This window comes from Sedimentibacter sp. (assembly GCF_038562225.1).
Taxonomy (GTDB): domain Bacteria; phylum Bacillota; class Clostridia; order Tissierellales; family Sedimentibacteraceae; genus Sedimentibacter.
Genome location: NZ_JBCFAS010000006.1, coordinates 57,672 through 154,446 on the forward strand (window position 1 = coordinate 57,672; position 96,775 = coordinate 154,446).

Sequence of the window (96,775 nt, forward strand, 5' to 3'; positions counted from 1 at the left end):
TTGCGGTTTTTTAATATTTAAAATCGCTGCACATTCAAATTATCTATAATTAAAAGTTGCTTGCAACTCCACCATGGGACATAAGATGGGAAGAAGATTCTATCGTATAAAGAAGTTGATCCGCAACTCCGCTAGGGGGACCTATGTCCCCCGACCGCGCAAAACTGCTTCCGCATTTTTGCTGAGCGCCCCCCTTGACGGCAAGGACGTCCGACATGCACTCCTCTTTTTTTATATAATAAGAAAGTTCTCTTTCTTATTATATAAAAAAAGAGCTAAATCCGCTCTTTGTGCTGACTACTAGGGATATCAGCAGACTTCGTGCGAATCGCTCCTTTTAGCAATTTAATGGTTGTGAAGCATGTGTCTTTTGTTTTTCATTACACCTTCATAAATTTTGTTGACTACGTAATTGTCGTCGGAATTTTTAATCTGTATGGTCTTGTCTATTTTATACAGGCCGCCTGCTCTCAGCATTCTTGTTTCTCTGGTTATTACCTTCGGAACCGGCTGTCCTCCGCCGGCGATGCATCCTCCGGTGCAGGCCATTACTTCTATGAGATCATAGCTTTTCTCGCCTTTTTTGATTTGTCTTATTAGATTGTCTGCATTCTTAAGTCCGTGAACAACTGCCAGTTTTATTTCGCGTCCATCCACGCTCACGCTGGTTTCCTTGACAGATTCCAGGCCTCTTACGCTGTTGTATATTATTTCGCAGTCATCCTTGCCGTACTTGTTTTTCAAAACCCTTCTCAGAACGGCTTCCGTAACTCCGCCGGTTGTACCGAAGATTATCCCGGCTCCGGAGCCTGTGCCAAAAGGCATATCCATGGCCTCTTCTTCAATATCGTCAAACTTGATACCTATTTCCTTTATCATTATGGCAAGTTCCTGAGTGGTAAGAACAACGTCCACTTCCCTCACATCGTCATGGGTGTATTCAGGACGTGCAGCCTCGGCTTTCTTGGCTGTGCAGGGCATTATGGACAAAATGAACGTATCCTTGCCGTCTTCCATGTCTTTTTGGCTATAAGCTTCTCTCAGAACAGTTCCAAACATCTGCTGGGGAGACTTGCAGGATGAAATGTTTCCGGAAAGTTCCGGATACTTGTCTTCTGCAAACTTAACCCAGGCAGGGCAGCAGGAAGTGAAAAGAGGCAGGTTTTCATTTTTGGAAAGCCTTTCAACAAATTCATTGCTTTCCTCTATAACTGTTATGTCAGCTGACAAGCTGGTGTCAAAAACCTCTTCAACACCAAGCTTTTTCAGTATGGCTACAATTTTTCCGGTGGTTACTTCTCCCGGGTTTTTGCCGAATTCCTCACCAAGGGCAACCCTTACGGCCGGCGCTATCTGTGCAATCACTCTTATATTTTTGTCATACAGAGCATCCCACACCTTTTGAGTTTCATTTTTTATGGAGATGGCTCCCGTCGGACAGACAATACGGCATTGTCCGCAGTTTACGCAGTTTGACTGTGCCAGTGTCTTATTGAAGGCAGGTCTTATTGTTACATCCGAACCTCTGTGAACAAAACCCAGAGCTCCTACTCCCTGAATTTCTTCGCACACCATTACGCAGTCGCCGCATTTTATGCATTTGTTTGGATTTCTCACAATGCTGTGGCTTGAGTAGTCAACCTCGTAATTTTTATTTATCTGAGTGAATCTGTTTCTGTTGAGGCCGTATCTTTTAGCCAGCTTCTGAAGCTGACATCTTCCCGTTCTGTCGCAGGAGGTGCAGTCCTTGTCGTGGTTGGCCAGCAGAAGTTCAAGAATCATTTTTCTGTAGTTTCTTATTCTGGGTGAATTTGTGTATATTTCCAAACCGTCCTTAGGCTTTTCGGAACATGAAGCAATTATTTCACCTTTTGAAGTTTCAACTGAACACATCCTGCAGGCACCGTAAATGCTCAGCTCCGAGTGGTAGCAAAATGTGGGCAGATCAATGCCGCTGTCTCTGATTACGCTCAGTATGTTCTTCTGGTTTGTATAGGCAATCTTTTTGCCGTCTATTATCATTGTGCCCATTGCTAAACCTCCTTAATGGCCTTGAATGTGCATGCTTCTATGCAGGCACCGCATTTAATGCATTTTTTGCTGTCTATGACAAAAGGTTCCTTGACTTTACCGCTTATGGCATTTACCGGACAGTTTCTTGCGCACTTTGAGCATCCTTTGCAAAGGGCACTGTCAATTTCGATTGTACTTAATCCCTTACATTGTTTTGCAGGGCATACCTTGTCTCTGACGTGAGCAAGATACTCGTCATGGAAGTACTCCAGTGTGCTGAGAATCGGATTTGCTGCAGTCTTTCCAAGTCCGCACAAAGCCGTGTTCTTAACTGTGTCTGCAATATCCTTCAGCAGGTCCAGGTCTTCTTCCGTACCGTTGCCGGCAACGATTTTTTCCAATATTTCCAGCATTCTTTTGGTTCCTTCCCTGCAGGGGATACACTTTCCGCAGGATTCCCTCTGGGTGAAGTTCATAAAGAACCTTGCTACTTCCACCATGCAGGTATCCTCGTTCATTACAACCATTCCGCCGGAACCGATCATTGCTCCCACTTTTTTCAGGGAATCGAAGCTCAAAGGCAGATCCAGGTGTCTTTCATCAAATGTCAGACATCCCCCGGAAGGTCCGCCTATCTGAACAGCCTTGAATTTTTTGCCGTCAGGTATTCCTCCGCCTATGTCGAATATTACTTCCCTTATGGTTGTGCCCATAGGAACCTCAATAAGACCTGTATTAACAACATTTCCCGTCAATGCAAATGCCTTGGTTCCCGGACTGTCCTTTGTGCCCAGCTTTTTATATTCATCTGCTCCCTTGATTATGATGAAAGGAACATTGGCGAATGTCTCAACGTTGTTCAACACGGTCGGGCAGCCGAACAAGCCCTGTTCAACAGTTCGTGGAGGTTTTACACGAGGCATGCCCCTGTCGCCTTCAATGGATGCGGTAAGGGCGCTTCCTTCTCCGCATACAAAGGCTCCGGCTCCCTTGTTTATATGAAGGTCAAAATCAAAGCCTGAACCCAGGATGTCTTTTCCTAAAAGGCCGGCTTCCTTTGCCTGGTTGATTGCTATCCTTAAACGTTCAACAGCAAGAGGGTACTCTGCCCTCACATATATGTATCCTGTCTGGGCACCGGTAGCATAACCTGCAATTACCATTCCCTCAATTACCTTGTGGGGGTCTCCTTCCATTATGCTTCTGTCCATGAATGCGCCGGGGTCTCCTTCATCACCGTTGCAGACGATGTACTTGACCGGGTTGTTCTGTGCCAGAACTTGTCCCCATTTTTTGCCTGTGACAAAGCCTCCGCCTCCGCGTCCTCTCAGTCCGGAATCCTGAATTTGTTTGCAAATATCCTTGGGGTCCATGGACTGAAGGACCTTTGACAAGGCTTTGTAGCCTCCCTTTGCAATGCATTCCTGTATGTTTTCGGCATCCATGTGGCCACAGTTTTCAAGAACCAGCCTGGTTTGCTTCTGATAGAAAGGGATTTCTTCCTGAGTCTCATAAAACTTGTCCTCATCCTGAAACATGAGCCTTTTCACCGGTTCACCCTTCAAGATGGTGTAGTTGAATATATCGTCGCAGTCTTCCGGTTTTACCCTTAAGTACAGGTAGTTGTACGGTTCGACTCTAACCAGCGGACCAGCTTCGCAAAAGCCGTGGCATCCGCTTTTTTTTACACTTGTTCCTTCCTCTTCCTTCAACAGGTCCACATCTGCCCATGAACCGTTTTCCTTTACAAGCCTTAAGAGTTCGTTATAAATTTTCAAAGATCCGCTGGCTACGCAGCCTGTACCGCCGCACACCAGCACCTTGATTTTTTGCTTCTTCAATGAATTTTGAAATATTTTTGCATAAGAAGATAAGTCATCGTGAGTTTTTATAAACATTGCATTTCCTCCTTCTTTATGGCCCTGATCAATTCTATGGCCGATTCCGGCGTCATCTTTGGATAAACGTGGTCATTGATTGTAATAACAGGTGCCAGTCCGCAAGCGCCCAGGCAGGAAACGGTTTCAACCGTAAATAACAAGTCGTCTGTGGTTTTCTTCTTTTCAGACAGTTTGAGTTCTTTATACATGGCAGTTAATATCGGGACGGATTTTCTGACATGACAGGCAGTTCCGTCACATATTTTTATTATATTTTTCCCCTTTGCATCAAGCGAAAAATTTTCATAAAAAGTTGCCACACCATAAATTTTTGATTGGCTGATGTCCAGTTTTCCAGCCACGTAGATTAAGATTTCCTCGGGCAGGTAGTGATATTCCTTCTGGATTTCCTGAATGATTGTAATGAGTTCTTTCTTTTCGCAGTTATGACTGTTCAATATTCCGTCGACTTTTTCTTTTACTTCTGAAATCATAGCGCCTTTCCTTTCCAGCATATATTTAAAAGACTTTGATAATAATATATCAAACCTTGTATTGTGTGCGCAAGTACCAGTAAAATGTCGTAATAATAAAATTCAAAGATGAAAAACACTTGCAGCAAAAACGGCATGAATACGATTTTTCTGAAATTAAGTTAATAATTGTTGTTGACATACCTAGATATCCTATGTAAGATAAATACATAGGATATCTAGGTATAGGAGAAAATTATGAAAGTTGACAACAGTTTAATTAAAGGAAATACAAAAATGCTGGTTATGGCAATCATTGAATCCGGAAACAAGTATGGCTATGAAATCATAAAAGAACTTGAAACAAAATCATACGGAACCTTTGTCCTGAAGGAAGGTACTTTATATCCAATATTGCACAGCCTGGAGGAAGAAGAGCTTATTAAGTCAACCACATTCATGATGGAGAACAACAGGTCAAGAAAATATTACAAGATAACCAAAAAGGGAAGGGCTTATCTGTACAACAAGAAGAAGGAATGGGTAGAGTTTTCTTCAAAGGTCAATATAATAATAGGAAGGAATCCGAACACCAGCATAATATGATCGTCATATAGAAATTGCTGAATTAAAATGCAGCGGATTCCCGTGACAGAGCTTTTAACCTTGCTAAAGTCAGAGGTTTGGAGAACAAACGTCGCCCTTAAATTTAATATAAATTTAATGTGAATATTATGTTAAAATTAAGGCAAAAGTGGTATAATATATGTATTAATTTATGGGAGCAAAAATGTTTGATATACAGGAAGAGTTAAAAAAGGTGCCTGAAAATCCCGGCGTCTATCATATGAAGAATCAGTTCGGGGAAGTAATTTACGTCGGAAAGGCAAAAAATCTGAAAAAAAGAGTAAGGCAATATTTTCAGTCAAAAAATCACAGCCCTAAAATTCAGGCAATGATAAGAAACATTTCTGAATTTGAATACATAATTACGGATAACGAAGTTGAAGCCCTGATACTGGAAGCCAATTTCATAAAGAAGTACAGGCCCAGGTACAACACACTCCTCAGGGACGACAAGCAATATCCGTATATAAAGATTTCAGTTCATGAAAAATACCCCAGGATTTACAAAGTCAGAGAAGTCAAGAAGGATGGAGCCAGATACTTCGGTCCCTATCCCAGCGCTTATGCGGTAAATGAAATAATAGACATAATAGGAAGTTTGTACAAGCTGAGGAAGTGTTCCCTGAGCCTTGACGGAACAAAAAAAAACCAGAGGCCTTGTTTGAACTATCACATCAACAGGTGCACTGCCCCATGTATGGGAAACGTTGACACAAGGGAATACAGGGAAGAAGTCCATAAAGCCATAAGCCTTTTGTCCGGCAGGGAAGATGAGCTTGTTGCTGCGCTGAAGGAAAAGATGCTCAATGCTTCCGAAAGGATGGACTATGAAGCAGCTGCAAAGTACAGGGATCAGATTAGCGCACTGGAGATCATTGCTGAAAAGCAAAAGATTGTTTCCGCAAATTCCAACATTGACCAGGATGTCATAGGAAGTGCAATGGGTATTGAGGAAGCATGCATTCAGATATTCTTCATACGTAACGGAAAAATAATCGGACGTGAGCATTACCTGCTCACAAATATAGAAAATGAGACAAGGGAAGAAATAATCAGTTCGTTTTTAACACAATTTTATACAGGAACAGTATATATCCCTAAAGAAATTTACATTGAGACCGAAATTGAAGATATAGAGGTATTTGAAAAACTTCTTTCAGAAAAAAGAGGGAACAAGGTTTCCGTTAAGGTGCCGTCAAAGGGCGACAAGAGCATGCTAATTAAAATGATAAAGAAAAATGCCTTGGAGATACTTGAAAAGGGAAGCCAGAGGATAAAGAAAAACCTTGATGAAAGCATGCAGGCCGTCGAACAGCTGAAGGAGCTGCTGGGACTTGATGAAGCTCCTCTTCGAATCGAGGCGTACGACATTTCCAACATTCAGGGTGTGGAATCCGTAGGTTCCATGGTAGTGTTTGAAAAGGGAGTGCCCAGCAAGAGCAATTATCGCAGGTTTAAAATAAAGACAGTGCAGGGTCCAAATGATTATAAAAGCATGGAAGAGGTTCTCGAGAGGCGAATTAACAGAGGACTTGAGGGAAATGAGGATATAAAGGGTTTCAGCAAGATGCCTGATTTGATTCTCATGGACGGAGGAAAGGGCCAGACAAACATTGCAGAAGAGGTTATCTCCAATTATGGCCTCAGGATTCCTGTTTGCGGAATGATAAAGGATGATAAGCACACAACCAGAGGTCTCATTTACAACAACCGGGAAATAGAGTTTAGAAAGACTGACACGGTATACAGGCTCATATACAGGATTCAGGAAGAAGCGCACCGGTTTGCCATTGAATACCACAGAAACTTAAGGGATAAGACTCTGTTCAGATCAGAGCTGGACAACATTGAAAATATAGGAGAGAAGCGGAAGATAAACCTTCTTAAAACATTCGGGTCCGTAGACAGCATAAAAAACAAAAGCATCGAAGAACTGACGGATGTACCCGGAATGAACCAAAAAGCAGCAGAATCAGTGTACAATTACTTTAAACAGCAGAAAAATTCAATTAATAATTAATAGTTAATAATTAATAATATAATGTTGAAATCTGCCTCGGCAGATTTCCTCCATAATTCTTAATTCTTCATTATTAATTCTTAATTATATAAGGGTGGTAGTTATGCAGTATGTTAAACTTGAGGATTTGATCAGTTTTATTGGACTGGAGACAGTCTATTATCCGGAAGATGTGCAGTCGAGAATCTATACGCCTGAAATAATAAGGCCGGGCCTGCAGATAGCGGGATATTTCGACTGGTTTTCCTTTGAAAGAGTGCAGGTAATGGGCAAGTCCGAAATGCTTTATATAAAGACATTGGATGAAGAGGTTAAAAGACAGAGGATTGACAGGTTCTTCAGCTTCCCCATACCGGCACTGATTGTTGCCAATGACATGGAAGTGGACGATGTCATAATTCAGTATGCCCAGAAATACAAAAGGCCTGTTTTAAAATCCAGTGAAAAGACTGATAAGCTTGTAAACATAATGATCAACTTCCTTGAGGAAGAACTGGCCGAAGAAACGATCATACACGGTGTCTGTCTTGAAGTGTTCGGCATAGGAGTGCTGATAAAGGGTAAAAGTGGAATTGGAAAGAGCGAAACATCCCTGGAACTCATAAACAGAGGCCACAGACTTGTTGCCGACGATGCCGTTATTGTCAAGAAGGTTGACAGCGGATTGAAAGCAACCTGCCCTGAGCTCACACAGCATCTGATGGAAATCAGAGGCATAGGAATACTTGACATCAAGCACTTGTTCGGAGTGGGTTCCATAAGGCTTGAGCAGTTCATTGAAATGGTGATTGAACTGGAAGAATGGGACGAAAACAAGGAATATGACCGCATCGGAGCAGACGAGGACTTCACGGAAATCCTGGGTGTTAAGGTTCCCACAGTGGTGGTTCCCGTAAAACCCGGAAGGAACATTTCTGCTATTGTTGAAATAGCAGCCAAAAACTACAGGCAGAAGCTATTGGGATACAATCCGTTGGAGACATACAACAAGAAGTTCCGCAACCTTGCGCGAAAGTAAAATGGTGCAAAATTGCAATAAGTTAAAATATTGCATAAAATCAATAAAAATTCGCTTCAAGCCTTATTTTGTGATGCAATTTTACAACGTGAACTTGCAAAATAAATAAGTTTTTTGTTTGTTAAAAGTTTGATAGGGAAAACATGCAAACGATGGATGCCTATATTATTTAGCATAACAAACTGTTTGGCTTTATTTTATAAGGTGACTTTCCAATATTGGCAAACATAGAATAATTTATAGTTGCATTTAACTTCTCTTTATTATATAATCATTGATGGTATTGATTTAAAACAATATTATTTGAGGTAACATTATATAAATTAATATTATATAGGAGGATATATTAATGTCAAAAGTTATGAAAACTATGGACGGAAATACCGCTGCTGCGTATATATCATATGCATTTACCGATGTAGCAGCAATATTCCCAATAACACCTTCTTCACCAATGGCTGAACTTGCAGATGAATGGGCAGCTCATGGTCAAAAGAACATTTTCGGACAAACTGTTAAGGTTGTTGAAATGCAGTCAGAAGGCGGTGCTGCAGGTGCTGTACACGGATCATTGCAGGCAGGCGCATTGACCACTACATACACTGCATCACAAGGTTTATTGTTAATGATACCTAACATGTACAAAATTGCAGGTGAATTGTTGCCGGCTGTTTTCCATGTTAGTGCAAGAGCAATTGCTGGACATGCTCTTTCAATATTTGGGGATCACTCTGACGTAATGGCAGCAAGACAGACTGGATTTGCACTTCTTGCATCAAGCAGCGTTCAGGAAGCTATGGACCTGGGCGGTGTTGCTCACCTTGCAACACTGAAGACAAGAGTACCGTTTGTACATTTCTTCGATGGTTTCAGAACTTCTCATGAAGTACAAAAAATAGAAACAATCGATTATGCTGACCTGGCTAAATTGGTTGACATGGATGCTGTAAGTGAATTCAGAGCAAGAGCTCTTAATCCGGAACATCCTGTAACAAGAGGAACTGCTCAGAACCCTGACGTATTCTTCCAGGCAAGAGAAGCTTCCAACAAATTCTACGATGAAGTACCTGCAGTAGTTGCTGACTACATGAAGGAAATCGAAAAAATTACAGGCAGAGAATACAAGCCATTCAACTACTATGGAGCTCCTGATGCAGAAAACATAATAGTAGCAATGGGTTCAGTAACTGAAACTGCAGAAGAGGTAATTGATAACCTGACTGCAAAGGGCGAAAAGGTTGGTATATTAATCGTTCACCTTTACAGACCTTTCTCAGCTAAGTATTTCTTTGATGTAATGCCTAAGACTGTAAAGAAAATAGCTGTTCTTGACAGATGCAAAGAGCCAGGCTCAATCGGAGAACCATTGTACTTAGACGTTAAATCACTGTTCTACGGACAGGAAAAACAGCCTCTTATCGTTGGCGGAAGATACGGATTAGGTTCAAAAGACACTACTCCTGCTCAGATATTTGCCGTATTCAACAACCTGAAAGCGGATGAGCCTAAACATGACTTCACTATCGGTATAGTTGACGACGTTACATTCAAATCACTTGAAACTCCGGAAGTAGTAAACACTTCTGCACCTGGAACAGTAAGATGCAAATTCTGGGGACTTGGTTCTGACGGTACAGTTGGAGCTAACAAAAATGCTATCAAGATTATCGGTGACCATACTAACATGTATGCTCAGGGATATTTCTCATATGACTCTAAAAAATCAGGCGGTGTAACTGTATCTCACTTAAGATTCGGTAAGTCACCAATCAGATCAACATACTTAATCGACGAAGCTGACTTTGTTTCATTGTCACAGCAGTCATATGTTGATAAATACGATGTTCTGACAGGACTTAAAAAAGGCGGAACATTCCTGTTGAACACAATCTGGACACCTGAAGAAGTTGAAGCAAATCTGCCGGCTAAATACAAGAAATACATGGCAGAAAAGGAAATAAAATTCTACACAATCAATGCAACTCAGATAGCATTGGATTTAGGTCTTGGAAACAGAACAAACATGATAATGCAGTCAGCATTCTTCAAACTGGCTGATGTTATTCCTGTTGATGAAGCAGTAGGATACTTGAATGATGCTATCGTTAAGTCATACGGCAAAAAAGGCGATGCAATTGTCAACATGAACAAGGCTTCAGTTGAAAAAGGTATCACAGACTTAGTTAAAATAGAAGTTCCAGCTTCCTGGAAAGATGCAAAAGACGCAAGCGCAAACAGCGGACTGGCAGTTCCTTATACTGAAGAAGAAAAGCCAGATTTCATAAAGAACGTTGTTGACGTAATGAACAGACAAGAGGGAGACAGCCTTCCTGTAAGCACATTCGCAGGTATCGAAGACGGTACATTCCCACAGGGAACTTCTGCTTATGAAAAAAGAGGTATAGCTACAACAGTACCTAAGTGGATTTCTGAAAACTGTATCCAGTGTAACCAGTGTTCATTCGTATGTCCACACGCAGTTATCAGACCGACATTGCTGGATGCTGATGAAAAGGCTGCTGCTCCTGCAACATTTGAAACTCTAAAGGCTACAGGAAAAGGACTTGAAGGACTTGAGTACAGACTGGTAATAAGCCCGCTTGATTGTACAGGATGCGGAAACTGCGCAGACATCTGCCCGGCTAAGAACAAGGCTCTTGAAATGGTGCCTATAGCTGAAGAAGTTGAAGCAGGTATTCCAAACTGGAAATATGCAATAGACAAAGTAACTATAAAAGATGATTTAATGGATAAGGTATCCGTTAAAGGAAGCCAGTTCTGCAAACCATACTTCGAATTCTCAGGCGCATGCGCAGGCTGCGGTGAAACAGCTTATGTTAAAACTATAACTCAGCTTTACGGTGACAGAATGATGATTGCCAATGCAACAGGATGCTCATCAATCTGGGGAGCTTCAGCACCTGCAACTCCATACACTGTTGACAAGAACGGAAGAGGTCCTTCATGGGCTAACTCATTGTTCGAAGACAACGCAGAGTTCGGCTTGGGTATGGCAACAGGCGTTAGACAGATGAGAGATTCAATCCAGATGTCTATGGAAGCATTGCTTGAAAAAGAAGTACCGGCAGCTATGAAAGAAGCATTCCAGGAGTGGATTGCAAACAGAGAAAAGGCTGACGAATCAAAAGCAGCTACAGCTAAAGTTCTTGCAGCAGTTGAAGGATACACTGGATGCAAGGAATGTGAAGCAGCTGTTAAGAACATCCTTGACAAGAAAGATTACCTGGTTAAGAAGTCTCAGTGGATCATAGGCGGAGACGGCTGGGCATATGACATAGGATACGGCGGATTAGACCACGTTCTTGCATCAGGCGAAGACGTAAACGTACTTGTTCTTGACACAGAAGTTTACTCAAACACTGGAGGACAGTCTTCAAAATCAACTCCTACAGCTTCAATTGCAAAATTTGCAGCTTCAGGTAAGAAGGTTAAGAAGAAAGACCTGGGTATGATCGCAGCAACTTACGGATACGTATACGTAGCTCAGGTTGCCATCGGATCAGACAAGAACCAGTTCATGAAAGCTTTGAAAGAAGCAGAAAGCTACAACGGACCATCATTGATCATAGCTTACGCTCCATGCATCAACCATGGTATCAAGGCTGGAATGGGCAAGACTGTAGACAGAGAAAAGAAAGCTGTTGAAGCAGGATACTGGCATCTGTACAGATTCAACCCATTGCTGAAGGAAGAAGGCAAGAACCCATTCGTACTGGATTCTAAAGAGCCAAAAGCTTCATTCAGAGAATTCATTGAAGGTGAAGTAAGATACTCATCATTGAAGAATTCATTCCCAGAAATAGCTGAAGAATTGTTTGCCAAAGCAGAAGAAGATGCTAAGGACAGATATGCAAGCTATGTAAGAATGGCTGATATGAAATATTAATAAAACTGACGGCAGTTCCATAGGAACTGCCGTTTTTTTTATATGATATTGTCATGCTTATTATTTTTTGGACAATTTTCTTGATATGGTTGAAGGGGTGACGTCCAGTACTTTTGCAGCCTTTCGTATACTTCCGTACTTTTCCACTGACCTTTTAAGGATATCAAGTTCATAATCTTCAATCATTTCTCTTAGGGGACGAGTGATTTCAAAATCGTTAATGTCCTGATTGGCATAATAAACATAGTTGGCCTTTTTACTTATGGCGCCCACATATTCCAAGTCATCAACGGTTATGATGTCATTAAGTGAAATAAGAATCAGTCTTTCGATGGTATTCTTGAGTTCTCTGATATTCCCGCTCCACTTTTGAGATATTAAAGTTTCAAAAACGCTGCGGGATATTCTTTTTGCAGTGTTATACTGATTGTTGAAATAATTGGTGAAGTATAAAGATAAAATAGGTATATCATCCAGCCTGTCGGCTAATGAGGGTATATTGATTGGAATTACATTTAACCTGAAGTACAGGTCATTTCTAAAAAGTCCTTCATTTACAAGACTCTGAAGGTTTTTATTTGTTGCACATATTATTCGTATATTTGACTTAATTTCCTTATATCCTCCAACCCTGACAAACTTTCCGTCTTGTAATACCCTTAACAGTATTGACTGTAAGCATAAAGGCATTTCGCCTATTTCATCCAGAAAAAGTGTTCCGTTTTGCGATATTTCAATAAGTCCCTTCTTTCCGAATTTTGATGCACCTGTAAAAGAACCGGGTTCATATCCAAAAAATTCTGATTCTTTAAGATTATCTGGTATAGCAGCACAATTAGTTTTTACAAATGACTCCTTTTTTCTGTTGCTGTTGTTATGTATCAATTCTGACAGAAGTTCTTTTCCAACTCCTGATTCGCCTGTAATTAAAACAGGGGCTTCTGATTTAGCTACTCTCAAGGAAATATTTATTATTTCCTTCATTTTTTCATTAATGGTAATTATATTTTCAGTTTTGTATTTTTTAAAGTCCAAGGGCATAATTGCACAATCATCCTTGTCATATGACACATAATAATCATACTTTTTCATTAATGCATCCTCCAAAGTCATTTGCTGCTAAAAATAAAAACCAAGGTCTTTTGCAGTATCTTCATACTTATTTAGATAGCTTATGGAACCTTCCTTGTCTATCTGGCTTAAAAGCACGGTTATCATGTTTATAACACTGATTGGGGTTGCGTAAAAATCAGTTATGGACACAGAATCGCAGGGAATCGTAAGGACTATATCAGATAGTGGAGTTAATGCTGACATTACATTGTCTGTAATTGAAATAATTTTAAAGTTATGCTTTTTAAAAAAATTCGTGATTCTGATGGTTTCTTTCGGATAGCGTGCAAATCCGATGGATAGCACAAGAGAATTAACATCAAACAAGGAAAAGTTGTCAAAGTTTTCTGTGGCTCCTGAAATTATCTTGGTTGTTTTTTTACCGAGCCTATTGAACATGTGTTCTGCGTAGATAGCAATGATACTGGAACTTCGTGTTCCTACTACTATAATTTCCGGAGCCTTAATAATATGTTCCAGAATGGAGTAAAATGTTGTTTCATCAAAATTTTCCATCATTTTATTCAGGTTTGATATTTCCTTTTTGATTATGACATTTTTGATGTCGTTTATTTTAGGATTGATGTTAATCAGGGAAAACTCAAACCTGTCAGTAGTTTTCAATTCCGACATGGCCAATTCCCGTATGAAGTTTCTAAGTTCTTCATAATTTTTAAACCCAATTTTTTCAATATATGAAGAAATATAAACTGTCTCAATTGACAATATTTTTGATACATCCATCATGTCCAGGAATGCAATTTTCTTGTAATTTTCCTTTATATATTCGGCTAATGCAAATTCATAATCATTCAACTTAAGTGAGGCATCCGTCAATCTGTCAAAAAAGTTATTTTTCATATCCATGAGTGATGATTTCCTTTCTTAGATTTAGAAACGTTTTCTTTAGTATATCATATAGAATAATATATTCAACTAATATTTGTTGCAAATATTGAACACTTTTTGCATTTTTTATGTTTTTAGCAGGATTATTAAGTATAAGTAATGTAATTTGTTCTCTTTTGTAATGAATTTACACTAAAACGTTGCAAAAAAACAACATGTTCTAGAATAGCAACATTATATTTTAATGCAAGACAGGCTAGAAGGATGAAAACTTTGAAAAAGCAGGAACTGCATAAACTTGAAGACTTGGCATACTTATTGCTTAATTAATATTAACAATACAAACTGGTTGTATAGTTTATTGAAAGGAGGAATGTAGATGCAAACAATTCTATCTATTGGATTTCCCAGAATGCACAAGGAGGCTGGAGAAAAAAGAGACTTTCTGCCGGAATTTTTTTCAGGGTTATCAGACTATGACGTAGACATCTACCTGGAAGAAGGATATGGAAACGGATTGGGGTATGCTGAAAAAGACTACATTAAAAGCAATGCCGGCATAAAGTTTACCTCTGCTTATGATGTATACATGAAAGACATTGTAGTGATTCTTAGATGTCCTGAGACAACGGAAATAGACCTTATGAAGGAAGGTTCAATACTTATTTCAATGCTGCACTATGAGACAAGAGAAACAAGAAACAAATTGCTTTCTGAAAGAAAAATAAATTGCTTCTCTATGGATGCTATGTGCAACGATGAAAATGAAAGGATTATGGTCAATTATAAGGGAACTTCAAGAGCCGGTTCACGCATTGCATTTGAAGAGTTAAAAAAAAGAACAGACGGTTTCAATAATATGGACGGTAAAATTATTAATATTTCAATTATTGGGTTGGGTTCAGTAGCTGCCAATTCTGCAAAAGCGTTTGAAGAGTTAAGTGACAGAGAGTTTCTGGATGAAGAAAATGGAAAAGGTGTTATTATACACATGCTTCCAAGAACTATAACCCAAAACTGTAAAAACTTAAAAAAAATTTTGGAAGTGTCTGATATTTTAGTAGATGCCAGTAAGAGACCTGATCCTTCGAAAGTAATTGTTTCCAATAGACTAATTAAGTACTTACCTGAGCATTCTGTGATACTTGATTTGACTGCAGACCCATACAATGATAAAATTTTACCTATGCAGGTCAAAGGAATAGAAGGAATACCAACAGGGACATTAGACAAGTATGTCATTGAAGCCGATGATGAGCTTTATGATACCATACCTGACACAGTCTTAAGCGATAACAGAAGACTGGTGGTAAGCTGCAATGCATGGCCGGGTGTGGATGCAAAGGATTGCATGTTGCTGTACGGCAGGCAATTAATACCGTTTTTAGATGTCATACTGAATAAGGGCATAAAGGATTTGGACATAAGCAGTAAAAATATGTATGAAAGGTCGCTTATTAGATCTTCGTTAGCATACTATGTAAAAAACAAAAATAATCGATCAGGGGTGATAAAATGTTTAGAATAGGAATTGATACCGGTGGGACAAATACTGATGTCGTTTTAACCAATGTTGATAGCGGAAAGATTTATTATACCAAGACTCCTACAACGCCTAAGGAGTTATTGAAAGGCATTAATAACGGTATCAACAAAATAGTAGACAAGTGCAGTATAAGTTATCAGGATATAAAAGAACTGATATATGGTACTACAATAGTTGTTAATATGATTGCTCAAAAGGAAAGTGAGGCAACTGCTTTAATAACAACCAAAGGATTTAAAGATGTGCTGGAAATAGGAAGAGCCTACAGAAGTGAAAATATCTATGACATAAATATGAACAAACCGCAACCTCTGGTAAAAAGAAATTTAAGGTTTGAGGTATCCGAAAGAATGGATTTTTTAGGAGCCGAAATCGAACCTTTAGATGAAAATGAGGTAGTGGATATTATTAATGCATTAAAAGAAAAGAAAATAAGGGCTATTGCAGTATGTCTTATGCATTCTTATGCAAACCCTGAACATGAAATTAAAATAAAAGAGATAATTAACAGAGAGTGGCCGGAAGTGTATGTTTCCATATCAGCAGAAATCATACCTCAGTTCAGAGAGTATGAGAGAACATCCACCACTGTTATCAATTCATATATGATGCCAAATATGGCTTCTCACATAATTGATTTTAAAAATGAGATGGCAAAAAGTAAAATCAAAGCAAATTGTTATATGATGCAGGGCAATGCTGGAATCATGACTTTTGAAGCTGCATTGAAAAAACCTGTTTCAGTATCGGAATCAGGGCCAATAGCAGGTATTATAGCTGCTAACTATTTAAGTCAGTTAATAGGAGAGAAAAACATAATAACGCTTGACATGGGAGGAACAAGTGCAGATGTTGCCCTGATACAGAATAACATTATAAAATTCACAACAGAAAATAATGTTGAAGGTTACCCTATAAGCATTCCTACAGCAGATCTTAGTTTTATAGGGGCAGGGGGCGGAAGCATAGCATGGTGCGATGACGGGGGAGCGCTGAAGGTTGGCCCGTTGAGTGCCGGTGCAGAACCGGGGCCTGTCTGTTACGGAAAGGGCGGGGAAAAACCCACAGTAACAGATGCAAACCTCGTAACAGGAAGAATCAGGCCTGAAATATTTGAGGAGAACCTTGACAATGCTATGGAAAAGACCAGAGTTGCCATAGACAAATACATAGCAGAACCTTTACAAATTGATACCATTCAAGCTGCTGAAGGAATAATCGATGTAGTCAATTCAAATATGATCAGAGCAATCAAGTTTGTGTCCGTGCAGAAAGGTTATGACCCAAGGGAATTTACTTTGCTTGCATTCGGGGGAGCCGGAGGACTCCATGCAGGCAAGCTTGCTGAAGACCTTGAGATACCAAAGGTCATAGTTCCATATTCACCTGGAACATTTTGCGCCCTCGGATTGGTCTTGTCAGACATAAAGTGTGACTGCGTCCAGTCTAGATTATTGACTAAAGAACAGATGAACGCAGGAATCTTGAATGAGGTGTACACCAATCTTGATAGGCAAGGTATTGAAGAACTGGAAAAGCAGGATGTTGACCAAGAAAACAGAATGCTGGTACGAACATGTGATATGAGGTATTTTGGTCAGGCCTTTGAAATAAGCGTGCCTTTAACAAATATGATTTACAGCGAGAATGATATCGACGAGATTATCGAGAAGTTCCATAGCCTTCATGAGCAGGCTTACGGACATTGCATGAAGGAAGATCCTGTGGAGTTTGTTAATTACAGAGTCAGTGCAATAGGTACATTTTCCAAACCGGATCTAGCTAAGAATGCAAACGAATCCAAAGTAACCGTCGAGAGTAAGAAGATATATGGCAAGGCGATTTTTGATGGCAAGGAATACGATGTCCCGGTCTTAAACAGAGATTCTCTTAACATTGGAGATTATATTGATGGTCCGGCTATAATAGCTGAAATGGGAGCAACCGTTGTTGTATATCCAGGGCATAGCGCAACAATAGACAGACTAAAAAATATAGTTATGTATACAAATATTAATATGTAAAGGATGTGATTGAAATGGCAAATGCTATACTGCTTGAAGTTATAAACAACGCTTTACGTTCCGTAGCAGAACAAATGTCGGCTACAATGGTCAGAAGCAGCTATTCCACTATTGTTAAGGAAATGATGGACTGTTCATCTGCAATTTTTGACGGGCAAGGACGACTGTTGGCAGAGGGAGCCAATGTACCCATACATCTGAATTGTTTAGGGCCGTGCCTTAATACAGTACTTACAAAATATTTTGCAAGGGAGGATTTGAATCCAGGCGATTTAATATTGACAAATCATCCATATGCAGGAGGTAAATCGCTTGGCAGCCATCATACCAAGGATTTGATCATGATTGCTCCTGTTTTTTCTGAAAACAATGAATTGGTGGCATTTTCTGTGACAATGCTTCATCACAAGGATGTCGGAGGAGTATGGACAGGAGATTCATGGACAGTGGAAATCTGGCAGGAAGGCTTTCTAATGGAACCTGTCAAACTATATGATAAAGGAATGAGAAATGAGGCGCTGTGGAAAGTAATTTTAAATAACACAAGGAATCCAAGAGACATGAAGGGAGACTTGATGGCTCAGATTTCAGCATGTAATATCGGAATAAAGGGATTTAAGCAAATCATCGGTAAATATGGAATTGAACTTGTAGATGAAGTAGTTGAAGACCTTTTGAATTACTCAGAAAAACTGACAAGAAACGAAATACGTTCCATAAGGGACGGAAAATACACCCATGAGGAAAAAATACTTGATGATGGCTTTGAAGGAGGGCCTTACAGCATAAAGCTTACGGTTATTGTTGAAGGAGACAACATAACATTTGACTACACAGGAACTGATAAACAAATAAGAGGACCAATTAATTCGCCGCTTTCAGCGACCATATCTGCAACGTACTATGCGATGAGATGCATTACAAATGCGTACATACCTACAAATCAAGGATGCCACAGACCAATCAGCGTTATTGCACCCGAAGGAACATTGGTGAATTGCACGATGCCTATAGGCTGCTTCCAAAGGATGGTTACGGATCATATTCTGGTTGACCTTATAATGGGCGCAATGGCCCAGGCGATACCGGGCAAGGTAATGGCAGACTCATGCGGCACGAATTATGATTTCTGTTCTGGAACAAATTTGGAAACACATCCTAGAGGAGGAGAAATAAACCACAGGCAATATTGGGGAGAAATTGTACCCGGAGGTCTTGGAGCAAGGGCCGACAGTGATGGGGTTACGATTATGTCATGTCATGTAACCAATTGTCCAATACCTCCATTGGAGGCACAGGAAATTGAAGCGCCGATGATATTTATTGAAAGATCCATACTGCCAGACTCAGAAGGAGCAGGAAAGTACAGGAGCGGATTTTCTCAGAGAAGGAAATGGAAACTTGTCGGATATGACGGAATATTTTCTCATGTATCCCAAAAATCAAAAATACCTCCACAGGGTTTATTTGGCGGAATGCCAGGCGAGACAAGCAAGTGGATAATCAATGAAGGGAAGGAAAATGAGAGGATATTGGACTATGCTATGGGAGATGTAATATTTCTGGATTACGGGGATACCATAACCTGCATTACGGCAAGCGGGGGAGGTTATGGGAATCCATACGAAAGAGATATTAAAAAAGTTAAGGAAGATGTAGACATGGGGTTGGTATCTATAGGAAATGCCGCTGCTAAGTACGGAGTTGTTATTGACTCTGATACTCACGAAGTAAATATCGAAGAAACCAATCAACTAAGAGGTATTTGACAAAACACAATTAGCAAGCAAACGTTATTTCGAACTTCATATTTTAATAGCAAAATTATTAAAAATATAATTTGGGAGGATTGCATTATGACATATGATTCAAATACCAAGACTGATAATAGACAGGTTAGTTTTAAAATGGCTTTACTGTGCATGATGGCTTTAGCTGTAATATTTATAGGCGGATTTGGCATCTTTAAGATATCGACACAAGTTGTATTTCTACTTTCTGTAGTCGCTGCTGCAATTGTGGGAGTCATCAGCGGTTTCAGCCTCAAAGAAATTGACGGTTTTTTCCTTGATGGCTGCCGGAGTGTAATAATGGCTGCAATGATCCTTATGTCTGTGGGAGCTGTAATAGGTTCATGGATAGTATCAGGCATAGTTCCGACAATTATCTATTATGGATTAAGCATTTTAACTCCAACCACTTTTCTTGTTGCAAGCTTTCTGATTTGCTGCTTGTTATCGTTCTTCACCGGAAGTTCATATTCGGCAATATCGACCTTAGGGGTTGCTTTCATGGGTATAGGAATCGGACTGAATATTAACCCTGGAATAACCGCAGGCATGATAGTTTCAGGTTCTGTTTTCGGTGATAAGCTGTCACCATTTTCGGACTCTACGAACTTAGCTGCAGCAGTTTCAGATACTAATGTTTTTGATCATGTAAGATCTATGCTTTATACGACTATTCCAGCTATGTTAATTTCTGCAGTATTGTATTTCATAATCAGCATGCGCTACAGTGCTGCCGAGCTGGACATGACGGTCATAAATAATATAAAAGCAGTACTAAATGACAATTTTAACATAAATCCAATTCTTCTAATTGTACCAGTTTTTACAATAATATTAGCAATAAAAAAAGTCCCGCCAATCATTGCTTTAATATCCAGCGCCTTGTTAGGAACATTGGCAGCCTTAATTTTCCAAAGCGGTAACTATAGCTTTAAAGTCATTATCAATGCCTTGGGAAATGGATTTTCAATAAATTCGGAAATACCTGAGATTAACAAGCTTCTTAACAGGGGAGGAATGTTGGGCATGATGGGAGCTACAGCATTAGCCTTCTTAGCTGTCGGATTGGGTGAAATTCTTCAAAGAATCGGAGTATTAAGCGTAGTCTTGAACAAGATGAATAAGATAATACATTCAAATGCTGCATTGATAGTAAGCACCTTGATTATGAGCCTTATCATAACAATATTGTGCGCAAGTCAGTACATAGCCATTATCTTGACCGGTCAAATCATGAAAAACGCCTATTCTAAGTTTAAGGTCAAGAAAACGGTGCTGTCGAGAACGCTGGAAGATGGAGGAACAATATTTGCTTATCTTGTTCCTTGGTCAACTACAGGTGTCTTTGTGACAGGAGTGCTTGGAGTTGAAGTGTTCTCATATGCTCCCTTCGCATTTTTCTGCATCCTGTGCCCTATTATAGCAACATTCTATGCATTTACAGGCATTGCCATATTTAAAGAAACAAATGCAGAAGTAGAATCTGAATCAAATTAGTAATGTATATCAGAGAAAGAGACAAGGATATGTATATCTTTGTCTCTTTTTTGTAGGATTGAATAGATTAATATTCTATTGTAACAATGATGCAAATGTAGTAAAATTATGTATAAATTAAATTTATAAACTGAAAACGTTAACGAACAAGGAGGGAATTTTTATGTTTAAAAGAACTATGGCCCTGGGGCTGGCAGTTGTTATGATGCTGTCGGTTTTCACAGGGTGCGGAATCAACGATTTGGGGTATTTGAACCTCGCAAGGGAACTGTCAAAGTTGAAACAGTTCCAATTTGAAAACAATACAAGCTTTGAAATTTCTGAGGAAGCTGCAGACGACAACTACAGCGTATCATTAGAGCTCAGCGGAGAAGCAGACATTGAGGATCTGGATTCAATATATATGAATCTTGATCTGGATTTCAGCATCAACGGCTTAAAGACAGCCGGTCCGATAAATTTCGTCATTGACCAGAACAAGGTATATGTTTCAAAGAACCTGGTACTGGAAATGCTGACCTTTGACGACATGCTCAACGACGAGGAGGAAAGCAGCGAGGTTATTGAAGACATATATTCAAACAGCCTCAAGGATGTTGAGTACATAATGCTTGCAGATCTTGAGGAGTATTACGATGTGGATTACAAGGAAAATTACGATGCTATGCAGGAAGATGCTTTCAACTACATTACAGCTGCGTTCAAGGGATTTGATTCCAAGGTTATCACAAAGATAAGCGGAGGATATTCCATGAAGCTGACTCCTCAAAGCACAGTTGAATTTATAAAGAGGCTGGTTTCTTACATGAGCGACAACAGGGAGCGCGTTTTCGACGAAACAGTTAAGTATGTGGAGAAGCTGTACAGCAGCACAAGCCTTGAAGACATGACAGAAGAAGAAAAGGAAGAGTTGATTGCAGAGCTTAAGGATAGTAGACAGGATTTCTATGATTTCCTGGATGAGGCAGAACTCATGCTGGAGCAAGACATCCTTTCCGAATACGAGGCTATGGTTGACGGAAGCCAGATAAAACAGGACATTTACAAATCAGGAAGCTCCTATGTGGAAGATTCCTATGCTAAGATTGTGTATGAAGGTATAGAGTTTATTAATCTGTCATCAAAGACTACAGTGACACCTGCAGCAGTTACGAAGAAATCCGTGGAGGGTGGTTTTATAACAGCCGAGGAACTTGAAGGAATTTACAGTCGTACAGAGAACAGGCTCAATCCTGCTCAGACCATGTCAATACAGTGGTATTCAAATGATTATGACACACAGATTGACATAACAAGGAAGAACGGCAAAACAGACTGGGATTCCCAACCGTACACAATCGTTGACAACAGAGTTTACCTTCCGCTTAGATACATAGGCGAAACATTCGGCGAAGAGGTGTACTGGGACAATGATGCAAGAAAGGCTTACGTTCTGAGGGGAGATTTAAGGATTGACATGACCGGAATAATCGTTGACTCAAGAACCATGGTCAAGGTAAGGGATTTCGAGAAGCTGGGATACAAGATCAACTATACCCAGGACGGCACATGGTCTACAGCCGTAATTGAAAAACAAAGCCACTAGTAATAAAGACTACAGGCGGTGCAATGCACCGCCTGTTTGTATTATTGCTGCTCGGTTTCTTTTTTCCAGTTTAAGGTTGTCTCACTTTTCATTGAATCAAAGTACACTTTTGTTTCAGACGCAATGACATTCCTCAGCCCAACCAATGCTATGAGGTTAGGGATAGCCATGAGCCCGTTTACGATATCCGCAAGAATCCATATCATGTCCAGCTTTAGAAATGCTCCCACGCCTACAAGAACTATGAAAACCAACCTGTAAGCTGTTATAGCCTTTACGCCGAACAGATACTCCGTGCATCTTTCACCATAGTAGTTCCATCCAAGAATGGTTGTGAAGGCAAAAAATATGAGTCCCACAGTCACAATGTAAGGTCCGATAACCGGAAGGCCCGTATTGAAAGCCTCGTTGGTCATGCTTGCACCAACCAGGTCTCCGCTCCAGACACCTGTCATTATGAGCATCATGCCGGTCATGGTGCAGATGATTATGGTGTCAAAAAATGTGCCGGTCATGGAAATGAGTCCCTGCTTTACACAGGAGTTTGTTTTAGCTGCTGCGGTTGCAATTGGCGCACTGCCTAGTCCCGATTCGTTGGAGAAGACACCTCTTGCAACACCGTTTCGCATTGCATAAAGGACGCTTGCTCCCAGAAATCCTCCGGTAGCAGCTGTTGTTGTAAATGCGCTTTTTATAACCAGAAGAAAGGTCTGCGGGATAAGGCTGATGTTTGTTATCATGATGAACAATGCTCCCATAACGTAAAACACTGCCATAAAAGGAACAATGATTTCGGAAATTCTTGCAATGCTCTTTATCCCTCCGAGAGTTACCAAAGCGACTACCGCAGTCAAAAATACAGAAGTGGCAACTACCGGAATGTTGAATGTAAGTTTTACGGCATCTGTTATAGCATTTATTTGAGGAAATGTTCCTATTCCGAAGAATGCCACCGCAATGCCGAAGGCGGCAAACATTTTAGCCAGGAATCTGTTTCCCAGCCCTTTTTCAATATAGTACATGGGACCGCCCGACATTTGACCATTGTCGTCCACAACTCTGTATTTTACTGACAGCAGGCATTCTCCATACTTGGTTGCCATACCGAAGAATGCGGCTACCCACATCCAGAACAGTGCTCCCGGACCGCCTGCCTTTATGGCGGTTGCCACACCGACTATGTTTCCTGTGCCTATAGTCGCAGCCAATGCGGTGCATAGAGCCTGAAAGCTTGATACGTCACCTTCTGCCCCTTGTTCTGTGTCCTTTGAAAAAACATACTTTAATGCAAGCGGAAGCCTGAAGACCTGAATCAGTCCCAGTTTGAATGTAAGATATACTCCTGTTCCCACCAGAAGAATAAGAAGCGGCGGTCCCCATATGAAAGAATCTGCCTTTTCCAGAAATAATGTAACGTTTTGCATTTTTACCTCCCTAATTTTTGCTGTAACGTTATTAAGGAAGCCTCTTAAGACAAAAAAACCAAGTCAATAGACCTGGCCCCAAAAAATCAGTCTGCTCTGTCCTTTTACCTGAGAGATTGACCGGATATCCGGCTTGCTCCTTCGGTGCTCGTTTGAGGCTCTCCAGAGTTTCGTCCGATAGCGGTCCTTTTGCCTGAAAGCGTGACTCCTTCGGCGGATCAATGATCTCTCTCCCACTACCATCATTCGAACTATATAATTTTCCACGAGCGTGATTATATCATGAGCAGTGGGAAAACAAAAGGAAAAAGTTCAGAAAAAACAAATAGGAAATTGAAAGCGATTTTCATTCTACTATTGTTATGACATGACACGGGAAAATATGAGCTACTTATATTACGATCAAGGCAGAAAAAACATACAACACTGCAAGCATGATTCCGTTTATAAGCGTGAATACTCCCAGGTATCTTAAGGGTTTTGCATTTTCCGTCTGCACATAGAGCTTGTACGAAATGAGACTTGCCAGGGATGCAACGAGGGTACCCAGTCCGCCTATGTTTGTCCCCACAACAAGAGACTTAAAGTTTCCGGTGAAGTTTGAAAGCAGCACCGCTGTTGGAACGTTGCTCAGAAATTGGCTAAGCCCAACGGAAAAAAGCAGTTCCCTTCCTTCAATCAAACCGGAAAGGAATGTTTTGACTGCTTCCATGTTACCCATGTTTCCAGTAAACACGAAGAACAGCACAAATGTTGCCAGAAGGCTGTAATCAACTTCCCGAAGGAGCTTTCTGTCCATTGCAGCCACAGAAGTAAGAACAGCAACAAATGTTATTCTGTAGTCAGCCAGTCTGAATACTGCAGCCAGGCAAAGCGCAAACAGCACCAGGTATGCAGATAGCTTTTTGGGGCTGCTTATTTTTTCCTTGCGGTTAAATTCCACATTGATAACTTCTCTTTTGCCGAATATGGAAAAGATGAGTATGAGTACAAGACCGGCAGCTGCAATTGGAATAGTAATCCTGAAAAAATCTGCGGCATTTATGTTATAAAATGAGTAAAGGTAAAGATTCTGAGGGTTCCCTACGGGAGTGAGCATGCTTCCGAGGTTTGCCGCCACCGTCTGCATGACCGTGACGGTGATGAGGTGGTCGGTCTGCGCGGTTATGGTTAAAACCAGAATTGAAAATGGAACAAAAGTAATGAGAGCTACGTCATTTGTAATGAGCATGGAGCTGAAAAAGCAAATGAGCACCAAACTTAAGAAAAGCCCTCTTGTGTTTTGTGAACCTGAGGTCATTTTCTGTGCCAGCACGTTGAAAAGTCCTATTTCCTTCAGGCCAGCCACTATTGCCATAAGGCAGAAAAGCAAGACCAGGACTTTAAAGTCAATGTATGAAACATATTTTTCCGACGGCGGAACAAAGAGTGCTGTTGCGGCAGCAGCAGCAAAGGATATTACCAGCACGGCTTCTTTTTTAACAAAATTTATTATTGATTTCATATGTATCTCCTTGTCACAAGGGACATTATACCACAAAAGAAAATTTTGTTAATATTTTTTTGATTGCGACGACTCATATCCAGCCTTATTTACAGTTTTTTGTCCTTGTAATAGCGGCAAAATTGCAATATAATTAATTGATTAGAGATGATGTTACATAAATTTAATATATGAGAAGGTTTATTATGATCAGGATTACAATAAATGAAGCTGCAAAGGTGCTAAGTTCAGAATGCAGGGGGGACACAGAACGGTTGATAGAAGGTGTCAGCATTGATTCCAGAAAGGTATCCCCAAACAATTTGTTTGTTCCCATCAAAGGACAAACCGTAAACGGTCACAAGTTTATAGATGATGTAGTGAGAAAGGGGGCATGTGCAACTCTTTGGAACAAGGACGAGCCTAATCCTCCGGAGAGCATCGCTGTGATTTTGGTGGATGATACAGTCAAGGCTCTGCAGGATTTGTCATTTTACTACAGAAATAAGCTGAATGTGAAGATCGTGGGAGTGACCGGAAGCAACGGAAAGACATCAACCAAGGACATTACCGCAGGCATACTGTCCCAGAGGTTTAAGACTCAGAAGACCATGGGAAACTTCAATACTGAAATAGGCGTTCCCTACACACTTCTGAGTCTTGATGAGGACTGCCAGGTGGCTGTCATTGAGATGGGAATGGAAAGAAAGGGAGAAATAGATTTTCTTACACGCCTTGTTCAGCCGGACATAGGAGTCATAACCAGCGTGGGACTTGTGCACATAGATAACTTTCCGTCTATCGAAGAAATTGCAAAAGCAAAGCTTGAAATCACAAATGGTATAAAAGAAAACGGCCTGTTCATCTATTTCGGAGACGACCAGCTCATTGAAAGAACCGTAAACAGCACGGATATTCATAAGAGCATCAGAAAACAGACATTCGGCCTTGAAAAGCACAACACACTGTACCTTACGGACTTCTCCGAAAACATGGAAGGAATAACGTTCAAGGTCAGCGACGAGCATATGGGAGAGCTGCATATGGAAATGCTGGGCAAGCACCAGTCATTGAACGCCATGGCTGCAATTCTGGCTGCAAAGGAACTGGGCATGACCAGCGAGGAAATCAGCCTGGGTCTTTTGAAAATAGAAAAGACAGGACTTCGAAACGAAGTGTTTAAAATAAACAAGTGCACCATATTGAACGACTGCTACAAGTCAAATCCCGTAAGCATAAGTGCAGCGCTTGACATATTGGAACTGTTTCCTGCAAGGAAGAAGGTTGTGGTCCTGGGGGACATGGCAGGCTACAGGGAAATGAGCCAGGACATGCACTACGGAGTCGGCAGAAGCCTCGCATCCCACCATATTGACGAGCTTGTTACCATTGGTCAGGAAGCAAGGTTCATGGCCAGGGGAGCAAGGGAAAACACCGGCATAAAAAGCATAATACAATTTGATACCAAGGAAGAGGCAGCTGATTACCTTAAAAAGTACATGAGCGATGACTGCGCTATTCTCATAAAGGGATCCAGGTTTTTAAAGCTGGAATACATAGCAAACACATTGAAGGATTTGGAGGGGAACAATGAATAAAACAAGACTGGCCATACTTTTCGGGGGAAAATCTGACGAATATTCCGTATCGCTGCATTCAGCGGCAGCCATAATTAAAAACGTGCCTCAGGATATGTTTGATGTGACGCTGGTAGGAATCACCAGAGACGGCAAATGGCTTCACTATGAGGGAACAGCAGACAGGATTAATGACGACACATGGCACCACGAAATGCTCAGTCCTGTGATTCTGAGCATGGACAACAACTTCAGGGGACTTATAAAGCTTGACGAAAAAGGCGGAACCTTTGAAAAGATAGCAATAGACTGCATATTCCCGGTTCTGCACGGTAAAAACGGCGAGGACGGTACAATCCAGGGATTATGCCAGATGACGGGCATTCCATTTGTGGGCTGCGGCATGACAGCCTCAGCAGTTAGCATGGACAAGGAATTTACCCATGCCATCTGCGAAAGGGCAGGAATAAGAATGGCTCCATATGTCAGAGCAGCCAGGTCCGGGAATCTTAACGTGAAAAAGCTGTATGAAGAATCGCTGGAAAAGCTGTCACTTCCCATGTTCATCAAGCCTGCCAACAACGGTTCGTCGCTTGGCATAAGCAAGATAAGAAACTACAATGAATTTGAAAAGGGAATAATGGAAGCATTCGAATATGACGACAAGGTTATTATTGAAAAGATGATCGAAGGCTTTGAAATCGGCTGCGCCGTGGTTGGAAACGAGGAACTTCTCATCGGAGAAGTGGATGAAATAGATACAAAGAACGACTTCTTCGACTATGTGGAGAAGTATTCCCAGCACAATTCCAAGATACACTGCCCCGCTCGCATAAGCGATGAGCTTAAGGCAGAAGCAAAAAAAACAGCAGAAAAGACCTACAGGGCTTTGGGCTGCAAGGGCCTTTCAAGGGTGGACATGTTTCTTGCTCCCGATAACACAATATACCTGAATGAAATAAACACCATACCTGGGCTCACGGACCTCAGCAGGTATCCGTCTATGCTTAAAAAAATCGGAATAGAATACAAGGACCTGATTGTGAAGCTGGTGGACCTGGCCATGGAAGGCAATTAAGAGCTAATTTAATTAACAGTGAAGAATGAAGAATTAAGAATTAAAAGAAGGAATTGTGCTGAGGCACAATTCCCACCTAAATTCTTAATTCTTATTTTTTAATTCTCAATTATTTTTTCAGTCCTAGGATTTCTCTTGCTTCATCAGGGGTTGCCACTTCACGGCCCATTTCTTTTGACAGACGAGCCAATCTTTCAACAAGCTGTGCATTTGATGTGGCCAGCTGTCCCTTGCTGTAGTAGATGTTGTCTTCAAATCCTGTTCTAGCGTGGCCTCCAAGCATAATAGCCGCAATGTTCAGCGGAAGCTGGTATCTTCCCACACCTGCCACAGTCCATGTTGAACCGGCAGGAATTGAGTCTACCATGTACAGCAGGTCTCTCAGTTCACCACCCATTGCTCCCGGTACTCCGAGAACAAAATCAAAATGCATAGGGGTGTTGATAAGACCTTTTTTTGCAAAACGTATTGCTGTATCAACCATTCCTTTTTCAAAGCATTCAAGTTCAGGTTTTACTCCCAGCTCATTCATCCTATTGGCAAATATTCTGATGTTTTCCTCGGTGTTCATGAATACATCATCGCCGAAGTTGCAGGTACCCATGCTTAAAGTGGCCATTTCAGGCTTAAGCTCGATAGGCTGCATTCTTTGCTGAGGAGTGTGCCATGTTGCTCCTCCTGTTGACGGCTGGAAAATTATGTTGCACTTGGCTTCTATCTTTTCCTTGATTTCCTTGTAAACTGCATAATCTTGCGTGGGGTTGCCCTCATTGTCCCTCGCATGTACATGAACCATTGAAGCTCCTGCCAGATAGCACTGGTATGCAGCTTCAGCTATCTCATCCGGTGTAATCGGCAGATTTGGCTGTTGTTCTCTTGTCACTTCCGCTCCCGTAAGGCAAGCTGTGATTATTAATTTTTCCATTGTAACCCTCCCATTATTATAATTCTTTGCCTACTAATATTTTAACTGATTTGCATAATATAGTCAATTGATTGTTAATTATTAAACCAAGACATAATCAGAAATAAGATAAAAAAATTATACAAATGCAGCAAAAAATATAGTATTATTAGTATGAACGTAATAAATCAAAATATAACGTGTCACGTTAGCCGTGATATTTAAAAATGTGCTACACTAAAGATAATTATAAGGAGATTGTATGGACAGAGAACTAGCGCTTAACATAGTAAGGGTTACAGAAGCTGCCGCACTTGGCTGCGGCAAGTATATGGGAAGAGGAAACAAGGACATTGCCGATCAGGCAGCCGTTGACGGAATGAGAAGCATGTTTCAGGTGCTTGATATTTCAGGCACTGTCGTAATAGGCGAAGGAGAGCTGGACGAAGCTCCGATGCTTTACATCGGCGAAAAGATCGGTACATGGGAGGAAGGTTCCCCGGAAATAGACATAGCGGTGGATCCTCTTGACGGCACGAAGCTGGTTGCAAAAGGGCTGCCCGGAGCATTGGCTGTCGTTGCCGTGGCACCGAAGGGATGTTTGCTCCATGCTCCCGATATGTATATGCATAAGATTGCGGTAGGACCTGAGGCAGCCGGACATATTGACATCACGGCACCCATAGAGCAAAACCTGTACAATGTAGCCAAGGCCCTGAACAAGGACATCACTGAAGTAACCGTAATAATGCAGGACAGGGAAAGACATGCGGATTTTATAGAAAGAGCAAGAGCTGTTGGGGCAAGAATAAAGCTGTTCGGAGATGGGGATGTGGCTGCTGCCATAGCAACATGCTTCGAGGAATCGGGTGTGGACATGATGATTGGAAAGGGCGGAGCCCCAGAAGGAGTTATTTCAGCTGCTGCCATTAAATGTCTGGGCGGAGAATTCCAGGGAATACTGGTTCCTGATAACGAAGAAGAAAAAAGAAGATGCAGGGAGATGGCAGGAGAGAACTGGGACAGAGTTCTTACAATGGAAGACCTGGCAAAGGGGGACGACATTATTTTTGCAGCTACGGGAGTTTCGGACGGTGAACTGTTGAAGGGAGTAAGATATATGGCCAACAACAGGGCAAGAACCTACTCCATGGTCACCCGATCCAAGTCAGGAACAATCCGCTTCATCGATACCATTCACGTGCTTGACAAAAAACCAACCTATGCCTATGTGAAATAATAAAACTAAACCTCTTTTATAAACAATGAGTGTGAAAAATGTTGCAAAGCAAGGGTCTCATGATTAATGAGGTCCTTGCTGCTTTTTTAATGATGATGTAAGCTTATTAGTAAATCTATTGAGCTTTTTTATTGATGAAGTACTTAGTTAAAATAACATATCAACTTTGTATATTGAAAAAATGAAATTAATCAACTTTTTGCAAGCATCGCTAAATTCAATGTCCTTGTTATATATAAGAGCGAATGGTATAATTGCTTCATTCCCTTTTATTATAAAGCTAGCAGTGTCATTATTTATATTGTGTTTAATAATTTTCGAATAAGGATAAAATGTCACCCCTTGAGTAGTAGCTGCAATATTTAGCGCTGTATTTAAATTGTTTGTTTTTATTATCTTCTTAGGTTTTACATTAAGATAATCCAATAATTCATATGATTTTTTCGCAAGGTTTTGATTATCTTGAAGCATGATGAATGTTTCGTTTTCCAGTTTTTTTAAATCTATTTCAGTTTCATTACTGTCATTTTCCAATAATTGTTTCACATATGGATGATTCTTACTTATAGCAATACGCAATTCTTCATTATCCAACGTTACATAGCTTAAATTAATATTAATAGTGTCATTAGCCACATTCATTAAGCAAAAATCCACTTTGTTGTTTTCAAGCAATTGTTGCGTGTATGAACCTGGGCCCTCTTTGAATTCAATTGAATAACTTGGGTACTTATTAATAAAGTATCCATAAATATGAGGAATTACGGTTGCTCCTCTCCAAGTAGCGATTCCTATATTGATTTTCTGGTAGGGATCTTTGAATTTTTCTAATTCCGATTTAAAGTAACTATCAAGTTGTATATGCTTGTTTACGTAATCTAAATATAAAGCACCTGCTCTAGTAAGCTTTAAAGGCGATACACTTCGATCAAATAAGGTAACACCTAATTCCTTCTCGAGTTTATTTAAATACTTGCTCAAGGAAGGTTGAGTAACAAACAATACTGCAGAAGCCTTAGTTATATTCCGTTGCTTTTCTATTTCTAAAAAGTAATTGTAATTATCAATCATTGATTTTTCCTCTTTTCTTTGCAATAAGTATAGCTAAATAGGAATAGTTTTATAATAAGAAGTAATTAGATTTTCAATAATAAAACGTTTGCAATTAATTGTAACATAATTATATATCATTTTAAAATGTTTAAACTTGTAAAATAATTATAATAGCAAATTAAATATAATAGAATCAGTGGTCCTATGTCAAGATTTAGTACAAGCTAAAATGAGAAAATAACCCTCTCACATTAACCCTGTCAGCTGCAATCCATCTTTGTGTGCTTTTTCATACAATTTTTCTAAATCGACAGGTGATATATAATCCCAATGACTGTAAATTTTAATACAAATATGGAAACAGACAATTCTGGTGAAGAGGATATTATGTTATACAGTAGAAAGAAGTACGAGGGCTATAGCCAATATGGAATAATCATTATTATTTATAGCAATTGGACTTTAAATAAATATATGTTTACAATAAGTATAACATAATTTAGCAAAAGTATTTTATTTAATTTTCTATGAATTATTTATAAATTTAATAAAAGATGTAATTAGGTTATGTATAAGAAAATATGTAAGAGGAAGGAATATCCAAATGTTTAATGCTATATTAGTCGATAGAGACTATGGAAGTGTTTCATTACAAAAACAAGAATTATTAAAAAGCGAATATGAAAAAAATGGTATTTACCTCAGTTTGCATCATTTCAAAAGTGAAAAGGAATTAATTGAAACGTGCGTTGATGCAGATGCATTATTATGTACCGGAAACCCTGCTATCACTGAAAACGTAATCAATAGTCTGCCGAATTTGAAGTTAGTGCAAAGGTTCGGAATCGGAGTAAATTCGATAGATTTGAAAGCTGCAACAAGAAATGGGGTAACCGTTTTGAATATGCCCGGTTTCTGCATTAAGGAATTAGCAGTTCATGCAACTTCTTTAATACTGGCGCTGCTAAGAAATACTGCTTACTATGACCGAGAAATAAGGAAATATAGTTGGCCAAAAGCCAAATATTTCAAACCAGAGGATTTAAGTGATCTGACGGTTGGGTTATATGGGTTTGGTGGATCAGCTAAAGAACTGTACAAAATAGTACATGGTGGATTTGGTTCAAAATTTATTGTTTGTGACCCTTACGTAAACAGTTCTGTCTTAAATGAGTATGATATTGAACTTGTGACATTCGATGAAATGTTAGAGAAAAGTGATATAATCTCACTTAATGTGCCTTTGACTGAAGAAACTAGGGGAATCTTCAACATTGATACTTTTAAGAAAATGAAGGATACTTCCATGATTATTAATATAGCAAGGGGAGAATTAATAAAAGAAGATGATTTAGTATATGCATTGGAAAACAGTTTGATAAGATTTGCAGGACTGGATGTTTTTGAAACCGAACCTTTAAAGAATGAAAGCAAACTGAGGAACATGGATAATGTAGTTTTGACTTGCCACAGCGCTTTTTACGGTGTTAAATCTGAAAGCAATCAAATAAGCTTTGCTAATGAATTAGTTAAAAAAGCTCTGATCGACAACGAGGTACCCATCTATTTTGTAGCAAATAAGGATGTTATCGGCAAAAGTAAATTTAATTTTATTGAAGGAGGATTAAAATGAAAAATATTGGATGTAGAGTTGTCAGTGATTTTAAAAGGCCAGCAAAGGAATTGGTTGAGTTATTCAGAGATAAACAAGTTGCTAACATTGATGATTGTATGAACCGAACAGCTGCTGTTATGTATGATATTAATCCGTATAATGGGAGTGACGTCTTGGGCACAGCCTTTACAATAAAGGTGCCTGCTGGTGATAATTTAATGGTTCATAAGGCAATGGATATGATTAAGCCGGGTGATGTGGTTGTAATTGCCGCAGGAGGAGAAACTGAAAGAGCGATTCTTGGTGAACTTATGATAACATATATGAGGTCAAAAGGGGCTGCAGGAATCCTTGTAGACGGATGCATAAGAGATGCCAGCGCAATTAGCAACATGGATATTCCTGTCTTTGCCAAAGGAACTTCTCCAAATGGTCCATATAAAAATGGTCCTGGGGAAATAAATACAATTGTATGTTTTGGCGGGCAGGTGGTACATCCCGGAGATATTGTAGTAGGAGACAGGGATGGCATAATATTTATAAAACCGGAAGATGCAGAAGAGTTAGCAAAGGATGTAATTGCTGTGCAGGAAAAAGAAGCAAAGATTATGGAAGGCATAGTTACCAAAGGAATTTATCCGAGACCTTGGGTTGATCAGAAGTTAGAAGAAATAAATTGTGAAATTGGATAAAAGATAATGCTTTTGATAAAGTTCATGGCATTAGAATATTTGAAAATTTCTATAAAACCTGTATAATTATTTCTGTACTTCTATCAATACTAATATATTAAAATAAGAGAGGCTAATTATGAAAAGAAAATTATTGTCTTTAATACTAGTATTAACAATGGTACTTACGGTTTCAACGGCTTGTTCTCAAAAATCAGAAGCTCCTGAAACTAAAGCGGAAACTGAAAAAACTCAGACAGAAGAGCCAAAAGCTACCGATGGTTATCCAAACAAACCTATAACTGTTTATGTGGGTTTTTCAGCAGGCGGATCTTCTGACGTAATGGTTAGAATCCTAGCAAGTGCAATGGAAAAATACATTGGACAACCAGTAGTAGTTGTAAATAAGACCGGTGCGGGCGGATGGGTGGCCTGGGAAGAATTGGTTAAAACTGTAAAACCTGACGGATATACTTTTGCATTGATTAATACACCAAATATAACACTTGGAGCATATGATCCTGTAAATCCAAGAAACTATACAATTGATGATTTTGATCTTTTGGCAAATCAAGTAACGGATTATAATGTAATTGCCATCAGAAAGGATGAGACCAGATACACTGATCTGGCTTCGCTTATTGAATATGCTAAAACCAACACATTACTGTCGGCTTCTTCATCAACTGGAATTATGTCAGATGATGCGACAGTTGTGGAATACTTTAACATGAATTACGATACAGATTTTCAGGTAGTTCAGACTGCTGGAGCCAAAGACAATGAAACCATGTTCATTTCCGGAAACACGGATATTTTAGTAGCTAATATAGCTGACGTTTTACCAGCATACAAAAATGGAGATTATAAAATCATAACTATATTTGCTCCTGAGAAATCAGAATTGTTGCCTGATGTTCCTACCGTATCTGAATTGGGATTTGGTGATGCATATATGTTCTCTGCCAGAGGGTATGCGTTACCTAAAGGAGTGGATCCGGAAATAAAAACAAAATTGATGGATGCTATAAGAAGCGCTATAAATGATCCTGAAGTTATAAATAAATTAAATGAGCTTGGTGCACAAACCAATTATTTAGAGGGACAGGAATATTACGACTTCTTAAAATCAAATATAGATATATCTAAAAAAATATACAACATAAAGTAAGCAATAGAAATTTACTCACAGAACAACCTTTGTATGTTCTGTGAGTAATGTTTAATTAGCGGAAGGAGAATAAATGAAAAATAAGAATATCCATCAGGATGTGTATATTAGTATTGTTATATATTCTGCATTAATTTTTATGTATACGGTAGCAGCAAAGCTGCCAAAGGATTCTTCAATTTTTCCCAAAATGCTTATAGTTTTATTTGCAGTTCTAAACACAGCGGTATTCATTAAAGCAGTGAAAAAGACAAGAATAATGATGAGCGAAAACAATAAAGAAGTGAATACAATAACTTGGAAAACAATAAAAACTCCTTTAACAGTGTTTTTAATTTCGGTTATTTATGTAATAATTCTGAAAATTTCAAATTATTTCATTGCGACTGCAATATTTATGATAGTCTTAATGAAATTCTACAAACTTAAATCATGGAAAACTATTTTACTTACTACAATTATTTATAACATCATTATATATGTAGGATTCGTAAAAATGTTGAATGTACCATTAATTTAGTAAAAGGATGAGAGGTTAATTATATGGAAATAGGAGTAATACTTAGTAATATATTTTCATTTGAAGTATTATTTGCCTTAGTTCTGGGAGTTACAGTGGCTATAATAATGGGAGCGCTTCCTGGCTTAAGTGCAAGTATGGCAGTTGCTTTGCTTATACCTGTCACTTTTGGAATGAACCCCATTGCTGGTCTTGTTATGCTTACAGGCGTTTATACGGCAGCAATTTACGGAGGTTCTATTACAGCTATTTTGCTTCATACCCCTGGAACTCCATCATCGGCTGCAACAGCTATTGATGGTTATGAATTGGCAAAAAAAGGAGAAGGGTTTAAGGCTATTGGAGTTGCTACCATATCATCCGTCATAGGAGGATGTATTTCAGCAATAGCTTTAATTTTTTTGTCACCGCCGTTAGCACAAATATCCCTTAAGTTTAGCTCATTAGAATACTTTTTTCTTGCATTGTTTGGATTAACAATAATAGGGAGTTTAGCTGGAGATTCAATGGCTAAAGGTTTAATGGGAGGAGTGCTTGGGCTATTTATTGGAACAGTTGGATTGGATCAAATGAGTGGAATTCCTAGATTTACATTCGGGTTATTGCCGTTGGAGAGCGGAATATCAATGGTTCCTGCAATGATAGGTATGTTTTCGATTTCACAGGTTATGATAATTACTGAAGATATAATCAAAGGAAAATCAAATATTGTAAGCGGTGATGAAAATCTGCTTAAGGGAAGATTTTTACCTACTTTTAAAGAATTTAAATCATTGCTTCCAACTATATTGAAATCTTCTATTTTAGGGGTTCTTGTAGGAATATTGCCTGGAGCAGGGGCAGACATTGGTGCATGGTTAGCTTACAATGAAGCTAAAAGAACATCGAAAAATCCAAAGGAATTCGGCAATGGCTCATTGGTAGGGATATCAGCATCTGAAAGTGCCAATAATGCAGTAACAGGAGGAGCACTAATACCACTGTTGACATTAGGTATTCCCGGAAGTTCGGTTGCTGCGATTCTGCTTGGAGGTTTAATGATTCAGGGCCTTGCACCGGGGCATGATTTGTTTGAGGAGTATGCAGGTATAACTTACTCTGTTATGTTTGGATTCCTGTTGGCAAATATCATTATGGGTTTCATTGGGTACTTGATTTCAAAGCAAGCAGTGAAAATATCAAAAGTTCCAATGACTATCTTAGCACCAATAATTGTTGCGTTGTCAACTGTTGGAGCTTTTGCCATACAAAATAGTTTATTTGATGTCTATATAATGATAGCTTTTGGGGTAATAGCATATTTTATGAGAAAATCAGGTTTTGGTACGGCACCTACCATTCTTGGCATTATTTTAGCTCCGATGTTGGAAGCTAATTTTAGGAGAGCCTTAGTTCTTTCTAAAGGAAATTTAGTAAATTATTTCTTCTCCAGACCGATTTCAGTTGTTCTGTTTATAATGGTAATAGTTGCGTTATTTGCACCGATGATTATCAAAAAGGTAAATAACAAGCTAAACATAAAAGATGAAGCATCAATTGATTCAAAAGATATTGATTAAATAAAAGCCAGTTATTTCAACTGGCTTAACTTTATAAATGGCATTGTGTAAGGTGAAGTATATTATTATTGTTGAATGTGAGTAAAGTTTTTATGAAATTATAAATAATGTTTACAGATACATTATATTTACCTTTTTTCCTGCCTTCCTTAGCTCTTCAATCAGGTTGTCCACTATGTTTTGTTTTATGTTGTAACCCAGTGGAAAGTTTGGGTTCTGATGTGCCGGATTCACTGCCCGTCCCACATAAAAGTTGATGTGTGTTCCCACGTCCGTCAGAAGCTTTGTCAGGATGGAACAGCCGTCGTAATCGCTGCATTCCATGGAATTCTCATAGCTTGAATTGTTAAGCTTCTTGATGTTCTCCAGCGTCTTTCCCAGGGTAAGGACACCTTCCGTGACCAGGTCGAAGTCATCCATAAAAGCAATGGGCGGCACGTCGTCCTTCATGGATTCAAGGTCTACAATCATTTCCTTTTCAAGCTCCCTTTCTGCAATGAGAGCAGTGGTTCCTCCGCAGATAATTTTAATGTTTTTGCTGCTTTTCATTATGTTGGATAGGTATGGATCCAGGGACTTGTCTGCCGGTGGACCAACAAACATGTCTATTACTTCAGGTTTTCTCACCTTGACCGTCAAAATAGTGGTGTCGTCGCCGGGCGTGTTGTTGTAGAGATTGTTGCAAACGCCTATGAAGTTTCCGTTCACCAGCTGGGAGGAGCGGTTTACATTGTTGAGCTCCTTCAGATAGCCGTTCACCTCATCCCAGGACCATCCCAGGTTGAGCATCTGTCCTATGCCGGCGTGTATAGCACCGTCGCTTACCACGCAGATTGTATCTCCCAGCTGCAGATGAATGTTTGATTCGTATATTTTCTTGGACCCTATAATGCGCTCCTTCTTATCTACTGAAATCATTCGCTTGTTGGAGTAGTAAAAATAAGGAGGATTGTCGTATTCGGCAATGTACGCGTTGTTGTCCCTGTCTATCCTTATGATTGTAAAGGTAGAATAGGCAAGCTTTCTGACCTTGCACTCTGGAAGAGTGTTTATTACTGTCTCAATGGTGTCCTCTATGGAAGCTCCGTTTTTAAGCATGGTGACTGCTATCTTGGTCGTCATTGTTGCCAGTATGTTTGCCTTCACTCCGCTTCCAAGGCCGTCGGACATTACTATTATACAGCCCTCGTCGTCATAGGAGTATTCCACCTTGTCTCCGCAGAGCTCCTCGTTGTGTTTGTTTATGCTTTTGTAATTTATATCAATGAAGTTATCCATCATTTTTCGCTTTCCTCTAAAACAACTTTTTTCAGCTTAAGAAGAGCCGCCTTTGTCTCGGCTGTTGTTTCTCCCAGGAGTCCTGCAATTTCCTGTGCAACCCTCATCTGCTTTTCGATTACTTTGTCGGCGGTTTCCAGAGTGTTCAGCTTGAAATTAATTATCTGTTCCTTTTTCATTTCATCTGCCGTTATGTCATTGAGTATTCCAAACAGAATTTTGTTTTTGGGCAGATAAATTACCCGTTCAGATGCAATTATGCCATACTTGTCCAGGTTTACCTTTCTTCCCACGGTGTTTTCCTCGGTTTTGAGAACTTCCCTGAAGCCGTCGTCAGGCATTATGGATGAAAGCTTTTTGTTCCTCAGGGAGCTTACGTTTGTATTGAATGCCTTTTCACCCACAGGGTTCAGGTCAAGAATGTTCAGGTCCGTATCCACAATGACTATGATGCTGGGGGAATACTGGAAGTAGATGTTGGAAATCTTCTCAGCCTCGCTTCTCATGTACGGCATGCACATCTGCGGATGAGAAAGACCTTCCAGCACTGAAACAGCTTTGTCCCTGCAAGTGTCGTAGCCGCATGCCCCGCAGTTGAGTTCGTCGGACTTTGTGTGCTTGCCGGTCTTTTCAAGCACACCAAGTATTTCTTCTTCGGAGTAGGTCGGATGGATGTACTGCTTGTTGCGGAAGAATCTAGAATAATCCAGGCTCTTTTCATCTTCGGTATAATTTTTGTACCTAATGTTTCTGGACGGGCGTATTTCGGTGCGCGTCTTGGTTTTGCGCACGAAAAGGTTCCTGCTTTTCTTCGGAACGGCAGGTCCGCCCAAACATCCGCCCTGGCAGCTGTTTGCTTCGACTATTACGTTTTTCAGCTCCCCTTTTTCCATTGCTTCAAAGGCACCCCTCAGATTGTCTATTCCTGAAACTGAAAGCGGCGTGAATTTATTTGCGGAAATTGTCTCCTTCATTCCGGACAGAATTCCGTTTTCCAGAGGATATTTCTTGCCTGTGTAATCTCCCTGAAGGTCCGGAAGGCTCTCTTCAAATTGGGATACATCGATGTTTCTGGTTTCAAGCATCTTGTCCAATTCCTCAAAGGAAATAACTCCGTCAACGACTCCTGAGAGCTGATAGCCGTATGCTTCACACTTCTTTGATATGCAAGGTCCTAAAAAGACGATGAACGCATCCTTGCCGTGTCGTTTCCTTATCATCTTACAGTGGGCAATCATGGGAGAATCTATGGGCATAAGGTATTTTATGAGTTCCGGGTAGTATGTCTGAACCATCATGTTAACAGATGGACAGCAGGTTGTTATGAGGTTGTCCACTGTGGTGCTGCTGATGTAGTCCTGGTAAAGTTCAGTTACCTTTACTGCTCCTATGGCGGTTTCTTCCACCAGCGAAGCGCCTAGGTGCCTCAGCACAGAAATTATCTTGTATGGTTCTTCATAAACACCAAGGTACGAAGGAGCTATGGTCACGATGATTTTTCTTCCCTGATTCATGGCTTCAGTCACATTGTCTATGTCGCTGTGGATGTTTCGGGCATTCTGAGGGCATACAAGGAAGCAGTTTCCGCATGCAATGCATTTTTCCTCAACGATCTGAGCCTGGTCGTCAATCATCTTGATAGCTTTTACAGAACAATTTCTTACGCATTTGTAACAATTCTTGCAGTTGGTTGGATAAAAATCAAGTATTCTCATAATTCCCTCACACATTCCATTACAAACTCGTCAAAAAACTTCTCGGCACTTTCCTTGTTCACGGAATAAATTTTATCATTAAGGCAAACAGAAACAGCTTCGGTACAATGGCCCAGGCAAAAGGCACCCTTGATTTCAACCTTGTCCGAAAGTTGTCGATTATTTACGCAGTTTTTAAATATTTCGATGACCTCAGTGGAACCCTTAAGATGACACGCGCTTCCCACACATATTTTTAATTCAGTCATATTTACCTCTTAAATTTTTAGTAATATCATATACATTATATAATTTAGAACCTTAAAGTCAATACAAAATGGTTAAAAAAATAACAAAAATTATTGGAAATCTAAAATCTATAATTAATTCAATTTTGTTCCCTAATTTTTGTCATCTTGTCGTTCTATTATCACTGAAATAAGGCAATACCAACAAAAACCCTTGACTATTAACAGATTAAATGATATTATTGTACCACTTACCGAACACTTACCTTAATTTTCCTTTGATATTGATAACAACTAAATAAGATGGAGGTTTTTGATGGAGAAAAACCAGTTAATTAATCTGAAGCTCACTGAACTTAAGGAGCTTGCCAGATCTTTGGGTATGCACGATGCGTACAAATATAAAAAGGAAGAACTCATATCCAGATTGAGTGATTATTATGATAATTTAAACAAATCAGAGGACAATGCCAAAGCATTTGCCGATGCAGATATAGAAAATGAATACATTGAAGGAAGATCAAGCAGCAGGCTGGTCGAAAAGGCTAAAGGCCTAGAAGAGTTTGAGAACGAAGCAGACATGGAAATGAAAAAGGAAAATGCCATGCCTGACAAAGTGGTGGAGGAAATTGAATCCAGCGGGGAAGAAGCAGTTAAGGTAGAAGGAATACTTGAAACTCATCCCGATGGTTACGGCTTTTTAAGAACCAACAATTATCTCACCAGCGATGAAGACGTGTACATATCCCCTTCGCAAATCAGAAGATTTCATATGAAGACGGGAGACAAGATAACCGGAATAACAAGGCCTCCGAAGCAAGGAGAAAAATTCAAAGCCCTATTGTATGTCAAACAAGTCAATGACGAAAATCCCGAACTGGCAAGAAACAGAAAAGACTTCGACAATCTCATCCCTATTTATCCAAATGATAGAATCAAGCTTGAAAAATCTCATAAAGAAATAGCAATGCGTCTTATAGATTTAATAGCGCCCATAGGAAAGGGGCAAAGAGGAATAATTGTAGCGCCTCCAAAGGCAGGAAAGACAACAATACTCAAGGACATAGCAAACAGCATAGCTGCAAACCATCCTGACATAGAAATAATCATGCTTCTTATAGATGAGCGCCCTGAAGAGGTTACAGACATGAAAAGGTCTGTCAAGGGTGACGTTGTGTACTCAACATTCGACGAGCTTCCTAAAAACCATATAAAGGTTGCAGAGATGGTTCTTGAAAGAGCAAAGAGGCTGGTGGAACACGGCAAGGATGTGGTGATTCTTTTGGACAGCATCACAAGGCTTGCAAGAGCATACAATCTGACCATAACTCCCACCGGAAGGACGCTGTCCGGAGGACTTGATCCTGGTGCCTTGTACGGACCTAAGAGATTTTTCGGAGCTGCAAGAAACATTGAAAACGGCGGCAGTCTAACGATACTTGCCAGCGCCCTCATTGAAACCGGAAGTCGCATGGACGACATGATATTCGAGGAGTTCAAGGGAACAGGCAACATGGAGGTTCACCTGGACAGGAAGCTTTCAGAAAAGAGAATATTCCCTGCAATAGACATCAACAAGTCCGGAACAAGAAGAGAAGAGCTTCTTCTAAATACAGAGGAGCTTCAGACCATATGGCAGCTGAGAAAGGCGCTGAGCAATTTCTCTGTTGCGGATGTTACTGAAAGGTTAATTGATGGCCTTTGGAAATCCAAGACAAACGCAGAGTTTATTAAAACTGCATCTGCACAGCTTATGAACATTGAAAAGACGAAGGATGATCTTGCGGACAGAAATTATTAAACAAAAAGTAATAATTTTCCGATACAAAAAAGATTGTATTATGATAAACCGTGTGATATAATACTCAAGGTAAATTGATAATATTATATATTTAATATAGAGCGAGAAAGAGGTGAACGGGATGAAACAAGGAATACACCCAGATTATAAGACTGTTACTGTACACTGCGCATGTGGAAATACATTTGAAACCGGTTCAGTATTAGACGAAATCAAAGTAGAAATTTGTTCAGAATGTCATCCATTCTTTACTGGCAAACAGAAGTTTGTTGATAAAGGCGGAAGAGTTGACAGATTCAAGAAGAAATACAACTTGGATAACAAATAAGAACATAGGCTTTTGGGCAAATCTTTTGCATATAGTTGCTAAAGGATTTGCCTTTTAGTTTTTTTGGAAATGCCGCATCATCTGTATATGGCAGATGATGCGCTCACAAGAAATGCATTGCGTTACTGCTTATCGACAAAATGCCCCAGCACTTCTGAAGGCTTTTTGACCAGCTTTTTAACTTCATCAATTTTTTCCTCTTCCAACACTGCCAGACAGCAGCAGGAAGGTCCTCCCGAATGGGTCAGGTCAACTGACAGGTTTTCGTTGTAAGCGAATCCTAGGTTGTTGTATTTGCACAGGTCCTTAAGTTCAGCTTCTGTTCCTCTGGAGCCTACAGGAAGCATTTCCTTTATAAGGTTTGAAAGGTAAAGTATTTCGAAATCCTCGATGTCAAGAATCTTATCAGGGTTGTTGACCACATCGTTTCCAACCAGCGGAAGCCCCAGCAGCATGCATACGTGGCCGGCTCTGGTCTTTTTGTACTTAAGCTTATCTTTTTCGCATATGCCTATGCAGGTAATTCCCATGGAAGTCTGAACCGTAGGGATGTTTTCCTCTGTGCTTCCAGTAAGGTGAACCTTCGCCGTCTTAAGCCTTGATATGACATCTCTGAACCCTGCAATGAGCTGGTTTCCGGTATCATCCATCTCAACGGCCAGGCCGTCAGCCAGAAGGAATGGAGAAAATCCAAGGCTCAGGAGTTCTGCCAATGCAACCTTTCCTGTCTGGTAAGCCACCAGATGCAGGGATGCCTTCACCACATCGTGCTCCTTGGTTCCTATTCCTCCGCATGAATCACATGAAATTCCAAGATATCTTTTATCATCAAAATCAATTACTGTTATGTCTCGCACTTGTTTTATATCCACGTTGGTCTCCTAGAATAATAATAACTATTCTACCATATATTGAGAAAAAATTCACTTGCAGCAGCAATAAAAATGTTAAGAAAACTTAACAGATTCTTGAACTGAACTTGAAGTGGAATATTAAAAATTTCATCATCCTTTGCGAAATTATAAAAATTGTAGGTAAATGCAAACTATGATATAATTAAAGTTGTGCAGCAAATCTTAATATTTATATGGGTGGACTATGAAAGGCAAGAATTTTGAAGCAGAAAAAAAGAAAGTTATGAAATATCGTTGGGTAATTTATATTCTGCTTTCAACGGTATACTTTCTGGCTAATTTTCACAAGTTTTCAACAGGTGTAATGCAGGATGAACTTATTGGTTCATTTAATCTGTCGACTGCGGCCTTTGGAAACCTGAGCAGCATGGTTTTTTACTCGTACCTCATTATGCAGATTCCATCAGGACTGCTGGCAGACACTTTAGGAGCCAGAATGACCGTCACATCAGGATGCATTGTTACTGCATCAGGTTCATTTTTGTTTGCAGCTGCTCAAAGCGCAGTCATTGCAAATATCAGCAGATTTGTAATCGGCATAGGAATATCTGTAACCTATATTTCGCTCATGAAGATTCAGACAAAATGGTTTTTGTCAAGAGAATTTGCAACCATGACAGGACTGACTTTTCTCTTAGGGAACCTAGGAAGCGTCTTGGCTCAGACACCATTGAGGCTGTTGGCAGACATGTTTTCCTGGAGAAATATTTATTTCGTTTTCGGAGCAATGTCTGTTTTTATGGGCATACTTACATTTGTAATAATAAGAAACTCTCCGGAAGACATGGGACTTCCTTCAATCGAATCAATAGAAGGAAAGATTATAACCACCAATCTGACTAAAGAAAAAATAAAAATTCGAAGCGCTGTGGCTAAGATACTTCTTAACCGGTATAACTGGCCGACATTTGCAGTGGTGTTTTCGCTGGGTGCAATACTATCCATATTGTCAGGTTCGTTTGGAAGCGTGTACATCCGTGATACTTACGGAGTTTCCATGGTTGATGCTTCAAGGTACACAACGATAATGACGCTGGCTCTGGCCATAGGTTCGACAATACTTGGGCTGGTTTCTGACCGCTTCAGAAAAAGAAAGATATTCATGTTGATTCTTAACGGTGCCATGACAGCAGTGTGGATTTACATAGTTGTAATAAGCAAGGGAGAACCAGCCTATGAAAAACTTAAGCTGCTTTACATGCTGACAGGACTGACCTTGTCCTCATGTCTGCTGTCATACACAGTTGCCAAGGAATCCAATGACCTGACTTATGCCGGGTTGTCTGTGTCATTTGTGGGACTCATGGAATTTATCGGAAGCGCAGTGGGTCCGGTAATAGTAGGAAAGATAATTGACATGAATCCTTCATTAGCTGGAGGAGAGCTGTATTCAAGGGCTTTCATTGTTCTAACAGTGTTAAGTGCAGTTACATTTGCAGGAACTTTGTTTGTAAAAGAAACAAACGGAGAAAATATAACAGCAGCTGAAGAAATTTTGTCCTTGCAGCAATAAATACAGTCACTGTTTAAAAGCAAGAATTACAATGTTGTGCATAGATTTTTTTTATGCTATAATTATTAAAAATTACCATATGAGGTCAGGTGGTTAAGTTGTCGCATCAAGCAATATACAGAAAATTCCGTCCTAAGATATTTGATGATGTGCTGGGACAGGAACATGTAACTAAGACTTTGAAGAATCAAATATTGTCGGATAACATAGCACATGCATACCTGTTCTCGGGAATCAGGGGAACCGGTAAGACATCAACCGCAAAAATATTCGCACGTGCAGTAAACTGTACAAACAGCCATGACGGCAATCCGTGCAACCAGTGTGAAATATGCAAAAGCATATTGGATGAAACCAATATGGATGTTATAGAGATGGATGCAGCCTCCAACAACGGAGTTGAGGACATAAGGGAATTAAGAGACAAGGTGAAGTTTCTGCCTGTCAAAAGCAAGTACAAGGTATACATAATAGACGAGGTTCACATGCTTTCCAAGGGAGCGTTCAATGCACTGTTAAAAACCCTGGAAGAACCGCCGGAGCATCTTCTGTTTATACTTGCAACAACCGAGCCTCAAAAAATACCGGCTACAATCCTGTCAAGGTGCCAGAGATTTGACATGAAAAGGATACAATCACCGGTAATTGTCGAGAACATGGAAAAGATATGCCAGGATATCAACGTGGAATACGAGGAAAGAGCCCTAAAACTCATAGCCGCCAATTCCGAAGGTGCCATGAGGGACGCCCTGAGCATACTGGACAGATGCGTTTCCTTTAACAATGACAAGGTTGATTACGAGACTGTAATAAATCTGTTGGGAACAGTCAATTACCAGGTCGTGCTGGAAGCAGCAAGTCTTCTTATGGACAAAAACATAGAAAAGACAATGGTTCTGGTGGATGACATACTTAACAGCGGTAAAGAGCTGAGTTATTTCTTGGATGAGCTGATAATATGTTTCAGAAACATGCTCATTATCAAAACCACAAATTCAACTGATAATCTCCTCAGGGTTTCCGAAGATGAGACGGAGGAGCTCAGAAATCTGAGTGCTAAAATTTCAGTGGATGAAATTGTAAACTACATCGAAGACCTTTCGACTGCACAGCTGGAGTGCAAGAGATCTCTCAATCAACGGGTTCTCTTGGAAACAAAACTTATAAAAATGCTTCACGGAACAAAACATACGGATGTGGAGTCTCTCACAAGGAGAATCGAGGAGCTTGAAGATGCCATAAGAAACGGCAATATATCGGCTGCCGTGTCAGCAAGGCCTAACCAGCGCAGACAGGAATCAGCACAGCATGAAGTCCGTCATGACGCTCCGGTGAGGGAAACAAAGATAGCAGCACCTGCAGGGCATGCTCCAAGACAGGAAAATAGCCACGAAGCAACTGAAGGTCCAAAGGAAAAAATGTCCTTCGAGGATAAGAGCGATGAGGCAATGTTCAATGCCATCAACAGCGGATGGCAGACGATCCTCAGGAAAATAAGAACCGAAAACGCAGGATTGCAGGCTATCATCCGCGAATCCAAGCTTGCGGAGGTCATAAACAAAAAAGCTGTGTTTGAATTTGACCCTAAGTTTACGTTTCACATAAATGCTGCGAACCAGCCTAAGAACAGGCAAAAATTTAAGGAAGTATTAAGTTCATTTCTTAATACAGAATGTGAAGTGGAATTCACCACATCAAAAGGAAAAGAAGAAAAATCTAACAAGCCAAAACAGACAATTGAAGATATATATGAAGATCTGAAAAATGAATTTGGTGAAGAAATAGTAGAATTTAAGCAGGAGGATTAAAATGAGTAAAGGTAGAAGAATGCCTATGGGTATGCCCGGCGGCGGAAATATGAACAACATGATGAAACAGGTTCAGAAAATGCAGAAGCAGATGGAAGACATGCAAAAAGAGCTTGAACAAAGAGAAGTTGAGGCAACAGCAGGCGGAGGAGCCGTATCTGTGAAGGTCACAGGAAAGAAGAACCTGCTGGAAGTTAAAATAAATCCGGAAGTCGTAGACAAGGACGACGTTGAAATGCTTGAGGACATGATAGTTGCTGCTATCAACGAAGCGTTTAGAAAAGCGGATGAAATGATGGAAACTGAAATGAAAAAAGTAACAGGCGGAGTAAGCATTCCAGGGTTATTATAATGGAGCAGTACACACCGCCAATAACCAAGCTCATTGAAGAGCTTGCCAAGCTTCCCGGAATAGGAAGAAAATCAGCGCAGAGATTAGCCTTTCACATTCTGGACATGAAGGGTAACGATGTGGTGGAGCTTGCTAAGGCTATTGTCAACGCCAAGAAGCTTACCAAACACTGCAAGACATGCGGCAACCTGACTGAAGGCGATGTATGCGGCATATGCGCTAACTTCAAGAGAGACCATTCGGTGATCTGTGTTGTGGAGGATGTGAGAGACATAGCAGCCATGGAACGCACCAAGGAATACAAGGGCGTCTATCACGTGCTGCACGGAACAATTTCACCTCTTGACGGCATAGGGCCAGAGGATATAAACATCAAAAATCTGGTGAGTAGGTTAAACTCTGAGGTGACAGAAGTGATCCTTGCCACTAACCCGACAATAGAAGGCGAAGCAACGGCTGTCTACATATCGCGCTTAATAAAGCCCATGGGCATCAAGGCAACCCGTATAGCCCACGGCATCCCCATAGGCGGTGACATAGAATACGCCGATGAGGTTACATTGATGAGGGCCATGGAAGGCAGAAGAGAGATGTAGTATGACAATAATTTTGAATTAATAAAGATTGTTTTATTATGTATACTCTTTAAAAAAATACGTGAAATTATGTTTGAAACATGGTTTAAAGCTTGAATAAACCATGTTTTAATTTATCTTGAGAAAAATGTGTAAATGATATAGTTAATTTTATTAAAAGTTTGTTAAAGCATTAAATAGATTTAAGGAGGATTATAAATGGATTGGAACATTAGGTCCTTATATTTTTGTGTTGCTGACATGAGCAGAGCAATAGCGTTTTATGAGGATTTGTTAACCATTCGTGATGATATATATAGTGTGTTCAATATTAATGGTTTTCGGTTGGGATTATTTGCTTATCAATGAACAGCATATTTTGGGGAATAATTGTTTGCCGAGTTTAGAAGTTGATAACTTAAATTTTTAAAAAGTAAATTGATAAAATTAAAGGTAGTATTTCCGTTGAAACAAATAGGGTTAAATTGGGTTGCGGAATTTGAGGATAGTGAAGGCAATCATATTGAAATAGCAGCACCTGTCTCCTGCAAATAATTATAGCTGAATTATACATAGCATGATCGATAATCTTCTTTGAAGTTTAGTTCATGCTTTTTTATTTAAAATTCAATTAGTAATACAATATTGGAGAATATATGGAAAATAGCAGCGGTGTGATATATAATAAATTACATAATGATATGCAGCACTTACATTAAGAAAAAAGCTTTTTCGCTTTAGATAGTCAGGAACTTGGAATAATGTGAAGCGAGTATTTATCATATGCATTTATAATATGACAAAGAGGAGGCAATAGAATGGGGACTATTTTCGCAATTGGCGGAGGAGAAATAGGTAACTTGGAAACGCTGGATATTGATAAGAAGATAGTTGAATCAGCGAACAAGACGAAACCCAAGGCACTTTTCATACCAACTGCAAGCAGTGAACCGCAAGCATGTATAGATTCGTTTAATTATGTTTATGGTGAAAAACTTGGATGCAGTACGGATGTTCTTTTGTTATTAGAAGGTAAAACAAGCAATGAACAAGCAAGAAAGCAAATCATGAGTACTGATATTATCTATGTTGGCGGCGGAAATACCAGCATGATGTTACATGTTTGGGAAACTTACGGAGTAGATAAATCACTAAAGGAAGCATATAAAAACGGTAAAATATTAAGTGGATTAAGTGCCGGGGCCATTTGCTGGTTCAAAAGCGGACATAGTGATTCTCAAAGCTTTTATACGAAAGATAAGTGGGATTACATTAGAGTAGAGGGAATTAATTTTATAGATGCTATGATTTGTCCGCATTACAATGAAGATACCAGGGAAGATGATTTTAATCAAAAAATATTAGAGTATGATGAAATAGGCCTTGCTTTAGATAATAATAGTGCAATTGAATTTAAAAATAACTTCTATAAAATTCATAAATCTGATTTAAAATCAAAGGCATACATATTATATCATTTGAATGGCAGAGTTGTTAAAGAAGAATTAATAAATACAGCCGAATATAAATCAGTAGAAGAATTACTTAATAGATAACATCCAATTATAATAGAATAGGTGATGGAGTGGAGAAGATAAATTTTGAAAATATACTTAAAAATGTATTGGAAACTCAGAAATTAATTATTTTGCTTTTTGACAAGGATTTTAATCTTTTATATTTCAGCGATAACGCTAATGAAATATGCAATGATGTAAGAGTCAAGGATAATATTTCCAGTCTATTTGATCAGTATGACATTGATGAATACAACAAGGTTATGCATCAGGGAGTATCTCTGGAGAGAATAATGCGAATAGGCAACAGTTTTTATGTGAGTTCAGTTTATCCCTATACAGATGATAGAAACAATGTGCTGGGTATTATTGAAACCCTGTATATGATAGATGAAAAGAGCAGATTATCAAATGAAATAAAAAGAACTCACATGCATGCCTATGCAGAAAGCGAAATCGATAGTAGAATCAACATTAAGAATGGAACCACATATTCGCTTGAAAGCATAATTACGAATGACAATCATATGAAACACTTAATAAGTCTTGCATTAAGGGCCTCTGAAAGTGATTCTCCTGTCTTGATTTATGGTGAAACAGGAACAGGAAAGGAGTTGTTTGCCCAAGGCATTCATAATGCTTCCAAGGAGCGCAGAAACAATATGTTTGTTGCTCAAAACTGTGCGGCAATTCCTGAAACTCTGCTGGAAAGCCTGTTGTTTGGAACAACAGAAGGCAGTTTTACCGGGGCGAAGGACAAGCCGGGTCTTTTCGAAATAGCTGAAGGAGGAACAATTTATCTTGATGAGATAAATTCCATGGCGTTTCATGTACAGGCAAAGCTTTTGCGGGTTCTTCAAGAAAAGACATTTATGAGAATCGGCGATAAAAAGATTAAGAAGGCAAATGTACGAGTGATAGCTTCATTTAATGAGGAGCCATTTTCTGTTGTTAAAAAAGGAAAATTCAGAAGGGATTTATATTACAGACTAAATGTCATTAATATTAAAATACCAAGTTTGAAGGAGAGAATAAGCGATATTGAGCTTTTGACGAACTATTTTATAAGAATTTACAATAAAAAATTTAATAAAAATATATTGAGTGTAGACAAGGAAGCAATGAATATACTTAAAAATAAAAATTGGGAAGGAAATGTAAGGGAACTTAAAAACAATATTGAGAGAATTATGAATTTTGCCGAAAGCAATACATTGAAAATTGAAGACATTTATAATCATATTGCTATCGAAGGAATAAAAATGAACAGTGACGATCATTCTGAAAAAATTGAGAAAGAGGATGACCTTAATATGTTTTGGGATTATGACAATAAAACACTTGTAGAGGTGGTTGAATCTGTCGAAACAAATTTGATTAGGAACGTCTTGAATGAAACATGCGGAAATGTAGCTTCAGCCGCCAGAAAACTTGGTTTGCCAAGGCAAACATTAAAGAATAAAATTATAAAATACAATATAAAACCGATTTTCTAATCACCGAAAATGGTGATTTTTTATTATTATAAGCATAATCACTTAAACAATAACGTCGATAAATTCCTAAACATGTGCTATATCAACAATTTTGGCATTTAGACAGTTTGGCATGAATTTTGCGTGTAAATCAAAAAGGAGAAAAAATGAAAAGCAAAATATTTAAAATAATTACTGACAATGATGTGGATGCGATCCTTATCACAAATAAACATGATATAACATATGTAAGCAATTTCACAGGGGAAGAGGCTTGGGTCTTAATCACAAAAAATAATTTGTATATTATTACTGACATTAGGTATATGGAACAAGCCAGGGCTCAATGTTCAGAATTTATATTGTCAGTAATTGACGAAAATGCTAACTTTGAGCAGACACTGGAAAATTTGCTCCAGTTAAATGATGTTAAAAAGCTTGGGGTTGACATATGTGATATTAAATATGTATTTTATTCTCAGCTGAAAAACATGTCAGGGAACTTTGAAATTATAAACCTTGAGGAGCCTTTTAAAGAAAGCCGTGCCATAAAATCTCAAGAGGAAATAGTGAAAATCAAAAAGGCATGCGAAATTGCCGACAAGACTTTTCATGGTTTGCTTAAAATCATTACGGAAGGCATGAGTGAAAAGGACATAGAAATTGAGATGAATTACTTAATAAAAAGGGAAGAAGGAGATGGATACGCTTTTCAGCCGATTATCGGAGTTGAAGAAAAAACATCCATGCCTTACTCATTACCAGAAAAACACGTCATAGTCAAAAGGGGTAATTTCATCTTACTGAACTTCGGAGTAATATACGAAGGTTACACATCTGCAGTAGCGAGAATGGTTTCTGTAGGCGCTGTAAAGAGCGAATACGAAAATATATACAGCTGCCTCTACGATGTGTATATAAAGGTATTGAATTCCATTAAACCATACATGGAGTATGAGAAGCTTTATAGTATCTTTGAAAATGAGATTAACCATACTGAGTATAAAGATTATTTCCTTAAAGCTATTGGACACGGAAGAGGGTTGCAAACAATAGAAGGGTATGTCATTAGGCCTAAAGTTAATAGAACTATTATGCCAAATGAAGTTTACAGCATTGGAATAAGTATTTCAATCCCTGGATTCGGTGGCGCAAGACTAGAGGATGTAGTTTTAGTAAAAGAAAATGAAATAGAAATATTGACTAATTCAGTAAGGAATCTGATAAACATATGATTTAATATAATAGGTGTGCTTTAGAAGATTTTGGAGGTGACATCATGAATAAAATTTGGATAACAGAAGGTATGAGTTGGGAGCAGAAAAAAACAGCTGTTGAACAAAGCCTTGTTATGGGCTTCAATTCAACTTCTGCAAAGTTTCCTGCAGTATCCAGGGAAGGCGGTTCAGTTGTACAGAGTTGTATCGCAGATTTACAGGATTTGTATCAAATTACACAGGAAAAATTGCCGGAAGGTTATATTTCAGCGAGCAAAGGAGCCAAAGATATTCCGGAGTTTGACTGGCGAAAGAAGAAGGGACTGGAAACACTCTTTTCCAAAGGAATGTTTTTGAAGGATAAGAATTTTGATCAATTGCCTGATGAATTGGATTTCAAAATTGCATTGCCAAAGAAATGTGATCTTTCCATCTTAACAGCCGCATGCAATTTTGCATTTCGAATGGGAATGGAGACAACTGCCTATGAAGGTCCTATAGTTGCTGAGGACAATTGGATGGGCAATGTGATTGCTTTTGAAGAAGATGACAGGTGTACAATGGAGTTTGCCGAAGAAAACGGACGCTACATCGTAAAAGTATATGGCCGTGGAGATGACCTTGAAAGTTTTTCTTCATTTGTCTGCGAACATTTTCCGTTGCTTCCTGAAGGAAAGATCTGGACAGACCATCTGCAGCATATGACTGACAGTTTTACGATGAACAATCTGGACGGACAATTGTCATATTTAAAGGCTTATGAACAGGAGCTTACAGGCAATGTCACTGCGTACATGTCACCTAAAATTCAACTGGAGTTGAATAAAATTCAGCCCTTGTTCCCTGATGTTGAATTTAAAAATCATAAAGATGGAAAAATGATTTTTGAAAAATCATTTGATATACCTTGGGAAGTTGATGTTTTCAAAAGAATTCTGGAAGAAAAGCTATATTCTCAGCTGAAAGCTGAGGATGAAGTTGAAATATATGGTGCACTCAGTGAAGAAACAGACGTGAGAGGCAGACTTGCCAGGGAAGTTGAAGCTGAGATATCGAGAAGAAATGCCGTATCCACAAAGACAGAAATATTGTGTGCATACAAGCAAGGAATATCATGGATTGAAGAAGCTGTTCTTCCTCAATTGGATGACAAGAATGTTAAGAAGATCATGATTGCATTTAAGCCCTTCCTTCCGGATGGAATGACAAAGTGGCTGGAAGAAGACGGCGCAACACCCACATACAATAATGTTAAGATAAGCGATCCCGAAAAATGGTTTGATATGCCGATAAGATTTCTGCAGGAATTGTATCCGGTAGATGATATCATTGCAAAAAAATTGATGATTCACAGAGATAAGGTTGAATTTGTTCAATATGAAGGAGTCAGTGATATAACTTACGAGTTTAAAGCATATGGTGATAATGATGAAGAAATCTTAAAGGCAGATTACAAAGCTGCATATTCAGAACGCCCATTTTTAGATGACTTTGAAGGATTGGGAAAGGTGCACCCATCTACGGGATACATAAAGGTTGTATTAAACGGTAAGGAAATAATTAATGAGCGTATTGCAACGGATGTCGAGAACATTTGGGATATTTATCAAAAAGAAGTTTTACCAAGCTGCAGAAAGTTTATTGAGGAGAAGACGTCAGGCGAAATCAGTATTGAGGATCAGCCGTTTTTTTCACAGCTCAAGCTTGAAGTTACAGCCAGCGAACCTGATTATTCGCTGAATATCAGGGAAGACATAATTTCTTCCTTGGATGCATTGCACGAAGACATGTATTTTGTGGGGGCAGATTATTTTAAGAATTATGGAATTCAAAAAGAAAATATTTTGCTGGATGCTCCTGGATTGATTCTGCCTATTATTAAAAAGGGAATCGGAAAACCTGTTTTCAAAGTAACATTGTTTGATGAACTGGCAAAGAGACCTTGCATTAAAGCAGAAAATAAAATAATTGAAAGCAATTTGACCAGGGAACAGATTGAACTGTTCATACAGAAATTGGCATATGAGGACGGGAAAATCACTGTTCATTTGCATTTAAATATTAAGGAAGAAAAGCTTGTAGACAGTTACATGCATCTTTTTGACGAACAAGTGCTCGAAATAAGCAGCAAGTTCAAAGGGATAGACACGCTCATAATTGAATCCGGTGACAACAGCTACTCAGCGGATATCTGTGAATATAAAGAAACGGATAAGGATCTGTGCATTTCTGATATTGATCTGATGGAGCATACATTAATAGGCTATGAGCAATATATGGACATAATCGGTCAGTTGAAGCGTGTGCCTGAAATTGAAGTATATCCGGTTGCTGAGTCGTATTCCGGACGATATATTTATGCAATTGAAATACTACCGAGACTGGAGGGATATGTTTCAAGAACAAAACGAATTAATAGTCTTCCTTCAGAGATCATTAATTCAAGACATCATGCAAATGAAGTTTCAAGCACAAATGCCGCGTTCATACTATTGAAAAAGCTTTTGACAGAGGAAAAATATAAGCATCTTTCTGATAAATTAAATCTAGTTATAGTCCCCATGGAAAACGTTGATGGAACAGCAATACATTATGAACTTCAAAAGGACAATCCGGAATGGAAGCTACATGTTGCCAGATTTAATGCAATAGGCAAGGAATTTTATTATGAACATTTCAAAACTGAAACAATACATTCAGAAGCAATGGGGTTTACAAGACTGTGGGAAAAATATCTTCCGGATGTTGTTATTGACAACCATGGTGTTCCAAGCCATGAATGGGAGCAGCAGTTTTCTGGATACACATCACCTTCCTACAAGGGCTTTTGGCTGCCACGTTCATTATTATATGGATACTACTGGACAGTAACAGACGATGATTATAAGGGAAATTTTGATGTGAACAAGAAAATGGAAGGGGTAATTGCAGAAGGAATAGCAAAGGACGATGAAATTACCATGTGGAACAAGGAATGGATGACGAGGTTTGAGAAATATGCTCATGAGTGGATGCCAAAACAATTCCCTGCAAATTATTACAAGGATATGATCAACTATTGGATTCCGTTTGAATTTGACCCGAACCACCGCTATCCGTCAATTCGATTTCCATGGATAACAACCGTTGCCTATACAAGCGAGGTCGCGGATGAAACAGCACAGGGTGAATATTTAAATCTTTGTGCCAGGGCACATGTGATTCATGACGAAGCGGTACTTGACATGCTGATGGACTGCACTTGCGTGTTTGAAAGCAAGTGCCAGATATCTGAAAACAAAATTTCAATAAGCTGTACTAGGCAAAGACCTGTTATTGTTTAAGGCAGCTTTGAAATAAACATCATTTAAGGAGGAATGTAATGGAACTGATTAAATTGTTAGGAATTCTCATTGTTATTATTGGATTTGCACTTAAAAAGGATTCTATTTTAATCATTTTAAGTGCAGCCGTAGTGACGGCTTTAGTAGGTGGACTTGGTATAACAGGTCTCCTGGAAACACTTGGAAAATCATTTGTTTCTAACAGAAGTATGGCAATATTTATTTTGATTATGCTGGTAACCGGAACATTGGAAAGAAATGGACTTAAAGAAGCAGCTGCAAACCTCATAGGAAGAGTTAAGGGAGCATCCCCGGGAAAGATAATCGGCGCATACGGCATCATGAGAGGCATATTTGCTGCCTTTAACGTAAGCTTTGGCGGAGTTGCCGGATTTGTAAGACCAATCATAATGCCTATGACTACAGGTGCCATAGAAGCATCGGGCAAAGAAGTAAATGAAGAGTATCTGGAAGAAATCAAGGGAATGTCATCAGGAATGGAAAATATCGCATGGTTTTTCTGCCAGGTGCTGTTTGTCGGAGGAGCGGGAGGTCTGCTGGTTCAATCGACATTAGCCTCTTTGGGATATACTGTTGAACTGATTGATTTGGTAAAGGTGGAAATTCCAGTAGGTATTACTGCTGTTCTGGTTGCTATCATTTACTATAACTTAAAAGACAGAAAGCTCATTAAGAAGTATTACGGCAGTAAAAAAGAGGAGGGAAAAGCATGAAATTTTTTATGGATGCAGGAGTAGCTTTAGGACCGAAATTACTGGAAGTAATTTATATAATAATAGGGCTGATTACACTCCATACAGGTATTAAAAACTTTATGGACAAAGAAAATCCATCTAACATAGGAACGGGTATTTTCTGGTGTTCTTTAGGTATAGTTCTGGCGTTTGGCAGATGGATACCTCCGATGATTAATGGTGTCATAATAATTGTCATGACAGTTCCGGCTATTCTTCAAAAGGTTAAAATCGGAAAACAGTATGCACCTACTCAAGAAGAAACAAGGGCAGCATTCAATAAGATAGGAATGAAAATTTTCATTCCGGCGTTGACAATCGGTATATGCGCAATTTTATTTGCAATATTCACAAAGCTTGGAGCTTTGGTTGGAATTGGTGCAGGTATTGTCGTTTCAATAATTGTGTTGATGGTTTATTCTCCTGAAAATAAACTTAATGTATTTTTAAAAGATTCAGAAAGGCTGCTATCCACTGTAGGACCTCTAAGCATGCTTCCTATGCTGCTTGCAAGTCTCGGAGCAATTTTCACAGCTGCCGGGGTTGGCGAAGTTATTGCTAAATTGGTTGGCAATATAGTGCCTCAGGGAAATGTTAATGTAGGTATTGTAGTTTATGCAATAGGCATGATGCTGTTTACGATGATAATGGGAAATGCATTTGCGGCTATTACCGTAATGACTGTTGGAATCGGCGCTCCATTCGTACTGGCTTATGGCGCAAATCCGGTTTTAATAGGCATGATTGCACTCACATCTGGATACTGCGGAACATTGTGTACGCCGATGGCAGCAAACTTTAACATAGTTCCCGTAGCTATGCTGGATATGAAGGATAGAATGGGAGTTATCAAGAATCAGGTAGTACCGGCATTGATTATGATAACCTTCCAGATTTTCTATATGATTCTATTTAAATAACGACAGAGGGATTTCATGAGTAAGGACCTGGAGAACGGTGTGCGGATTGTAATCAGTGATTGGCTGGAAATCAGCAATCGGGATAGACTTTTAATTGTTACAAGTGAGAAACATTTAGCAGAGGCTGAAGCTCTGAAGGAATATGCTCTTAAAATGGATGCCTCTGTGGACATAATGGTTGTGGAGAAAGCAGGAATTCAAGTCGGCGTATACTTTGATGAAAATGAGGATGTATTTGACGGATACACTGCTGTAATCGGTGCAACCGATTATTCGCTTATAACCACCAGAGCAGCCAAAGCGGCTATAGAAAAAGGAAGTAAATTTTTATCGCTGCCTTTGTCGGTTAGCACTGAGGAATCCATGTTATCTTATGATTTTATCGCTATGGATACAAAGAAAAGCAAGATGATGGCGGATGTGATTATGAAATACATTAACAATTCATCAATGATTCACATAACTTCAAAAGCAGGCACTGATCTCAAGGTATACAAGCAGGGGCGAAAACCTGGGTTTTTTAACGGTGTTGTAAAGGATGGAAAAGGGTACTCATCTGCAAGTTTTGAAATTTATGTACCCATTGAGGAAAGCAAGACAGAGGGAACTATGGTTGTAGATGGTTCGCTGGGTTATCTTGGTAAGCCTCAGGAATCCATAAGGATTAAGTTTTCTGACGGAAAGATAACAGATATCGAACAGAACACAAGCGGGAAATTATTAAAAGAATATATTGAAAAATACCGGGACTTAAACATGTATGTGGCATCGGAGTTTGGGATAGGATTAAATTCCTATTCCAAATGTGAAGGTAACTGCTATATCGAAGATGAATCTGCATATGGTACTTTTCACATAGGGTTTGGAAGAAACATTGCACTTGGCGGATTTCATGAGGCTAGCGGTCATTTTGACTTAGTGAGCTTAGAGCCGGACATATATGCTGACAACAGAAAGATTATGCAGCAAGGCAGAATAATAATTCCGGAACCGCAAATTTATTAGTAGGAGGCAATTTATGAAAATATTGGTAACAGGTTTTGATCCCTTTGGAGGGGAGAAGGTAAATCCTGCATATGAGGCGGTTAAACTGCTTCCTGATAACATTGCAGGTGCTGAGGTTATAAAATTGGAAATTCCGACTGTATTTACAAGAAGTGTTTCAGTTGTTGACGACGCAATAAACAGATATCAGCCGGATGTAGTCCTGAGTATCGGTCAAGCGGGTGGACGTTCCAGCATAACCGTGGAAAAAGTGGCTATAAATTTAGCTGAAGCCAGAATTCCTGACAATGACGGTGAACAGCCTCTAGACCAGGCTCTCATGCAGGATGGTGAAACCGCATATTTTGCAACTATTCCCGTAAAGGCTATTGTCAATAGAATAAGGGAAGCTGGCATACCGGCAAACATGTCATACACGGCAGGGACTTATGTTTGCAACAGTATTATGTACAACGTCTTATACCTGACACACAAAAAGTATACTAATGTCAAAGCTGGATTCATTCATGTTCCTTTTTCCACAGAACAGGCAGCATCAAAACCTGACGGTACTGCAAGTATGCCTGTTGAAACAATTTCAAAGGCAATATACTGTGCTGTTGAAGTAATTGCGGAAAACACTGAAGAGTCTATAGAATCAATGGGAACGATTATGTAATTAAAAGTTAAGGTTATAAAAAACATGTTTGAGATTTTTCCCCTAAGTCTCGAGCATGTTTTTATTATACCTTTTTATATAACTCTACAACATAATACTAATTAGCAAATGGAATATATATGAAAAACAGCGGTGGTGTGATATATAATAAAGACAAATGTAATTATACAGCAATAGTTAGGGTAAAGAGGTCATGATGTATCAGAGAAGTTCACATGATATATAGACCAGGAAAAAGTATGGAACATACCTTTATTGAGGCGGTATTAGAATTTTTCTGAGTAATTTATTGAAATTATAATGAAAACAGAAAACAAAATTGAAAAATTTGTATTGTGGACAGAATCAGCATAGAAAACAATCTAGATGTGGACAAAATAGAGAAGAAAGTGTAGAATTAAGTAATAGGTTAATTAAAAAAGATTTTATGGGAGCATCTAGTTATGAAGGCTATTCTTACAAAAAGTCAAAAAACAAAAAAAATTCTATTTGACTGTGCGCTGGAGCTTTTCAGGGAAAAAGGATATGATAATGTATCTGTGAGTGAAATAGTAAAAAAGGCACAGACGGCAAAGGGAACTTTCTATATATACTTTGATTCCAAGGCAAAAATTATCACCGAACTGTTTGAGAAGTACGATGATTATTATGATGAAGTGTATGAGAATATGGACAAAACCCTGCCAGCTAAGGATAGGCTTATGATCATCATAAAGGAGTCCCTTAGTTTTACATCAGAAAAGATAGGGTATGATTTGATAAATGTACTTTATCAGTCTCAGCTTTCATTGGTTACCAAAGCTACAAATGCAGAGCGTTCTCTCTACAGAATAGTAACCGAGCTTGTTGAAGAGGGGCAAAAAAATGGTCAATTTACTAATGAGCTTTCATCAAATGAAATTACAAAAATGATAGTAAGAAATATTCGTGGTACTTTTTATGACTGGTGCTTGCAGCGGGGCGGATTCGACATTGTTGCAGACGGGTGCGAGTATATGAAGACTTTTCTTAATGGTATAACAATAGGCTAATTATATTATGTATGTCGTAAACATAATTACTTGCAAGACTGTTTTAAGTTTGTGAAACTAAAAAATTGACATAATTTTTAAGATGATTTTTATAAGGAAGACCCAAGATGGGATCTTCCTTGTTTTTTTGTAATAGGAAGAAATTTTTTCTGCTGCGGATAACTGCTGAACTAAGATAAAATCAGGAAACTCAAAATAAATGAGAATATTGTTGACAAGCGTAATTACTTCTGCTATCATTAAGGCAAATGTGACCGCGGTCATAAAAATGGAGGAGGAGAAAATTATGCGCAATGAAGGCGTGATTACAAAAGAAAAGAAGTTAGGCTTTTTGGGCACTATTGAACGTGTTGGAAATAAGCTTCCACATCCGTTCGTCTTGTTTCTTTATATCATCGCAGGACTTATAGCAATAACAACTGTTATGAGCTTTGCAGGAGTAAGTGTTATAAACCCAAAAGGCGAAGAGGTATTTGTACGTAACCTATTATCTAAAGACGGTTTAATCTGGATTTTAAGCAATCTTCTCAAAAACTTTTCAGGCTTTGCACCACTTGGCTTAGTGCTTGCCATGCAGCTTGCTGTAGGCTTTTCTGAGCAAACCGGACTTTTACCAACTTTTCTTAGAAAGGCAATACTTGATGTTCCCATATGGGCATTAAGCGCAACTGTTATTTTCTTTGGGATAAACGGGAGTATAGCTTCTGAGGCGGCAATCGTTATCATTCCTGCACTTGCGGCAGCTGCTTTCCAGGCGAAAGGGAAAAACCCTATTGTTGGTCTTATAGCAGGATATGCAGCAACCAATGCAGGTTTTACAGCAAGTATTATTGTAGCCGGTACAGATGTGCTTCTTGCAGGTGTAACACAGGAAGCCGCTCAAATTATTGATCCAAGCATCACTGTAAACCCGGCTATGAACTGGTACTTTATGATTTTCTCAACAATCATTCTTACTGTTGTCGGCATGTGGGTTAGTGATAAAATTATTGCACCAAAACTGGGTACATATAAGGGTGCAGAGGTAGCTACCGAACGTCAAATCACAGATGTTGAGAAGAAAGGTCTTAGAAACGCAGGTATCTTTACACTTGTAATTATTCTTTTACTTGCAATTATGGTTGTTCCCTCAAACGGGATACTTAGAGATGCACAAACAGGCAGTATTGTTCCTTCACCATTTCTTGACGGCCTGGTTGCAATTCTAATTCTATACTTTATTTTAGTAGGGTTAGTTTACGGCAAGACTGTTGGTACGATTAAGTCTGCGAACGAAATTCCAGCTAAGATGGCAGAGGCAGTTGCGCCACTTACTGGCTACATTGTTTTGGTATTTGTAATTGCACAGTTTATTGCAATGTTCAACTATACAAATCTTGGCATGGTAATCGCGGTTAATGGTGCTAAGGTGCTTAAGAGTGCAGGCCTCACAGGTATACCTCTTATGATATCTATGATTCTAATGACAACATTTGTAAACTTGTTTATGTCAAGCGGTTCTGCAAAATGGTACATATTTGCACCAATATTTGTTCCAATGTTTATGATGCTTGGATATTCTCCAGCTTTTGCGCAGATTGTATATCGTATTGGCGACTCAGCTACAAATCCAATCACTCCAATCTATGCTTATATGCCGATCATCATTGGTATGGCTCAGAAATACGATAAAAATGTCGGCATGGGTACAATCATTTCACTTATGCTTCCTTATACTCTTGCGTTCCTGGGTGTATGGATTTTGCAAATGATTGTTTGGGTTGTATTTAATATTCCGCTTGGACCTGGTGCAGCGTTATTCCTTTAGTAAGAAAATTAAAACAGTTTAGTTTACTGCAAGTGATTGCAGCAATAGCTTATAAAATAATAAACAAACCCCTGGCTGTGTCGGGGGTTTGTTTACAGACGAGATAATAATTTACAAAATGTTTGTGACGGTGTGAAAGTGAAACACCGTAATGGAGGTAAATGTGAAAAAAATAATCTGCGGCAAGCTTTATGATGGAATTAGAGATGAACTGCAAGAAAATATGGAAATACTAATAGATAAAAAAACTATAATTTCAGTGGGCAAAAATATTGTAGCTGCACAAGATACTGAAATTATAGATTTATCCCATTTTACAGTTGCTCCAGGTATGATAGACGCCCACGTTCACGCATCGTTTTTTGACTGGCGTGAAATAGACAAAGATGATGTTTACTATACAAACTCAATGAGAACATTAGCTGTCGCTGAATGTGCAAGAAAAACCTTGGCAGGCGGCTTTACTACAATCAGGCATATAGGCTGGTTCAGAGAGGACAACTCTCTTGATGTAAAAAGGGCAATTGAAAAAGGTTTTATCGAAGGGTCGAGAATGGTGGTAGCACCGCATTTTTTGTGCACGCCCGGCAGTCATGGAGACTCCACGCAAAAGCTTGGGGTAAATCCGATGTTAAGTGATTTCCTGGAAGGGCAGCTGCCTACTATGGGATCAGGTGCCGACTTCTTCCGAAATGCAGTGAGGAGAGAGGTAAAGTACGGAGCTGATTTTATTAAAATAATGGCCACAGGAGGATTTTTTACACCAAATGATTCACCTGAAGACAAACAGTTAAGCGATGATGAGCTTAAGGCTATAATAGATACAGCAAATTCCTTGCACATTACAGTAACAGCTCACGCATATACTCCTGAACTTATTACAACACTTGTGAAAATGGGGATTCACGGTATTGAACATGGTTCAATGATAGATGAAGAAACGGCAAGGCTTATGGAACAAAAAAATGTTTATGTTGTTCCTACGTTTTGTCCTTATGACGAAATTATTATGCTTGACGAAGAAAAGCTTGCACAAAAACCGGAAGCTTTCCAGAAAAAGCTTAAATATTACAGAAATCGTCTCGTAGATGGGCGTAAAACAATTATAAACAGCAAGCTTAAGCTTGGTTATGGCACTGACCTGGTAACAGGCTATAACAACTATGAATGCGGCAGAGAATATTCCGCATGGTTAAGAAACGGAGTCAATCCATTTAGGGCCTTAAAGGCTGCCACAGCTACAAATGCGGAAATACTTGGGCTTAAGGATGTTGGAACTATACAGCCCGGGAAACTTGCAGACATATCAGGTTGGTCAAGAGATTTGCTGACTGACCACATGGCTCTGCTTGATTGTAGATTTGTGATGAAAGAAGGCAAAATTTATGATACAATTAGTTATGCTGATTAAGATATTTTAAGCAGCCTGCAAAAAAGCAGGTAAATAATAGTCTCAAAGGAACCAAAGGCATCACAAAATATGTTTTAAATAAAGGAGCAGGAGTGTCTTATTGACACTGCCCGATTGACGGGGAGATTGAATTATGAACTATTATGAAAACCTGGAAAAGCTAAAAAAAATTAATGACCAGCTGAAATATTACAAAACAATTGAAGCACTTATGGATTTAGACCAATGGTCTTCTCTTCCTAAGCAAGGTTCATCATATCGTCAGCAAGTTGCCGCTTTTGTGGCAGGTCAAAAGTCGGATCTTTTGGCAACAGACGAAGTAAAAAGCCTGGTGGACTCTTTTTCTGCCCATACACAAGAAAAAATTGATGACTATGCTGAAAAGGGCCTTATAAGGAGCTTTTTGTTCCGATATAATTGTACGTCGCGAGTGCCAAAGGAAAAGCTTCAAAGGGTAAGTGCCCTTAAGGCTGTTACAACAGGAAAATGGATAGAAGCTAAAGAAAAATCTGATTACAGCATTTTTAAGCCTTACCTCGAAGAAGTCTTCAGCCTGAAAAAGGAAATTGCAGGTTATATCGACCCTTCAAAAAACCCGTTTGAAGTTTTGGTAAACATAACAGATGAAGGTATATGCTTTGACGAGATCGTAAAAGAATTTGACAAGCTTAAAACCGGAATAAAAGAACTCTTGAAAAAGATAAACAGCAGCGATGTTACAATAGATGACAGCTTTTTAAAGCTGGAGCAAAATCCGCAGTCAATGGAGGATTTCGCAAGAGAACTGATATTTGAACTTGGATACGATATTGAAAAAGGTGGATTTTCCAAAGTTCCTCATGCATTTACGACGTTTATGGGACCAAAGGATGCAAGAATATCGACCTATTCAAATGGGTTTGTAAGTCTTCTTTTCACATATATTCATGAATCCGGTCATGCCATGTATGCCTATGGTGGCAGCGATAAAGTAAATGAAATGAATATGTTCGGCGGCAACGAGGGAGGATTCCACGAAGCCCAGTCAAGATTTTATGAAAATATAATTGGAAGAAGTTATGAATATTGGAGGCACACATATCCAAAGCTGCAGCAAAAGTTTGTGTGCTTTAAAGGAATATCGCTGGATGATTTTTATAAGGCAATAAACAAAGTACAGCCCAATGTGAAAAGAACAATTTCGGATGAGGTTACATACAGCTTACACCCTATTATACGCTTTGAATTGGAAAAGGAAATTTTTGAAGGCAGCTTGAATTTTGATGATTTGCCAAAAGCCTGGAATGACAAATATGAAGAATACCTCGGTATAAGGCCTGCAAACGATGCTGAAGGTTTGCTGCAGGACATGCACTGGGCTGGAGATTATATCGGGTATTTTCAAAGCTATACTTTAGGCAATATCTATGATGGTCAGATAAGAAATTCCATTTTAAAAGATATTCCCGATTTTTACAGTAAGATAGAAAAGGGAGATTTCAAAGCTATATCCAGTTGGTTTGAAAAGAACATTTATTGCTATAGCAATTGTTTAACAGCTGGAGAGATTATGAAGAAACTTACTGGAGAAACATTGAATTCGGAACACTTTTTAAAATATTTAAACGATAAGTATAATGATATATATAAATTTTCTTAACAGAGTTTTCAAACTAAGTGAAATATTTATGGAAGATAGATGGGTTGTTTTTCTATTAGCATAAAGGGGGTTATTATATGCAGGAACATGTAGTACAAGCTTATGATTATGCGAAAGAATGGCTGGGGCAAGGTAAAGTGGCAAGTTATATTCCACAACTCGCCTGTGCAAATTCGAACAATCTGGCGATAGCTGTTACTACTTTAGATGGAAAGGTGTACGCAGCAGGAGATAGTGAAGTTAAATTTACCATTCAAAGTATTTCCAAAGTCATTTTACTTGCTACGGCATTGAATGATACAGGCTTTGATCAGGTGTTTGAAAAGGTGGGAATGGAACCTACCGGCGACCCTTTTAATTCCATTGTGCGGCTTGAAACTATGATGAAAAAACCTTTTAATCCAATGATAAATGCAGGTGCAATTGCAATCACCTCCTGTATTACGGGTCAAAACAAGGAGGAAAGATTTGAAAAGATACTTTCCACTGCGAAGATATTGTTTGATGATGAAAATCTAACATATGATAAATATGTTTTTCAATCTGAAAAGCAGACAGGCAACAAAAATCGTTCGCTTGCATATATGATGAAATCCAACGGAGTGTTGGATGGAGATGTGGAGGAACACCTGAATGTGTATTTTAAAACCTGCTCAATTCTTGCAAACTGCAAGCAGATAAGCTTTCTTGGGGCGGTTCTCGCAAACGAAGGGATATGTCCGAAAACAAAAAGGCAACTTTTGACGCCGTTTATAGTTAAAGTTATATGTTCATTGATGACAACCTGCGGAATGTATGATGCTTCCGGCGAGTATGCCATAAGAGTGGGAATACCATCGAAAAGTGGAGTTGGAGGCGGCATAATGGCAGCATCTATAGGGAAAATGGGTATAGGAACCTTTTCCCCAGCTCTCGACAACAAGGGTAACAGTTTTTGCGGAATAAAGGCCATGGAATATTTATCTTCAAAGCTTGGTTTAAGTATTTTTTAGTAGTTATAAACAGAAAGATAAGAACTCAAATTTGGCACAATATAAATCCCTTGATTTCAAGGGATTTCATGTATTTTAAGATAATGAGATATATGTAAGACTTTCATCAGTAAATATCAGAAGCTTTTGTTATATGTATACCATTGAATTCAGCATTATGCTTTTTAATCTTTTAAGTTCGAAGTGTCAGCGAAATAGGTTACCACTTGGGTCAATAAAAGTTTAGTTGAAAGATTTTCCAAATGGAGTATAATGTATTACTGAGGCTATGTGGCGTATGAGTATTTCATCTTTGGAGGCTTGCATGTAATGGATTATAAGTTCTTTTTACCAATAATATTAATAACAAATGTATGTTTACTATTTCTTAATTTGATTTTATTTAAGAGATATAAAAACAATAAGGAAGCAGGAACATTTTATAAATGGTTATTAGATTACAGTAAGGATAGTTTGTATTATTATCAGACATACCCTGATATAAGATTTAAATATATCAGTCCATCTATAAAAACAATTACAGGATTAGATGAAGATATTTTTTTAAGTGATTATAAAAAGGCTTTTAAACTTGTTCATCCTGACGATTTTGCTTCTGTTCAAAAAAAGTCAATAGGAAAGGTTGATTACAGCAAGAAACAATTAGCGAGATGGATGAATTCAAATGGGGAGTATGTATGGACTGAAGACTGGGCGACGCCCATATACGATAAGTCCGGCCAGTTGATAGGTATAGTGGGCAGTATGCGGAATATAACAGACAGAATCAAACTGGAGGAAGAAATAAGCTATAGAAATAACCATGATACTATGACGGGGTTATTTAATAGGGATTATTTTGAAGAATTGTTTGATAAACTGGACAATCATACAAATTGTAAGGTTGGAATAATAGTTTGCGACATAAATGGATTAAAAGTTTTAAATGATAACCATGGTCATAAGACTGGCGATCTGATTATTAAAAAATCTGCCAAGCTGCTAAATAGATATTCATCAGAAAACATAGTCATATCGCGCATCGGAGGAGACGAGTTTTCAATGATTTTGACAGATGTCAATGAATCTGATGTTTTAAATTTAGTCAATAATATAAAAAATGATATTGTTGAATACAATAAGTATTGTAAAGAAATAAAGATTAACATGTCGATAGGATATTCGGCATCTGAAAATTCTGTTGGTGCAATGAATAACCTATTTGTTATAGCAGATCAAAATATGTACCATTCTAAAAGAAAAGTCAAACTGGATGATTATGAAAAACTAAAATCAATTTTGAATTATTGATTTGTTGATTTGTAATAAGATAAAGCGTTCATTCTTTCATTGCATATAATATCTCATAAACGTTCTATATCAGTATGCAAGGGAGAGTATTATAATGAAAAACTCATATCAACAACAGTCCATGGATTTTTTTATGAAGCAATGTGGAAACTTATTTCTTCACTATTTATATATTCAGGCCAATACGTCAATATGCTAGAAGCATTAAATAACACCGGATTTATAAGGCTTCACATACACGATCAAATTGAAGGAAAGCTTATATCTAATGCAACCATAACAATATACGTAACTGATGGTGCTAATAGAGATATTCCAATAATGCATTTAGTAACAACCATAAACCCGATAAGAATAGAATTGCCAATATCATATGAGTTAGGGACTCAAATTTTAGGACCTGAATATTCTTTTTCTACATATAATTTAAGGGTTGATGCATTTGGATATTTTGCTCATAATGTCTATAATATTCGTTTGTTTCCTAACATCACAGTTGACTATGAGATTGGCTTGATTCCGGTTTCGCATATTCAGGAGCCGCCTGTGAAAATAGAGGAAAGATTAGACATACCGCCTCATCCCAGAGACCAACTTAGTTAAATAGAGAATGATAATTTGTTTGACCAGTACGTGATTGCAGTGAAGTTCCAATTCAAATGGGAAAATAGTAAATGTGAAAAAATGAAACTAAAGAGCAATGAAAAATTCTCAATGTCACACAAAAAATCCATTGAGTATTTGCTGTCATTAGGTAATTCAAGATGCAATAGACCAGCGGTATCAATAAAAAATAAATAGAAAACCATGAAATTATTACATCCCAAACTTTGTATGATGTTCGTTTGGGATGTTTAGTTTTTATATGATTAAATTTAATTGCTTTCGGCGGAAGAAAGGAATAAATAGCTGCTGTTGCATCATTTAGGTACAGAACCTCAATATTTGCCAAGTTGAGAATTCACAAAATTTATTCACTAGACCTAATTTTTATTGACAAATTGCAGATTCTGTTTCTTTATCGAAGAAACGCATCTTATTAATGTCAAAAGCAATTTCGATTTCGCTATCAGATTTAACTATAGTATCAGCGGGTGTTTTGCATATAAGTTTTTGTCCGTAACAATCAAAATAAACGTAAATTTCACTGCCCATAAGTTCTGTGATGTCTACACAGGCTTTCGTTCTATAATTGCTGAATTCTTCAGTGTTATTGATCTTTAGGTCTTCAGGGCGTATACCGGCAACAATATCTTTTCCGGCATACGGTTTTAAGCTATTAGCTTTTTCATCGGTTAAAACAAATTGGAAATTTCCATTGAAGTCAACAATTACATCGTCACCTTCAACCTTTATCTTTGCATCGAGAAAATTCATTTGTGGTGCCCCTATGAATCCTGCTACAAACAAGTTGCAAGGATTGTTGTAGAGATTTTGAGGCGTGTCAATTTGCTGAATAAATCCATCTTTCATAACAACAATTCTGTCTCCCATTGTCATGGCTTCTATCTGGTCGTGAGTTACATAAACAAATGTTGTTTCAAGTTTTTTATGTAATTTAATGATCTCTGCTCTCATAGCCGTGCGCAGTTTGGCATCTAGATTGGAAAGAGGTTCGTCCAGAAGGAATACCTGAGGATTTCTTACCATAGCTCGTCCCAATGCAACACGCTGCCTTTGACCGCCTGATAGAGCTTTGGGCTTTCTCTCCAATAAATGTTCAATATCTAAGATTTTAGCAGCTTCAGTGACACGATTGCGTATTTCATCCTTTGGAACCTTTCTTAGTTCTAAACCAAAAGCCATATTTCTATAAACCGTCATATGCGGGTATAGGGCATAGTTCTGAAACACCATTGCAATATCCCTGTCTTTAGGAGCAACATCATTAACAAGATTGTCTCCTATAAAAAGCTCTCCTTTTGAAATTTCCTCTAATCCGGCAATCATCCTCAATGTTGTAGACTTGCCGCAGCCTGAAGGACCAACAAGAATTATAAATTCCTTATCCTTTATTTCCAGGTTGAAATCTGAAACAGCCGTTACATCGCCCGGATATATTTTAAATATATTTTTCAATGAAATATTAGCCATTGTAACCTCCTATAGGAATAATATCTTTGAATATTGCTTTATCCTTTTAAGCCGGACATCACAATACCTTTAACTATGTATTTCTGGCATACAATATATATTATTAGGACAGGAATTAAAGCTAACATAGATCCTGCCATTATGAGATCGTATCTTGTAGCAAATGAATTCCTAAAGCTTGCAAGACCTAATTGTATGGTGAACAGTTTATCGGAATTAATATAAATAAGTGGACCCATAAAATCATTGTATGTGCCTTGGAACAAGAAAACACTTAATGTAGCAATTATGGGTTTAGAAAGAGGTACAATAATTGTTGCCCAAATCCTGAATTTTCCGCATCCGTCAATAACCGCAGCTTCTTCCAAATCCACTGGAATAGTCATAAAGAACTGTCGCAGCAGGAATATAGAAAAGGCAGTTCCGAAAGCAGACGGCAGTATAAGCGGGAAGTAGAAAGCCGAATCAATCATTTTTAGCTTTGTAAAAAGCATGAATCTTGGTATCATTACTACTGCTGCAGGTATCATCATTGATGATATGAACATCATGAAGATAAATTTCTTAAAAGGAAAATTGATTCTTGCAAAAGCATAAGCTGCTAATGAAGAAAATGTAATATTTAGAACAACTACGGGCAGTGTTACCTTCATAGAATTTAAAAACATCTGAAAGAATGATATGCTGCCGGCGCTAAGTACTTGTTTATAATTTTCCCATTTCCATACTGAAGGGAAAAATGTAGGCGGATATGCAAATAATTCTCTTTGGCTTTTGAATGAAGATACCAGCATCCAAAAGAAGGGAAGCAGAACAATTAATGTTGCAAATATAAGTATTGCATAGGAAAATATTATCGACTTTTTAGATTGTTTCATAATTGAACTCCTCCTTATCAAGAATCATATTGAACATTCTTGTTCATAATCTTATCCTGAATTAAAGTAACTGTTAAAATAATGATGAACATAACAACAGACATTGCGCAGGCATATCCCATCTTTCCATATTCAAATGCATTTGCAAATAGATAGTAGGATACGGTGTGAGTGGAGTAACCCGGTCCGCCTTTAGTCATGATAAACACTTCCGTAAAAACTTGAAACGCATCAATTACACTTGTCAGAACAACAAAGTACATGGAGGGCATTATAAGAGGCAATTTGATGTTTATCAGCTTTCTCCAGGGGGTTATGCCGTCCAGGGCTGCAGCTTCATATAAACTGTCGGGAATACCCTGCAAGGCAGAAAGCAAAATCAGCATATTGTATCCTGAATGTTTCCACACTGACATCAGTGCAACGGAAAGAAGAGAAATTCTTTTGTCTGAAATCCAGCCGATAGGAGAAATTTTAAAAAAGGACAAAACATAATTTAAAACTCCAAACTCAGTGTTGTAAATCCAAACAAATAGTAATGCACATACTACCATGGGTGTCATAACCGGAAGATAGAACATAGTTCTGAAAAAACCAATGCCCCTGAGCGGCATGTCCATAGCCAGAGCAACAATCAAAGAGACTAGGATTGAAGCAGGCACATATATAATAACCCATTTAAAGGTGTTTTTTAAAGATTCTATGAATACCGGATCCTTAAAAAGTGTTTTATAGTTTTCTAAACCTATAAACTTCGGGGTGCCTAAAATTCCCCAATCAAAACCGCTTATTACAAATGAAGCGACAACAGGATACAAAACAAAAATTAAAAAGCTTATTAAAGCCGGTGCAATAAACATATATCCTGAGAGTGCATCTTTTCTCTGAAGTGTCATGGGTTTTTTAGTTTTTTTGGTTGGTGTATTAGTGGTGACACTTGTCATTGTTACCTCCTTGTATAAATAGTTATCTCACCATGGCAGCCTGCCAAAGTGAGATAACTATCTAAAAAATGAAATTTCCTATTTTGTTATTTGAAAAGACTTTCGTTAGCTTTCTTATCTATGTTGGCAGCTGCTTGTTCAATGGTTTGTGAGCCATCATAAACAAGTGAAAGCTCTGCAGAAATAATCGAGTTGTATTCAGCCCATTTACCTGTTGCTAAAGCATCAATCTGTTCTTTGTCTCCTATATATTTTGAAGTAGCTATGAACGCTTCAGCAGGTTCAGCAAGAATGCTTTTGTCTGTTATTAAATCTTTGTATAGAGGGCATGATAAACCGCTTGAAAGTGTATATCCCAAACCTGTCTGGCTCATTTGGAATGATAAGAAATTAGCTGCTATCTCTTTATTATTTGAATTTGAATTTATAGCAACGTTAGCTGTTATAAACGGACATACTCTTGTGGTTCCCATAGGGAATTCCACTGCTGTCCATTCAAAATCACATTCACTGATAAAACTTGGAACAACCCAACGTCCTGATGGATACATGGCAATTTGTCCTATAATAAACAATCGATCTTCACTTTCTCCTGTTGTACCTGGTGCAGGAGCATAACCTTTTTCTATTAAATCTGCCTGTACTTTTAATCCTTTAACAGCATTTGGGTCAGAAATGTTAGATTTACCGTCCTTGAACCATGCTGAATCGTAGTTGCCCATAAAGTTTATCCAGTCTGCACGATAGTTGTTAACTGCCGTACCGTATTGTGTCGTTCTGCCGTTTTGAACTTTAGTAAGCTGTCCCGCAAGGTTCATATAATCATCCATTGTCCAGTCAGATGTAGGAATTTCAATCCCTGCTTCTTTAAACATATCAACATTTATGTACATTACATAAGATGTATAGTCTTTGGGGATGCAGTATTGTATACCGTTAGCCTTGCCGTAGTCCAAAGCTCCATCAAACATACCGTCAGAAATGGCGGGATACTTTTTAAGAACATCCGATAAATCAGCCATAAGGTTTGAATCTGCAAATTCTTTTACTCGAGCTTCATTAAGCCAGAAAATATCCGGTAATGTTTTTGATGCTGCCAAGGTCTGAAGTTTTGTGTAATAGTCACCAGGGGTATATACCTGTTCGATTTCAACACCTGGCACTAATTCCTCATATGCAGCGATTAAGTCTGCATACATCTGACGCTCATAATCATCGCCCCAGTGCATGTAAGTGATTTTGCCGGTAAGGCCTTTTGATGCTTCATAACCATCCCAATTTAAGTCAGCCGGTTTTTCGGTAGTGGTCGGAGCAGGAGTATCTGGTTTTGAAGTTTCTGGTGCTGGCTTGCTGCAAGCTGTAGTTAAGGACAACGTTAGAGCAAGAATTAAAATAGTACTAATTATTTTCTTCATAGTTTCCCTCCTAAAAGTAGTGAAAAGCAGACAACAATATTTTAATTTGTATTATATAATTAAATTAAATGCATACAAAAATTAAAGTTGTCATTTCTTATTAACAAAATGATAACAAAAAAGCACAATTGTGTCAATATAAAAACGATTGCATTTTGTATTAATTACATACTAAAAATTATATAGTACGTAAATTTCATGGCTTAAGAATTATAGGAAAGTAATCAAAATAGTAAATATGTATCTAATTAGATTAATATTTAAATACATATGTCGTAGTAAAGCTTTGAATTTAATTATAATATTTGACAAATTTTTTGTTTTTCATTAAAGTAGTATATGTACCTTGTACATTACTACATTTTTAATACATTTGTAATAAAGGAGACATCATGTTTTTTAAAAGTTATTATAATCCAGGACCGGGTATAGATAAAAATGCACCGCCTAAAAAGGGTTTAGCATTGTATATAGAACTGATAACTGTTGAATTTTGGGGATTTATTGGTTTGAATATGCTGTATTCAATCTTCTGTCTTCCGATTATAACTATTGGCGGAGCAACATTAGCATATAATGAATTGTGCTGCAAGCTCATAAGGAATGAACATGTATTCGTTATTTCTGATTTCTTCGGCAGTTTTAAAAGCAATTTTAAAAAGGGAATAATATTAAGCGTCGTGCTGTTGTTGGTTTTGTTTGATTTGTTGATTATTTGCACAAATTTATTTGCATATATGGAGAAAGGGTCAGGTTCCGGGGATGCAATCCTTTGGTCAATGGCTGGAATACTAAGCATCCTGTTAACTTCCTTTATTGCGTATCTTATTCCTATGGCAGCTAATATAGAGTTGGATTTTTTGTTTCAACTTAAGAATTCGTTTATATTAATGATAATAGGCGGCTGGAGAACATTGGTGGTTTCAGCATTAAATATAGCTGCGTTTGTTTTAGGAATTTTGTATTTTCCTTTTTCAGGGATCATATTTTTTATACTTGGTTTCTATGTACTGATTTTTACAAACTGTTTTTTTACATGGCCGTTAATTGAAAGATTCGTTGTTTTACCGAAGCAATGATTACATATAAAAACAATAATATTACAATTACTGGTAAATTTGTATTGATATATATTATTATATTTGATAATCTTAGGTGGATTCAGATAGTATCTTAATAAATAACGATTAATTACATTGAGGTGAAATAATATGAAGAAAAAAGCGCCAAAATATGTTCAACTTGCAGAATGGATTAAAGAAAAGATTTCTGAAGAAGGATTAGAAAGAGGGGAAAAGTTTTATACAGAACATTCTCTTACTCAAATGTATTGCGTAAGCAGACAAACTGTAAGAAAAGCAATAAATCTTCTTATAAAAGAACAAGTTCTTGAAAGCAGGCAGGGAAGTGGAACATATATTTCTTCACCCATGCATATAAAGAAACGTTCAAGCAAAATAATAGGAGTCATAGTCACATATTTTAATGAATATATATTTCCCAGTATCATCAATGGAATAGAATCGGTAATCAGCAGCAATGGATATAATATGCAGCTTGCCAGTACAAGAAATGACGTTGAAAATGAAGCCAGGGCATTGAGATCAATGCTTGATTCAGGCGTTGATGCCTTTATTATAGAACCTACAAAAAGTGCTCTGCCAAATGCAAATAAAAATTTGTATGATGAAATTTCCAATAAAGATATTCCGTTAATTTTTTTAAATTCTTATTATCCGGAAATGGATTTTCCGCATGTTGCTTTAGATGATGTAAGGGCTGGCTATTTAGCAGTTAAGCATCTGATAGACAATGGGCATAAGAAAATTGCACTTTGTTTAAAATCAGATGACATCCAGGGGCACCTGAGATACAAGGGAGCCATAGCTGCTGCTAATGATAGCAATATTGCCATATCAGTGGAAAATGTTCTGTGGTTTACGACGGAAGATATTAAATATTTTGAAGAAGACAGCAACAGAATGATAAGATATCTTAAAGGCTGTACAGCTCTTTTTTGTTATAATGATCAAATTGCAGCGAAAGTAATAAAAATATTAGGTGAAAAAGGCTATAATCTTCCGGAGGATTGCTCTTTAATCAGCATTGATGATGAAAAGCAAGCTGTTGCTTGTTCTCCTGCGCTCACGACAATTGCGCATCCCAAAGAGCTGTTAGGAATTGAGATATCAGAATCAATATTTCGCCTTATTGCAGGAGAGAAGTGTGACAATGTTCTTTTTGAACCTGAGTTAATCATTAGGAATTCAGTAAAAGAGTATAATAAGTGAATACGGAGTTATTAGTTTACATACAAAAAGCATTTGCAGATATCGCAAATGCTTTTTTTATATAATAAGAAAGTTCTCTTTCTTATTATATAAAAACGAGGATTGCAAAGGACGGGACGTCCTTGCCGTTAGGGGGGGTGCTCAGTAAAAAATGCGCAAGCGTTTTTACGCCGAAGGGGGACGTAGGTCCCCCTAGCGGAGTTGCGGAGCAACTTTTTTATAGGAAAGGGCTCTTCCGATTAAAAAACCTATTACTAAGTAAAAATGTTTAAGCCATTAGCGCTGCCGGAGTAAACAGTTTGCAGTAGCGAAGTCTCAGATGTACAAACAGTACAAATTAAGTAATTTGTACTGTATTATAAAAAAATGTATTCAATTTTGTATTGACGATTGTATAACATGCAATTATAATTATTAGTAAATGCAGTTTGATTTTGTGTGATGAAAATGAAGTCTTGGCAAAATAATTATAGGGAGGTATATCATGCTTGAAAACAGCTTAGAAAAACTTGTGGATATGGATATAGATAGAATCTACTTAGGGAATTTGTCAACTGTAGAGACAGACATTTCCCTGCCGTTGAAAGGAGAAAATGGAACATCTTTTGACTGGCAGTCATCCAATGACTATCTCTTGACTAAAGAAGGCAGGGTATCGCGTCCGCATTTCGGTGCTGGCAACAGGCAGGTTACTCTGATATTAACCGCAACTAATCAGGGCATAACAAAAGTAAAGACATATACAGCCAATGTACTGGAAAAGGAATATCCTTTCACAATCGAAAGGGTGTATCCGATTACTGTTTATACAAAGGTTGGGAAATTACCTGAATTGCCTTCTGTTATGGTTGCCTCTAACAACCTAGGTGAAGACATAGTTGTTTCTGTTGAATGGGAAAAGGTTAAACCGTGCATGGTTGAGAAGGAAGGGGATTTTGCTGTAAAGGGTTCAGTGAAGGATAACGTTGCATCTATGGCAGAAGTAATTGTTACTGACAATGAAAACCTGTTGATGCCAAAGCTAAATATTAAAAAAGAAGTGCAATCTTACAATGCTAAAAATGTAAAGCTGCTGCCGCCAAGCGATTTCTACAATCAGCAGCAAAGAGTGCTTGAATGCCTGTTAAATGTTGATGATGAAAGTATGTTGTATAATTTTAGAAGTGCAGCAGGAGTAAGTACAAATGGCGCAAGTCCAATGACAGGCTGGGATGCACCTGAGTGCAGGTTAAAGGGTCATACAACCGGTCATTATCTGTCTGCTCTTGCATTGTGCTTTGGGGCTACGGGAAATGAAAAAATAAAAGCTAAGCTTGATTATATGGTAGACGAGCTTTATATGTGTCAACAAGAAATGGCCAAATATCCAGATAAGTTTGCTTCAGGATTTTTAAGCGGATATGATGAAGAGCAATTTGATCTTTTAGAGGAATATACCACATATCCGACAATCTGGGCACCTTATTACACACTTCATAAAATTATGGCAGGATTGAGAGACTGCTATATTCAAGGTGAAAATTCAAAGGCTCTCAAAATTTTGAAAGGTATAGGACTCTGGGTCTATAACCGATTGAGCAAGCTGACAAAAGACCAACGAGATAAGATGTGGGCAATGTATATTGCGGGGGAGTTTGGAGGAATCAATGAGGTTCTCGCAGATTTATATATGCTTACAATGGATGAGCGATATCTGACAGCAAGTAAATATTTTGATAACGTTAAGCTATATCTTCCAATGAAGATGAGGATAGATGCACTCGGCAACCTTCATGCTAATCAGCATATTCCTCAAATTATCGGATGCCTCAGACAATTTGATGTAACAAAAGAAAAAGATAGATTTGAAATTGCAGATGCATTTTGGAACTTTGTTACAAAAGATCATATATATTCTATCGGTGGTACAGGTGAAACTGAGATGTTTAAACCTGCAAGGCAGATCGCAAGGTTTATATCCGAGAAAACGGCAGAAAGCTGTGCAAGCTATAATATGCTTAAGCTTACAGGAATGCTCTATGAATATAATTCTGACTCAAGATACATGGATTACTACGAGACTACAGTTACAAATCACATCCTCTCCAGTGGTGATATATCCGCTCCTACAGGAGGAAGTACATACTTCATGAGCGTAAGACCGGGTGCTCAAAAGGGATTTAATGTTGCTGAGAATTCTTGCTGCCATGGGACAGGCCTTGAAAACCACTTCAAATATGGGGAATACATATATGCTAAATCTGAAGATTCATTGTTCATTAATCTATTTATTCCAAGCAGTCTTCAGGCAAATGATGCAGACGTAGAACTGTCAACCGAAATAAGTGAAACAAACCTCAATATAAAGGTTAAGGTTAATGAACTTAACGGAAAAAGTCTTAAGATCAGAAAACCTTTATGGGCAAAAGATATAGCCGTGGAAGTTAATGGTTCGAAAACAGAAGCGATTGTCCAGGATGGATATATTAATTTTGAAATTCAAAATGGAATAGTTGAGTTATTATGCAGCTGCAGCGGATACTTGTCGAAGTGCATAGACGACGAAAAGACAGTCAGTGTTTGCTGGGGTCCTTACGTTTTAGCTGCAATTTCAAAACAATCAGAGTTTATTATGTTTGATGTTAACGATGAAACAGTGGGTAGGAAATTATTGCATGACGGCCATCTTAATTTTATGCTGGAAGAGCATAAATTAATGCCGCTTAACAGAATAGATAAAGAGAACTATCACGTATATGTGAAAATAAAATAATTTGTATGGAGGTTCAGCATGAACAGCAGTAATTATAAATTTTGGTTTGTAGTAGGCAGTCAGACATTATATGGACAGGAAGTATTGGACACAGTTGATTCCCGTGGAAGGGAAATGGCACAAAAAATGACTCAATCTGGTAATCTTCCATGGGTATTAGAGTATAAGGGAACTGTAAAATCAAATGATGAAATATATGATATTGTAAAACAAGCAAATAACACACCTGAATGTGCAGGTATCGTAACATGGATGCATACATTCAGTCCGAGCAAAATGTGGATAAACGGCCTTGTAAGTTTACAAAAGCCGTACTGTCATTTTGCTACACAATATAACAGGCAAATACCTAATGAAGAAATTGATATGGATTTTATGAACCTTAATCAATCAGCACATGGTGACAGAGAACATGGCTTTATTGCAGCAAGACTGAGGAGTAAAAGAAAGGTTATTGCCGGTTACTGGGAGGATGAAGATGTTCAGATTCGTTTAGGCAACTGGATGAGAAGTGCTGTAGGAGCATGCTTTAGCAAAGACGTCAGAGTTATGCGATTTGGAGATAATATGCGCCAGGTTGCAGTTACTGAAGGCGATAAGGTGGAAGCACAGATTAAGTTAGGCTGGCAGGTTAATACATGGCCTGTAGGGGAACTTGTAGAGCATATTAACAATGTAACTCCACAGCAGTTGGATGATTTGATGGCGGAGTACAGCGAAAAGTATGAATTTAACACAGATAATATCGATGCTGTAAAATATCAGGCAAAATGTGAAATTGCCATTAAGCAGATGCTTGAAAGAGAGAACTGTGCAGCTTTTAGCAATACCTTTGAAGATTTGCATGGGATGGATCAACTTCCTGGTCTGGCAACACAAAGGCTGCTGGGAGAAGGATATGGATATGGAGGTGAAGGAGACTGGAAGATAGGAGCTTTAACTGCTGTTATGAAAGCAATGGCTAATGGCCTAAACGGCGGAACAGGCTTTATGGAAGACTATACATATGATTTGGCAAAAGGCAACGAATTGTCTTTAGGAGCTCATATGCTGGAAGTTTGTCCTTCATTTGCATCAGACAAGCCTAAAATTGAAGTTCATCATTTGGGCATTGGTGGTAAGAATCCTCCGGCGAGACTGGTGTTTGAAGGAAAGCCAGGTAATGCCATCGTTGTAACACTGGTTGATATGGGTGGACGTTTCCGTCTCATATGTCATGATGTTGAATGTGTTAAACCAATTTATGAAATGCCTAACCTTCCGGTTGCCAGACTGATGTGGAAAGCGACTCCTGATTTGCTGACAGGTGCCGAAGCTTGGATTATAGCAGGCGGTGCACACCATACGGTATTAAGTTATGATTTGAATGCAGAGCACATGGAAGACTTAGCTGAGATTTTGGGAATAGAGTTTGTTCATATTTCAAAGGAAACAAATATTGCAAATCTAAAAAATCAGCTTTTCCTGAATGATTTGGCATGGAAGCTGCAATTATAGGGGTTTATTATGTATTCACAGCTAAAAACCAGGGTATATCAAGCAAATTTGTTGTTGCCTAAGTATAATCTTGTGAAGTTTACATGGGGCAATGTTTCAGAAATAGATAGAGAAAATTCAGTAATCGGGATAAAGCCAAGCGGTGTTGAATATGAAGATTTAACGCCGCAGGATATCGTGATAGTTGATTTGGAAACAGGAGGCGTGGTAGAGGGTAATTTAAAACCATCTTCCGACACAAAAACTCATCTTGAGCTATACAGAAGGTTTGAAGATGTAGGAGGTATAGTTCATACGCATAGCCCATGGGCAACAATTTTTTCTCAGATGGGTGAAGAAATACCTGCGCTGGGAACTACGCATGCTGACTATTTTTATGGAAGCATACCTGTAACCAGGCCCATGACAAGTAATGAAATAGAAGCCGACTATGAAGAAAATACAGGAAAAGTAATTGTTGAAACATTTGAAAAGTTATCCTATAAGGATATTCCATCTGTTCTTGTGCACAGCCACGGGCCATTTTCATGGGGGAAAGATGCCAACAACGCAGTTCATAATGCTGTTGTTTTGGAAGAGGTTGCATTTATGGCATGGCATAGCTACACTAAGAAAAATAATCTTCAGAATATGCAGCAGGAGTTATTGGATAAACATTATTTAAGAAAACATGGCGAAAAATCCTATTATGGGCAAAAATAAACGAGGTGGAATATGCATAATAATGATCTAAAGGAAATTATCTCTTCAGGCGAGATATGCTTAGGAGTTGAATTTGGATCTACACGAATAAAGGCAGTGCTTACTGCTGTTGGTGCTAATGTAATTGCAAAGTCGAGCTATAACTGGGAAAACAAGTTAGTGGATGGTATATTCACATACGACATGGAAGAGGTATGGACGGGACTAAGAAAATGCTATAAAGATATTGCAGAGTATGTTAAAGAGGAATTTAATGTTGTGATTACGAAAATTTCCTCTATTGGATTTTCGGCTATGATGCATGGATATCTTGTATTTGATAAGCAAGGGGATTTGCTTGTTCCGTTTAGAACATGGCGCAACACTATTACTGAGCAGGCAGCTTATTTGTTAAGTCAGCACTTTAATTTCAATATTCCGCAAAGATGGAGCATAGCTCATCTATATCAAAGCATTTTAAACAAGGAAAGCCACGTTGGTAATATTGACTTTCTTACTTCATTATCCGGATATGTTCATTGGAAGGTTACCGGCGAAAGGGTTATAGGTATAGGCGATGCTTCTGGCATATTCCCTGTAGATGAATCCACGCTTGATTACAATAAAAATATGATGGGACAATTTAAAGAAGTAGCTGAAAATGAAGGCTTCACCATTTCGCTTGAAAGCATATTGCCAAAAGTGCTGTTAGCAGGTCAAAGGGGTGGAAGATTAACCAAGGAAGGTGCATTGTTGATTGATCCGACTGGAATGCTGCAGGAAGGAATATTGGTATGTCCCCCGGAAGGTGATGCAGGCACGGGTATGGTTGCAACAAACAGCATAACACCAAAAACAGGAAATATTTCTGCAGGTACGTCAATTTTTGCTATGGTAGTTTTAGAGAAAAATCTATCTAAGTATTACAGTGAAATAGATATGGTAACTACACCCGCGGGGCACCCGGTGGCTATGGTGCACTGCAATACCTGCACATCGGATATAGATGCCTGGGTGAGAGTGTTTTACCAGCTTGCAGAACAAATAAACAATAATGTTAATATTTCAGATATTTATAATCTATTGTATCAATCAGCGTTAAATGGAAAGTATGATTGCGGCGGACTCACATCAATAAATTATTTTTCCGGCGAACCTGTTGTTAAAATTAAAGAGGGACTGCCGCTGTTTATCAGGGAAGCGGAGAATGAATTCAACCTTTCGAACTTTATGAGAGCACATATATACTCCAGTTTTGCAACTGTTAAAATAGGACTGGACATGTTATTCAATGATCAAGAAATAAAACTAGACAAGCTTTTAGGTCATGGAGGACTGTTTAAAATAGAGAAAATTGCTCAGCAGATGCTGGCAAGCGCTCTTGACACTCCTGTAGAAGTCACTGACACAGCAAGTGAGGGCGGAGCTTGGGGCATGGCAGTATTAGCAGAATATATGTGGCACAAAAACGAAAATCAATCGCTTGAAGAATATTTAAATGAAGTAATCTTTGTAGAAACGAAGACTAGTGTATGTTATCCAAATAAAGAGGAAACAGAAGGCTTTAACAGCTTTTTGAAAAGATATATAAAAACCCTGCAGATAGAAAACTTCGCAGTGGAGATAAACAACTAAAAAAGAACAAAACCAAAAAAGCATGAAATGATAATTTCCCCAAGGGTGAATCATGCTTTTTTATTATTCGCAAAAGGGACAAATAATAACATTGGCTCACCATTGGGAAATATATGGAAAACTTCTGCTGTGTGTTATATAATAAAAACAAAAGTTTTAAGAATATCCTGGGTTGCATTTCAGATAATTGCGGTTGTGATGCTTATTGCCGCAATTCAGAATTATGGAGCAGAAGTGCCCGATGTATGTAAAATAATTATGAAACAGCTTTGTGAGGTATTTAAAATGGAAAACAAACAATATAAAGCAATATTTTTTGCCATACTGGCAGCGGCATTATATGCTGTCAGTTCACCCATATCTAAACTCCTTCTGAAGGAAATTCCGCCAGCATTGATGGCAGCATGTCTTTATCTCGGGGCAGGATTAGGCATGTTTGTTATTGATATAATCAAGAAAAACAATGGTACAAAAAATGCAGAGGCAAGACTTACAAGAAAAGAACTTCCCTATACTATCGGTATGGTTGTATTAGACATTGCAGCCCCTATATTTTTGATGATAGGTCTCACCATGACATCTGCCGCCAATGTGTCATTGCTTAACAACTTTGAAATAGTGGCAACATCTCTGATAGCCTTAATGATATTTAAGGAACCTATAGGAATGAGATTGTGGGGCGCCATTTCACTGATTACAATCTCAAGCATTATATTGTCCATAGAAGACTTAGGCAGTTTTTCCTTTTCATTTGGTTCCATTTTTGTAATTCTGGCATGTATCAGCTGGGGATTGGAAAATAACTGTACCAGGAAATTATCGGTAAAGGACCCCATGCAGATCGTTGTGATTAAAGGAATCGGTGCGGGAACAGGTTCCTTAATAATTGCGCTGACAGCAGGAGAAAAAATAAATAATATTTCATTTGCAGCAGCAGCCTTAATATTAGGATTTTTTGCTTACGGCTTAAGCATATTCCTTTACATTTATGCCCAAAGATACCTGGGGGCCGCTAAGACCAGTGCCTATTATGCTGTGTCGCCGTTCATCGGGGTGGGTTTGTCGCTGGTTATTTTTAGAGAGGTACCGTCAGCCTCATTCATTGTCGCATTATCCATAATGGTTTTGGGCATGTATTTCGCTTCAACAGAGGGACATAAACTTAAACATCACCATGATGCAATAACTCATGAGCACAGCCACAGTCATGACGATGGTCACCATAATCACATTCATGAGGAAGCTGTTTCCGGCAGTCATACGCATGTTCATACTCACGTGGAGTGCACCCACTCCCATAAGCGCAGATTGGGCGCTCATATCTGATTGGAATAATTTGTTAATACAATTAATATGAATTATTGAAGCTGCAGTGTTTACGGTAAGTGGTGCAGTTCGCAATTCAATAGAATAACAGGAGAGTGAAACATATGGAAAAGCGGGATTTGATTAGGATTGCAGAGGAGTTTGTTGTAAATTCAAAAGAAAACTATATAACAGAGGAAATGGCCATTTCAGAAAAAGTTGCAGGAATGAAAATTTTTGATGCTCCTATTTTTGCATTTTGTTCTGCAGATGATGAATGCTTTGCATTATTGAAGCAGCCATCAGCAATAGGGGAGCACTTCATGCTTCCAAGAGAATGGATGCCCCCATCCAAGACTGTTATATCATTCTTTTTGCCATTCAGCGAAGAGGTCAGAAAGGGAAACAGAAAAGATATGTCGTGGCCTTCCGAAGAGTGGCTGCATGGACGCATTGAAGGCCAAATCCTTGTAAACAAGCTGTGTATGCATTTAAGGTCTGAGCTTGAAAGTGCAGGCTATGAAAGTATAGTCCCTTCTTTGGATGAAAGGTTCTGGTCTAATACCAACGGCACAAATCATGAAACAATGTTTACAAGCAATTGGTCAGAAAGACACGCAGCATTTGTATGCGGACTTGGAACATTCGGGCTATCCAAGGGGCTCATAACCCCAAAAGGAATGGCAGGGAGATTCGGCAGCATAATAACAGGCCTGCATTTGTCGCCAGACAGGAGAGACTATGAAAATGTATATGAATACTGTTCAATGTGCGGCAAATGTGTAAAAAATTGTCCGATAAATGCAATAACCATGGAAAATGGTAAGGATCACTTTATATGCTCTGAATTTTTAAACAAAACAAGAGAAAAGCACAGCCCAAGATATGGCTGCGGGAAGTGCCAGGTAGATGTACCCTGTGAATGCAGAATACCAGTATTACATGGCAAGGATTATAGACTGATCATGTCAAACGGGAAAGCAATTTGTTATGTAAAACCTAGAGGTTTATTATGAAAAAGGGTATTTTACTTGCTTTGGGGACAACGTTATTTCTCACAGCATGTATCAATGACGCACAAAATGCAAGTGAAAACAGTATAGATAATAGGCCTGAAAGAAAAAGTAAAGGTTGATAATTAATATTATCAGATGTTTATTAATAAATATTTTCAAATAGAGCGTGGCACAAATATTGGCAGATTTTCCTTATCCGTAAGAAGAGTGCAGACAGGATGTCTGCAAGAGAGCAATGAACAATATTCCAATATGATTAAGCAGCAAGTTAAACAAATTAGTTGAGAGGACGTATGAAAATTTTATGGCATTTATAAAAGGCAACAGAAAGCTACATAGGGTCTTTATGATATTTTTAATTTGTGCCATCATATTTTATGCCTATAGTTATATGCAAAGCAAGGTAAAAGAACGGCAAGCAACTATGCACAATGTGATAATAGATAGTATGAAGATAATAAACGCAATGTTTCCAGAGCAACAATTTGTAAAACAAGGTAAATTTTATAGTGCGGGAGAAAAAGAAAACTACTATATTGAGAGCATAATACCCGGTTCATTTATTAATAAGGATAATGATGAACTGCTGGTAGTTGTTCGAAGGCCATCCATTGAGTTAAGCCATATAGGGGGCTTTTATAATGCATATATGGCTGTTTTCGATAACTCCAGCGGTAAAATAATAAGTGAGGTTAAATTATTTAGTGTAGATGAAGGTAACTACCGTATATTTGACAGCCGGGGAATTTCCTATATATTCTTTGCGGGAAGCACTATATACCAGGGATGGTCAAATTGGTATGGAGGGTTATGGCAGGCAGGTCTCACATGGACAATGAAATGGCCAAAGGATTTGGAGAACCAAGAGTATTATGATTTTTGGAAAGATAGAGCAGTGGAAATAGGTGAAGATACTATTAAAATATTGCAGAGAAAAGTATTTCCCTTAAAAGATAAAAATCAAGTTATGCCAGATTATACATGGGAATATATCGAAAAACTTCAATGGGATAAAGAGAATGGACGTTTTAAGGTATTGGATCTTTAGATTATGTATAGTACAAGTTATTTAAATCAAATAAATAGAAATTTGACCTGCTGATTAATCATAGTAAGTCGTTTAAGAAAGAGGGTAAAATGAATTCATTTATAACATTAATACCACTTATACTTATAAGGTTTGGACTTTTAAGCATATTGGACAAGGATTCTTTAAAACGTGCAGCATTCTTCGCTCCCTTGATTGGAAAAGAAAAGGCGGCATATTGGTTTTATCAGACTTCAAACATTATGATTTTCGTATATTTGTGTTTTCACAGAATTACAACTGACCCATATTGGTTTAGTGTAGGTTTGGGGGTATATGGAGTAGGAGTCTTACTGTGTTTTGTGTCAGTATTAAATTTCGCAAGACCTTCAAAGAATGGTATCAATCTTAACGGACTATACCGTGTTTCCCGCAATCCTATGTATGTGGCATATTTCATATATTTTTTAGGCTGTGTGCTGCTTACTAAGTCATTGATATTGCTGGCAATATTAATTGTTTTTCAAATATCATCACATTGGATTATCCTATCGGAAGAAAGATGGTGCGTAAAGAAGTTTGGTAAAGAGTATACGAATTACATGACTAAAGTAAGGCGTTATATTTAGGTATGGGTATATTTGGCGTGTGAGCCGATTATAATCTCGCAAATCAGAATTTAGGAGGCATATCATGAAAAGGCAGATAGCAGTTGTAGTCATACTGTTACTGACAGCGATAGGTTTTGTGTTTTTCATCACTGGAGGAAAAAGATCGGATATAGTACTAAATAATTATAATGTGTCCGAAGATGGCAGTATCATGACAATTAATGTTGGTGTTGCAAGCAGCATGGGATATGTAAGAACCCTTAAGGTAAAAGAAGATGGAGACAACATGTACATTACCTTTTACCAGACATATGGAATGAACAGCAGGATTGGCGCTAAAAATGAATTTCAAATCGATTTGAATCCTTCCTGCAAAGGAATCTATTTTTACAGAGGAGATGACGGGTACGCCTTGGTGCTGCAAAAAGATGATGAAACAAAAGAATGGAATTTGAAAAGGTAAAAAATTATTCCGGTATGCAAGGATAAAAAAAGACAAACAGAATTTAGAAAATTTTCAAATTGCGCTTGCCGGTATATAATAATTTTTATATCAACTACAAAAAAAGGAAAATAAGAAAGGGGAACATATATGAAACCAGAAATTAACCTAATCACAATTTGGACAGATGAAATAGAAAAGATGAGGAATTTTTACAGTCAAGTTCTTGGCTTTAGAATCATAAATGACCTAGGCAATTATGTTGAATTTGAAAATAGCGGAGTAAGATTTGCTATCTGTTTGAGAAATGTTATGGTTGGTTATAGCAATGAATACAGCAAAAAAGCAGCTGGACAGTCTTTTGAACTGGCTTTTCCATGCGAAAATCCAAATGATGTTGACAAATCATTTAAGCAGTTAATAGAAATGGGCGCAACACTTATCCATGAGCCACAGGATATGCCTTGGAACCAAAGAACTGCATTATTTGCAGATCCGGACGGTAATATACATGAAATTTTTGCGGAGATTATTTAGTTGCAGGCTTTGATTTTAATTCTCTAGCTAATTTATAGGAGGTTTATAGATGAACAAAACGATTAACATTAGGATTGAAGAAGAAAAAGACTATAAGAAAGTAGAAGAAATCACGAGGTCATCTTTTTGGAATTTATATATTCCGGGATGCATTGAACACTACTTAGTTCATATTATGCGATCCCACAAGGACTTTCTGCCGGAGTTGGATCTGGTGATTGAAGCAGATGATCAGATTATCGGGAATATCATGTATACAAAGACAAAACTGGTTGATGAGTCTGGGCAGGAAAAAGAAATTCTTACCTTCGGTCCGGTTTGCATTATGCATGAATACCAAAGAATGGGTTACGGTAAAATGCTTATGGAGCATTCTTTTGAAAAAGCGGCTGCACTTGGATATGATGTGATTGTAATATTCGGAAACCCTTACAATTATGTAAGCCGTGGCTTTAAGAGCTGTAAAAAGTACAATATATGTCTTGATGATGGAACATGCCCATCAGCAATGATGGTAAAAGAACTGAAGCCGGAAGCTTTGGACGGAAGGAAATGGGTTTACTATGAAAGTCCTGTGATGAAGATAGACGAACAAGAAGCCGAGCGTTTTGATGAAAGTATGGAAAAAATGGAAAAGAAATTCGAACCTAGTCAGGAAGAATTTTATATTTACAGCCATTCTATTATACAGTGAATCCTTTAGTATAAGGCTTGAAAATAATATTCAGTAATTCACAGCTTATAAATATCTTAAAATTGTGTAACAAATCTTATATTATTCTCGTCTAATATATTGGTTGTTAAATTTTTCCTGCAGAATTGTAATAGATTTGAGCTGCTGATAAAATTAAATAGAACAAAAAAGAATGCAGCAATTTGTTAATTAATAATTTCCGTGGAACTTTAATCTAATTAAAGAGAGAGGAATCAAATATAAAAAAAGGAACATTTAATGTTCCGTATGTAGAATCTTATTGCTGTCAAAAATGCAAAAAGATTATAATTGAATTTTAATACATTTTAATAAACAAATTAGTTCGTATAATTCGAAATGTGCGTATTTATGGAGGTCAATTATGGCAAAGTATGAAAAGAAATTAATCGGTAATTTTCAGGAAATAATAAACAAACTTGAAAATGAAATTATGAATAGTGGTTTTTCAATGAATTTAGTTGATGAAAGCAACTACAGTTCAGGAGATTCATATATAGCAGTTCGTGTATATGATAAATATTTTATGCGAAACTCAAGCAGGGCAAGTTTAAGTTTAACAGTAGTTGGTCATGGCAGTGATATTTTTATTTCAGCTATTGGAGCAGGCGGCGGACAAGGAGTAATTTTTAACTTCAGTTTGGGAGCAGAAGATGAATTGGTAGATATCGTAAGATATTGTATGGAGGAATTAGAATAAATATATGGAGTAATTTATGGAGATAAATGTTATAACAACGAGGTGTCAGGGATGGATTCAGATAAGTTAAAAAAGTTAGTGGGGAACTTTAAGAAGAGAAACATGGAAGTAAAGTATTTTGAATGTTTAGAAGATGTTAAGTCGTGCATATTAGATACAGTACCGATAGAATCGACAATAGGAATCGGTCATTCGGCTACACTCCAAAAGATGGATATTACCAACTTATTATTAGAAAGAGGTAATTTTGTATATGATAAAGAACTTGCAAAAAATCGGGATGAGAGCAGAGAATTAAAAAGGAAGGCTCTTACTACAGATTGGTATATTACTGGTTCGAATGCAATATCTGTTGACGGTAGGATTGTTAATGTTGACCATACCGGTAACAGAGTGGCTGCAATTACTTATGGGCCAGATAAAGTAATAATTGTAGTTGGCAAAAATAAAATTGCAGATACAGTAGATGAAGCAATAAAAAGAGTTAAAAATGTCGCATGCCCCACAAATGCAAAGCGTGCAGGATATAATCCTCCATGCGTAACATTGAACCGGTGCGTAGATTGTATAGGGGTATGCAACATCCTTTCAATTATTGGAGGACAAACAGACAACAACAGAATTAAAGTGTTCATAGTTAATGAAGAATGTGGATTCTGATATTTTAAATTATAAATAATGAAATTGGTCTGATATTTGATATCATAAAAAATGGTTTGATTTAAATCAAAGCTGTGAAATTAAGAGAGCTAAAAACACCTAACTACATAGCTGCAGTAAAATAGAGAACTAAACCATATAAAACTATTGAGAGGATTTTTATGAACATTTTGGTTATAGGTGGAACAAGATACTTCGGAATTTATCTTATTAAAGAGTTGTTGGAACAGGGACATGATGTAACCATTGCAACGAGAGGCATTGCAAAAGATAATTATGGAGATAAGGTTTCGAGAATTATCTTTAACAGAAATGATGCTGCCAGTGTGAAGGAATCATTATCTGGCAAGTTTTTTGATATAGTATATGATAAACTTGCCTATTGCTCAAATGATGTAAAATATTTATTAGATGTTATAAAATGCAATAAATATATATTGATGTCCAGTACATCAGTTTATGAAAAACATTGGGACACAAAGGAAGAAGACTTTGACCCAATAGATAAAAAACTAATTTGGTGTTCAAGAATGGATTTCCCATATGATGAAGCAAAAAGACAGGCTGAGTATGCACTGTGGCAGAAATATAATGATATAAATGCAATTGCAGTGAGATATCCCTTTGTTATTGGACAAGACGATTATACGAAAAGGTTATATTTTTATGTAGAACATGTTATAAAAGGAATACCAATGTATATAGATAATATTGATTGTCAGATGGGATTTATCCGATCAGACGAGGCGGGTTTATTTATGGCATTTCTCGCTGATAAGGATTTTTCAGGTCCTATTAATGGAAGTTCGCATGAAACCATTTCTATAAGAGAAATATTGAAGTATGTTACAGAAAGAACAGGAAAAGAGGCTGTCTTATCGAAAGGTGGTGAAAAAGCACCATACAATTTTGAACCTGAATACAGTATTAATACAAATAGGGCAGAGAACTTAGGATTCAAGTTCAGTAATCTAAAAGATTGGATATATGAGTTGATAGACTATTATATAGAATCAGTCACCGCCATATAATCCTTAAGCTAGATACCAAAAATCCAATATAGAGTCAATGGTGCAATACTATTCAGGATTTTGATTTCATTGCTCTCGAATAATATGAGCTATAAAAAAAGCATCGTGCCTTTCAAATTGATTATGATTAAATAATTAGTTTTGTCTTTGTAATAATTACGTCGTATTTTTTAAATGTTACGAATCAGTAACATATTGTAGACCAATTGTTTATATTTGATATCAATAAATAGGAATTTGATGAGGAAAATAGAATGGGAAACAGAATAATTGTATGTGGTGGAAATGGTGCAGGAAAAAGTACATTAGGCAAAGAACTATCTAAAAAATTAGAATGGAAGTTTATGGACATAGAAGACTATTATTTCCCTTTAAATAGCATGGATTATAACTATGAGATGGCACGAACAAGAGAAGAGGTGTCGTCTTTATTGTTAGAAGATCTAAAGCTATGTGATAATTTTATACTTGCTTCGGTTAAAGGAAATTATGGTGAAGAAGTTAGTTCCATGTTTACTTGTGCGGTATTGATTAGTGTACCAAAAGAAATCAGAATGAAACGAGTAAGAGATAGGTCATATAAAAAATTTGGAGACAGGATTTTGCAAGGTGGCGATTTATATGAGAAGGAGAAAAAGTTTTTTGATATGGTTGAGCAACGTTCAGAAGATGATGTAACAGTATGGATAGAGTCTATTAATATTCCGATCATTCGGGTAGATGGAACGCAGCCTATAGACAGAAATATTAAAACTATAAGTCGATTATTAATGGAGCGTTAGTGTTGATTTTGAAATAGATAAATGCCAATTTATCGAATTGATTAGTAATGACAGATGTTTTGAGGTGTGAAAATGGAACTTTGGGATGTATATGAAATTAATAGAAATAAAACAAATAAAACTATGGTTCGTGGGGAACCCTTTGAAAAAAATAATTATCATTTAGTTGTTCATGTATGTGTTTTTAATTCTAATGGTGAGATGCTAATTCAACAAAGACAACCTTTTAAAAAAGGTTGGTCTAACATGTGGGATATAACAGTCGGTGGAAGTGCTATAAAAGGTGATACAAGTCAATCTGCTGCTGAAAGAGAATTATATGAGGAAATTGGGTTAACAATAGATTTTAAAAATATTAGACCTCACATTACCATAAACTTTAACAATGGATTTGATGATGTTTATCTAATTGAGCAAGAGGTAGATATCAATGAATTATCATTGCAGTATGAGGAAGTTCAGAATGTTAAGTGGGCTTCAAAAGAAGAAATATTTTCTATGATAGAAAGTGGTGAATTTATACCATATTATCAGAGCTTGATACAATTGTTCTTTGATATTCGAAAAAAGTATGGTTGTACTAAACAAAATGATAGCACCCTGTAATATGGCAATTTCGAATTTGTATATTGATTTGATGTAGCATGCTTATATTTAATCATGCGTATCTTTAAACTTTTGCGTCACATCGGTAAATAGGACAAATAAAAAAATTATAATAATTAATAGGGATAAAGTGGACGAACGTTTTACATTTAATGAAGATGTTGGGAACTATGAAAAGTGGAGACCAACATATTGTATAAATTTTGCTTATTTGATTGTACCGTCGAAAGGAGATTAATAATGAAGGCAAAGGCTCATTTTATATCCATAGTATTTTTGGTATTAGTGCTATATTTATATATTAGTGGCTATAGATTTACACCAAGGCAAGCAGCCAATGCACATTATTTTTTAGAAAGAGACTCTCAAGTAATTAGTGAAGTTGATGTTGGTTGGGGATATGCTTATATTTACAAAGTTTCAGACTACTATTTAACAGTTATGGCTACAAAAAGAGGATTTCTCTGGAGAGCACCAATAAGTTCACATACCAAAGATGTTAATGACAAAAATGATAATATTAGAACTATTGGTTGGATGAGTTATACCAATAGTGAAAAAGAAAAAGCAACAATTTTAGTAGTAGAAAATAAGGATGAAACTGTTGCTTATATAGAAGCAGGTAAAGAGACTCAAAGAAATAAAAAGAATATAGGAAATGGAAAATTGGTAACATTTGTTTGGGATGAAGCATTGTTTTCACATGATATCAACCCAGTAGCATTATCTAAAGATAATAGAGAACTATATAGATATGGATATCCTTTAGGATCAACTATACATAGAGATACAGATATGAAATGGTATAGTATCAAGTAACATCAGTAAAAAAATGCAAAGCAAAGAGTAGTTATATTTGATGGAGGTGAAATCGTGGAATACATTGAGGTAATTCCCCATGAGGGAATTGGACCATTAAAATTGGGAATGTCATCTGAAGAAATACTTTTTACTCTTGAACAACTTCATATTATATGGTCAAATAAACAGAATTTTGACATATCAAAATCTACTGACATTGATTGCTATACGAGATATCAAGACGGTTCATCATTTTTTATGGTAAAATATGAAAACAATAAAGCTGTTGAAATCGTAGTCGACTATGAGCTAAGAGAAAAAATAAAGATAGAAATCTATGGAATTGATGTATTTCAAATTACTGCTGAAGCATTAGTATCAAAACTAAAAAATTATAGCGTTTGCAACTATGATATGGAAGATGAACTGCTTAGCACAAATTACGAATTTGATGATATCGGAATTCGTCTTTGGAGAGAACAACCCTTTCACCCTAAGCTTCTTACTGATGAGTTATATATAAATGAAATGAGGGAAGTTATTGATGAAATGTATCAGTATCTTTATTTTCAAATAATAGCTGTTAAAAGCTGATAATGAAAGATTATGAGCATTATCTTAGATAGCTTATATGTAATACAATTATAACTTCGCAATATTAATATATTCCGTCATAGAAATATACAAGAAACAATTAGCTAGGAGGATTAACGGTGAAAGAATTATTATTAATTGAACCTTCAAAGAAATTCAAGGACGAATTTGCACAAATGGTACAAGATTATGAAAAGTATGGTGAAATAGAGTATTATGAAATGTATAAATCAGCACTTGATGATTTTAATAAATATGTAGAAAATCTCATAGATAATTCAAGAGGAATAGGATTAAAAGAAGGTTGGGTGCCATGTTCAACCTTTTGGTTGATAGATAACACAAATCATATTTTAGGTGTCATTAGGGTAAGAAAGGAATTGAATTCAGAGTTTTTAAGAAATATTGGAGGACATATTGGTTATGATATAGCACCTTCCAATCGTAGAAATGGATATGGTGCACATATTTTAAAGATAGGTTTAGAAAAAGTAAAATCGATGGGAATTAATACTGTGTTAATAACTTGTAAATCTGATAATCAAGCTTCAGCAAGAATAATTGAAAAAAATGGCGGAATTTTTGATTCGGAAATAAGGGATAGTGATAGTAGTAAGATTTTCAGGAGATACTGGATTAATATGACAAATGAATGATTCAATATTCGAATTACAAGCAAAGGTTTAATTATGTGAACCAAGTATAGTTTATTTAATTTGAGGAGTGGGAGTATGAAATATATATCAAGTAAAGATATAAATCTTGGTACCTATTTAATTGTTTTACATGGAATTTCAATAGTGTGTGGGTTTATTAAATGGCCTTTGTTTATTTTTGCTGGTATATTTATGTTTTCCTATATTATATTAGATAGACATAGATTAAGATGTCCAAATTGCGGAGGATTTGAAAATCTTGATAGATTGAATTATGCAAAAAAACATGTGTTTCATTGTAGACATTGTGGAGAACGAATCAATATTTTATAATGATATAATTGATGCATAGCATTCAAATAATCCGTCATGTTAGTAGGAATTTATGTTTACGATCAAATGAAGTGTATTTTAACCAATAATTTCTTAGGGAAGTCAAAAATATAGTTTAAATGGAGTATTCTTATACTTTGATCTACAAAAAACTCTATTTACAGCTTCTATATATTTATCTCCAATGTCATGTGTATTGTTTTCGAATATCAAAAAACAATTGTATCAAACTTTGATAATATGGTAAAAATTCACCATTTTCTATCATTGAAAATATTCTTCTTTTGACTTTAACTAATAAAAAAATAGTCTAAAATCTGAATTCAAGAAATCGGGGGTATTATGGGTAAATTCGTTTTAATTAAGCCGAATTTTAATTATGAAGGTGATATTGAAGCCTTTCGTAAAGAAATGCTAGAGGCTGACAGCTCTATGGATGGGACAGGTCCATTGAGGCGTATGGAAAATATTGAGGAATGGCTGGAATTTAATAAAAAATGTGAAAATGAAGAAAGTGCACCTGAAAATTGGGTTCCATGTGAACAATTCATTTATGTTCGTGAAGCAGGCAATAAAATAGTTGGTATGATTCAATTTAGACATTATTTCAACGAATTTCTTGAAAAATATGGTGGTCATATCGGATATTCGGTACGCCCTAATGAAAGAAGAAAAGGCTACGCTAAGCATATGCTGGCTGAATGTCTTGAAGTTTGTAAAGCATATGGGCTTAAGGATGTTCTAATAACGTGCATTCAAGGAAACGAAGGTAGCAAACGTACCATCCTGGCTAACAATGGCGAATATGAAAGTACAATTTATTGTGAGCCGGATAATGTATATCTCGAAAGATACTGGATACATTTGTAAATTTCTATTTGTTAATGACAGGCTATATTAGTTTTTAAATTCGAAATATTCAAATATTGTGATGTAATACTATTAAATTCGACATATGAATTATTTATTTAGAAAACGATAAATAGGAAGTTGTAAGGAAGATTATTTATACTTGATGAGGTGAACAAAATGAAAACTATAACAATTTGTGGTAGTATGAAATTTGCAGAGAAAATGAAACAGATTGCTTGGAGACTGGAGGTTGAAAAAGGGTTTAATGTACTTCAATGCATCTATAATGAGCAGAATGAGCCTATAACTGACGAGGCACAAAAGCGTCTTGTTGCAGCACATTATAAGAAAATAGATATTTGCGATGCCGTTTATATTGTTGATATTGATGGTTATATTGGCACATCGGTTGCTGATGAAATTTTATATGCAAAAGAGAACGGAAAAGAGCTTATTTTTCACAGCAGACAGTCTTAAATAGCTTCGCGTAATGAGCATAACACGAAGTTCACAAGTTCCAATTTATCGTGAAAACTATGAGCATAATGTGCAGTTGTGTTATTTAGCATTCTTCAAATTGTACGAATCAGTAGAAAATTACAAATTTAGGATTTTTTCATTTATGTGAGGTATAAAATGAAACATAGACTAATTATCGTTGAAGGACTTCCCTGTTCAGGGAAAAGCAATACATCAAAATATATTGCTGATTACTTGAAAGAAAGTGACGAAAATATATGTTTTGTAGATGAGGGAACTAAAAATCATCCAGCAGATTATGAATTCCATGGATATCTGTCAAAAAAAGAACTTAATAGTTTTTCAGAAGAAGAACAAGATATAATTTTAAAAGAATCTACTTATGAAAACATTGGATATATTGTTCCATTATCTAAAATGGAAGGGAGTATTTTAGAAAAACTACTTAAATATAAGATTTATGACTCCTTACCATGGGATACTGAGAAAAATGTTATGCTGAATAAATGGAAGCAATTTGTCAGGGATAGTGATAAGAACATGACATATATTTTTAATTGTTGTCTATTACAAAATCCTATGTGTGAAACAATGATTCGCTTCGACTTTTCATATAAAGTTAGCAAGTCTTATGTGAAGAGCATTTGTGAAATTATTGAAGAAATGAATCCTGTAATTTTTTATCTTAAATGTACTGATATAAATAAGAGAATCTTACAGGTGTCAAGAGGAAGAGATAAGAAATGGCTTGACGATGTAATTGAATACCATACAAAAGGAGCTTACGGTACTCGACATGAATTAGAAAATTTTAATGGGTATATTGCTTGCCTTGAAGAAAGGCAGAAAAGAGAAATATTGATACTTCATGAATTGAAGTTGGAAAGTTTTATACTGACCGACCCTTTTAATGATTGGGATGAATCTCTTAATTTTATAAGAGCAACTTGTGATATACTTAAGTCGTAATTTTCAAGTATTACAGCAGGAGGTTGAATAGTGTGTAATATAATTCTAATAATTTTCGTAGGAGGAAAATGCAATGAATGCTTCAGTAAAGCCAAATATTACATTAGATGAACTTGATAAGATTGATATTAGAGTAGGAACAATAATATCAGTTGAGGACATTAAAAGTTCAAATAAATTAGTTAAACTTTCAGTCGATTTTGGTGATTTTACGAGGACCATATTAGTTGGAATGAAAGGTGAAAGAGAAAATCTAAAGGAAATTGAAGGACAGCAGGCTTTATTTGTTGTCAACCTGGACCCTAAGAAAATGGCTGGAGAACTTTCTGAAGGGATGTTATTTGACATTGGATATGCAGATGGTATTGTTCCTGTATTGGCTCAACCAGAAAAAACGGTACCTAATGGCACAAGGGTTGGATAAGGATTATTAGACCGTAATCTTAAATTGCAAGAGGATAATTTAATGATAATTAGAGAAGCAAAAATATCTGATGCATTTAGTATTGCAAAAGTAAGTGTGGATGCTTGGAGAACTACATATAAAGGCATTTTATCATATGAATATCTTAATAACTTGTCTTATGAACAAAGAGAACAAGCAATGAAAAATATTATTAGTAATTCTACAAGAGATGGAATTTCTATTTTTGTTGCTGAAGAAAGTAAAAATGGAATAGTTGGATTTTCCACATGTGGAAGAGAAAGAAGTAATGACGAAATTTATCATGGTGAATTGTATGATATATATATAATTAAGGAATATCAAAATAAGGGTATAGGAAGTATGCTTTTGAATTATGTTCAAGAAAGACTATCAAGCCAAAAGTTACAGCCAATGCTCATATGGGTTTTAGAGGACAATAAACCTGCATGTAACTTTTATGAGATAAGAGGCGGAAATAGAATTAAGGAAAGATATATGAACATTGAAAATGTAATATTAAAAGAAGTTGCATAAGAGTTTATGTAAAGGAAGTAAGTTTATAGTAAAAAATAGGCGAAGACAGATGTTAGGAAATAATTAGCTCATATTGTTCACATAGTACGAATCAGTAACAGATTTAAACCAATTGTTAATATGTAATATCAATAAATAGGGATTTGTAGCATAGATTCTTTGTATGTAGGAGGTGAATATAAATGTTAAAATTCAATTTCATGTCATTGACACCAATTACAAAAGGTTGGTCGGGTGATAAGAAATATTGTGTTATAAGAGTGGACAGGAGAAAGTATCTACTACGTATTTCTCCTTCAGATCATTACAACCGCAAAAAGGTTGAATTTGAAATGATGCAACGAGTTGCAGCTCTTGGTGTGCCAATGTGTCAACCTATTGAATTTGGAACTTGTGATGAGGGGGTGTATTCTCTGCAACGCTGGATTGATGGAAAAGATGCTGAAGAAAAGCTTCCACTTTTGTCTGATACAGAGCAGTATACTTATGGACTTGAGGCAGGTCGGATTTTGAAAAAAATTCATTCTCTTCCTATTTCATCAACACAGGAGGATTGGGAGATACGCTTTAATTGTAAAATCGACCGAAATATTCGAATTTACAGTGACTGCCAGATAAAATACGAAAACGCACAAACCTTTATAGATTATATAAATTCAAATCGCCAGTTACTGAAAAATCGCCCACAATGCTATCAGCACGGAGACTATCATATCGGAAACATGATGATTGATAATGATGGCAAGTTGCAAATTATCGACTTTGACCGTTGTGATTATGGCGATCCATGGGAGGAGTTCAATCGTATCGTTTGGAGTGTCCAAAAAGCACCGTTGTTCGCTTCGGGAATGGTAAATGGCTATTTTGATAATAAGGTGCCGTTGGATTTTTGGAGAATTTTAATCCTTTATATTTCAAGTAACACTCTTTCATCTATTCCATGGGCACTTTCCTTTGGTCAAAAGGAAATTGACACAATGATAAATCAAGCAAAAGATGTGCTAAACTGGTATGACAACATGAAGAATATTGTTCCAACATGGTATAAGAGTATCATTATATAATAATTTTATGAACCATCAAATTCCAATTTATATAGATGAGTTAGCATAATTTTTTCAGTTGTAATGTCGTAATGTTTGGATTTAACGTCGCAATAGTAAAATTATGCGTCATATGGATTACCAAGAAAAATATAAATTTATGGGGGTATAAGGGAATATGAGAAAAACAGCAGTTCTATTATATGAAACATGTTGTATTTTTGAAGTTGCTGTAGCATTAGAAATGTTACAAATGGCTCACAAACCAGTAGTCTATTATGC

Annotated in this window: 84 protein-coding genes, 1 pseudogene and 1 riboswitch; of the genes and pseudogenes, 68 read left to right on the plus strand and 17 right to left on the minus strand. The window is 37.6% G+C overall.

Going from position 1 to position 96,775, the window contains the following annotated elements; genetic code table 11:
* Positions 1 to 345: 345 nt before the first annotated feature.
* Genes AAGU76_RS17985 through AAGU76_RS17995 form a run of 3 tightly spaced genes read right to left on the minus strand, consistent with a single transcriptional unit; the run spans position 346 to position 4,387 of the window.
* Positions 346 to 2,031, minus strand: a complete 1,686-nt coding sequence (locus AAGU76_RS17985) for a [FeFe] hydrogenase, group A (RefSeq protein ID WP_342486900.1) — start codon at positions 2,029 to 2,031, stop codon at positions 346 to 348.
* Between the two features lie 2 nt (positions 2,032 to 2,033).
* The gene (locus AAGU76_RS17990; protein ID WP_342486901.1) at positions 2,034 to 3,911 is read right to left on the minus strand and encodes an NADH-quinone oxidoreductase subunit NuoF; all 1,878 of its coding nucleotides are present in this window, start codon (positions 3,909 to 3,911) and stop codon (positions 2,034 to 2,036) included.
* Positions 3,902 to 4,387 carry an NAD(P)H-dependent oxidoreductase subunit E gene (locus AAGU76_RS17995; protein ID WP_342486902.1) on the minus strand — a complete coding sequence of 162 codons (486 nt, stop codon included), beginning with the start codon at positions 4,385 to 4,387 and terminating at the stop codon, positions 3,902 to 3,904. Before AAGU76_RS17995 ends, AAGU76_RS17990 begins: the two co-directional genes overlap by 10 nt.
* 237 nt (positions 4,388 to 4,624) lie before the next feature.
* Here AAGU76_RS17995 and AAGU76_RS18000 point away from each other — a divergent pair, with 237 nt between their 5' ends.
* The 4 genes from AAGU76_RS18000 (at position 4,625) to nifJ (ending at position 11,938) form a co-directional block, all read left to right on the plus strand.
* Positions 4,625 to 4,972, plus strand: coding sequence for a PadR family transcriptional regulator (locus tag AAGU76_RS18000; protein WP_342486903.1), 348 nt, complete (start codon positions 4,625 to 4,627; stop codon positions 4,970 to 4,972).
* A gap of 184 nt (positions 4,973 to 5,156) precedes the next feature.
* On the plus strand, positions 5,157 to 7,013 hold the full coding sequence (uvrC, locus tag AAGU76_RS18005; RefSeq protein WP_342486904.1) for an excinuclease ABC subunit UvrC: 1,857 nt from the start codon (positions 5,157 to 5,159) through the stop codon (positions 7,011 to 7,013).
* Positions 7,014 to 7,116: 103 nt separating this feature from the next.
* Positions 7,117 to 8,031 (plus strand): HPr(Ser) kinase/phosphatase, encoded by a 915-nt coding sequence (gene hprK, locus AAGU76_RS18010; protein WP_342486905.1) that lies wholly within the window; start codon positions 7,117 to 7,119, stop codon positions 8,029 to 8,031.
* Positions 8,032 to 8,380: 349 nt separating this feature from the next.
* Positions 8,381 to 11,938: a pyruvate:ferredoxin (flavodoxin) oxidoreductase gene (gene nifJ / locus AAGU76_RS18015; protein ID WP_342486906.1), complete on the plus strand. Its 3,558-nt coding sequence runs from the start codon at positions 8,381 to 8,383 to the stop codon at positions 11,936 to 11,938.
* A 60-nt stretch (positions 11,939 to 11,998) separates the two neighbouring features.
* On the opposite strand, the gene AAGU76_RS18020 is transcribed toward nifJ, so the two are convergent.
* Positions 11,999 to 13,030: a sigma 54-interacting transcriptional regulator gene (locus AAGU76_RS18020; protein WP_342486907.1), complete on the minus strand. Its 1,032-nt coding sequence runs from the start codon at positions 13,028 to 13,030 to the stop codon at positions 11,999 to 12,001.
* A 27-nt stretch (positions 13,031 to 13,057) separates the two neighbouring features.
* Positions 13,058 to 13,918 (minus strand): MurR/RpiR family transcriptional regulator, encoded by an 861-nt coding sequence (locus AAGU76_RS18025; RefSeq protein WP_342486908.1) that lies wholly within the window; start codon positions 13,916 to 13,918, stop codon positions 13,058 to 13,060.
* 361 nt (positions 13,919 to 14,279) lie between these two features.
* Here AAGU76_RS18025 and AAGU76_RS18030 point away from each other — a divergent pair, with 361 nt between their 5' ends.
* The 5 genes from AAGU76_RS18030 to AAGU76_RS18050 all read left to right on the plus strand — a co-directional run bounded on the left by AAGU76_RS18030 (position 14,280) and on the right by AAGU76_RS18050 (position 22,342).
* Positions 14,280 to 15,428: an alanine dehydrogenase gene (locus tag AAGU76_RS18030; RefSeq protein ID WP_342486909.1), complete on the plus strand. Its 1,149-nt coding sequence runs from the start codon at positions 14,280 to 14,282 to the stop codon at positions 15,426 to 15,428.
* On the plus strand, positions 15,416 to 17,470 hold the full coding sequence (locus AAGU76_RS18035) for a hydantoinase/oxoprolinase family protein (protein WP_342486910.1): 2,055 nt from the start codon (positions 15,416 to 15,418) through the stop codon (positions 17,468 to 17,470). Before AAGU76_RS18030 ends, AAGU76_RS18035 begins: the two co-directional genes overlap by 13 nt.
* 14 nt (positions 17,471 to 17,484) lie before the next feature.
* Complete coding sequence (locus tag AAGU76_RS18040) at positions 17,485 to 19,239, plus strand: hydantoinase B/oxoprolinase family protein (RefSeq protein WP_342486911.1); 1,755 nt, start codon at positions 17,485 to 17,487, stop codon at positions 19,237 to 19,239.
* 87 nt (positions 19,240 to 19,326) lie between these two features.
* Positions 19,327 to 20,757: a Na+/H+ antiporter NhaC gene (gene nhaC / locus AAGU76_RS18045; RefSeq protein WP_342486912.1), complete on the plus strand. Its 1,431-nt coding sequence runs from the start codon at positions 19,327 to 19,329 to the stop codon at positions 20,755 to 20,757.
* Between the two features lie 163 nt (positions 20,758 to 20,920).
* Positions 20,921 to 22,342: a copper amine oxidase N-terminal domain-containing protein gene (locus AAGU76_RS18050; RefSeq protein WP_342486913.1), complete on the plus strand. Its 1,422-nt coding sequence runs from the start codon at positions 20,921 to 20,923 to the stop codon at positions 22,340 to 22,342.
* A 41-nt stretch (positions 22,343 to 22,383) separates the two neighbouring features.
* Here the strand turns inward: AAGU76_RS18050 and AAGU76_RS18055 are convergent, their stop codons facing one another.
* Together AAGU76_RS18055 and AAGU76_RS18060 are read right to left on the minus strand one after the other, a co-directional pair.
* The gene (locus tag AAGU76_RS18055) at positions 22,384 to 23,766 is read right to left on the minus strand and encodes a sodium:alanine symporter family protein (RefSeq protein WP_342486914.1); all 1,383 of its coding nucleotides are present in this window, start codon (positions 23,764 to 23,766) and stop codon (positions 22,384 to 22,386) included.
* An 86-nt stretch (positions 23,767 to 23,852) separates the two neighbouring features.
* A riboswitch (glycine riboswitch) is annotated at positions 23,853 to 23,942 on the minus strand.
* A 215-nt stretch (positions 23,943 to 24,157) separates the two neighbouring features.
* On the minus strand, positions 24,158 to 25,270 hold the full coding sequence (locus tag AAGU76_RS18060; RefSeq protein WP_342486915.1) for an SLC13 family permease: 1,113 nt from the start codon (positions 25,268 to 25,270) through the stop codon (positions 24,158 to 24,160).
* A 185-nt stretch (positions 25,271 to 25,455) separates the two neighbouring features.
* Between AAGU76_RS18060 and murF the strand changes: the two genes are divergently transcribed.
* Complete coding sequence (gene murF / locus AAGU76_RS18065; protein WP_342486916.1) at positions 25,456 to 26,847, plus strand: UDP-N-acetylmuramoyl-tripeptide--D-alanyl-D-alanine ligase; 1,392 nt, start codon at positions 25,456 to 25,458, stop codon at positions 26,845 to 26,847.
* Positions 26,840 to 27,904 (plus strand): D-alanine--D-alanine ligase family protein, encoded by a 1,065-nt coding sequence (locus AAGU76_RS18070; RefSeq protein WP_342486917.1) that lies wholly within the window; start codon positions 26,840 to 26,842, stop codon positions 27,902 to 27,904. The genes murF and AAGU76_RS18070 overlap by 8 nt, the downstream gene beginning before the upstream one ends.
* Before the next feature lie 109 nt (positions 27,905 to 28,013).
* Here the strand turns inward: AAGU76_RS18070 and AAGU76_RS18075 are convergent, their stop codons facing one another.
* On the minus strand, positions 28,014 to 28,829 hold the full coding sequence (locus AAGU76_RS18075; RefSeq protein ID WP_342486918.1) for a 3-keto-5-aminohexanoate cleavage protein: 816 nt from the start codon (positions 28,827 to 28,829) through the stop codon (positions 28,014 to 28,016).
* A 241-nt stretch (positions 28,830 to 29,070) separates the two neighbouring features.
* On the opposite strand from AAGU76_RS18075, the gene glpX reads away from it, so the two are divergent.
* Positions 29,071 to 30,048, plus strand: a complete 978-nt coding sequence (glpX, locus tag AAGU76_RS18080) for a class II fructose-bisphosphatase (RefSeq protein WP_342486919.1) — start codon at positions 29,071 to 29,073, stop codon at positions 30,046 to 30,048.
* A gap of 147 nt (positions 30,049 to 30,195) precedes the next feature.
* Here the strand turns inward: glpX and AAGU76_RS18085 are convergent, their stop codons facing one another.
* On the minus strand, positions 30,196 to 31,119 hold the full coding sequence (locus tag AAGU76_RS18085) for a LysR family transcriptional regulator (protein ID WP_342486920.1): 924 nt from the start codon (positions 31,117 to 31,119) through the stop codon (positions 30,196 to 30,198).
* A 586-nt stretch (positions 31,120 to 31,705) separates the two neighbouring features.
* Between AAGU76_RS18085 and AAGU76_RS18090 the strand changes: the two genes are divergently transcribed.
* From AAGU76_RS18090 to AAGU76_RS18110, 5 genes are all read left to right on the plus strand, one after another.
* Positions 31,706 to 32,734 carry a C-terminal binding protein gene (locus tag AAGU76_RS18090; RefSeq protein ID WP_342486921.1) on the plus strand — a complete coding sequence of 343 codons (1,029 nt, stop codon included), beginning with the start codon at positions 31,706 to 31,708 and terminating at the stop codon, positions 32,732 to 32,734.
* Positions 32,731 to 33,408 (plus strand): RraA family protein, encoded by a 678-nt coding sequence (locus tag AAGU76_RS18095; RefSeq protein ID WP_342486922.1) that lies wholly within the window; start codon positions 32,731 to 32,733, stop codon positions 33,406 to 33,408. Before AAGU76_RS18090 ends, AAGU76_RS18095 begins: the two co-directional genes overlap by 4 nt.
* A gap of 118 nt (positions 33,409 to 33,526) precedes the next feature.
* Positions 33,527 to 34,558, plus strand: a complete 1,032-nt coding sequence (locus AAGU76_RS18100) for a tripartite tricarboxylate transporter substrate binding protein (RefSeq protein WP_342486923.1) — start codon at positions 33,527 to 33,529, stop codon at positions 34,556 to 34,558.
* Positions 34,559 to 34,631: 73 nt separating this feature from the next.
* Entirely contained in the window at positions 34,632 to 35,078 is a 447-nt protein-coding gene (locus tag AAGU76_RS18105; RefSeq protein ID WP_342486924.1) for a tripartite tricarboxylate transporter TctB family protein, read from the plus strand.
* Positions 35,079 to 35,101: 23 nt separating this feature from the next.
* Entirely contained in the window at positions 35,102 to 36,637 is a 1,536-nt protein-coding gene (locus tag AAGU76_RS18110; protein WP_342486925.1) for a tripartite tricarboxylate transporter permease, read from the plus strand.
* A 111-nt stretch (positions 36,638 to 36,748) separates the two neighbouring features.
* On the opposite strand, the gene AAGU76_RS18115 is transcribed toward AAGU76_RS18110, so the two are convergent.
* Genes AAGU76_RS18115 through AAGU76_RS18125 form a run of 3 tightly spaced genes read right to left on the minus strand, consistent with a single transcriptional unit; the run spans position 36,749 to position 39,878 of the window.
* On the minus strand, positions 36,749 to 37,918 hold the full coding sequence (locus tag AAGU76_RS18115) for a SpoIIE family protein phosphatase (protein ID WP_342486926.1): 1,170 nt from the start codon (positions 37,916 to 37,918) through the stop codon (positions 36,749 to 36,751).
* On the minus strand, positions 37,915 to 39,630 hold the full coding sequence (locus AAGU76_RS18120; protein WP_342486927.1) for a [Fe-Fe] hydrogenase large subunit C-terminal domain-containing protein: 1,716 nt from the start codon (positions 39,628 to 39,630) through the stop codon (positions 37,915 to 37,917). Before AAGU76_RS18120 ends, AAGU76_RS18115 begins: the two co-directional genes overlap by 4 nt.
* Positions 39,627 to 39,878 (minus strand): NAD(P)H-dependent oxidoreductase subunit E, encoded by a 252-nt coding sequence (locus tag AAGU76_RS18125; protein ID WP_342486928.1) that lies wholly within the window; start codon positions 39,876 to 39,878, stop codon positions 39,627 to 39,629. The genes AAGU76_RS18120 and AAGU76_RS18125 overlap by 4 nt, the downstream gene beginning before the upstream one ends.
* Before the next feature lie 295 nt (positions 39,879 to 40,173).
* On the opposite strand from AAGU76_RS18125, the gene rho reads away from it, so the two are divergent.
* Both rho and rpmE read left to right on the plus strand, forming a co-directional pair.
* Positions 40,174 to 41,658 (plus strand): transcription termination factor Rho, encoded by a 1,485-nt coding sequence (gene rho / locus AAGU76_RS18130; protein WP_342486929.1) that lies wholly within the window; start codon positions 40,174 to 40,176, stop codon positions 41,656 to 41,658.
* Positions 41,659 to 41,779: 121 nt separating this feature from the next.
* Positions 41,780 to 41,986, plus strand: coding sequence for a 50S ribosomal protein L31 (gene rpmE, locus AAGU76_RS18135; protein ID WP_342486930.1), 207 nt, complete (start codon positions 41,780 to 41,782; stop codon positions 41,984 to 41,986).
* Between the two features lie 122 nt (positions 41,987 to 42,108).
* On the opposite strand, the gene AAGU76_RS18140 is transcribed toward rpmE, so the two are convergent.
* Entirely contained in the window at positions 42,109 to 42,858 is a 750-nt protein-coding gene (locus tag AAGU76_RS18140) for a selenophosphate synthase (protein ID WP_342486931.1), read from the minus strand.
* Positions 42,859 to 43,084: 226 nt separating this feature from the next.
* Between AAGU76_RS18140 and AAGU76_RS18145 the strand changes: the two genes are divergently transcribed.
* The 20 genes and pseudogenes from AAGU76_RS18145 (at position 43,085) to AAGU76_RS18240 (ending at position 66,791) form a co-directional block, all read left to right on the plus strand.
* Complete coding sequence (locus tag AAGU76_RS18145) at positions 43,085 to 44,413, plus strand: MFS transporter (RefSeq protein ID WP_342486932.1); 1,329 nt, start codon at positions 43,085 to 43,087, stop codon at positions 44,411 to 44,413.
* Positions 44,414 to 44,511: 98 nt separating this feature from the next.
* Positions 44,512 to 46,221: a DNA polymerase III subunit gamma/tau gene (gene dnaX / locus AAGU76_RS18150; RefSeq protein ID WP_342486933.1), complete on the plus strand. Its 1,710-nt coding sequence runs from the start codon at positions 44,512 to 44,514 to the stop codon at positions 46,219 to 46,221.
* Position 46,222: 1 nt separating this feature from the next.
* Entirely contained in the window at positions 46,223 to 46,573 is a 351-nt protein-coding gene (locus AAGU76_RS18155; RefSeq protein ID WP_342486934.1) for a YbaB/EbfC family nucleoid-associated protein, read from the plus strand.
* Positions 46,573 to 47,169: a recombination mediator RecR gene (recR, locus tag AAGU76_RS18160; RefSeq protein WP_342486935.1), complete on the plus strand. Its 597-nt coding sequence runs from the start codon at positions 46,573 to 46,575 to the stop codon at positions 47,167 to 47,169. Before AAGU76_RS18155 ends, recR begins: the two co-directional genes overlap by 1 nt.
* Before the next feature lie 198 nt (positions 47,170 to 47,367).
* A pseudogene (locus tag AAGU76_RS18165) lies at positions 47,368 to 47,703 on the plus strand (VOC family protein).
* A 263-nt stretch (positions 47,704 to 47,966) separates the two neighbouring features.
* Positions 47,967 to 48,704 (plus strand): peptidase E, encoded by a 738-nt coding sequence (locus AAGU76_RS18170; RefSeq protein WP_342486936.1) that lies wholly within the window; start codon positions 47,967 to 47,969, stop codon positions 48,702 to 48,704.
* 29 nt (positions 48,705 to 48,733) lie between these two features.
* Entirely contained in the window at positions 48,734 to 50,161 is a 1,428-nt protein-coding gene (locus AAGU76_RS18175) for a sigma 54-interacting transcriptional regulator (protein ID WP_342486937.1), read from the plus strand.
* Positions 50,162 to 50,307: 146 nt separating this feature from the next.
* On the plus strand, positions 50,308 to 51,375 hold the full coding sequence (locus AAGU76_RS18180) for a Xaa-Pro peptidase family protein (protein WP_342486938.1): 1,068 nt from the start codon (positions 50,308 to 50,310) through the stop codon (positions 51,373 to 51,375).
* 44 nt (positions 51,376 to 51,419) lie between these two features.
* The gene (locus tag AAGU76_RS18185; RefSeq protein ID WP_342486939.1) at positions 51,420 to 54,680 is read left to right on the plus strand and encodes a M14 family metallopeptidase; all 3,261 of its coding nucleotides are present in this window, start codon (positions 51,420 to 51,422) and stop codon (positions 54,678 to 54,680) included.
* Between the two features lie 38 nt (positions 54,681 to 54,718).
* Entirely contained in the window at positions 54,719 to 55,414 is a 696-nt protein-coding gene (locus AAGU76_RS18190; RefSeq protein WP_342486940.1) for a DUF969 domain-containing protein, read from the plus strand.
* Positions 55,411 to 56,355, plus strand: a complete 945-nt coding sequence (locus AAGU76_RS18195) for a DUF979 domain-containing protein (protein WP_342486941.1) — start codon at positions 55,411 to 55,413, stop codon at positions 56,353 to 56,355. The genes AAGU76_RS18190 and AAGU76_RS18195 overlap by 4 nt, the downstream gene beginning before the upstream one ends.
* Positions 56,356 to 56,370: 15 nt before the next feature.
* Entirely contained in the window at positions 56,371 to 57,360 is a 990-nt protein-coding gene (locus AAGU76_RS18200; protein ID WP_342486942.1) for an aminopeptidase, read from the plus strand.
* Positions 57,361 to 57,373: 13 nt separating this feature from the next.
* Positions 57,374 to 58,018, plus strand: a complete 645-nt coding sequence (gene pcp, locus AAGU76_RS18205) for a pyroglutamyl-peptidase I (RefSeq protein WP_342486943.1) — start codon at positions 57,374 to 57,376, stop codon at positions 58,016 to 58,018.
* 443 nt (positions 58,019 to 58,461) lie between these two features.
* A complete protein-coding gene (locus AAGU76_RS18210) occupies positions 58,462 to 59,049 on the plus strand; it encodes a TetR/AcrR family transcriptional regulator (RefSeq protein ID WP_342486944.1) in 588 nt (195 codons plus the stop codon).
* Between the two features lie 286 nt (positions 59,050 to 59,335).
* The gene (locus AAGU76_RS18215; RefSeq protein WP_342486945.1) at positions 59,336 to 60,856 is read left to right on the plus strand and encodes an AbgT family transporter; all 1,521 of its coding nucleotides are present in this window, start codon (positions 59,336 to 59,338) and stop codon (positions 60,854 to 60,856) included.
* Positions 60,857 to 61,019: 163 nt separating this feature from the next.
* Positions 61,020 to 62,267, plus strand: coding sequence for an amidohydrolase family protein (locus AAGU76_RS18220; RefSeq protein ID WP_342486946.1), 1,248 nt, complete (start codon positions 61,020 to 61,022; stop codon positions 62,265 to 62,267).
* A 133-nt stretch (positions 62,268 to 62,400) separates the two neighbouring features.
* Positions 62,401 to 63,906, plus strand: a complete 1,506-nt coding sequence (locus tag AAGU76_RS18225) for a carboxypeptidase (RefSeq protein WP_342486947.1) — start codon at positions 62,401 to 62,403, stop codon at positions 63,904 to 63,906.
* A 77-nt stretch (positions 63,907 to 63,983) separates the two neighbouring features.
* Positions 63,984 to 64,898, plus strand: a complete 915-nt coding sequence (gene glsA / locus AAGU76_RS18230) for a glutaminase A (RefSeq protein WP_342486948.1) — start codon at positions 63,984 to 63,986, stop codon at positions 64,896 to 64,898.
* A 309-nt stretch (positions 64,899 to 65,207) separates the two neighbouring features.
* Positions 65,208 to 66,188, plus strand: coding sequence for a sensor domain-containing diguanylate cyclase (locus tag AAGU76_RS18235; protein WP_342486949.1), 981 nt, complete (start codon positions 65,208 to 65,210; stop codon positions 66,186 to 66,188).
* Positions 66,189 to 66,380: 192 nt separating this feature from the next.
* Positions 66,381 to 66,791: a hypothetical protein gene (locus AAGU76_RS18240; RefSeq protein WP_342486950.1), complete on the plus strand. Its 411-nt coding sequence runs from the start codon at positions 66,381 to 66,383 to the stop codon at positions 66,789 to 66,791.
* Between the two features lie 387 nt (positions 66,792 to 67,178).
* On the opposite strand, the gene ugpC is transcribed toward AAGU76_RS18240, so the two are convergent.
* The 4 genes from ugpC to AAGU76_RS18260 form a co-directional block, all read right to left on the minus strand.
* Entirely contained in the window at positions 67,179 to 68,282 is a 1,104-nt protein-coding gene (gene ugpC / locus AAGU76_RS18245) for a sn-glycerol-3-phosphate ABC transporter ATP-binding protein UgpC (RefSeq protein ID WP_342486951.1), read from the minus strand.
* A 38-nt stretch (positions 68,283 to 68,320) separates the two neighbouring features.
* Positions 68,321 to 69,160, minus strand: coding sequence for a carbohydrate ABC transporter permease (locus AAGU76_RS18250; RefSeq protein ID WP_342486952.1), 840 nt, complete (start codon positions 69,158 to 69,160; stop codon positions 68,321 to 68,323).
* Between the two features lie 17 nt (positions 69,161 to 69,177).
* Positions 69,178 to 70,104 carry a sugar ABC transporter permease gene (locus AAGU76_RS18255; protein ID WP_342486953.1) on the minus strand — a complete coding sequence of 309 codons (927 nt, stop codon included), beginning with the start codon at positions 70,102 to 70,104 and terminating at the stop codon, positions 69,178 to 69,180.
* A gap of 86 nt (positions 70,105 to 70,190) precedes the next feature.
* Positions 70,191 to 71,519 (minus strand): sugar ABC transporter substrate-binding protein, encoded by a 1,329-nt coding sequence (locus tag AAGU76_RS18260; RefSeq protein ID WP_342486954.1) that lies wholly within the window; start codon positions 71,517 to 71,519, stop codon positions 70,191 to 70,193.
* A gap of 392 nt (positions 71,520 to 71,911) precedes the next feature.
* Between AAGU76_RS18260 and AAGU76_RS18265 the strand changes: the two genes are divergently transcribed.
* The 29 genes from AAGU76_RS18265 (at position 71,912) to AAGU76_RS18405 (ending at position 96,514) form a co-directional block, all read left to right on the plus strand.
* The gene (locus AAGU76_RS18265; protein ID WP_342486955.1) at positions 71,912 to 72,598 is read left to right on the plus strand and encodes a DUF624 domain-containing protein; all 687 of its coding nucleotides are present in this window, start codon (positions 71,912 to 71,914) and stop codon (positions 72,596 to 72,598) included.
* A 132-nt stretch (positions 72,599 to 72,730) separates the two neighbouring features.
* Positions 72,731 to 73,810 carry a GntR family transcriptional regulator gene (locus tag AAGU76_RS18270; RefSeq protein ID WP_342486956.1) on the plus strand — a complete coding sequence of 360 codons (1,080 nt, stop codon included), beginning with the start codon at positions 72,731 to 72,733 and terminating at the stop codon, positions 73,808 to 73,810.
* A 484-nt stretch (positions 73,811 to 74,294) separates the two neighbouring features.
* Positions 74,295 to 76,562, plus strand: coding sequence for a beta-L-arabinofuranosidase domain-containing protein (locus AAGU76_RS18275; protein WP_342486957.1), 2,268 nt, complete (start codon positions 74,295 to 74,297; stop codon positions 76,560 to 76,562).
* 18 nt (positions 76,563 to 76,580) lie between these two features.
* Positions 76,581 to 78,059 (plus strand): L-arabinose isomerase, encoded by a 1,479-nt coding sequence (gene araA, locus AAGU76_RS18280; protein ID WP_342486958.1) that lies wholly within the window; start codon positions 76,581 to 76,583, stop codon positions 78,057 to 78,059.
* 9 nt (positions 78,060 to 78,068) lie between these two features.
* Positions 78,069 to 78,761 carry an L-ribulose-5-phosphate 4-epimerase gene (locus AAGU76_RS18285; RefSeq protein WP_342486959.1) on the plus strand — a complete coding sequence of 231 codons (693 nt, stop codon included), beginning with the start codon at positions 78,069 to 78,071 and terminating at the stop codon, positions 78,759 to 78,761.
* A 12-nt stretch (positions 78,762 to 78,773) separates the two neighbouring features.
* On the plus strand, positions 78,774 to 80,375 hold the full coding sequence (locus AAGU76_RS18290) for an FGGY-family carbohydrate kinase (RefSeq protein ID WP_342486960.1): 1,602 nt from the start codon (positions 78,774 to 78,776) through the stop codon (positions 80,373 to 80,375).
* 285 nt (positions 80,376 to 80,660) lie between these two features.
* Positions 80,661 to 81,701, plus strand: a complete 1,041-nt coding sequence (locus tag AAGU76_RS18295; RefSeq protein WP_342486961.1) for a DMT family transporter — start codon at positions 80,661 to 80,663, stop codon at positions 81,699 to 81,701.
* Positions 81,702 to 81,805: 104 nt separating this feature from the next.
* Positions 81,806 to 82,696: a 4Fe-4S binding protein gene (locus tag AAGU76_RS18300; RefSeq protein WP_342486962.1), complete on the plus strand. Its 891-nt coding sequence runs from the start codon at positions 81,806 to 81,808 to the stop codon at positions 82,694 to 82,696.
* Positions 82,693 to 82,815 (plus strand): hypothetical protein, encoded by a 123-nt coding sequence (locus tag AAGU76_RS18305; RefSeq protein WP_342486963.1) that lies wholly within the window; start codon positions 82,693 to 82,695, stop codon positions 82,813 to 82,815. The genes AAGU76_RS18300 and AAGU76_RS18305 overlap by 4 nt, the downstream gene beginning before the upstream one ends.
* 185 nt (positions 82,816 to 83,000) lie before the next feature.
* Positions 83,001 to 83,744 (plus strand): hypothetical protein, encoded by a 744-nt coding sequence (locus AAGU76_RS18310; protein ID WP_342486964.1) that lies wholly within the window; start codon positions 83,001 to 83,003, stop codon positions 83,742 to 83,744.
* An 89-nt stretch (positions 83,745 to 83,833) separates the two neighbouring features.
* The gene (locus tag AAGU76_RS18315; RefSeq protein ID WP_342486965.1) at positions 83,834 to 84,352 is read left to right on the plus strand and encodes an isoprenylcysteine carboxylmethyltransferase family protein; all 519 of its coding nucleotides are present in this window, start codon (positions 83,834 to 83,836) and stop codon (positions 84,350 to 84,352) included.
* A gap of 64 nt (positions 84,353 to 84,416) precedes the next feature.
* Positions 84,417 to 84,797 (plus strand): hypothetical protein, encoded by a 381-nt coding sequence (locus AAGU76_RS18320; protein ID WP_342486966.1) that lies wholly within the window; start codon positions 84,417 to 84,419, stop codon positions 84,795 to 84,797.
* 129 nt (positions 84,798 to 84,926) lie between these two features.
* Positions 84,927 to 85,313 (plus strand): VOC family protein, encoded by a 387-nt coding sequence (locus AAGU76_RS18325; RefSeq protein WP_342486967.1) that lies wholly within the window; start codon positions 84,927 to 84,929, stop codon positions 85,311 to 85,313.
* Positions 85,314 to 85,362: 49 nt separating this feature from the next.
* Positions 85,363 to 86,007 carry an N-acetyltransferase gene (locus AAGU76_RS18330; protein ID WP_342486968.1) on the plus strand — a complete coding sequence of 215 codons (645 nt, stop codon included), beginning with the start codon at positions 85,363 to 85,365 and terminating at the stop codon, positions 86,005 to 86,007.
* A gap of 382 nt (positions 86,008 to 86,389) precedes the next feature.
* The gene (locus tag AAGU76_RS18335) at positions 86,390 to 86,725 is read left to right on the plus strand and encodes a DUF6054 family protein (RefSeq protein ID WP_342486969.1); all 336 of its coding nucleotides are present in this window, start codon (positions 86,390 to 86,392) and stop codon (positions 86,723 to 86,725) included.
* A gap of 51 nt (positions 86,726 to 86,776) precedes the next feature.
* Positions 86,777 to 87,385 (plus strand): lactate utilization protein, encoded by a 609-nt coding sequence (locus tag AAGU76_RS18340; RefSeq protein WP_342486970.1) that lies wholly within the window; start codon positions 86,777 to 86,779, stop codon positions 87,383 to 87,385.
* Between the two features lie 161 nt (positions 87,386 to 87,546).
* Positions 87,547 to 88,416, plus strand: coding sequence for an NAD-dependent epimerase/dehydratase family protein (locus AAGU76_RS18345; RefSeq protein ID WP_342486971.1), 870 nt, complete (start codon positions 87,547 to 87,549; stop codon positions 88,414 to 88,416).
* A 254-nt stretch (positions 88,417 to 88,670) separates the two neighbouring features.
* Entirely contained in the window at positions 88,671 to 89,198 is a 528-nt protein-coding gene (locus tag AAGU76_RS18350; RefSeq protein ID WP_342486972.1) for an AAA family ATPase, read from the plus strand.
* A 72-nt stretch (positions 89,199 to 89,270) separates the two neighbouring features.
* A complete protein-coding gene (locus tag AAGU76_RS18355) occupies positions 89,271 to 89,804 on the plus strand; it encodes an NUDIX domain-containing protein (RefSeq protein WP_342486973.1) in 534 nt (177 codons plus the stop codon).
* Positions 89,805 to 90,044: 240 nt separating this feature from the next.
* Positions 90,045 to 90,623: a hypothetical protein gene (locus AAGU76_RS18360; protein ID WP_342486974.1), complete on the plus strand. Its 579-nt coding sequence runs from the start codon at positions 90,045 to 90,047 to the stop codon at positions 90,621 to 90,623.
* A 54-nt stretch (positions 90,624 to 90,677) separates the two neighbouring features.
* Positions 90,678 to 91,199 (plus strand): hypothetical protein, encoded by a 522-nt coding sequence (locus AAGU76_RS18365; RefSeq protein WP_342486975.1) that lies wholly within the window; start codon positions 90,678 to 90,680, stop codon positions 91,197 to 91,199.
* 119 nt (positions 91,200 to 91,318) lie between these two features.
* Positions 91,319 to 91,855, plus strand: a complete 537-nt coding sequence (locus tag AAGU76_RS18370) for a GNAT family N-acetyltransferase (RefSeq protein ID WP_342486976.1) — start codon at positions 91,319 to 91,321, stop codon at positions 91,853 to 91,855.
* A 75-nt stretch (positions 91,856 to 91,930) separates the two neighbouring features.
* On the plus strand, positions 91,931 to 92,188 hold the full coding sequence (locus AAGU76_RS18375) for a hypothetical protein (protein WP_342486977.1): 258 nt from the start codon (positions 91,931 to 91,933) through the stop codon (positions 92,186 to 92,188).
* Positions 92,189 to 92,530: 342 nt separating this feature from the next.
* Entirely contained in the window at positions 92,531 to 93,058 is a 528-nt protein-coding gene (locus AAGU76_RS18380; RefSeq protein WP_342486978.1) for a GNAT family N-acetyltransferase, read from the plus strand.
* A 159-nt stretch (positions 93,059 to 93,217) separates the two neighbouring features.
* Positions 93,218 to 93,517, plus strand: a complete 300-nt coding sequence (locus AAGU76_RS18385; RefSeq protein WP_342486979.1) for a hypothetical protein — start codon at positions 93,218 to 93,220, stop codon at positions 93,515 to 93,517.
* Positions 93,518 to 93,676: 159 nt separating this feature from the next.
* Positions 93,677 to 94,489 carry a hypothetical protein gene (locus AAGU76_RS18390; RefSeq protein WP_342486980.1) on the plus strand — a complete coding sequence of 271 codons (813 nt, stop codon included), beginning with the start codon at positions 93,677 to 93,679 and terminating at the stop codon, positions 94,487 to 94,489.
* A gap of 73 nt (positions 94,490 to 94,562) precedes the next feature.
* Entirely contained in the window at positions 94,563 to 94,913 is a 351-nt protein-coding gene (locus AAGU76_RS18395) for a tRNA-binding protein (RefSeq protein ID WP_342486981.1), read from the plus strand.
* Between the two features lie 42 nt (positions 94,914 to 94,955).
* A complete protein-coding gene (locus AAGU76_RS18400) occupies positions 94,956 to 95,450 on the plus strand; it encodes a GNAT family N-acetyltransferase (protein WP_342486982.1) in 495 nt (164 codons plus the stop codon).
* A gap of 182 nt (positions 95,451 to 95,632) precedes the next feature.
* Positions 95,633 to 96,514 carry a phosphotransferase gene (locus AAGU76_RS18405; RefSeq protein WP_342486983.1) on the plus strand — a complete coding sequence of 294 codons (882 nt, stop codon included), beginning with the start codon at positions 95,633 to 95,635 and terminating at the stop codon, positions 96,512 to 96,514.
* Positions 96,515 to 96,775 lie beyond the last annotated feature (261 nt).

Coding starts and splice junctions, on each gene's coding strand:
- AAGU76_RS18100 (WP_342486923.1), top strand. CDS start 33,527: ATGAAAAGAAAATTATTGTCTTTAATACTAGTATTAACAATGGTACTT.
- AAGU76_RS18325 (WP_342486967.1), top strand. CDS start 84,927: ATGAAACCAGAAATTAACCTAATCACAATTTGGACAGATGAAATAGAA.
- AAGU76_RS18030 (WP_342486909.1), top strand. CDS start 14,280: ATGCAAACAATTCTATCTATTGGATTTCCCAGAATGCACAAGGAGGCT.
- AAGU76_RS18145 (WP_342486932.1), top strand. CDS start 43,085: ATGAAAGGCAAGAATTTTGAAGCAGAAAAAAAGAAAGTTATGAAATAT.
- AAGU76_RS18295 (WP_342486961.1), top strand. CDS start 80,661: ATGGAAAACAAACAATATAAAGCAATATTTTTTGCCATACTGGCAGCG.
- rho (WP_342486929.1), top strand. CDS start 40,174: ATGGAGAAAAACCAGTTAATTAATCTGAAGCTCACTGAACTTAAGGAG.
- AAGU76_RS18345 (WP_342486971.1), top strand. CDS start 87,547: ATGAACATTTTGGTTATAGGTGGAACAAGATACTTCGGAATTTATCTT.
- AAGU76_RS18035 (WP_342486910.1), top strand. CDS start 15,416: ATGTTTAGAATAGGAATTGATACCGGTGGGACAAATACTGATGTCGTT.
- AAGU76_RS18170 (WP_342486936.1), top strand. CDS start 47,967: ATGGGGACTATTTTCGCAATTGGCGGAGGAGAAATAGGTAACTTGGAA.
- ugpC (WP_342486951.1), bottom strand. CDS start 68,282: ATGGCTAATATTTCATTGAAAAATATATTTAAAATATATCCGGGCGAT.
- AAGU76_RS18225 (WP_342486947.1), top strand. CDS start 62,401: ATGAACTATTATGAAAACCTGGAAAAGCTAAAAAAAATTAATGACCAG.
- AAGU76_RS18060 (WP_342486915.1), bottom strand. CDS start 25,270: ATGAAATCAATAATAAATTTTGTTAAAAAAGAAGCCGTGCTGGTAATA.
- AAGU76_RS18020 (WP_342486907.1), bottom strand. CDS start 13,030: ATGAAAAAGTATGATTATTATGTGTCATATGACAAGGATGATTGTGCA.
- hprK (WP_342486905.1), top strand. CDS start 7,117: ATGCAGTATGTTAAACTTGAGGATTTGATCAGTTTTATTGGACTGGAG.
- rpmE (WP_342486930.1), top strand. CDS start 41,780: ATGAAACAAGGAATACACCCAGATTATAAGACTGTTACTGTACACTGC.
- AAGU76_RS18055 (WP_342486914.1), bottom strand. CDS start 23,766: ATGCAAAACGTTACATTATTTCTGGAAAAGGCAGATTCTTTCATATGG.
- AAGU76_RS18310 (WP_342486964.1), top strand. CDS start 83,001: ATGGCATTTATAAAAGGCAACAGAAAGCTACATAGGGTCTTTATGATA.
- AAGU76_RS18335 (WP_342486969.1), top strand. CDS start 86,390: ATGGCAAAGTATGAAAAGAAATTAATCGGTAATTTTCAGGAAATAATA.
- araA (WP_342486958.1), top strand. CDS start 76,581: ATGAACAGCAGTAATTATAAATTTTGGTTTGTAGTAGGCAGTCAGACA.
- AAGU76_RS18400 (WP_342486982.1), top strand. CDS start 94,956: ATGATAATTAGAGAAGCAAAAATATCTGATGCATTTAGTATTGCAAAA.
- AAGU76_RS18350 (WP_342486972.1), top strand. CDS start 88,671: ATGGGAAACAGAATAATTGTATGTGGTGGAAATGGTGCAGGAAAAAGT.
- AAGU76_RS18215 (WP_342486945.1), top strand. CDS start 59,336: ATGCGCAATGAAGGCGTGATTACAAAAGAAAAGAAGTTAGGCTTTTTG.
- AAGU76_RS18070 (WP_342486917.1), top strand. CDS start 26,840: ATGAATAAAACAAGACTGGCCATACTTTTCGGGGGAAAATCTGACGAA.
- AAGU76_RS18355 (WP_342486973.1), top strand. CDS start 89,271: ATGGAACTTTGGGATGTATATGAAATTAATAGAAATAAAACAAATAAA.
- AAGU76_RS18375 (WP_342486977.1), top strand. CDS start 91,931: ATGAAATATATATCAAGTAAAGATATAAATCTTGGTACCTATTTAATT.
- nifJ (WP_342486906.1), top strand. CDS start 8,381: ATGTCAAAAGTTATGAAAACTATGGACGGAAATACCGCTGCTGCGTAT.
- AAGU76_RS18235 (WP_342486949.1), top strand. CDS start 65,208: ATGGATTATAAGTTCTTTTTACCAATAATATTAATAACAAATGTATGT.
- AAGU76_RS18265 (WP_342486955.1), top strand. CDS start 71,912: ATGTTTTTTAAAAGTTATTATAATCCAGGACCGGGTATAGATAAAAAT.
- AAGU76_RS17995 (WP_342486902.1), bottom strand. CDS start 4,387: ATGATTTCAGAAGTAAAAGAAAAAGTCGACGGAATATTGAACAGTCAT.
- AAGU76_RS18125 (WP_342486928.1), bottom strand. CDS start 39,878: ATGACTGAATTAAAAATATGTGTGGGAAGCGCGTGTCATCTTAAGGGT.
- AAGU76_RS18250 (WP_342486952.1), bottom strand. CDS start 69,160: ATGAAACAATCTAAAAAGTCGATAATATTTTCCTATGCAATACTTATA.
- AAGU76_RS18275 (WP_342486957.1), top strand. CDS start 74,295: ATGCTTGAAAACAGCTTAGAAAAACTTGTGGATATGGATATAGATAGA.
- AAGU76_RS18120 (WP_342486927.1), bottom strand. CDS start 39,630: ATGAGAATACTTGATTTTTATCCAACCAACTGCAAGAATTGTTACAAA.
- AAGU76_RS18110 (WP_342486925.1), top strand. CDS start 35,102: ATGGAAATAGGAGTAATACTTAGTAATATATTTTCATTTGAAGTATTA.
- AAGU76_RS17985 (WP_342486900.1), bottom strand. CDS start 2,031: ATGGGCACAATGATAATAGACGGCAAAAAGATTGCCTATACAAACCAG.
- AAGU76_RS18330 (WP_342486968.1), top strand. CDS start 85,363: ATGAACAAAACGATTAACATTAGGATTGAAGAAGAAAAAGACTATAAG.
- AAGU76_RS18285 (WP_342486959.1), top strand. CDS start 78,069: ATGTATTCACAGCTAAAAACCAGGGTATATCAAGCAAATTTGTTGTTG.
- AAGU76_RS18315 (WP_342486965.1), top strand. CDS start 83,834: ATGAATTCATTTATAACATTAATACCACTTATACTTATAAGGTTTGGA.
- AAGU76_RS18025 (WP_342486908.1), bottom strand. CDS start 13,918: ATGGATATGAAAAATAACTTTTTTGACAGATTGACGGATGCCTCACTT.
- AAGU76_RS18095 (WP_342486922.1), top strand. CDS start 32,731: ATGAAAAATATTGGATGTAGAGTTGTCAGTGATTTTAAAAGGCCAGCA.
- AAGU76_RS18190 (WP_342486940.1), top strand. CDS start 54,719: ATGGAACTGATTAAATTGTTAGGAATTCTCATTGTTATTATTGGATTT.
- AAGU76_RS18200 (WP_342486942.1), top strand. CDS start 56,371: ATGAGTAAGGACCTGGAGAACGGTGTGCGGATTGTAATCAGTGATTGG.
- AAGU76_RS18240 (WP_342486950.1), top strand. CDS start 66,381: ATGCTAGAAGCATTAAATAACACCGGATTTATAAGGCTTCACATACAC.
- AAGU76_RS18395 (WP_342486981.1), top strand. CDS start 94,563: ATGAATGCTTCAGTAAAGCCAAATATTACATTAGATGAACTTGATAAG.
- AAGU76_RS18385 (WP_342486979.1), top strand. CDS start 93,218: ATGAAAACTATAACAATTTGTGGTAGTATGAAATTTGCAGAGAAAATG.
- AAGU76_RS18210 (WP_342486944.1), top strand. CDS start 58,462: ATGAAGGCTATTCTTACAAAAAGTCAAAAAACAAAAAAAATTCTATTT.
- AAGU76_RS18260 (WP_342486954.1), bottom strand. CDS start 71,519: ATGAAGAAAATAATTAGTACTATTTTAATTCTTGCTCTAACGTTGTCC.
- AAGU76_RS18405 (WP_342486983.1), top strand. CDS start 95,633: ATGTTAAAATTCAATTTCATGTCATTGACACCAATTACAAAAGGTTGG.
- nhaC (WP_342486912.1), top strand. CDS start 19,327: ATGACATATGATTCAAATACCAAGACTGATAATAGACAGGTTAGTTTT.
- AAGU76_RS18380 (WP_342486978.1), top strand. CDS start 92,531: ATGGGTAAATTCGTTTTAATTAAGCCGAATTTTAATTATGAAGGTGAT.
- AAGU76_RS18185 (WP_342486939.1), top strand. CDS start 51,420: ATGAATAAAATTTGGATAACAGAAGGTATGAGTTGGGAGCAGAAAAAA.
- recR (WP_342486935.1), top strand. CDS start 46,573: ATGGAGCAGTACACACCGCCAATAACCAAGCTCATTGAAGAGCTTGCC.
- murF (WP_342486916.1), top strand. CDS start 25,456: ATGATCAGGATTACAATAAATGAAGCTGCAAAGGTGCTAAGTTCAGAA.
- AAGU76_RS18390 (WP_342486980.1), top strand. CDS start 93,677: ATGAAACATAGACTAATTATCGTTGAAGGACTTCCCTGTTCAGGGAAA.
- AAGU76_RS18090 (WP_342486921.1), top strand. CDS start 31,706: ATGTTTAATGCTATATTAGTCGATAGAGACTATGGAAGTGTTTCATTA.
- AAGU76_RS18115 (WP_342486926.1), bottom strand. CDS start 37,918: ATGATGGATAACTTCATTGATATAAATTACAAAAGCATAAACAAACAC.
- AAGU76_RS17990 (WP_342486901.1), bottom strand. CDS start 3,911: ATGTTTATAAAAACTCACGATGACTTATCTTCTTATGCAAAAATATTT.
- pcp (WP_342486943.1), top strand. CDS start 57,374: ATGAAAATATTGGTAACAGGTTTTGATCCCTTTGGAGGGGAGAAGGTA.
- AAGU76_RS18040 (WP_342486911.1), top strand. CDS start 17,485: ATGGCAAATGCTATACTGCTTGAAGTTATAAACAACGCTTTACGTTCC.
- AAGU76_RS18290 (WP_342486960.1), top strand. CDS start 78,774: ATGCATAATAATGATCTAAAGGAAATTATCTCTTCAGGCGAGATATGC.
- uvrC (WP_342486904.1), top strand. CDS start 5,157: ATGTTTGATATACAGGAAGAGTTAAAAAAGGTGCCTGAAAATCCCGGC.
- AAGU76_RS18180 (WP_342486938.1), top strand. CDS start 50,308: ATGAAAAGCAAAATATTTAAAATAATTACTGACAATGATGTGGATGCG.
- AAGU76_RS18320 (WP_342486966.1), top strand. CDS start 84,417: ATGAAAAGGCAGATAGCAGTTGTAGTCATACTGTTACTGACAGCGATA.
- glpX (WP_342486919.1), top strand. CDS start 29,071: ATGGACAGAGAACTAGCGCTTAACATAGTAAGGGTTACAGAAGCTGCC.
- AAGU76_RS18195 (WP_342486941.1), top strand. CDS start 55,411: ATGAAATTTTTTATGGATGCAGGAGTAGCTTTAGGACCGAAATTACTG.
- glsA (WP_342486948.1), top strand. CDS start 63,984: ATGCAGGAACATGTAGTACAAGCTTATGATTATGCGAAAGAATGGCTG.
- AAGU76_RS18255 (WP_342486953.1), bottom strand. CDS start 70,104: ATGACAAGTGTCACCACTAATACACCAACCAAAAAAACTAAAAAACCC.
- AAGU76_RS18085 (WP_342486920.1), bottom strand. CDS start 31,119: ATGATTGATAATTACAATTACTTTTTAGAAATAGAAAAGCAACGGAAT.
- AAGU76_RS18075 (WP_342486918.1), bottom strand. CDS start 28,829: ATGGAAAAATTAATAATCACAGCTTGCCTTACGGGAGCGGAAGTGACA.
- AAGU76_RS18105 (WP_342486924.1), top strand. CDS start 34,632: ATGAAAAATAAGAATATCCATCAGGATGTGTATATTAGTATTGTTATA.
- AAGU76_RS18050 (WP_342486913.1), top strand. CDS start 20,921: ATGTTTAAAAGAACTATGGCCCTGGGGCTGGCAGTTGTTATGATGCTG.
- AAGU76_RS18000 (WP_342486903.1), top strand. CDS start 4,625: ATGAAAGTTGACAACAGTTTAATTAAAGGAAATACAAAAATGCTGGTT.
- AAGU76_RS18305 (WP_342486963.1), top strand. CDS start 82,693: ATGAAAAAGGGTATTTTACTTGCTTTGGGGACAACGTTATTTCTCACA.
- AAGU76_RS18270 (WP_342486956.1), top strand. CDS start 72,731: ATGAAGAAAAAAGCGCCAAAATATGTTCAACTTGCAGAATGGATTAAA.
- AAGU76_RS18340 (WP_342486970.1), top strand. CDS start 86,777: ATGGATTCAGATAAGTTAAAAAAGTTAGTGGGGAACTTTAAGAAGAGA.
- AAGU76_RS18155 (WP_342486934.1), top strand. CDS start 46,223: ATGAGTAAAGGTAGAAGAATGCCTATGGGTATGCCCGGCGGCGGAAAT.
- AAGU76_RS18300 (WP_342486962.1), top strand. CDS start 81,806: ATGGAAAAGCGGGATTTGATTAGGATTGCAGAGGAGTTTGTTGTAAAT.
- AAGU76_RS18360 (WP_342486974.1), top strand. CDS start 90,045: ATGAAGGCAAAGGCTCATTTTATATCCATAGTATTTTTGGTATTAGTG.